Consider the following 114,777-nt stretch of genomic DNA (forward strand, 5'->3'; position numbering starts at 1 on the left):
CTCACTGCGCTGTCGGGGAACGTCTCGGCATAGAAGCGGGCAGCCGCCTCGGCGTCTTTGTCGTACCAGAGGCAAATCGTGTTCTTCGCCATTGCGCGTCCCCTTCGGTTCCGGGCCATCACACCGCCATCCATTGAGAATGGACGGCGGTGTGATGTCTTTCGCCTAGATACCCTCTTGAATGCGCCTCACCAAGGCGCGCCAATGCCGCGGCCTATGCGACCCGGGGTTCCGCCACGTCCCTGGCTTTCAGGTCTCGCGGAAGCACCGTCAGCAGCAGCAACGCACAGAGCACGCACAAGCCGCCAATGACATAGAGCGCCGGCGTCGTGCTGCCGGTCACATCCTTGACCGAGCCAACCATGACCGGGCTGACGATGCCGCCGACCTGCCCCAGCGTGTTGATGAGTGCGATCCCGCTCGCTGCCCCCGCACCGGTGAGAATTTTCGGAGGCAGCGTCCAGAATGTCGGAATGGCCGCAACCACGCCGGCACCAAGGATGGCAAGCGCGCCAACCAGCGTGACGACGTTCCTGTCGAATACGCCCGAGGCGAAGAAGCCCACCGCCGCCGTCAGCACCAGACCCGCGACGAATTTGGGGCGCTCCCCCGATGCATCCGACAATCGGCCTACGACGATCATGCAGATGGCGCCGCAGATATAGGGAACGGCGGTCAGGAAGCCGATCGCAGCCGCGCTTCCGCCCCCGGCCGCCTTGATCAGGTCGGGCGCCCAGAAATTGAGGCCGTAGGAGGCGATCTGGATCAGGAAGTAGATGAATCCGAGCAGCAGCACGCCGGGCATGAGCAGCGAGCGCCATGCCGAATGCTCGCCGATCTCGTTCTTCTGGCGGTCCAGCTGAACCGAGATCAATCGGCGCTCGTCGTCGCTCAACCATTCGGCCTGCTCGATCCCGTCGTCGAAGCGCAGCAGCACGACGAAGCCAAGCGCAACGCAGGGAATGCCGCCAGCCAGAAACAGCCATTGCCAACCGGCCAGACCGTGCAGCCCGTTCAGATAGTTGAGGATGAGACCCGAGATCGGCGCGCCGATGATCCCCGAGAATGCAGTGGCGAGAAAGAACACGGACGTCATGCGGCCGCGATGCGATTTTGGAAACCAGAGTGTCAGGTAATAGAGAATGCCGGGCGCAAATCCCGCCTCCATGGCGCCAATCACGAAGCGCAGCGCATAGAACTGCCACTCGCTATGAACGAAGACCATCGCCGCCGTCGCCAGCCCCCAGGAAATCATGATGCGGGCGATCCAGCGCCGCGCGCCGAAGCGATAGAGCAGCATATTGCTCGGCACTTCCAGCAGGACGTAGCCAACGACGAACAGGCTGGCGCCAAATCCGTAGGCTGTGTTGCTGAGGCCGAGATCGGCCTGGAGCGCAGCCTTGGCAAAGCTGATGTTGACGCGGTCGAAGAACGCAAAGAAGTAGCAGACGATGATCAGCGGCATCAGCCGCCACGCAATCTTCTTGATGACCTGATGCTCTGTGAGTCCAGTATCGAGGTCGGCAGTCGCCGCCGTGGCAATCGTCATGGTTTCCTCCAATGTGTTTTGAATTTTGATAGCGGTCGATCAGCCCGAGCGTCGCAGCCGCTCGGGTATGGGGTGCAGATCGAGGGGACGGCCGGCCTTGGCGACCTGTCCCGGCACCTCATGTCCGACCACTCCAGGCAATCGGAACGAGAGATCGATCAAGCGCTGCAGATCGAGACCGGTTCGCAAGCCCGTCTCGTGGCAGAGATTGACGAGGTCTTCGGTACAGACATTGCCGGTGGCGCCCGGCGCAAATGGACATCCGCCGAGGCCGCCCAGCGCGGCGTCAAAGCGGCGCGCGCCGGTGTCATAGGCCGCGAGGACGTTAACCAGCCCGAGACCGCGCGTGTTGTGGAAGTGAAGCGTAAGCATGTCCGCAGGGACCAGCATCAAGACCGCGGCAACCAGCTGCGAGACCTGATTGGGATTGGCCATGCCCGTGGTGTCGGCGAGCGTGACGCCGTCGACCCCGAGATCGAGATAGCGCTTGACGATATCGAGCACCTTCTCGAGAGGCTGCAGGCCTTCGAACGGACAGCCGAACGCGGTCGCAACCGTCGCGTTGACCAACGCGCCGCCTGCGTGGGCCGGCTTCACGATCTCGCTGAGCGACGCCAGCGACGCCGCATGCGTCATGTTCATGTTGGCACGGTTGTGCGTTTCACTCGCCGACATCACGAAATTGAGCTCGTCGGCGCGTGCGGCCAGCGCCAGCTCAGAACCCTTCCGGTTCGGGATCAGCGCCGTATAGATCGTGCCTGGCCGCCGCTCGATGCCGGTGAAGACGTCCGTGGCGTCGCGCAGCGACGGCACGGCCGCCGCTGACACGAATGACGAGACCTCGATGCGACTGAAGCCGATCGCAGAGAGCGAATTGATCAGCCGGATTTTCTCGCTGGTTTCGACCCATTTCGCTTCGATCTGAAGGCCGTCGCGCGGAGCGACCTCCTGGATCCGGATGTCCGGTGGCGGCGCCGTCATTGCACCGCTCCGCTGCGGCGCAGCTGCGCGATATCGCCTGCCTGCAAGCCGAGACCCGCGAGCACCTCGTCGGTATGCTGTCCCAGCGTCGGGCCAGGCCATTTGACGGCGCCCGGGGTGTCGGAGAGCTTTGGCGCGATGCCCGGCATCTTTACGGTGACATCGCCCGGCAGCTCGGTCTGCAGGATCATCTCGCGGGCGGCGTAATGGGGATCGTCGACAATATCGGCGACGGAATAGATCCGGCCCGCGGGAACGTCGGCCGCATCGAGACGTGCGAGGATCTCGTCCATCGTTCGCTGCGAGGTCCATGCAGTGATGGCAGCATCGAGCAAGGCGTTGCTGCGGACACGTCCGTCATTGCTGGCAAGGGCCGGATCGTCGGCAAGGTCCGGCCGCCAGATGACCAGCATCAAGCGTTTGAAGATCGCGTCGCTGTTGCCGGCGATCACGACATGGCGCCCGTCGGAGCTGGGATATGTATTGGATGGACTGATGCCCGGCAGGGCGCCGCCGGTGCGGGTCCTGACATGACCCATGAGGTCATATTCGGGGACAAGACTCTCCATCAGGTTGAACACGCTCTCATAGAGCGAGACGTCGACCACCTGCCCTCGCCCCTGCCCTGTCTTGACACGAAGCAGCGACATCAGCGCGCCGATCACGCCATGAAGCGAAGCAAGGCTGTCGCCGATGCTGATGCCGACCCGGGCCGGCGGGCTGTCGGGATCGCCGGTAGTGAAGCGCAGCCCGCCCATGGCCTCTCCGATCGCGCCGAACCCGGAGCGGTCGCGGTAAGGGCCGGTCTGCCCGTAGCCGGAGATGCGGACCAGTGTCAGGTCCGGATTGAGCTTTGAGAGCACGTCCCAGCCGAGGCCAAGCTTCTCGAGGCTTCCTGGCTTGAAATTCTCGATCACGACATCGGCTTGCGCGGCCAGGCGCAGCGCGACGTCGCGCCCGTCAGGCGATTTCAGATCGATCGCGATCGACTTCTTGTTGCGGGATTGCAGGTACCACCAGAGCGAGGTGCCCTGATGCAGCTTGCGCCATCTGCGCAACGGATCCCCGCTGCCCGGCTGCTCGATCTTGATGACTTCGGCGCCGAACTCAGCAAAGAGCCGCGCGGCAAATGGTGCCGCGATCAAAGTTCCGAGTTCGACGACTCGTATTCCGGATAATGGTCCGTCCACGTCTGGCGCTCCTCGATCGTCTTTGATCGTGGTGTCGCCGAGCGCAGGGCCTTAAGTCCAATATCCTTTGATGAACACGCGTTCGCGGATGACGAACGACACGAAGGCCGCCATCAGTGAGGTTTGGTTCCGGGCAATCGCAGATGATCGAGCATCAACTGGCTCGTCGCCGACAATCCCGCGGGATCCCTGGCCACCAGCACCAGTTCGCGATCGGCCCAGTCGTCGCTTAACTCGACGGCCGTCAGATTCATGCCGTGACTGAGGACCTCGAACGCACGGTCGGGAATGAGGCCGATCCCCATGCCGGCCTGCACCATCCGGCAGACCGCATCAAAACCCGGTACGTGGACCCGCAACCGGATCGACTTGCCGATCTGCTGCGCGGTGTATTGCGAGCGCAGATAGATCGAGCTGGTCGCAAACAGGCCGACATGGTCGTAGTCGAGTGTATCGGCGAACGAAACGTCTCTTGCCGACGCAAGCGGATGATCGGATCGCACCACGATGACGAGGCGGTCGCGTCGATAGGAGAACCGCTCCAGCCCGCGCGTCGACACGTCTGCCGAGCAGATGCCGATTTCGGCCACGCCCTCCTCGACGCCGCGAACGACATCGGCGCTGGGGCGCTCCTGCAGATCGAGCCGCACCAACTCGTGCGAGCGAAAGAAGCCGGGCAGATCGTCGGGAAGGAATTCGACGATCGACGACAGATTGGCCAGCATCCGCACATGCCCGCGCACGCCGCGCGCATGCTCGGCCATGTCGACGGCGATCTTCTCGACGTTGAGCAACGTCACGCGCGCATGATGCAGCAGCGATTCACCGGCCGGCGTCAGCGCCATGCCGTTCGGATGCCGCTCGAACAGCGCGACCTCGAGCACTTCCTCGAGATCATGCATGCGCTTGCTGACAGCAGAGGGCGCGATCGCCTCGCGCTGCGAGGCGCGCGTCAAATTGCCTTCCTCACAGATGGCGATGAACAGCCTGAGGGTCGTGAGGTCGATCCGTCGGGTGATGTTGGTCCTGGGCGTCCCGGTCATTGAGCGGGATTGCGTTTTCTCTTGCATGGTCTGTTTCCCGATCCGGGAAGATATAGCGTTCGAAGCCACCGGGTTTCTCAAAATCCGGGGAGAAAGGCCGCCGATTTGGAATCCGATACCAAGACGAGGCAATAATCCGCCATTTTGTTCCAAGCTGCACATGAGCTTGCTCGCGCTCGTCAACGCGCCTAATTCATGGGATCGGGATAGCAGAGGCGGAGACCAGCACTTGATCGACATCGACCGGATACGTTCCGACACCCCGGCCGCCTCCCGCCTCGCTTATCTCCACAATGCCGGCGCGGCCCTCATGCCAACTGCCGTCGTCGCGGCAATGAAGGACCACATCGATCTGGAGGGCGAGATCGGAGGTTATGCCGCTGCCGACCGCGAGTCCGATCGGCTCGATGCGGTCTACGGCTCCGTAGCGCGCCTTCTGAATGCCGCCCCCGATGAGATCGCCCTCATGGAGAACGCGACAATTGCCTGGCAGATGGCGTTCTACGCGCTTCCGTTTCGCCAGGGCGATCGGATCCTGACCGCCGAAGCGGAATACGCAGCCAACTACGTCGCGTTTCTTCAGGTCGCAAGGCGCACGGGCGCGATCATCGATGTCGTGCCGAGCGACGCCACCGGCGAGCTCGACGTCCACGCGCTCGAACGCATGATCGACGAGCGCGTGAAGCTGATCGCCGTCACCTGGGTTCCGACCAATGGCGGATTGGTCAATCCCGCGGCGGCGATCGGCAAGATCGCGCGGGCGCACGGGATTCCCTATCTGCTCGACGCCTGCCAGGCGGTCGGCCAGATGACGGTCGACGTCGAAGCCGTCGGCTGTGACATGCTGTCGGCGACGGGGCGTAAATTCCTCCGCGGCCCGCGCGGCACGGGCTTTCTCTACGTCCGCCGCGAGATGCTGCAACGACTCGAGCCGCCGATGATCGATCACTTCGCCGCGCCCTGGGTCTCGCGCGGTGAATATCGGCTCCGTGACGATGCCCGCCGTTTCGAGACATGGGAGAACAATTACGCGGCACGTCTCGGTCTCGGCGCTGCCATCGATTATGCCCTCGCGATCGGCCTCGGCCCCATCGAGCAGCGCTGCCGTCTGCTTGCGGACCGTCTTCGCGGCGGCCTCGCCTCCGTTCGCGGCGTGACTATTCGCGACCTCGGACGCGCACCGGGCGCCATCGTCAGCTTCACGCTGGATGGGTATGAGGCGGACGCCATCGTCAGAAGCGCCGCTGCGGCAGGCATCACCATCGGCGCTTCAGATCCGGGGAGCACCCGTATCGATGCCGAAATCCGCTCGCTGCCACCGGTCGTGCGGGCCTCCCCGCATTACTACAACACGGAAGCCGAGATCGACCGGCTGATCGGCCACCTCGCGGGTTTGGCGCCGCGATAGCGGCGCGCCGCTCAGGTGCAGCGCGCGCTCAGTCCGGATGCGCCGAGCTTGGCCATGACCTCGTCGAGATGCGCGCTGTCGCGGGTCTCGATGACGAGCTGAAGCAGCGTCGCTTTGGCCGGCAGATCGGAGAAGGTCCGCTGATGCGAGACCTCGATGATGTTGGCGCCGGCCTCGGCCAGCAGTGAGGCGACGGCGGCCAATTGCCCCGGCCGATCGGGGATATCGAGCGACAACTGGGTCAGCCGCCCCTCGCGCGCCAGCTCACGCGTCAGAACGGAGGCGATCAGCCGCGTGTCGATGTTGCCGCCGCTCAGGACGAGGCCGACCTTCTGGCCGGCAAAGCGGGACGTATCGGACATCAGCGCGGCAAGCCCGGCGGCGCCGGCGCCCTCGACGACCGTCTTCTCGATCGAGATCAGGGTCGCGACCGCACGCTCGAGCTCGGCTTCGTTCACCAGCGCGATATCGTCGACGAGGCGGCGGACGATCTCGGTCGTGATCTTGCCCGGCGATTTCACCGCGATGCCTTCGGCGAGCGTGTCGCCGCGCGCGGGCAGATTGCCGTCATGGATGGCGTTGTACATCGAGGGGTAGAGCCAGGCCTCGACGCCAAGAATCCGCACCGTCGGCTTGATCGATTTCGCGGCAATGCCGATGCCGCTGATCAGGCCACCGCCGCCGATCGGGACCACCAGCGTATCGAGCTCCGGCACCGCCTTCAGCATCTCGAGCCCGACAGTGCCCTGCCCCGCGATGACGAGCGGGTCGTCGTAGGGGTGGACGAAGATCATGCCGCGGGCCTCGCCATGGCTGCGCGCATAGACGGCCGCCTCCTCCAGCGTCGCGCCCGTCACCACCACCTCGGCGCCGTGGTGCTTGGTGTTCTCGACCTTCACCATGGGCGTGCCGACCGGCATGACGATGGTGGCGGGAATGCCGAGCCGCTTGGCGTGATAGGCGACGCCCTGCGCGTGGTTGCCCGCCGACATCGCGATGACGCCGCGCGCACGCTCCTCCGGCGTCAGCGCGGTGAGCCGGTTGAGCGCACCCCGCTCCTTGAACGAGGAGGTGAACTGGAGGTTTTCGAATTTCAGCCAGATGTCGCAGCCGCAGATGTTGCTCAGCGTGCGGCTGTAGCTGCAGGGCGTCTCGACGACGGCGCCGCGGATGGTGTCGGCGGCGGCATGAATGTCGCCCAGAGCGACCGGAAGGCCGCTAAGATCGGGGGACGTGTTTTGGGACAACTCAGCCATAGGACAGCATAGAGCATTTGACCGTTTGAGGCGATAAACCGGCCGCTATTTGGTAAATTCCCGGGAACGTGAAGCCCGCCACAGCGTCCATAGCGTGCGCAGCCGCGACGGGGGCTGCGGCGCAAACGGATTGCGCCCGGGTTGCGACAGGCGCTTGAGGTCACCCCGCACCTGGCTCAGCAGCAGAAACGCTGGCCGTGCCGGCGCCGGCACCTCCGGCAACAACGACAAGGCCGTCGTCAAATGCTGCTCGGCTTCGCCCACGAGCTGGCCCAGCACCGCATGCAGATTTGGCGTCTCCTTGCCGGCGAACACGTCCTCCATCTGGCAGCCATGGGCCGCCAGCAGCTGCTGCGGCAGGAACAGTTGCCGGTGCGCCGAGTCGCGCGGCAGATTCGCAATCACCTGCGCGATGCCCTGGGCGAGCCCGGCATGCCTTGCGACATGCTCGGCCGCCTCCGAAGGCGGCGCCATGACCCGCGCCGCGAGGGCAAACAATGCCGAACAGGTCGCGTCCAGATAACCCTCCAGAGCCGCCATGGTCGGCATCGGATCGTTGTAGAGATCGAACTGATGCTCGTCGGCGAGCAGCGACAACGGCTCGACCGGCAGGTCGAAATCGCTGATCGCACGCAATAGCTCCGCCGCCACCGGGTTGCCCTCGGCGCTGCCGTGGACGTGGCCCGACAGCATGTCGGTCCACCATTGCAGGCGGATTTCGCCGGGCAAGGGCTGGCTCACCTGGTCGCGGACGCGGACGATCTCGACATTGAAGGCATAGAGCGCCAGCAGCGCCTGGCGCTCGGCGGCCGGCGCAAACAGCGTTGCGGCATAGCGCGGGAAGTCATGGCTGCGCACGAGGCCGGCGCAGAAGGCGACCGAATCGGCCGGAGGCGCAGCGCTGCTCATGGCACGGCGATCAGCGCCGCGGCGACGCGGCGCCGCTCGCCGATCATGATGTTGTAGGTGCGCACGGCGGGACCGGTCTGCATCGTATCCAGCACCACCCTCACCGCCTTCAGCGCCTGCCGCAGGTCCGGCGGCGGCAACCAGACGCCGGTTCCGGTACCGATCAGAAGCGTGTCGATGCTGTTGGCCGCCGTGAAGACGCGATCCAGCGAATAGCGGTCGATCTTCGTCGGGTCCGTCACGTCCCAGGCCCAGATCGCGTCGGGCAGGCAGAGCAGCGATCCCCGATGCGACATGCCGGCAAAGGCGAAGCCGCCCTTGCCATAGGCTTCGATCGGCGCCGAGCGGGGAAAATGCGGTGCGTTGGGATCGCCGGCCATGTGCTTCGTCCGAATGAGCTTACTGCCCTCGCAAACGCCTGCGAGGGCATGCGGTTCGGATCATGCCTTGTTTTTCTTCGCCGGCGTAGCCGTATCGGGCGCATCTTCGCGATGCTCGCCGACGCCGAGATAGATCAGGATCGGGGCCGCGATGAAGATCGAGGTATAGGTGCCGACCAGCACCACGCCGAACATCATCACCGCGGTGAAGCTGTGGATGGCATGGCCGCCGAACAGCAGCAAAGCCAACAGCGCCAGCGTCACGGTGAAGTGGGTGATGATCGAACGCGACAGGGTCGAATTGATCGACTCGTTGAGCAGCTGCGGCATCGGCATCTTCTTGTAGCGGCGCAGCATTTCGCGGATACGGTCGTAGATGACGACGGTGTCGTTGAGCGAGTAGCCCAGAATGGTCAGAAGGGCCGCGATGCTGGTCAGGTCGAAATCGACCTGGCTGATCGACATGAAGCCGATCGTCAGCACGATGTCGTGCACGTTGGCGATCATGGCGCCGAGCGCGAACTGCCATTCGAAGCGGAACCAGAGGTAGATCAGGATCGAGACGATCGCGAGCATCAGGCCGAGCATGCCATAGGCCAGCAGTTCGCCGGACACGCGCGGTCCCACCACCTCGACGCGGCGATATTCGACGGAATCGCCGAGCGCGCCGCGCACCTTCTGCACGGCTTCCTGCTGGGCAGCGTCGCCGCCCGGCTGCTCCGCGACGCGGATCAGGACGTTCTCGGGGCCGCCGAACTGCTGCAACTGGACTTCGCCGAGATGCAAGGCATCGAGCGTCGTCCGCATCGCGGCGATGTCGGCGGCGCCGGACTTGGCCTGCACTTCCAGCAGCGTGCCGCCGCGGAAGTCGATGCCGAAATTCAGGCCATGGGTGAAGAACAGCGTGATCGCGACGATCGACAGCGCCGCCGAGATCGGGAAGCTGATCCGGCGGAAGCGCGTGAAGTCGAAATGCGTATCGTCCGGGACGATGCGCAGCGACGGCAGCAGCCCGAGCGCTGCGACCACGGTGAGAACGGCAATGAGAATGCCAAGCCCGATGAGAACGTAGTGAGTCACGGTCTTAGCTCCTAGATCGGCACGCTCTGCGGCCGCTTCCACCGCACCCACCAGGCTACGATCAGCCGGGTCAGCGTGAAGGCGGTGAACACCGTGGTGATGATGCCGATGCCGAGCGTCACGGCAAAGCCGCGCACCGGGCCGGTGCCGATGTAGAACAGCACGGCGGCAGCAATGAAGGTGGTGATGTTGGAATCGAGGATGGTCGCAAGCGCCCGCTTGAAGCCGGCGTCGATCGCCGAAATCGCATTGCGGCCACCCCGCAACTCCTCACGGATGCGCTCGTAGATCAGCACGTTGGAGTCGACCGCGATGCCGACGGTGAGCACGATGCCGGCGATGCCGGGCAGCGTCAGCGTGGCGTTGAGCAGCGACAACAGGCCGAAGATCATGGCGACGTTGATGGCCACCGCGATGTTCGCGAACACGCCGAACAGCCGGTAGGTCAGCAGCATGAAGATGATGACCAGGATCGAGCCGACGTAAGCCGCAAGCTCGCCCTTCTCGATCGAGTCCTGGCCGAGGCCCGGACCGACGGTGCGCTCCTCGACCACCGTGAGCGGGGCCGGAAGCGCGCCGGCGCGCAAGAGAATCGCGAGATCGTTGGCCGATTGCACCGTGAAATTGCCGGAGATCTGGCCCTGGCCACCGGTGATGGGCTCGCGGATGACGGGCGCCGAGATCACCTTGTTGTCGAGCACGATCGCGAAGGGCAGCCCGACGTTTTCCTGCGTGGCCTGCGCGAATTTGCGCGCGCCCGAGGTGTTGAACTTGAAGCTGACGACCGGCTCACCCGTGCGCTGGTCGAAGCTCGCCTGGGCGTCGGTCAGGTCGCCACCGGCGACCAGCACCTGCTTCTTGACCACATAGGGCGTGGGCGGCGGCGAGGCGCTCATCAGCAGCTCGGATTCCGGCGGCAACCGTCCCTGCTGCGCCTGATCCGGCGGCACGGACGCATCGACCATGCGGAATTCCATCTTCGCGGTCTTGCCGAGCAATTCCTTCAGGCGGGTCGGATCCTGAAGACCTGGGACCTGCACCAGAATGCGGTCGTTGCCCTGGCGCTGGATGACCGGTTCGACGGTGCCGAGCTCGTTGACGCGGCGCTCGACGATCTGAATCGACTGCTCGATGGTCTTGCGCATGCGGTCGAGCATCGCAGCCTGCGGAATCGCCAGGCGGATCACGCCGCCGCCGGCATCGGTCACCTCAAGGTCGCGCTGACCGCTGGATCCCATCAGTCCGCCCAGTGGCTGGGACAGCTCGCGCAGCTTGGCGAGCGCCGGCTGCACGTCGGATTCCTTGGTGATGCGAACCTCGGCCGCGTCGTTGCGCACGGTCACGCCGCCGGTGAATCCGATCTTGGCATCGCGCAGGGTCCGGCGGACGTCGTCGCGGACCTGGTCCAGCCTCTCCTTCTTCACATAGCTCGAATCGACCTCGAGCAGCAGATAGGAGCCGCCCTGGAGATCGAGGCCGAGCACGAGCCGGCGCTGCGCCCAGGCGGGCCAGGTCTTGACCTGCGCTTCGGGGAAGAAGTTCGGCACCGCGCAGAGGCACACGATCAGCGCCGTCAGGATAATCCCGAGCGCCTTCCACCGCGTGAAATACAACATCGACTGGACCTGTCAGATCAGGAGATTGGGATGCTCGCGGAAGCGCTCACTTCGACGCGGCGTCGTCCTTGGCGGCTTCCTTGCTATCCTTGGATTCCTTCGCCGGCTCGCCCTTCGCGCGCACGCCCGAGATCATCTGGCGCATCTGCCGCACGCGCACGCCGTCGGAAATCTCGAACTCGATCTGGTCGTCGTCGACGACCTTGGTGACCTTGCCGACGAGGCCGCCCGAGGTCACGACGGTGTCGCCGCGGCGGATGTTCTTCACGAGGTCGGCATGGTCGCGCACCTTCTTCTGCTGCGGGCGCAGAATCAGGAAGTACATGATCACGAAGATCAGGGCGAACGGCAGCAGCGACATCAACATGCTGTTGGTGTCGCCGGCGCCCGCGGCCTGGGCATACGCAGGGGTAATGAACATTCGGACGATCCTCGTGGAAACGGGGGAAAACCGGTCAGGCCCTCAAAGGCGACCGGTTCGGTCAAATTCGCGCGGACTATAGCGGCCATTGCCCCAATTGCAACGCTGCCAGACCGTCGATTTGGCCATCTTGCGGCGCGCCCTCAGGCCCGATAAGGCTGCATTCTCAGGAACTTCGGACATGCCCAAAAAACCAAGCAAAAGCCCGGCCGGCAAAGGCCCCCGCACCCCTGCCAGGACGCCTGCCCGCGTCGCGGCAAAACGTCCCAAGGCAACCCCCAAGGCAGTCGATAAGGCAGCCCCGGACCTCTCCCAGGATCGTATCGTCCGCGCGCTGGAGACGATCGCGGCGCACCTCGCCGCCCAGGGCAAGCCGGCCGTCGAACGCGAATCGTTCGAGCGGGCGGACGCCTATGTCTGGCACCCGGACGGCCGCCTCGCTGCGGTGCCGCGGGTCAGCCGCGTCGAGCTGTTCCTGCTGAAAGGCGTCGACCGGATGCGCGACATCCTGATGGAGAACACCGAGCGTTTCGCCAACGGCCTGCCGGCCAACAATGCCCTGCTCTGGGGCGCGCGCGGCATGGGCAAGTCGTCGCTCGTGAAGGCGGCGCATGCCAGCATCAACGCGGAGCGCAAGGCCGCCGATAAGCTGAAGCTGATCGAGATCCATCGCGAGGACATCGAGAGCCTGCCCGCGCTGATGGAGCAGCTGCGCGCCTCGTCCTTCTACTTCATCGTGTTCTGCGACGACCTCTCCTTCGACGGCAATGATGCGTCCTACAAGTCGCTCAAGGCCGTGCTCGAAGGCGGCATCGAGGGCCGGCCCGAGAACGTCATCCTCTACGCCACTTCCAACCGCCGCCATCTGCTGGCGCGCGAGATGATCGAGAACGAGCGCTCGACCGCGATCAATCCTGGCGAAGCCGTCGAAGAAAAAGTCTCGCTGTCCGATCGCTTCGGCCTGTGGCTCGGCTTCCACCGCTGCAGCCAGGACGAATATCTCGCCATGGTGCGGGGCTATTGCAGCCATTTCGGCATTGAGGTCGACGACGAGGCGCTGGAGCGCGAGGCGCTGGAATGGTCGACCACGCGCGGCTCCCGCTCGGGCCGCGTTGCCTGGCAGTTCGTGCAGGAGCTTGCGGGGCGGCTCGGCGTGAAGCTGACGGTGAATTAGCGGTCGGATCGCCACCTGGCTAGGTGCCGCCCTTCCTCGAAGGCGAGGGTCAAGGGCGCGTGCCTTGCTTCGTCACCATGTGCCGGGTCGGCGTGACGGTACTTTCAGGCGCGGCGGGCGAGATCGCAAATGAATCGCGCGCGAAGGCGACGCCTGCTACGCGCCGGCACTACGGCATCGGTGGTGGTCACCGGAACGAGCTTCGACGGGGACCAGGTGCCACCGGTTGCCCGCGTGTTGCAAAGAATGATCAGCAAACTGACAGCCGCAGCTTGATTGCTGCTAGTATTTTCTGACGATGGGCTTTGTCGTCGGAGGTGCTCCGGGCGCGGGCGGCGAGATAGAGAAGGTGACCCAGGTATTCCAGCCCGATGGCCGGTTTTCCGCAGCGAACTCGCCGTAAGCTTTCAAATTGAGATAGCCCTGCATGTCGCCGACCGGAAACAGGAATCCAATCTGGGGGCCGATGCCGACCACTTGGGACTGGAAGCAGCCGACACGGTCACCTGAACCGCTGTCGCAGCCGAGTTCCTTGTAGACATAGCCCACGAGGCCAACCATGACCTGCTTCGACAGGAATTGCGATGCACCCCAGTCGAAGTGCATGTCGACGCCATTCTGATACTGCGTTGCAGTGTTCTTGAAATTGTAGGTGAAGCCGAGCACGCCGGAGAATTCGTGGCCGGTCTGCGGATTGAAATAGGTGTAGCCGCCGCCGACGTCGATCGCGCTGTGTCCGATGCCTATATTCGACAGGCGATCGGATTGGTAAGCGCCAACCGGGATGTCGCCCATGATATAGGTCATGTAGTTGTGGACCCCGGCGTTCCAGCGCAATTGAAATACCGGCGCGACATCCCCAAAGCCCCATGTGGTGTCGCTGATGGTGTCGGACCGCGCGAAGGGGACGTTGTTGCCGAGAGGGCCCGTGAGCACGCCTGACAAGGTGCCTGCCAGGCTGGTGCCGACGACGCCGTAGGCTGCTAACAGGGACACCGACGCCTGGCCGCCGAGAACCGGCGTCGCGAATACATAGGTTGGGATCACAAAGCCAAGATCGCCCGTGGCGTTGACGTTCAAATTCAGTTTTGCGTCGAGGGTAACATTGGCCGGAACCCTGTTGAGCGTGAACTCGCGCGCACGCGCGACGTCGGCGCCGGCGGAGACAGAGGTGTGATAGTAGATGTTTGCCAGCGACCAACCCGGCTGCTGCGGCGTGGCCGCCAGACTTCCAAAGAAACCGGGGACCCAGAAGCTGACGCCGCCTTCATCGGCCAACGCACAATGGGAAAAACCAACGATCGCGGACGTCAGGACGAATGCAGCAACGCCAAGTCTGCGTCGACGTGCTGATTTCGATCGCTCACTCTGCCCCGCCGCCAGTGCAATGCTCACTGTCATGTCGTGCCTCGTAAGATGTGTTACCTCCGAATACAATCCGGCGACAGCGTACCCCCGAGGCGATCGGGGCTCATCATGTAAAATTCAACGGGGATAGATCTATCGCAAGAAAGATCAATGCTGCGACCAAAGAGCCACATTCGGTAACCCAAGTCCGATCGGGCGCCACGGCAGACCTACTGCAACCCTCTCATAGCTGGAATTGTTGAGTATGCATTTTGTGCCACTGATTCTATTTTCGGACCCCAACAACGAGTGAGAAAAGCAAGCTCGCATCGCCGTTCGCCGGCGTCTCTTGCTGCAACGCGATGCCAACCGTTGTTAGGTCGCATAAGCCTCACGACTGCTTATTGGTAATCGAGTGTGACCAAGAGCAAAGTTGCCAGACGATGAACCTCAAACTCACGCTCGTCGGCGTCGTTCTAGCGTCAGTCTTCGCCGCACCTGTGGCCGCTGGCCTATTCGAGGATGCCGTCGATGCTCACGCCAGAGGCGATTACGCCAAGGCCCTGTACGGCCAAGGCATGGGGAAGCCGGCTACGCAGCAACCTCCCCGCTAGCCGAAACTTCTATTGCGGTGCGGATGACCACCATGGGCACAAATTCCAATGCTTCACTGCCAGATCGCCCAGCGCGTTCTCAAACAGGAGACGATCGCAAAGTCAGACAACAATGTTCACTTAAAGAACACGAAGCGGCACGAAGATCCTCAATTTCGTTGTTGCCGAAATGTCACCTGCATCGACATTGCAAGCTAGGCTTGATGCAGGTCAAACAAGTTGATTGGTCAGAGACCTTCTTGGTCATATGTTTGCGAGTTGTGGCCGACCTTGAGGAGGCGACGGTGCAGAAAGTTTTCCTCATTTGCATCGCGGCAGGATTGTTGAGCGGACCCGCTCTTGCGTCCGACCTGCCCGTCAAAGCTCCGATATACAAAGCACCAATCGTGGCACCATTGTATAATTGGGGAGGGTTTTATGTTGGTGCCAACTTCGGTGGAGGATGGTCCAACGGCAGCCTGAACATTCCCGGCAACAATCTGTATGGCGGCCTGACCGAATTCGTTGGAGGCGTGCAGGCGGGCTATAACTTCCAGGCCGGTCACTTTCTGTTTGGTGTCGAAGGTGAGTTCGATGGAGCCGGCTTCGGTCATCCGGTCCTTCCTGCTCCGACATTAGCCTTTGTAGACCAGCACTGGATCGGCACCGTGGCGGGCCGTGTCGGCCTCGTGAATGATCGATGGCTCGTATTCGGCAAGCTTGGCGGCGGCTGGGTCAACAGCAGCGCTACTTTGAACCTCCCCGGCGCCACTTGGAACGGGACCAGCACGAACACCGGCTGGTTGGCGGGCGCTGGCATCGAATACGGCTTCAAGTCGCATTGGACCGTCAAACTCGAATACGATTATCTTGGGCTATCGAACTGGCGTTCTCCCACCGTCCCCTCGGTCGCTTTGAACCGCGACCTACAAATGGTCAAAGCTGGCATCAATTATAAATTCGAAAGCGGCCTTCCTGCGGTGGCCGAGGCGCCGAAGCATTCCCACGAGCCTTCGGACGACGAAGATCTACAGAAGAAATCACAAAACCCGATCGCGGATTTGGTCAGCGTGCCGTTTCAGAGCAACACCAATTTCAATACCGGACCATTCAATCGCACCCAGGAAGTACTCAACATTCAACCCGTCGTGCCCATGCATTTAAACGAAGACTGGAACGTGATCTCACGTACCATCATTCCGTTGGTGAGCCAGCCAAGTCCGTTCTTCGACAGCAACACCAACGGGATTGGCGACATTACTCAATCGTTGTTTGTGTCCCCCGTGCACCCCGGACCGCTGATCTGGGGCGTGGGACCAGTCTTCACCGTTCCGTCCGCAAACGACCCCATCCTCGGGACCGGTAAATTCTTGTTCGGCCCAACGGCCGTGTTAGTGGTCACGCCGCCACATTGGGTGATCGGTGTATTGCTCAATAACCAGTGGTCGGTCGGCGGCAATCCGCTGCGACCGCCCGTCAACGCCTTCCTCGCCCAGCCCTTCGCCAACTACAACATGGCGCACGGCTGGTACCTGAACACGTCACCCATCATCACCGCGGATTGGCTCGCGGCGTCGGGGGAGCGGTGGACAGTGCCGGTTGGCGGCGGTATCGGTCGGGTTTTCAGAGTGGGTGATCAACCGATCAACGCATCGATTCAAGCCTATTACAACGTGATACGTCCGACTGGCGCTCCGGCCTGGTCACTGCGAACTACTGTCGCGTTGCTGTTCCCGGTTAATTGACACGGCAACCTGGCGCGCAACGAGACTTGTGTCTCGGTGTCCGAAGTGGATGATCGCGTCCTTTGTACTGTGGGCGGACAACTTCCCGACGCCGCGTAATACGGTCCACCTTGGACTCGGTTCGGTTCATAACACATCTCCGATTGGCAGAATACATCCGAGGTCAAGATCGCCCCGGAATTTGCGTGGCGCCACCAACAGCTAGTTCAACGCAGAATCGTCACACCATGCGTCTGCAATGCCTCGATGATACCGTCGAAGATCAGCGCAACGCCCATCGCAGAGACGAAGAAGCCAACTATTCGGGTGATAGCATCGATCCCCATTGCGCCGAGCCTGTCGAAAAGTTTCCCGGCATATGCCAGACACAGGTAGGTGACGACCATCGTCGCGAAAATAGCCACGACGATCGCTACGAAAGAGGCCAGTTCCGCTGATGATCGCTTAATCGTGGCAGTCATGCCGAGGATGGTGGCGATAGCGCCTGGTCCGCACATGAGCGGCATCGCAAGCGGCACGAAAGCTATGTTACCGCTCTGATCCGCGCCGCTGGCCGGAATCACGCCACCGGAAGCGGATGGTGAAAATAGTTCAAAGCCGATCTTCATCAGGATGATCCCGCCAACGATGCGGACCATGCTCAGCGGCACGCCGAACAAGCGTAGGATCAGCGTTCCGAAGATCAAGAAAAAGAGAGATAGAAGCAGCGCATAGAGGCAAGCTTTCCATGCCACCTTGCGATGTGTGGCGGCGTCCTTGCCTTCCAGCATCTTCAGATAGACCGGCAGGACCTCGAACGGATTTATTATCGCGAGCAAAGTCGCGAACGTACCCACGAACAGCGAGAGTTCATGACCCATTATGCCTGCGCCTCACCCTTTCTCCGGGTGCTCGACTTCGGTGAAAAGGCTCCCCTGTGCCGCACCTGAGCCTGCGCGGCCGCCGCCGGCACCGCGGAGCACCCATGCTGCACCCACTGCGAGAACTGCACCCACGAGTGGACCTGCGACATACACCCAATAGCTCGTGAAGTCGGTCGCGATTAGGTTCGGGCCGAACGTGCGCGCTGGGTTCATCGACGCTCCCGAGATAGGGCTCCCCCACAGCCCGGCAAGTGCAATGTACGCGCCGACGCCGATCGCGCCGATGATCCCGATGTTCTGAGCGCCTGATGCCGTGCCGAGAATGACACTGACGAGACCGAGGGTCAGCACGGCCTCCATCAGGAACGCATCGGACGCGGAGTATCCCGACGCGGGATAGTTCGACCCGTAGCTGGCCGACACGTTGATCACGGCGTGCAGGAACAGTGCCGCGAGCGTCGCCCCGATCAACTGCACGACGATATATCCCGGTACGCGACGCCATGGGAAGTCGCCACGCACCGAGAACGCGATACTGACCGCGGGATTGAGATGAGCGCCGGACACCTTGCCCATGAAGAGGATGATCGCCATCACCATCAGACCGGGTGCGACGACCGCAGCGGCACGGCTGATCGTGCCGGGAAAGGCCTGCCCCATCATGCCGCCACCGGCGGCCACGAGGACGAGGAAGAACGTTCCGAGCAGCTCCGAGAAGAGGCGGCGCCACTCTTGGTTCGGATCGTGGAAGTCGTTTAGCGACGCGACAAGCTCGTGATCCAGATGGCTCAGTGTTCTGTCGGCCTCTGTTTGCGCCATGAGCTGCTCTTTCCTCTAGTCGATGCCGCTGTCCGTTAGCCTCTCGCACCGGGCCAGCACGGCTCCTCGGGTCTTCGGCGCGCTTGCGGATTTTTCGAGCGGGATAGGCATGCCTTCAATCCTCCAAGACGGGACCACACCAGCCGGGCAGGTAGCTCGCCTCCTCGGTTTTGGACAATTCCAGGGCTTGCTCGAGAGCGGCCTCGAAGTGGGTCTCTACGGTTTTGCGCTTGACCCGGCGACGCAAAAAATCCGCCCACAAGAACTCGCTGAACGGCGTCGTGTCCTTGGCGTACCCGCCGGCGCGCCGCAGTTCGCCCGCCAACGAGCGGAACGGATCGTCAATAAGCCCGGCCACGGTCTTCGGCAAATCCTTGTAAGGGCGCAGACGGCCCTCGTCGTCGTACGAATGCATCCAGCTTTGATTGTCCAAGACGAACCAGAACGAATCGGGCTCCAGCGTCCTGAGGTTTTTCACCACGGTAACCAATACCTCTTCGACCCCTTCTTCATGGAGCGCACGCGCCAGGTGGTGATGATCGATGACGTAGTGGCGGTCCTTTGGGCCAAGCACGACGGGGATCATGTGCTTACCCAGGAACTCGGCTCCTTTCTCTTTGCTCTCGTCGCGCCAGCGCTTGCGCTTCTCCTTGACCTCCCGAATGCCGACCGTCATCTGGGTCGGGCGCAGGTCTGCGATCGCAACGGGCTTGAGAATGGGTTCACGGTCCGACATCGTGCAGACTTCTTTGATCACTAGTCCGGAAATGTTCGCTTTTAGAAGACGTCGTCGCCTCGTCAGCAACCGACCGCGAGGCCAGCCGCGTCCGGTCGGTCCCGATCACCGGACATTCTCAGCGCCCGTCGGCAAAGCCCGCCTTTATAACAACGACCCTTCGTTGTGCTCACGGTGGACTATTCCATTGATCTGGATCAACGGTCGGCCAAGACTCTTGGCGCACGCCCGTACCGGGGCTACACGGACATGATGGCGCTTCGTGATTGTGGTCGATGACGATGCGGCCATCCTGAAGCGTATGGCGCATGCTGTTCGCAGGTTTAGCTTCGAATAGTCAATTCGAGGGAGTCTGACCATGAACATCACTCCCACCATGCGCGCATTGGTATGGTCGACCTCCGTTCTGGCTCTCACAATTGGCCCGACCTTCGCCCAGCAGATCTCGGGAACGCCGGGCTCACTCAGCGCCACGACGACGATAGACGGCAAATATCTCCCAAACCCGCCCGCGCCGTTCGGCGGAACGATCAATATGGATGCCAAGGGTTCCAAACCCTATTGGCCACCGACCGTGGTGCCGCCCAAGGCGGCGCCCAACGTCCTGCTGATGTCCTTCTTGCGTTAACAGCGGACGTCCGCGCCTCGAACGCGGTGCCGCAGGCGACAAAGATGGTCGGTGTACAAGTCCGGAATGCGTTGGGTGCCTCTTGCCGGTAACCATGTCCACTGGCTATTGCCGTCCAGATGGCACTTATGGGTCCTTAGAGGATGTCAGTCGAAGGCAAAGATGCGCTTCCAGTCCTTCTTCATGTCGACGACCGCCCACTTGTTGACGGCCGCGGCGTCGAGCGCGACGTCGAGTTTCCCGAAATGCGAGTCGCGGTCATAGGCATATTCGCGTTCCGCATCGGTATGGTGGACGATCAGGCCGAACCGCGCGCCACTGGCGCCGAGCGTCGTCCATTGCAGCATTTCGAGATCGCCGTCGGAGTTGCCGAAGGCGGCGATCGGACGCCGGCCAATGTGCTCGTTGATGCCGATCGGCTTGCCCGCCTTGTCGTCGATGAAATTGATGTCGGGCAGCCGGAAGAGCGTTGGCGCACCGTCCTTGATCTCAAATCGGGTTTTGATCGACGATCCGACCACCTGCTCCGGAGGTATTCCGTAAATCCGCTCGGTCCAGGGCCGCATGAATTCGATGCCGCCGCCCGACGCGATGAAGGTCTTGAAGCCGCTGGCCCGGAGATAGGCGAGCAGTTCGAGCATCGGCTGGTAGACCAGTTCAGTATGCGGCCGCTTGAAGCGGGGATCGCGCGCGGTCGCCAACCAATCCGTGACAATCTTCTCGAACTCCGCCGTGGTCATGCCGGCATGTGTCACGGCGATGATTTCGACCAATCCTTTTTCGCCTGAAGCCGCAAGCGCCTTCAGGTCGCCGTCCAGCACCGCCGCGAACGGCTGCTTGGTCTTCCATTCCGGATGCATTGGCGCCATGGCCTTCACGCGGTCGAGGGCGAAGGCCAGTTGCACGTACATCGGCTGCTCGACCCATAGTGTGCCGTCATTGTCGAAGGTCGCGATGCGCTGGTCGACCGGGACGAAATAAGGCCCATTCTGCGTCGTGACGCGCGCAACAAAGTCGAGGATCGAGGCCTTGGTCGCGCCGTCGTTCCATGATGGCAGTGGATCGCTCTGCGCTTGTGCCATTGCGGATTTGGAACGGAGTGAAACGGACAGTACCGGAAGCATCGCCAGGGACGAGAGAAGGACGCGACGATCGATAGCAGGTAAACGGATGATCGGCTTCATGGTCGACGCCTTTCCATTGCCCAGCGGGCGCACGGAAATTCGGTGCGCCCGCCATGAAACCAGTCGATGCCAGGCGCTACTTGCCCACCGCCGCCCGGGCCGCCTCGATTTTCGCCTTCACGGCATCGAGGTTGAAACTCGCGCCCTTTTGCATCGGCGGAAACTCGATCGCCGTCATCGCCAGCTTTTCCACCTGCTGCTGAACAAATACAAAGCGCCAGAATTCGTATTTGAACCAGTCGAAGTATTGCTGCGCGCCTTCTTTACTCCCGTTATCGGGCCAGCCCGTGCGCTCGAATGGATCGAGGCGAAGATTGGTCAAATAGGGCACGTCAACCTTGGTTTTTTCGCCGAGCCAGCCTTTTGGCTGGTCGATGAAGCGATACTTGAAGTCGTCGATGCGCACGGCACCGAGTTCGCTCTCTCCGAAGTAAAAGATTTCGTGCCGGTTCGACGGCCCCTTGCCGGTAATCATGTCCATCTGGTTATAGCCGTCCAGATAGCACTTATAGGTCGTGTCACCGATCTGTTTGCCCTTCTGCAGCTCCTCTGCAATGTTCGGGTTGCCGGCGGCCGCTAGCAAGGTCGGAAACCAGTCCAGACCGGAAATGATGCCGTTCTCGACCTTGCCGGCCGGCACCTTGCCCGGCCAACGGATCATGCAGGGCACACGGAAGCCACCTTCCATGACGGTGCCTTTGCTCTGCGCGAAAGGCGTCTGCCCGCCATCAGGCCAGGTGAAGACCTCGGTGCCGTTGTCGGTGGTGAAGACCACGATGGTGTTGTCGTCCACGCCCATATCCTTGAGCTTCTGCATCACCATGCCGACGTCGTCATCGAGCTGCGCCATGCCGGCTTCATGTATCGACCAGCCGTTCCTGGAGTTGCGCGTTGCCTCGTACTTTGGTGAAAGATGCGTGACGATGTGCATCCGGGTCGGGTTGAGCCATAGAAAGAACGGCTTGTTGTCGGCCTTGGCCTTCTCGATGAACTTCAGCGCAAGATCGCGAATTTCGTCATCTACGGTTTCCATCCTCTTTGGATAAAGCGTTCCGGCATCCTCGATCCGCTGTTTGCCGACCTTGCCCCAGCGTGGATCCACGGTGGGGTCGTCCACGGCGGTCGCGTATGTATGGAGCATATTGCGCGGACCGACGACGTTCAGCAGGTCCTGCGGGTAATTCGGGTGCGCGGGGTCCTCCATGGCGTCGAGGTGATAGAGGTAACCGAAGAACTCGTCGAAGCCATGCACCGTCGGCAAGAATTCATTCTTGTCGCCAAGGTGATTCTTGCCAAACTGGCCGGTGGCGTAACCCATTCCTTTCAACGCCGTGGCGATGGTCACGGCCTGCGCGGGTATGCCGATGGCAGCGCCGGCCTGGCCGACCGTGGTCATGCCGGTGCGGATTGGCAATTCACCGGTGATGAAGTTGGCGCGACCTGCCGTGCAGCTCGCCTCGGCATAGTAATCGGTGAACAGCATGCCTTCGGCGGCGAGCTTGTCGAGATTGGGCGTCCGGCCGGCCATCAGGCCGCGGTGATAAGCGCCGATATTCCACATGCCGATGTCGTCACCCATGATGAAGACGATGTTCGGCCGCTGCCCGGCTGGCGCGGGTGCCGGCTGCTGCGCCTGTGCCGCGGTTGTCAGCCCGACAGCCGAGAGCGCCGAAGCGGCGACAAGAGAACTCCCGCTCAGCAAAAGATCGCGGCGTTTCATTCCGCCGCCCGATTGTGGAGTAGCGTCGTGGGAATCTCCAGGTGGAAGCTTATTGCTCATGACGTACTCCTCCCGTTGTTACGCAATTGGCTCTGTTCGCTTGACGCATCGGAAGCCGGCGTGGCTTGTGGAGGTGGTGACCGGCCCGACGCGGCCTCTTGGATCACTTGCTCGCTATTCCGTTGGCGGGCGCTCCGACGCGGAGCGCCCGCTCACCTCATATTTATCTGCTACTTGCCAGCCTGCGACTGCATGGCCTTTTCGATCTGCTCCTTGACCGCTTCCAGATTGAAGCTCGCCCCCTTCTGCATCGGCGGGAACTCGATCGCCGTCTGGGCGAGCTTGCCGACCTCCTGCTGCACGAACTGGAACCGCCAGAACTCGTAAACAAACCAGTTATAGAATGCCAACGACCCCTGCGCGCCGTTGGGCATGTTCGTGCGTTCGAAGGGATCAAGGCGGATATTGGTGAGGATCGGCCAATCAACCTTGACCGTGGCGCCCAACCAGCCGCTTGGCTGATCGGTGAAGCGATACTTGAAGTCGTCGATACGCACCGCGCTCAGTGTGCCCTCGGTGAAATAGAAGACCGAGTGGCGGGCAGACGGGCCCTTTCCGGTAATCAGGTCCATCTGGTTGTATCCGTCGAGGTAGACCTTGTAGGTCTTGCCGGCGAGTTGCTTTCCTTTCCTCAACTCGTCGGCAATATTCGGATTGCCCGCTGCGGCGACGAAGGTCGGGAACCAGTCGAGTCCGGAGATAATGCCGTTCTCGACCTTTCCCGCCGGCACCTTGCCCGGCCAGCGGATCATGCAGGGCACGCGGAAACCGCCTTCCATGGCCGTTCCCTTGCCGCCTGCAAATGGCGTCTGTCCGCCATCAGGCCAGGTGAAGTTCTCCGCGCCATTGTCGGTTGTGAACGCGACGATCGTGTTGTCGTCGAAGCCCTCGTCCTTGAGCTTCTTCATGACGGCGCCGACGATATCGTCCAGTTGGGCGAATCCGCCCTCGGAAACCGACCAGCCGTTTTCGGAGTTGCGCATGTTCTCGTATTTTTCCGAAAGGTGCGTGACGACGTGCATGCGCGTCGGGTTGAGCCAGACGAAGAACGGCTTGTTGTCCCGCTTGGCCTTGTCGATGAAGTCGAACGTGATCTTCAGGATTTCGTCATCCACCGTCTCCATCCGCTTTGGATAAAGCGGTCCGGAGTCCTCGATCTTTTGCTTGCCGATCTTGCCCCAGCGCGTCTGCACCGTCGGATCGTCGACGTCGGTCGCCCAGGAATGAACCATGTTGCGCGGACCGACGGTGGCCAGTAGCGCTTGCGGGTAGTTGCGGTGGGCCGGGTCTTCCATCGCGTCGAGGTGGTACAGATAGCCGAAGAACTCGTCGAAGCCGTGCATGGTCGGCAGGAATTCGTTGAGGTCGCCGAGGTGGTTCTTGCCGAACTGCCCCGTGGCGTAGCCCATGGATTTTAGTGCGGTCGCGATCGTCGGTGCCTGCGCCGGCATTCCGATCGGGGAGCCAGCCTGGCCGACCGTGGTTAGCCCGGTGCGGATCGGCAATTCTCCTGTGATGAAATTGGCACGGCCCGCCGTGCAACTCGCCTCGGCGTAATAGTCGGTGAAGCGCATGCCCTCCGCGGCGAGCTTGTCGAGGTTTGGTGTCCGGCTCGCCATGATGCCCTGATGATAGGCACCGATATTGAACCAGCCGATGTCGTCACCCATGATAAAAACGATGTTCGGCCGTTGTCCCCCCGTTGCGGGCGCTGGAGCCGGCTGCTGCGCTTGTGCCGGCGTTGTCAGTCCGACGGCCGAGAGCGCCGAAGCGGCCACAAGCGAACTGCCGCTCAGCAGCAGATCGCGGCGTTTCATTCCGCCGCCCGATTGCGGCGCAACGTCGTGGGATTCTTCTGGCGGAAGCTTGCTACTCATGACGTGCTCCTCCCGTTGTTATGCAATTGGCGCTGTTCGCTGATGCACCGGAAGCCGACGACGCTTGTGGAGGTGTCTACTGGCCCGGCGCGGCCTGCTTGATCACTTGCTTGCCATTCCGTTGGCGGGCGCCCCGCCCTGGGGCGCCCGCTTCGTCGGATCACGCTCGTGGCGCGCAGCTAGTCGCTGCGACCGGCAGTCTTGGCCTGCTTGATCTGTTGCATCACCTGATCGAGATTGTAGCTCGCCGGGTCCTGCAGCGGCGGGTACGCAATATAGCTCTCGAGTTCCTTCAGCCAGAGCGCCTGGCCGATGGGCAGCATGTTCCAATCGTAGATGTAGGCTGTCGAAGGGGAGCCGATTGTGCCGCCCTGGCCCATGAGCGTCTTGTATTGTGAACCGATCGAAGTCTCGAACGGGTCTCGCTTGATGTTGACGACCTGGGCCCAGTGATAGGGAAGCGCTCCGGCAATAAAGCCCGCCGGGTTGTCGGACACCATCGTGAAGTAGATCTTCCAGTTCTTGTAGCGCACCGCCGACGGATCCTTGCCCGAATAGTAGAAGAAGGTATCGCGCGCCGACGTTTCCGAACGCCCGGAGAGGTATTCGGCCTGATCGACGCCATCGAGCGTCGTCTTCACGATGCCGGGATATTGGCCGGCCTCGATGCGCTTCTTCAGCGCGTCTCCCTTTGCACCACCGGCGATGTTGACAAATGTGGGCAGCCAGTCGAGTGACGCGAATATGTCGTTCTTGATGGTGCCGGGCTTGATGACCCCCGGCCAGCGAACGAGCGCCGGAGCGCGCATGCCGCCTTCCCAGGTGCTCAGCTTGCCGCCCTTAAACGGAGTGGTGCCGCCGTCCGGAAAGGTGATGGTCTCGGCGCCGTTGTCTGTCGTGAACACGATGATCGTGTTGTCGAGCTGGCCCATGTCCTGGAGCTTCTTGAGCACATAGCCGATGTTGTCGTCCATCTGCTTCATGCCGGCCTCGTTGAGGCCCCAATCCTTGCCGCCGGGCTCGCCGACCATGGCCGCGTACTTGTCATTCAGCACGGTTGTGATGTGCATGCGCGCAGGGTTGTACCAGACGAAGAAAGGCTTGCCCGTCGTCTTCGGATCGTTGCGATCGATGAAGTCGATGACCTTGGCCGAGATTTCCTCGTCGACACCCTTCGATCGCTCGAGTGTCAGCGGGCCCTGGTCGATGCACTGCTGAGTCCTGGACGTACCATCGGACTTGCACGACAGGACGTTGCGCGGAGGCGTCAGGCAAACCGACGTTTTCGGATCGACCGCGCCCGGTACCTCCGGGATGCCGGGGATCGGCGTATTCTTGCATGGCGGGGCAACAGTCTGCTGGGTTGGGGACTTGTTGATGTCCGGGAAGCTCACGCCCTGCATCGCATCGAGGTGATACAGGTAGCCCCAGAATTCCTGGAAGCCGTGCGCGGTCGGCAGTGCGTCGGTGTGATCGCCGAGATGGTTCTTGCCGAATTCGCCGGTGTTGTAGCCGAGATCGAGCAGGAACTTGGCGAGCGCCGGGGTGCCGGGCCGCAGATAGGACGGGCTGCCTGGAAGTTGCGGAGGAATCATGCCGGTGCGCAGCGGATGCATGCCGGTGAAGAAGGCGTTGCGACCGGCGGTGCAGCTCTGCTCGGCATAGTAATGCGTGAAGATCGCGCCTTCGTTGCCGATGCGATCGATGTTGGGCGTCTCGCCGACCATCAGGCCGCGATGGTAGATGCTCGGCTGGTACAGGCCGATGTCGTCACCCATGATGAAGAGGATATTGGGTTTCTGTGCCGGCTGTGCGGTCGCCGGCGTGCTGGCTGCCCCGGACAGCGACATCAATATCGTCGCGCCAAGCAGCGAGGCGCAGGACCTCTTGTGGCAACTGGACGTCTTGAACGGTGGAATTGCGGCAAAGGGTGGCTTGTCATTGAATATGCAATTCAACATGGCCTCGCTCTCCCATTATGATGCGATAGAGACACCTCGCCTGATGCACCGAAATCCAAGGTGACTCGTGGATGTGTCGATCGGCTCCGCATGCCGCGCAGCCGGCCGGTAGCGTCGGCAGTAGTTCGGCGCGCACAAATGCGAGCCGCCTTTGATGACCTTGCGTGGAATCTTGACGTTGGTCGTTCTGGGGTCGTAGCTGTCGGCCTCGCGGCCGCCGCGCGGGTTCTCTGGAATGCAGCAGGCTTTTGCAGCGTCGGCCTCATGCCGAGGCGAGTACCAGTCGGACGTCCATTCCCAGACGTTGCCGATCAGATCGTGCAGCCCGTAACCGTTCGGCGGAAATGCGGTGACCGGCGATGTCCGTTCGTATCCGTCGTCCCTGGTGTTCTGGCGTGGAAATTCGCCCTGCCAGGTGTTGGCCATGTGACGGCCCCCGGGCGCAAATTCATCTCCCCATGCGAACTCGGCGCCGTCCAGTCCGCCGCGCGCCGCGAACTCCCATTCCGCTTCGGTTGGCAAATCCTTGCCGGCCCATTTTGCGTAGGCGATCGCATCGCTGAAGGCCACATGCACGACGGGATGATCGTCCAGCCCACGGATGTCGCTGCCCGGCCCGTAGGGATGCCGCCAGTTCGCGCCTTTGGCGAAGGTCCACCACTGGCTGAAGTCCCGGAGACTGACCGGATGCGCGGGCGGAGAGAACATCAGCGAGCCCGCATAGACCATGTGCGGGAGTATTCCCGGATAGTCCTTTGGATCGGGCGCGATCTCGGCAACGGTGACGTGGCCGGTAGCCTTGGCGAACGCCTTGAATTGCCGGTTGGTCACTGGATGGCAATCCATCCAGAACGCATCCACGGTGACACGGTGGACCGGCGCTTCTTCCGGATAGTGCCGATCCGAACCCATGCGAAACGTGCCACCCGGCACGAACAGCATCCCCTCACCTGTTGGATGCTGGTACGATTGTCCGGAATCAGGCGACGATTTCGTATCAGCCAGCTTCATGCCGAACTCCGGACCCGTGCGTCATTGGCCTGCGCTGCTACGGAAACGGAACGACAGACTTCCAGGTTGATCTAAATCAAAGGGTCCTGGTCACAACGTTGACGGTCCGGCTGCCAAGTCCGCTGCGCCATCGAAACTGAAGCAGCTTCAGGACATTAGGACATTTCACCGGCAGCCGTCGGCTACTTTGCATGGGGTTGTTTTTCGAAAATTGATTGTCCGGCCACAAAAGCCTCAGTACGCCACGGTTCGAGGCAGCTTCTCGGCTTGGCGACCGCCGCCTCTGGAATACTGGACCGCCCGCACCAGTGCGCAATGTGCACAAGGCGGGCGATGACAGCATACTCGTGGTGATTGCGTGCCCTACTCTGCGGGCCCGCGCCTCACGCCCCGTTCAGGAATTGAAGCGGGTCAACCGGGCTCGATCCCTTACGGATCTCGAAGTGGAGCTGCGGCGACGCCACCTCCCCGGATTGACCCGACTTGGCAATGACCTGACCGCGCTTGATGGTATCGCCGCGCTTCACCATCAGCTCACTCGCATGGGCATATGCGGTGACGTAGCCGTTGGAGTGCCGAACCAGGACCAGATTGCCGTAACCTTTGAGCTCGTTGCCTGAATAGGCGACGACGCCGTCTTCTGCCGCCTTGACCGGCGTACCCTCGGGCACCGCGAGATTGATGCCGTCATTGGACTTGCCATTGGTCTTGGCGCCGTAGCTCGTGACCACCTTGCCGCGCACCGGCCAGCGGAAGGTCGGCAGCGCGCTCGTGGTCTCCGCAGCTTTCGCCGGAGCCTCCGCGGCCTTCTCTTCGACATTGGCCGTGGCCTGGGCCAGACGCGCGCTTTGCACGGGTGCGGCGACAGCGGCCATCTTGGTGGCGGGCGCGGGAGCAACTGCAACGGGCTGCAGCGTGCCCGCGACAGGAGCCGCAGCAACCGGCGCCGCGACGGCGGCGGTCTTGGCACCCGGCACGGTCAGCCTGGTGCCGAGCTTGAGCTTGGCCGACGGAGCAAGACCGTTGGCGCGGGCGAGTTCGACAGGCGAGATATGGTTCTTGCGGGCGATGCTGGCGAGCGTGTCGCCGTGGTTGACGAAGTGCGTGCTCGGCGGCGCGGCGACAGCTGCAACCGGCTTCGCAGCAGGCGCCATCGCGGGAGCCGCCGCGACAGGAGCCATCGCCGGTGCGGGCGCAGCCGCTGTGGCCGGATGCGGGATGATCAATTGCTGGCCGGGCGAGAGCGCGCGCGGGCCCTTGTAGCCGTTGGCGGCGAGGATCGCCTGCGGCGTGACGCGATAGCGCTTGGCGAGCACGTCGAGAGTGTCGCTGGTACCGACGATGATTTTGGTCCCGCCGGCCGGCTGGGCGGCCGCGACCGAGCGCGGCGGCACGGTGGCCGTGGTCTCCAGATGCGGCTGCGCCGGGGGCGCGTAGGAGCTGACGCCGCGACCGCCTCCGGACACGCCGCCACCCGCCGCAACCGGATAGGATTGCGGCGCGGAGACCGCCGGCGGCGGCAAGGGCTGCGACTGATAATAACCGGGCTGCGTCTGCGGCCGCGAATATTGCGGCAGCTCACGCTGCGGCGGCGGTGCCTGCTGCACCGAGCCGGTCTGCTCAGACGCGAAAGGATTGGAGAAATTCGACTGGGACAGCCGCGACTGCATGTCGGCGCTGCACCCTGCGAAGCTGAACGAGATCAGCGCCAAGACCGCAACCTGCGGCACGCGGCGCGAGTAAAGCAACTCGGCGACTACAGACATGGTTACTCACTCGTACGCAACAGAACTGGTCTTTTAAGTAAACACGTCGCGAGTAAATAACGGCTTAACCCTCCCAATAAGATGTTGGCGGCACAGCACCGATCCGGAAATCTACAGCTCCCGCGCCACCCCGGGCAGCGCCGGCACGAAGCGGACCTCGACGAGTTCCTTGCGCTCGATCCCGGCTTCGGTCCGGCTGAAGCGGACCAGCGTCTGCACACCATGGTGCGGGCCGATGGGTGCGATCAGGATGCCGCCGACCTCCAGCCGCTCGACCAGGTTCTCCGGAAGCTGCTCCATCGCGGCGGTGACGATGATGCGGTCGAACGGGCCGATATTGGCCGGCAGGTTGAGGCCGTCGCCGAGCATCACCTCGACATTGTGACAGTTTAGCTTTTCGAGCCGGGCGCGTGCCGCCTCCGCGAGCTTGCGGTAGCGCTCGACGGTCAGCACCTGGCCTGCGAGACGCGACAGCACGGCGGCCTGATAGCCCGAGCCGGCGCCGATCTCGAGCACGCGGTGCTTCTTCTGGAGCTGCAGCTGCTCGGTCATGTAGGCGACGACGAAGGGCTGGCTGATGGTCTGCCCGCAGGCGATCGGCAGCGCGCTGTCACGATAGGCGGCGTCGCGATCGGTCTCCTCGACGAACAGATCGCGCGGCACCTCCTCCATGGTTCGTAGCACCGCCTGATCGCTGATGCCCCGCCGCCTCAGCGAGAGCTGAAACATCATCTTTTCCGGCGGGTGCTGATCGGAGGTCATCGCTGCTTATCGTCTCGTCGGGTCCGGGGCCACGTGTCTCGTTAAGACCCGGGGCAGGAATCCTGTTCCTACCCAGGAACCCATGATAGCCGTTCGGGCGCGGTATTGGACCATAAATCGGCTTGCAACGGGTTGGCTGCAAAGACCATTTTCAGGTGTCCGCTCGCCGAAACGCGCATTGCGTCGATTCGCGTTATCTGCGAACGTTTTCCGCAAATGGGCAAGGACTCAACGACTATGACCGCGACCGGACCTTCGGGCCGCTCTGTATTCCTCGTCGAGGACGAGGTGATGATCAGGATGATGGTCGCGGATATGCTCGAAGAGCTCGGCTACAAGGTGGCTGCCGAGGCCGGCGATATCACCGAGGCCCTGCGGCTCGCCCAGGCGACCGAGTTCGACATCGCCATCCTCGACGTCAACGTCAACGGCAAGGTCATCTCTCCGGTCGCCGATGTCATCAGGGCGAAGGGCTGCCCGTTCATCTTCGCCACCGGCTACGGCTCCTCCGGCCTGCCCGAGCAGTACCGCGACCGGCCGGCTCTGCAGAAGCCGTTCCAGCTCGACGCGCTCGGCAAGACCATCGAAGCCGCCCTTCGCGGCGGCTAGCGATTACTTCAGCGTCGCGCTCAGCGCTTCGGAAAACGCCTCATTGGTGCGGTCGAGCCGGAGCGGCGTGACGGAGACATAGCGCTCGCGCAGCGCCGCCAGATCGGTGCCTTCGGCAGGCGTATCCATCATCGCGGCACGCTCGAAGCCGATCCAGAAATAGGGATTGTTGCGGCCGTCCCTGCGCTCGTCGATCCTGAGGAAGCCGAGATTGCGCTTGCCCTGGCGCGTGACGCGGATGCCGAGCACCTCTTCCGGTGTACATGCCGGGAAATTGACGTTGATGACGGTGTCCTTCGGGATGCCGGCGGCGATCACCTTGCGCAGGATGTCGGGTCCGAATTTGAGCGCGGTGTCCCAAAGCGGGCGCTCGCGCGTCTCGACGCTGAACTCCTGCGACAGGGCGAAAGACGGCAGCCCCAGGATGGTGCCCTCCAGCGCGCCGGCGATGGTGCCGGAATAGACCACGTCCTCGGCGACGTTGCGGCCCTTGTTGACGCCGGACAGTACGAGGTCCGGTGGCTTGGTGCCGAGGATATGGCGCGCGCCCATGATGACGCAGTCGGTCGGCGTGCCGCGCACGGCGAAGTGCTTTGGTCCGACCTCGCGCAGGCGCAGCGGATCGTTCAGCGAGAGCGAATGCGACACGCCGGACTGGTCGAGCTCGGGCGCCACGACCCAGACGTCGTCGGACAATGCGCGTGCGATCTCCTCCACGACCTTGAGGCCGGGGGCGTGAATGCCGTCGTCATTGGTGCAGAGAATGCGCATATTAAAAATCGTTCCTGAAGCGGGTCTGAGCCGTCTTATCCGGCCGGGGCCGATCAGGCAAACCGGCCGACTGGGTCCGGCGGCGGGTTCCCAGCCTGGTCCTGCTACCTGCGGATGCGCCATTGCGGCAGGAAGCGTGCGAGCCTGCCTTCCGCGCGCAGCTTCATCGCCGGCACCACCAGGCTCACAACCGGAGCCTCGATCACCCCGAGCGCCTCCAATTGCGCGAGGATCGGCTCCGGCTCCCGCGTCTGCGGAAAGCGTTCGCGCGCCACGGTCAGCGCCTTGTCGAAATCCGCAGCATTCACGCCGGGCTTGGCCCGCCGGCTGCACACGAGATCGTCATCCCAGAGCCGCGCGATCGCGATGTCGAGCACACCACGCAGACGCTGATCGACAGCCTGGATACCGGCACCTGTCACCGCCCATTGTCTGCCGACCCAGAAGATGTCGCTGTGCAAGGCCATGAACAGTGAGTTCGCATTGTCGGATGGCCGGCAGAATAACCAGCCGCCCGATCTTCGCAACCAAACGTTTCTGCGTGACAGCCGGGCAACACGCACCGGGTTCGCGTTCCGATAGAATCGGAACGGGACTTCAGATTTTTATCTTGTTTGACGCGCATTCTCGACGCGAACCGGTATCCACTTCGCTCGAAAACGCCCTACTCGCGCGCGACCACCTTCAGCCCGCCCATATAGGGCTGGAGCACGTCGGGGACGGCGATCGAGCCGTCCTCCTGTTGATAAGTCTCCATCACGGCGATCAGCGCGCGGCCGAGCGCGGTGCCGGAGCCGTTCAGCGTGTGCACGAATCGTGGCTTGCCGTCCGGACCGCGCGAGCGGGCGTCCATGCGACGGGCCTGGAAGTCACCGCAGACCGAGCAGCTCGAGATCTCGCGGAACGCGCCGCCCTCGCCCTGCCCGGGCATCCAGACCTCGATGTCATAGGTTTTTTGCGACGAAAAGCCCATGTCTCCGGTGCAAAGCGTCATCACACGGTAATGCAGATCGAGCCGGCGCAGCACTTCCTCGGCACATGCCAGCATCCGCTCATGCTCGTCCTTGCTGGTCTCCGGCGTCGTGATCGACACCAGCTCGACCTTGGTGAACTGGTGCTGGCGGATCATGCCTCGGGTATCACGTCCTGCGGCGCCCGCCTCCGCGCGAAAGCACGGCGTCAGCGCAGTCAAGCGCATCGGCAGCTGCTTCTCATCGAGGATGGATTCGCGAACGAGGTTGGTAAGCGCCACCTCCGCTGTCGGAATGATGCCGAGACGCTCCGTCCGCAGCCGCTCCAGATCGGGTGCGGCGAGCAATTCGCCCTTGATCGCCCAGAACTGGTCATCCTCGAATTTCGGCAATTGTCCCGTGCCGAACATGATCTCGTTGCGGACCAGCAGCGGCGGATTGATCTCGGTATAGCCGTGTTCGTCGATGTGCAGATTCAGCATGAACTGGCCGAGCGCGCGTTCGAGCCGCGCCAGCCCCTTCTTCAGCACGACGAAGCGCGCGCCGGAGAGCTTGGCCGCCGTCTCGAAATCCATGTCACCGAGCGCGCCGCCGAGATCATCATGGGGCTTGGGCGCAAACGCGTAGTTGCGCCGGTTGCCGAAGACATGGCGCTGCACATTGCCGTGCTCGTCGACGCCGTCGGGCACCTCGCTGAGCGGCAGATTGGGGATCGCCGACAGCGCCGTGGCAAGCTCTTCGTCGGCGGCTTTCGCAACGGCTTCGAGCTGCGGCATCGTGGTCTTGAGCTCGGCGACCTCCGCCATGAGCTTGGCGGCACGCGCGTCATCCTTCGCCTTCTTGGCGTCGCCGATCTCCTTGGAGGCCGCATTGCGCCGCGCCTGCGCCTGCTCCGAGGCCAGGATCGCCGCCCGCCGCTTCTCGTCGATCGCGAGCAGCGACGCCGACAACGGCTTCAGGCCACGCCTGGCGAGGCCGGCGTCGAAGGCTTGCGGATTGTCGCGGATCGATTTGATGTCGTGCATGGCGGTGGTCCTGGATCAGCGCATAAACCTACAACGGCGAACGTTGTACGTCAGCGCGTTCCCCCTAGCACAGCTGTCATCGCCCGCGAAAGCGGGCGATCCAGTATTCCAGAGGCGCCCGTGATTCCCCGAGAGGCTGCGGCGTACTGGATTCCCCGCCTTCGCGGGGAATGACACCGGTGGACGTGGCGCCCTACTCCGCCGGATTAGCCGGCGTCGACACATCAGTGCCGGTGGCGGCCTTCGACGCCGCCGCCTTCTTCTCCACCATCCCGACCGCGATGATCGAGCCCTCGTAGAGCAGGAGCAGGGGGATCGCCAGCGAGCACTGGCTCAGCACGTCGGGCGGCGTCAGAACGGCCGCGATGACGAAGGCGATGACGATGAAATAGCGGCGCTTCTCGCGCAGCATCTTCGAGGTCACGATCCCAATACGCCCGAGCAGCGTCAGGATCACCGGAAGCTGGAAGGCGATGCCGAAGGCGAAGATCAGCGACATCATCAGCGACAGGTATTCGCCAACCTTGGGCAGGAGCTGGATCTGCGCGGTCTCGTCGCTGCCGGCCTGCTGCATGCCGAGCGAGAAGCGAACCAGCATCGGCAGCACCACGAAATAGACCAGCGCCGCGCCCAGCACGAAGAAGAACGGGGTGGCGACCAGATACGGCAGGAAGGCCTGCTTCTCGTGCTTGTAGAGTCCGGGCGCGACGAACTTGTAGATCTGCGTCGCGACGATCGGGAACGAAATGAAGCCGGCGCCGAATAACGCGAGCTTGAGCTGGGTGATGAAATATTCCAGCAGCGCCGTGTAGATGAACTTCGAATTCTCGGGACCCGCGACCCACACGAACGGCCAGACCAGCACGTTGTAGATCTGCTTGGCGAAGAAGAAGCAGAAGATGAAGGCCACGCCGAAGCCGAGCAGCGCCTTGATCAGCCGCGATCGCAGCTCGATCAGGTGGTCCATCAGAGGGGCTTTGCTGGCCTCGATATCGGCGTCGCTCATGACGCTTTGACGTCCTTGATCGCCTCAGGTGTCGCAGTGTCTTGAATGACCTGGGCCTGCTCGACCTCGCGGGTGATCGCGAGCGGCTCGTTCACGGCCGCATGCGCCTCGGCTTCCACGAAGGTCTCGGGCGTCGGCGCTTCCGGCGTGGTCGGTGTCGCCGGCGTTTCGGTTGAAATCGCCAGCGCTTCGCTTGAAGTCGCCGGCGCTTCGACGGCGGTGGTCGTGGTGGTCTCGGCCGGCTTGTCCAGCGCATCGACGCGGAGCGCGTCGCTGACATCCTTCTGGAGCGAGGTCATCAGATTGTTGCCGGCAAAGCCGGAAGCGGCTTCCTTGACCTCGTCAAAGCTCTTCTTGAGGTCGGCCATTTCGGCCTCGCGCATCGCTTCCTGGAACTGGCCCTGGAATTCGGCAGCCATCTTGCGGGCCTTGCCCATCCACTGCCCGACCATGCGCAGCACGCCCGGCAGCTCTTTCGGGCCGATGGCGACCAGAGCCACGACCCCGATCAGGACCAGTTCACTCCACCCGATGTCGAACATGAGGCCTTCCGTTCACGCCAGCCGCGACCGGCCCAATCCTTCGCGCTTAGGATCGGCGCCGTCACCCGCGTCTCGCGTACGCTTACTCAGACGGCCTTGCTGCCGACGTCGGACCGGGCCGCGGTCGGCGGCGCGGCGGCGTGCTCGATCGACTTGGCCGGCTCGGGCTTGTCGGCGACCTTGTCGTCGTCCTGCATGCCCTTCTTGAAGGCCTTGATGCCCTGGGCCACGTCGCCCATCAGATCCGAAATCTTGCCGCGGCCGAACAGCAGCAGGACGACTGCGATCACCAGGATCCAGTGCCAAATGCTAAGCGAACCCATCCTGCAACCCTCCAAACACACTTGGCCGGGGACCCGGCCGATCTTCCCGGAAACCTAGGCTTGGCAGGCCTCAAAAACAAGGACCAAGGCAGCGCCAATTCGCTGTTGGCGCTACGTAATCTTGCCAGTGTTAACTGGTCGCAGGGAGCCTCTAAGCGGCCGGGACGTCAGTCCTCGCTGCCACCCTCGCCGCCCTCATTGCCGCCTTCCGGCGTCTCGGGCTCGACCGCAGGCGCCAGCGCCAGATCCAGGTCCTCGCCCGGTTCCAGCGGATCCTCGTCCTCGCGCAGCTGCGGGTCATCCGACGGGGTCGGCACGCTGAATCCGGTCGGCAGGCGCGAATCCAGCAGGCCCGTGCCCTTCAGCTCCTCCAGGCCCGGCAGATCGCCAAGCTGTTCCAGGGTGAACTGCGACAGGAAGTCCTCGGTGGTTCCGAAGGTCAAGGGGCGGCCGGGCGTCTTGCGACGACCGCGCGGCTTGATCCAGCCGGTCTCCAGCAGCACGTCGAGCGTGCCCTTCGAGGTGACGACGCCGCGGATCTCTTCGATCTCGGCGCGCGTCACCGGCTGGTGATAGGCGATGATCGCCAGCACCTCGATCGCGGCGCGCGACAGGCGGCGGGTCTCGGTGCTCTCCCGCGTCATCAGCCAGGCGAGATCGCCGGCGGTACGGAAGGTCCATTTGTTGGCGACGCGCACGAGATTGACGCCGCGCAAGGCATAGTCGGCCTGGAGCTGTTCGAGCGCAGCCTTGACATCGACCCCATCAGGCATGCGCTTGGCCAGCGTCGCGGTGTCCAGCGGTTCATTCGAAGCAAACAGCAGCGCTTCCAGCAGCCGCAGCTCTTCAGGACGTGCCTGGGACTCGTTCTCCATCGGCTCGGCCTCTTCTACCCGCACTTCAGCCAGGCTTGCCATGGTAGCTTCTCCTTCTTGCACTTAACCGACCGGCGCATCAGGCGCAGGAGCTGCGTCCACGACCGGTTTCGGGCGCCCCTTCCGGAAATAGATGGGCGCGAACGCCTCTTTCTGGTTCAACTCGAGCTGACCTTCACGCACCAGTTCGAGCGCAGCCGCAAAGCTCGAGGCGAGCACCGTCGCGCGCTGCGTCGGATCGGCAACGTGCCGGAGCAGAAAGTCGTCGAGAACGCCCCAGTCGTCCTGTTCGCTGATGCTGCCGACAAGCCGCTCCAGCGTGGCGCGTGCCTCAGCGAGCGACCACACCGTGCGCTTGGCCAGATGCACGCTCGCCAGCACGCGCGACTGGCGCTGCGCGGCATAGGCGGTGAGCAGGTCGTACAGCGTCGCGGTGTATTTCGGGTGCTTGATCTCCGCGATCTGCTCTGGCTCGCCGCGCGGGAAGATGTCGCGCAGCAATTGCTGCCTGTTCATCAGCCGGTTGGCGGCTTCGCGAATGGCTTCCAGCCGGCGCAGGCGGTTGGCGAGCGCGGTCGCCATCTCTTCTGCGCTCGGGCCTTCCGCACTGGGCGGCTCCGGCAGCAGCAGGCGCGACTTCAGGAAGGCAAGCCAAGCCGCCATCACGAGATAATCGGCGGCAAGCTCCAGCCGGATCTTTCGCGCGGCTTCGATGAAGTGGAGGTACTGGTCGGCCAGCGCCAGGATCGAGATCTTGGCGAGATCGACCTTCTGCTGCCGCGCCAGCGCGAGCAACAGGTCGAGCGGGCCCTCATAGCCCTCTACGTCCACAACCAACGCCGGCTCACCCTCGGCGAGCTCTGCAGGCCGCCCGGTTTCAAACGATAGGATTTCTGCGGTCATGCGGATGCCGTGTTTGCCCGTGCGATCAATGCGTCCAGTTCGGCGCGTGCGGCCACCCGGTCGAACGGCTGCGGTGCCTTGCGCGACGCAAGTGCGGCCTTCGCGCGCGCCAGCGCCGTGCCGGACAGCTCAGGTGTCTGGCCGGCGACCTCGCGCATCTCCTCGATGTTGCCGTTGCAATGCAGGGCCATGTCGCAGCCGGCCGCGAAGATGGCGCGGGTCCGTTCGGCGATATCCCCCGACAGCGCGTTCATCGACACGTCATCACTCATTAACAAACCCTGGAACCCGATCACGCCGCGAATCACCTGAGTGATCATTGTCGCAGAAGTCGTCGCCGGATGGGCGGGGTCGACCGCGCTAAACACAACATGTGCAGTCATGGCCATCGGCAGGTCGGCCAGCGGCTTGAATGCCGCAAAGTCGGTCCGGTCGAGCTCATCCCTCGGAGCATCGACCGTCGGCAGTTTGAAATGGGTGTCGGCGGTGGCGCGTCCATGTCCGGGAATGTGCTTCAGAACCGGCAGCACGCCGCCCTGCTCCAGGCCCTCGGTGACCGCGCGCGCGATCGCGGCAACCTTGCCCGGCTCAGTGCCGTAAGCCCTGTTCCCAATGACGGCGTCGGCACCCGGCACCGGCACGTCAGCCAGCGGCAAGCAATCCACGGTAATGCCAAGATCGGTGAGATCCGACGCAATCAGCCGGGCGCTGAGGCGCGCAGCCGTCAATCCGAGTACCGAATCAGCGTCGTACAAGGTCGAGAAAATCGCGCCCGGCGGATAGACCGGCCAGTGCGGCGGGCCCAGCCGCTGCACCCGGCCCCCCTCCTGGTCGATCAGGACAGGCGCGTCAGCCGCGCCCGCAGCCGCCCGCAATTCCTCAACCAGCGCAGCAACTTGAGCCGGCGCCTCGACATTGCGCTTGAAGAGGATGAAGCCCCATGGGCGTTCGGCACGGATAAACTCCCGCTCGGCGGCGGTTAGTTCCGTTCCGGATACACCGGTAATGAAGGCCCGCGTGCTCATAACGGCCGATTAACCCTGCCCCGCGAGGGGGTCAAGGAAACGGCCGTTAATTCCTCTGGACGAAGCAGGCTGACAGGCCAGCGGACTTCAGGCTGTTGCAAGCCTGCGTCGCTTCCTCGGCCGAACCATAGGGTCCGGCGAAAGCGCGATAGACGACCCCCTTGCCCTTGTCGGTCAGATCGACCCGCTTGATCACCGGCGAGCGCGATCCAAGCACGCTGCCATATTTGCTCTGAAGCACCCGGTAGGACGCGGCCGCGCTGTCCTCGCTCTGCTGCGAGGAGACCTGCACGACGTAGCCGCCACCACCATTGCTGGCGGGCGTGATTTGCGTCGGGTTGGTCGCAGCCATCCGCTGCGGCACCTCCGCAACCGGCGTCGATTGCGGCGCAAGCGAGAGCGGCTGGTTGGCACTGGCATTGGCCGAAGTCGGCGGATTGCGCGGCGCAGGCGGTGCGGCGGGCCCGGCAACGGGCTTCGGCGCGGCTGCCGCCGGCTTGGCGGCCGCGGATTGCGGCGCGGTGCTATCGGTCTGATCGGCCCTCACGGCCACAGTCCTGATCGAGCGCGGCGTGTTGGCCGGCAGCGTGCCGTTGCTCGGGATTGGACCCGCGCTTGGCGGCGGGATCGTGGACGGCGACACGCTCGCGACCGTTGGCGGGTTCGCGTTCTGGTTCAGTGGCGGGAACACCACGCGCGGACCGCCCGCCTTGGCAGCGACGTCGACAGGCGCCTCTTCACGCGGCACGATCTTCTCGGAGCCATCGCCGCTCGCCATGCGATCCGGCACCTTGGCCGAGGAGTCGATCGGCGCCGGCACGATCTTGGTCGGCGTGTTGTCCGCCTTGATGATCGGCGGCTCGCCGCTGCGAGGCGAACCGACATAGGTCTTGTAGGCGAAGGCCGCGCCAGTGCCGACCACGGCAAGCGCGAGGATCGCTGCGACCGTCATCATGCCGCCGCGCGGCTTCTTCGGCTCGTCGAGATCGGCCTCGGGATAGTCGCTCTGGAACGCGTAAGGATCGTCCGGATAGGCGGGATCGCGCTGATAATCCTGCTCGCCGCCCTCCAGCCGTCCATAAAGCGCATCGTCGTAGCGTGCCGGATCAGGTGGCTGATGCGGCTCCTGATAGGCTTGCTCCTGGTAAGCCTGATCATGCTGCTGGTGAGCGCGGCCCTGATGGGCCTGATCCTGATAGGCCTGCGCTTGATGGGCCTGATCCTGGTAAGCGTGGTCCTGATAGGCCTGCGGCTGATGGAAATCAGGCTCGGGCGCGGTCGGCTGAGCTGAATAGCGGTGCAATGGATGAACCGGGTTCACAGAAACGGGATAGTCGGGCTGCTCGGGCGCGGGCTGCGGCTGCACGTTGGCGCGCCGCATCCATGAGGGCGGCCCGGGCTGAGCCGGCGGCGCCTGCTCGGCATAATCCTGCCGATAGTCGTCCTGCGGATAGTCGTGGTCCTGATAGCTCTGCGTTGGCGATGCCGGCGGCTGCGCGCTCGGCCGTCCCTGCGCTGCGAATGGATCGGTCTGTCCGATCAGGCGGGCGAGTTCGGCCAAGGGATCGTTGTCCGCCTTCCCATGCTGATCGCCACCGCGACCATAGCCATCGGAAGGAAACGTTCTGTCCTGATATCGTTCGGCCATCGTGATGATGCGTCCCTTCGGGAAAGCCGCGCGCCCCTCGACCAAGGCGCGGCTTTCGACCCACAAGGCATTCAACCAAGTCTAAGCGGTCCGGCTTCTGCCGGTTACCCCCAAAATTCCCCTTAAGTAGTTCGCCCCAAACTACCGCATCTCGTCCGGAGCATGGACGCCGAGGATGGCGAGGCCCGATGCCAGGACAGAGACGACGCCCTGGACCATGGCCAGTCGCGCCTTTGTAAGATCTGCATCATTATTGATAATGAAGCGTAAATAGGGCAAATCGCGCCCCTTCGTCCAAAGTGCGTGAAATTCGCTCGCTAAGTCATAGAGATAGAAGGCAATTCGGTGCGGCTCATGGGCCGCGGCGGCGGCCTCCAGCATGCGCGGAAAAATTGCGAGGCGCTTGAGCAGCTCGAGCTCGACCGGGTCCGACAGCCGTTCCACCGCCGACTCGCCGAGCCACGCGATCCGCTTGCCGGTATCCTCAGGCAGTTCCGGGAACACCTCGGCCCGGGCGTTGCGGAAGATCGAGTGGCCGCGGGCGTGGCCGTACTGGACGTAGAATACCGGGTTGTCGCGCGACTGCTCCATGACCTTGGCGAGGTCGAAGTCGAGCACCGCATCGTTCTTGCGGTAGAGCATCATGAAGCGGACGGCGTCCTGGCCGACCTCATCCACCACTTCGCGCAAGGTGACGAAGTCCCCGCTCCGCTTCGACATTTTCACCGGCTCGCCGTTGCGCAGCAACTTCACGAGCTGGACGATCTTGACGTCGAGCGCGCCCTTGCCGGATGTCGTCGCCTTCACCGCCGCCTGCATCCGCTTGATGTAGCCGCCATGGTCGGCGCCCCAGACGTCGATCATCTCGGCGAAGCCGCGATCGAACTTGTTCTTGTGGTAGGCGATATCCGAGGCGAAGTAGGTGTAGGAATTGTCCGACTTGATCAGCGGACGATCGACATCGTCGCCGTAAGCGGTCGCCTTGAACAGGAGCTGCTCGCGGTCTTCCCAATCCTCGACCGGCGCGCCCTTCGGCGGCGGCAGGCGGCCTTCATAGATGTCGCCCTTGGCCTTCAGGAAATCGATGGTCTCGGCAACCTTGTTGTTGCCGGTCTCGATCAGCGAGCGCTCGGAGAAAAACACGTCGTGGCGGATGTTGAGGGCTGCGAGATCGTCCTTGATCTCGTCCATCATCATCGCGATCGCCTTGGCGCGTACCGTCGGCAGCCACTCGGCCTCGCTCATCGCAAGGAGCTTGTCGCCGTGCTCCTTCGCCAGCGCCGCGCCCACCGGCTTCAGATAGTCGCCGGGATACAGCCCTTCCGGGATCGCGCCGATGCTTTCGCCAAGTGCCTCGCGGTACCGCAGGAAGGCGGAACGCGCGAGCACGTCGACCTGCGCACCGGCATCGTTGATGTAGTATTCGCGGGTGACGTCGTGGCCACCGAACTGGAGCAGGCTTGCCAGCGCGTCGCCGAACACGGCGCCGCGGCAATGGCCAACATGCATCGGTCCGGTCGGGTTCGCCGAGACGTATTCGACATTGACCTTGGAGCCACCGCGGACGCGGCCGTAGTCGGCCCCCTCGCGCAGCACCGTCCGCAACGCCTCGGCCCAGGCGGCCGGCTTCAGCGTCAGATTGATGAAGCCGGGACCGGCGACATCGACCTTGGCAATCAGCACGTCGGCACGGAGCCGCTCGGCGATCTGCTCGGCGAGGTCGCGGGGCTTTGCCTTTGCCTCTTTCGCAAGCACCATGGCGGCGTTGGTCGCCATGTCGCCATGGGAGGCGTCGCGCGGCGGCTCGACCACCACGCGCGAGAAATCGATACCCTCGGGCCAGTTGGCGTCCGCTGCGAGCGCGCGGCAGGCGGCGTGCACGCGTGCGAGCACGTCGGCGAACAGGTGCAGTGCTGAGGATGTGTCGGGCATGGCCGCCGCCTAACGCAAATCCGGGGTCGAGTCAAAGAGCCGCTGGTGCTCGGTCAGGGCGAAACGGTCGGTCATTCCGGCAATGAAATTGCCGATCCGGCGGGCCCGGTCGCCCTCATTGTCCGCCTCCGCCCCCAGCAGCCATTCCGGTGGCAGCTCACCGGAGGATGTCAGGTATTTTGCGAACAGGTCGAACAGAATCTGTTCCGCCTCCCCCATCACCCGCATCACCCGCTTGTGGCGGTACATGTGCTGATAGAGGAAGCGCTTGATGGCGGCCTCCTCCTCGGCAACCGCCGCCGGGAACGTGACCAGCGCCCGGCTCTGCCGGCGCACGTCCTGGGCTGATTGCGGTTTTACGACGGCGAGGTTCTTCTGCGCCTCCGAATACACCGCACCGATCAGGTGTGAGATCAGCTCGCGCACCAGCTCGGCGCCGCGCCGGACGTCTTCGAGATCGGGATAATGCGCTGAGGTCTCGGCGATGATCTCCGCGGTCAGCGGCATCACCTTGAGATCATCGAGATGGAACAGGCCGGCGCGCAGACCGTCATCGATGTCATGGGCGTCATAGGCGATGTCGTCGGCGATCGCGGCGACCTGCGCCTCCAGCGAGGCGAAGCTCCACAATTCGAGATCGTAGGTCTTGATGTAGTCGGCGATGCCGACCGGAATGCCATGCTCGCGATAGGGCCCGACCGGCGCGCCGCTGCGATCCGTCAGCGGGCCGTTGTGCTTGACGATGCCCTCCAGCGACTCCCAGGTCAGGTTGAGACCGTCGAACTCCGGATAGCGATGCTCGAGCGACGCGACGACCCGCAAGGTCTGGGCGTTGTGGTCGAAGCCGCCGAAATCCTTCAGGCAGGCATCCAGCGCCCGCTCGCCGGCGTGGCCGAACGGCGGATGGCCGAGATCATGAGCCAGCGCCAACGTTTCCGTGAGGTCCTCGTCCAACCCGAGCTGCCGGGCCAGGGCGCGAGCGATCTGCGCCACCTCCAGCGAATGGGTCAGCCGGGTGCGGTAGTGGTCGCCCTCGTGGAACACGAAGACCTGGGTCTTGTACTTCAGGCGGCGGAACGCGGTGGAATGGATCACCCGGTCGCAATCCCGCCGGAACGGGCTGCGGGTCCGGCTCGGCGGCTCCACGACCAGCCGGCCGCGGCTGCGGTCGGGGTCGCAGGCATAGGGCGCACGGGGGGCTGCCATTCCGACGGACACGACGAATTTAGTCCCTATCCATTTGATTCTGCGTATGCTTGCACTTAACTATGCCGGACGCGGGATACCAAATGAATTGGGCAAGTGAAGTTGGTATGACCGCGGGACTATCGGAGACGAGCTATGACGACTGACGTGACCATCAGTGACCGCGCCGCACGCCGGATTGGGGAGATCCTCAAGGGCGAAGGTTCTGGCGCGATGCTGCGCATCTCCGTCGAGGGCGGCGGCTGCTCGGGCTTCCAGTACAAATTCGACATCGACCGCGACCGCACCGACGACGATCTTGTGATCGAGCAGGAGAATGCCGTCGTGCTGGTCGATTCCGCCTCCCAGCCGTTCCTGGCGGGCTCGCAGGTCGATTTCGTCGACGATCTGATCGGCGCCTCGTTCCGCGTCAACAATCCCAATGCGACGGCGTCCTGCGGGTGCGGGACCAGCTTCTCGATCTAGCCCGACTTAAAATCTGAAAAACAACCCCATGCAAAGTAGCCGGGAGCCGGCACGATGCATTTCGGACTTTACGAAAATCGTTTGACGCGTCGGGCAAATCAGGGGTAATTTGTGATCATCGCGAGGTCCCCAAGGGGGCTCGGCGGGTCCGTCCGATACAGTCTGACGCCGAAGCGGCCCCTGTCCAATCATTCTAGAAAGCTTAAATCTCGTCAGCGGCGCCAATAGCGGTATTAAATTATCCAATGCGCATTATTGATCGTCTGTTCTCTTGCCTCGCTCTATTCCTTGCAATCGCAGCCGTCCCGGTGCTTCCCGCGCGCGCGGCCGAAACCTGCCCGTTCATCAGCGCCCAGGAGCTCGCCCGTGCGATGCCGGCGCTCAAATGGTCACTGATTTCAAATCAGGACGGCCGCGGCTGCATCTACCAGGGCGGGCGCGGCGACACGATGATGTTGACCGTGTTCCGCAATCCCGACAAGGACCGCGCCAGGGAATTGTACGCGACCTTCGTCAAGACGCTTGGTGAGCGCATGCCGCTGAACGCAGTCGCGGGGATCGGCGACGAAGGCCAGGGCGGAACGAGCACCGCCGGCGCGGAGCGCCAGGAGGCCTCGGTCGTCGCCCTGTCCGGCGATTACATTCTGCAGATCAGCGTCTATCCGATCGGCCGGCGTGCCGACGACGCGCTGCTCGGGCCGATCACCGAAGCCGCGCGCGTTGCCATCGCCAACGTGAGCAAGAGCAGCGAGCGGTTTGGCAATTGCGAGTGGCTCACGGCCGCGGATGCCGACGGCTTTCTCGACAAGAGCACGCTGACGGTCCAGCGGACCGGCGCCGGCAGCTGCATGATGTTCGATCGCGAGGCCAACACCATGACCGTCGCGGTGATCGCGATGTCGCGCGACACCGTCATCAGCGTGATGAAGCGCGCGGGCCCGTGCAAACATTTGGCGATACCCGAGCTCGGCAGTGAAGCGTTCGGCGAGCATTCCTGCACCAAGGGCAACGGCAACGCCGTCAACATCTATGTCTGGAAGAACGGCAGGCAGGCTTCGATCCTGTTCGCGCCGGTCAAGCCGCATCCCGAGTCCGCCTCGGTCGAACGCCTGAAGGCGGTCGCCGGGCGCGTCTATGGAAAACTGTAGCGGCGCCGCGTTACATTGCCGGCGCACGCGCCAGTAGCTCAGCGGGACCAGCTTCTCGATCTGACCGGCTAGATGCCGGTCATCTGCCTTTCCTCGTCCGTCCACGCGACATCAAGCGGCGTCAGCTCCGGCTGAAGCGACGCGTCCTCCGACATCATGTGGCCGTCGAGCGCGCGCAGCAAGGCGGCGGCGAGTGCGGGCTTACGCAACGGCTTTGCCAAAAAATCCGACATGCCGGCCTCGCGGCAGATCTTGACGTCCTCGGGGAAGGCGTTGGCGGTCAGCGCGACGATCGGCAAGGCTTCGAAGCGCCCGCCTTGCGCGCGGATCGCCCGCGTCGCGGCAAGGCCGTCCATGTCCGGCATGCGCACGTCCATCAGCACGACATCGTAATCGCTCTCCGATGCAGCCTCGACCGCCTGGACGCCGTCGGTGACGACGCGCAGCTCGACCTCGAACGCCCCCAACATCTTGGTCACGACCATGCGGTTGACGGCGTCGTCCTCGGCCACCAGCACCTTCAGCGGCCGGTCGAGCCCCGCGATCCGCGCCTTGAGCTCGTCGGCTTCATCGCTGCCCGCGGCCTGGTCGGAGGCCTGAGCCTGGCTCCAGGGCAGCACCAGCGTGAAGCGGAAGGTCGAGCCCTCGCCCGGCGTCGAGGTGACGCCGATGGTGCCGCCCATCTGCTCGATGATGCGCCGGGAGATTGCAAGCCCAAGCCCGGTGCCGCCGAAGCGGCGACTGATCGAGGCGTCGGCCTGCGCGAAGTCGGAGAACAGCTCCCCGAGTTTCTCAGGCGCGATGCCGATGCCACTGTCGGTCACGGTCCATTCGACGGTCGCAAGCAGATCGCGGCGCGCCTGGCAGGTGGCCTTGATCGTCACCTCGCCTTCGTCGGTGAACTTTACCGCGTTGGAGGCGAGGTTGAGCAGCACCTGCCGGATCCGCGCGACATCACCGCGCAGCGTCGGCGGCAGGTTCGGGTCGAGCTCGACCTTGACGGCGAGCCCCTTGCTCTTGGCGCCTGCGCGCACGACGGTCGCAACCGTCTCGACCAGCGCCTGCGGCGCAAAGTCGATCGCCTCGAACGCGAAGCGTCCGGCCTCGAGCTTGGACAGATCGAGGATATCGTTGAGGATGCGCTGGAGATTGTCGCCGGACTCGCGGATCGAAGTGACGGCCTCGTGCTGCTCCGGATCGAGCCTGGTTTCCAGCAGCATGCTGGCAAGCCCGAGCACGCCGTTCATGGGCGTGCGGATCTCGTGGCTCATCACCGCGAGGAAGTCGGACTTCGCGCGGCTCTCGGCCTCCGCCTTTTCCGCACGCCAGCGCTCGGTGACGTCGCGGCCGAAGCCGCGATAGCCGAGGAACTGGCCGTCGCGGTCGTAGGCCGGCTTCGCGGTGAGCGACCACAGCCGCGCCTCGCCGCCGGCGACGACCTTGAGGTTCATCTCGTGCAGCGGCTCGCTCTGCTCCATCAGGCCGACGACGTTGTAGGCTGCGCTCTTGTCGTCGGGACAGAGCATGTCGAGCACGTCGACGAAATGCGAGCCCTTCAGCAGCGGAAGCGGAAGCTGCGCCACTTCGGCGAAGCGTTGGGGCACGTCGACGAGATGCCCTTCGGCGTCGGTCTGCCACAACCAGTCGCTGGCGTTCTCCTGAAAGTCCTTCAGCAGCAGCGAGATGATCTCGGTCTGACGTTCGAGCTCGAGCCGGGCCTTGAGATTGCCGAGGAACAGATTGCCCTGCGAGACGATGTTGCGCGCCATGAAGAACGCGAACAGCAGCAGGAACACCGCGGTCAGCAGATACGGGCCGGTGCCGCACAAGAACAGCGCGCCGGCGCAGGCCATCGTCACGGTCGCAAGATAGACGAGGCCCGCGCGCGGGAAGGTCGACAGCGTGAAGGCGCCGCCGGACATCATGCCGACCATCAGGCAGGCCAGGATGAGCTGACTGGTCGGCTCGACCCGGCTGAACAGCGCGAGCGGCAGCGTGCCCCAGATCGCCGCGAGGAAGAACGCCTGCCGCAGCATTTGCCGCGCGGCGCGCGGTGACGCTTCCTGCGGCGGGCTTTGATGCGACCGCCGCCACGCGCGCACGGCAAGTGAGGCGGTGACGGCGAGGGTCATGCCCCAGATCGCGAGGAAATCGTTCCAGCCCCTGCCCCAGAACAGGATCAGCACAATGGCGACGTTGAGCATGGTGACGGCCATGGTCACCGGGATCGCGCGCATCACCGCGTCGATCTGCTTGGCGCGGATGCGGCGCAGCTCGCGCTCGCTGAGATCGGCGGTCAGGCCGTCCTCGATCTCGAAGCCGCCGAGCCAGTACAGGAACGCGCCGATCAGGCCGTCGCGCGGCTCAGCTTGCTTCATGGATTTGTCCGGCCATCCCATTCGAAAAACCTTTTCGGTATCAATGGCCCGAGCCCGGCTTAAGCCGGGTTAATTTTGTGGGAGATTTTGCGGCGTCCTTGACGGGCGCGTTTGCAGTTTGTTCTAACCATGGCCCCTGCCCGGAGCCCCACCAATGCCCATCAGAATTGCTACCTGGAACGTGAACTCGGTCCGGCAGCGGATCGACCTGCTGCTGACCTGGCTGAAGGAATGCCAGCCGGACATCGTCTGCCTCCAGGAGATCAAATGCGTCGACGAGGCCTTCCCGCGGCTGGAGATCGAGGCGCTGGGCTACAACGTGGTCACCCACGGTCAGAAGACCTTCAACGGCGTCGCTTTGCTCTCGAAGCTCCGATTCGACGAGACCAAGTCGGGCCTCGCCGGCGACGACGAGGATGCTCATGCCCGTTTCCTCGAGGGCGTGGTCACGCTCAAGCACGGCGTGCTGCGCATCGCCTGCCTCTATCTGCCCAATGGCAATCCGGTCGGGACCGAGAAATATCCTTACAAGCTCAAATGGATGTCGCGGCTTCTTGAGTATTCGAGGGAGCGCCTCAAGGCCGAGGAGCCGCTGATCCTCGCAGGCGACTTCAACGTCATCCCGCATGCCCGCGACGTCCATAATCCCGCCGCCTGGACCGAGGACGCCCTGTTCAAGGCCGAGACGCGGGAGAGCTTTCAGTCCCTGCTGGGCCTCGGCCTCACCGACGCGCTGCGCGCGGTCACCGACGAGCCCGGGCTCTACACCTTCTGGGACTACCAGGCCGGCGCCTGGCAGAAGAACCATGGCTTGAGGATCGACCATCTGCTGCTGTCGCCGCAGGCCAGCGACCGGCTCGCCAATGTCGGCATCGACAGCTATGTGCGGGCTTGGGAGAAGCCGTCGGACCACGTGCCGGTATGGGCGGATCTGGATCTGGAGGCGGCTTGAGCAGATGCCTGGAGGTGCTGGATGGCGCCGGCGGACTGCGCTTCGCGCAGCCAGCGGACTGCGCTTTGCGCAGCCGCGGGCTAACCTACCCGGCGGGGGTACCTACTACCGGCGGCCCTGAACGCCCTGCACCCACTGTTCCAGCATTTGCAGGCACATGGCGCGGTCGTCGTCCGAGGCCTTGGCGAAAGCGCGGTTGTAGCTTTCCTTGATCCAGGTTTCCTCGATACCGGCGCTGTCACGCGCCAGCGTCAGCCACATAAGGCCACGCGCGGCCTGCCGCGGCAGGCGGTCGCCATTGAACAGCATCTGGCCGAGCAGCGCCTGCGCCTCGTGCTGGCCCTTCTGGGCGGCAAGGCCGAGCCAGCGCGCGCCATAGCGGAAATCCTCGCGCGAGGCGTCCGGGGTCTTCAGATACAGCCGGGCGAGATCGTACTGCGCATCCGCATTGCCGAAATAGGAGGCCGCATAGGAGAACATCTCCCGCGCCCGGTCCGGATCCGACTTGATCTTCGAGTTCGGGATACCGCTCAGATAGTAGCGGCCGAGCGCGACGAAGGCGTTGGCCACGACCTGCGCCTGCGGCGCCGACGGGCTGTCCTCGGCATGCGCATTGGCGATGCGGCTGAAATATTCGAAGGCGCGCACATCGTCCTGGGCGACGCCGTCGCCATCGGCATACATGCGGCCGAGCTTGAACTGAGCGCCGGGATGACCGCCTTCGGCGGCATATTGCAGGGCGCTGAGCGAGGTTTCCTGGGGCGTGGTCGCCGGTGCCGCCACCTTGCTGCGCACGGCACCCGCGGCGCCCGGCAAGGTGGTCACGACCGGGAGGGCCGCATCCTTGCTGGCCGAGCCGTCAAAGGCGAGCGCCGGCGCGGCCAGCGCACCGACCCCCAACACAAACGCAACTATGGCACGCCTAGATGTCCGCATAGCACTGTTTCTCGTGCGCGCCGCCCGGATGGGTCACTGCCCCACCGACCGCTGGTCCAACCTGCTGAGCATACTTCCAGAGCGCACCCGACGTGTGGTTAGTCGCGCGAGCGCTCCATTTGGTCTTGCGCTGGGCGAGCTCTTGGTCGCTCAATTTTACGTTAAGGGTACCTGCGACCGCGTCGATCTCGATGATGTCGCCATCCTCGAGCAGCCCGATCGGGCCGCCGATGGCGGCTTCCGGCCCAACATGGCCGATGCAGAAGCCGCGGGTGGCGCCGGAGAAGCGGCCGTCGGTGATGAGCGCGATCTTGCCGCCCATGCCTTGGCCCGTCAGCGCCGCGGTGGTCTGGAGCATTTCCCGCATGCCGGGACCGCCCTTGGGGCCCTCGTAGCGGATCACGATGACCTCGCCTTCCCTGTAGGTGCGGTTCTGGACAGCCTCAAAGGCGTCCTCCTCCCGGTCGAAGCATCGCGCCGGACCGGTGAACCTCAGGTTAGACATTCCCGCGACTTTCACGATCGCACCTTCTGGCGCCAGATTGCCCTTCAGACCAACCACACCACCGGTGACGGTGATCGGCTTGTCTGCCGGGTGCACCACATCCTGGTGCGGATTCCATTTAACGCTTTTGAGGTTTTCGGCGATCGTTCGACCGGTGACCGTAATGCAGTCGCCGTGGAGAAATCCGTTGTCGAGCAGCGTCTTCATCAGAAGCGGTATGCCACCTACTTCAAACATGTCTTTGGCGACATAACGGCCACCCGGCTTCAAATCCGCGACATATGGTGTCTTTTTGAAGATTTCGGCGACGTCGAACAGGTCGAACTTAATGCCGCACTCATGCGCGATCGCCGGCAGGTGCAGTGCAGCATTGGTCGAGCCGCCGGACGCCGCGACCACGGCGGCGGCGTTCTCCAGCGCCTTCCGCGTGACGATGTCGCGCGGCCGGAGGTTGGAGGCGATCAGGTCCATGACCTTTTCGCCCGCGGTCGTGCAGAAAGCGTCGCGGATCTCATACGGCGCCGGGGCGCCGGCCGAGTACGGCAGTGCCAGGCCGATCGCCTCGGAGACGGTCGCCATGGTGTTGGCAGTGAACTGCGCGCCGCAGGCACCCGCCGAGGGGCACGCCACGCGCTCGATCTCGTCGAGGTCCTCGTCCGACATGGCGCCGACCGAGTGCTTGCCGACGGCCTCGAACATGTCCTGGACGGTGACCTGCTGGCCGCGGAAATTGCCGGGCAGGATCGAACCGCCGTAGATGAAGATCGAGGGCACGTTGAGACGGACCATCGCCATCATCATGCCCGGCAGCGACTTGTCACAGCCGGCAAGGCCCACGAGCGCATCATAGGCGTGGCCGCGCACGGTCAGTTCGACGGAATCGGCGATGCACTCGCGCGACGGCAGCGACGAGCGCATGCCGTCATGGCCCATGGCGATGCCGTCGGTGACGGTGATGGTGCAGAATTCGCGGGGGGTGCCGCCGGCGGATGCAACGCCCTTTTTCACCGCCTGGGCCTGGCGCATCAGGGAGATGTTGCAGGGGGCGGCCTCGTTCCAGCAGGAGGCGACGCCGACGAAGGGCTGGTGGATCTGCTCGGTGGTCAGACCCATGGCGTAGAAATAGGACCGGTGCGGCGCGCGCGTCGGGCCTTCCGTCACGTGACGGCTCGGCAGCCTCTGCTTGATGTCGGTCTTTGCGTCCATCGCAAACCAGTTTCCCCGGCCAACCCTTTCAGACCCGAAAAATCAGAGCCAAGATTTGAATCGACCTTGGGATTTCCCGTCCTTCGAAGACCGCCGATGCCCTTCAAACTTTAGAGCGATTTTATTCATGTTCGGGTGTGGCTAAAAAGCGGCGCTGATGCGAACGGACGGAGATAAGGGTTTAATCCAAGATGAGTGTTGCAGGGACAGCACAATCGTTACCGGGAAGACACGGGTTGGCTTACTGCGATACCCTCGTGATTATGACAATTCACAACCTGAGATTTCAAAGCCGCTCCGGCGCTCCCCAGCGCGGGTCTCGGGAACGGAGCGTGCCTCACCTGAGTCGCGGCGGCCCGCAGTACCAACCCCGTCATCCTGAGGCGGGAGTGATGAGCGCGAAGCGCCCAGCTCAAACCGTCAGGTCGAGCCGCATGAACTGGTTGTGCGGGCTTGCCTCATAGTCGGCGAACGGCGCGCAGGAGACGAAACCGGCGCTGCGATAGAGCGAGATGGCGGGCGCGTGCAGGGCCGCCGTGCCGGTCTCCAGGCTGAGGTGCACGTAACGCCGCCTGCGGGCTTCAGCGATGATATGGCTCAGCAGTGCGCGCCCTACCCCGGTGCCCCGCGCAGCCGGCGCGGCACGCATCGACTTCACCTCGCCATGCGTATGATCCAGCTCCTTCAGCGCACCGAACCCGAGCAGGACATCGTCCTGCCAAGCCGTCCAGAAGGTCACGGTGGCAGCCGAAAGGCCGGTGGCATCGAGAGCGAAGGCGCGCTCGGCCATGACGCTGCGCAGCTCCTCGAGATGATGTGCCAACAAGTCGGCGACATAGGGCGCCGTCGGATCGTCTCGTCTGATCTCCACCTCATCCCCCTGCTGTCGCACGCGTGCCACCGTTTAAGCACAGGTGGCACGCCCGCGGCATAGTCATGATCGGTGCTATTCCCAAGTCAGCGCACCACCATTCTGGTATTCGATGACGCGGGTCTCGAAGAAGTTCTTCTCCTTCTTCAGGTCCATCGCCTCCGACATCCACGGGAACGGGTTCTCGACCTCGGCGAACACCGGAGCGAGCCCGATCTGCGCACAGCGGCGGTTGGCGATGAAGTGCATGTACTGCTCGCACAGCGCCGCATTCAGGCCGAGGAAGCCGCGCGGCATCGTGTCCCGTCCGTAAGCGGCCTCCAGCTCGGCCGCATCACGGATCATGCCGCGAACCTCGTCCTGGAATGCCGCCGTCCACAGATGCGGGTTCTCGATCTTGATCTGGTTGATCACGTCGATGCCGAAGTTGAGATGGATGCTCTCGTCGCGCAGGATGTACTGGTACTGCTCGGCGATGCCGACCATCTTGTTGCGGCGGCCAAGCGACAGGATCTGCGCGAAGCCGGTATAGAACCACATCCCCTCGAACACGACATAGAAGGCGACGAGATCGCGCAGGAAGGCGCGGTCGCTATCCGGCGTCCCCGTCTGGAACGACGGATCGTCCAGGTGCTGCGTGTGCTTGAGCGCCCAGGCCGCCTTGTCCGTGATCGACGGCACCTCGCGGTACATGTTGAACAGCTCGCCCTCGTCGAGGCCGAGGCTTTCGACGATATACTGGAAGGTGTGGGTGTGCACCGCCTCCTCGAAGGCCTGCCGAAGGAGGTACTGCCGGCACTCCGGATTGGTGAGGTGACGGTAGATCGCCAGCACGATGTTGTTGGCGACGAGCGATTCAGAGGCTGCGAAGAAGCCGAGATTGCGCTTGATCGCGCGCCGCTCGTCCTCCGTCAGCCCGTCCCGCGACTTCCATAGCGCGATGTCGGCCTGCATCGAAACTTCGGTCGGCATCCAGTGATTGTTGCAGCCTGAGAGATACTTCTCCCAGGCCCATTTGTACTTCAGCGGAAGCAGCTGGTTGACGTCGGCGCGGCAGTTGATCATCCGCTTCTCGTCGACGGAGACGCGGCCGCCGGCGCGGTCGATCGCACCTAGGCCGGTCGGGTCGGCCGGCTCGAGCTTGAGCTGGCTCTGCGGACGCAGTGCAGTGGCTAGACTTGAGGCGGCCGGAGCGGCTGCTGTGGTTTCGGTATCGGACCAGTCGAGCATCGTCATCTCCTCACTGGCACGCTTCGCATTCGGGATCGTCGATCCGGCAGGCCTTGATGCCGTCGAGGTCCGGTGCCGCTGCGGTCGGGATCACGATCGGCGCGTGCGACACCGCCACAGACGCGGACACCGCATTGAGCTTTCCGTCGGTGCCCTTCAACGTCGATTTCTCGACATGCGTGGCGCTGCGCGAGCGCAAATAGTACGTCGTCTTCAAGCCGCGCCGCCAGGCCAGCCAGTAGAGCGCGTCGAGCTTCTTGCCGGAGGGATTGGCGATGTAGAGGTTGAGCGACTGCGACTGGTCGATCCATTTCTGCCGGCGCGCGGCCGCCTCGATCAGCCAGGCGCTGTCGATCTCGAAGGCGGTGGCGTAGAGCGCCTTCAGATCGTCAGGAACGCGGTCGATCTGGCCGACGCTGCCGTCGAAATATTTGAGGTCGGAGACCATCACCTCGTCCCAAAGCCCCCTCGCCTTGAGGTCGCGCACCAGGAACTCGTTCACGACCGTGAAGTCGCCGGACATGTTCGATTTCACGAACAGGTTCTGATAGTTCGGCTCGATCGACTGCGAGACGCCGCAGATGTTGGAGATCGTCGCCGTCGGCGCGATCGCCATGACGTTCGAGTTGCGCATGCCGCTGGACGTGACCTTCTCGCGGAGGCGATCCCAGTCGAGTGTTGCGGAGCGATCGACGTCGAGACCACCGCGCGCGTCGGCGAGAAGCTGGATGGAGTCGAGCGGCAAGACGCCCTTCGACCACAGCGAGCCCTCGAAGCTCGGATAGCGTCCGCGCTCCGCGGCGAGATCGGACGACGCTTCGATCGCGTGGAACGAGATTGCCTCCATGCTGGTGTCGGCAAACGCCACTGCCGCGTCGGACGCGGTCGGAATGCGCTGGACCTGAAGCGCTTCCTGAAAGCCCATGAGGCCGAGCCCGACGGGACGATGACGCATGTTGGAGCGACGCGCCTCCGGGATGGTGTAGAAATTGATGTCGATGACGTTGTCGAGCATCCGGACGGCGGTGGTCACCGTCCGCTTCAGCTTGGCCTGGTCGACACCATCAGGCCCGACATGGTTGAGCATGTTGATGGAGCCGAGATTGCAGACCGCGACCTCGTCGGCGGAGGTGTTCAGCGTGATCTCGGTGCAGAGGTTCGACGAGTGGATCACGCCAACGTGCCGCTGCGGCGAACGCAGGTTGCAGGGGTCCTTGAAGGTGATCCAGGGATGACCGGTCTCGAACAGCATGGTCAGCATGCGACGCCAGAGGTCGCTCGCGCGCACGGTCTTGAAGACGCGCATGCCGCCGGCTTTCGCCTTGGCCTCATAGGCCTCGTAAGCCGTCTTGAACGCCCCGCCGTATAGATCGTGCAAATCGGGCGTCTCGTCGGGCGAAAACAGCGTCCATTCGCCATCGGCATCGACGCGCTGCATGAACAGGTCCGGCACCCAATTGGCGGTGTTCATGTCGTGGGTACGACGGCGGTCGTCGCCGGTGTTCTTGCGCAGGTCGAGGAATTCCTCGATGTCGACGTGTCAGGTCTCCAGATAGGCGCAGACCGCGCCCTTGCGCTTGCCGCCCTGGTTGACGGCAATCGCGGTGTCGTTGGCAACCTTCAGGAACGGGATGATGCCCTGGCTCTCGCCGTTGGTGCCCTTGATGTGGGCGCCGAGCCCACGGACCGGCGTCCAGTCGTTGCCGAGGCCGCCGGAATATTTTGCCAGCAGTGCGTTGTCCTTGATCGACTTGAAGATGCCGTCGAGGTCGTCCGAGACTGTCGTGAGAAAACAGGACGACAATTGCGGACGCAGCGTACCCGAATTGAACAGCGTCGGCGTCGAGGCCATGAAGTCGAACGATGACAGCAGATCGTAGAACTCGATCGCCCTGGCCTCTCGGTCGATCTCGCGCACCGCAAGACCCATCGCGACGCGCATGAAGAAAGCTTGCGGCAGTTCGATCCGCTTGCCGCGGACGTGCAGGAAGTAGCGGTCGTACAGCGTCTGGAGGCCGAGGAACTGGAAGTTCAGGTCGCGCTCGGGCTTGAGTGCAGCCGCGATCCGGCCGAGGTCGAAGCGGGCCAGTTCAGGATCGAGCAGTTCGGCAACGATGCCGGTCTTCACGTAGGCCGGGTAATATTCGGCATAGCGCACAGCCATATCGGCCTGCGAGGCGAAGGTCGGCCCGGCATGGACATAGGACAGCACCTCGCCGCGGAGCTTGTCCAGCAGCAGGCGCGCACTGACATAAGCATAATTCGGCTCCTGCTCGACCAGCGTGCGTGCGGCCATGATCGAGGCCAGCGCCAGTTCGTCCTGGCTGATGCCGTCGTAGAGATTGCGGGTGGTCTCGGTGAGCACGGGTGCCGCGGAGACGCCGTCGAGACCGGCGCAGGCTTCGCCGATAATCAGCGCAAGCCGCTTGGTGTCGAGACCAACGCGCGAACCGTCGGCGAGCGTGACATGAAGTGCCGGCGCGACAGCGGGCGTCGCTTCCGCGGCCGCCTCCTCGGCGCGCTGGCGCGACCGCTCCTCGCGGTACAGCACATAGGCGCGTGCGACCTTGTGGTGCTCGCTCCGCATCAAGGCGAGCTCGACCTGGTCCTGCACATCCTCGATATGGAAGGTGCGTCCCTCGCCTGCCCGCCGCATCAACGCAGCGACGACTTCGGCCGTCAGCTGCTCCACGCTCTCATGGACGCGGCGCGAGGCGACCGCACTGGTGCCTTCGACCGCAAGAAACGCCTTGGTCATGGCGACCGCGATCTTCGCGGAATCGAACGGCGAGACCTTGCCGTTGCGACGGATGATCTGCATGGCCGGCTCGCTCGAAGCAGGCGCAAGCGATTGTGGACGCAAATGAACGATGGGTGCGGAAGCGGTGTCCGCGTCGTGCAGGTTGAGTGACATCAAAGGGCCCCGTGATGCGCGCGTTGTGTTTGAACGGGGCTGTAAGGAAGGACGCTGCAGAAACGCCGGCGGCAGAGTTGCCGGGCGGTGCGTGCAAGCGACCGCCGGACACCCCGCCCGTGGACGTTCAGATCGTCGCGGCAGGTCTCCTGGCTCGCAGGTCGTCGCCCACTTCCCGTCTTCCCGGCGCGAAAGGCACCAGTGACGATTGTTCGGAAGCAGCTCGCTGCTGACAGTTGCGGGGGCAGCGCCGGAATTCCGCGCTCTCGCGCGGTTCACCGGCTTCCCTCTTAGCCACTAAATCTTGCGATCCAGCGGAACCGTGACGCCCACATGTGGTGACATATGCAGCCGGGTGTCAACGATTCGTTGCGGGCCGGAAGCGGTGTTCCCTGTGGAATGCGGGAGTTCCCGCCTGGCTCGCGCAACCCTTGGGATGACGCACATCCAGCATTACGCGTTCCGCATCGCGCGCCCGAACGGATCGACCAGGCGGACGATCTCGCAGGCGGCGACGAGGCCGGCGAGCCAGACGGCGCTGGTCAGCCCGATGCGCGTCACGATGGCCGCAGTGAACGCGCCCTCTCCGCCAAGGAACGGCGTCGCGGCAAGCAGCGCGAGCTCATAGGCGGCGTAGGCGGCGACGAGCGCGATGGCCAGCATCAGCGGCGTGCGGCCCTGCGGCAGCAGGCGGAGAACGGTCGATGCCGCTGCCGTCGACAGCAACGCGGCAGCACCGATGACAAAGCCCCAGGCGATGGTGCTGCCATCGATGGGATAGTGCAGCACGCCAAAGCCGATGGTCTGGTTCACGAGCCAGGCGCCGGTGACGACGAGCAGCGCCGGACGCATCGGCAGCATCGCGGCGGCGACGACGGCGAACGCCGCAAACGGCGTCGCGCAGGCAAGCGCGAAGCTCGCGAGCGCGCATGACACCGTCAGCAGTGCAAAGCAGAACATCGGCGCGATGCGCGACGCGACCGGATGAAGGCGGAAACGGTCGGCGTGGGGCGGCAGGATGGTGACAGTCATGGAACGATCTCCTTGTGGGATTTGTAGCACAATTTTGCTGGAACGCGGCATCACGTCTGACTCAGTGAAGAGCCTCCATGGGATCTTCAGTCTCGGCTGGATCGCGCCGGTCGTAGGCGGCAAGCCAGGCGGCGAGTGTCACGGTGTGCGGCTCCTTGGCCGCCAATTGGCGCAAGGCCACGCGAACGGTGGCGCGCGCCGTGCGATCGGGCGGAAGCGTCGCCGTCTCAGATCCCCGCCCCTTCGCGACCGCCTCGACCACGGCCCTCTTGCACGCCGTCAGCTCCGGCAGCCCATAGAGTTCGAGCAGCGCCTGGAAGGCTGCGTGATGATCCGGCCGAAAAGCGCGCTTGCGGCCGAGCTGATCGCGGAGCGGATGGGCCGGATAGAGATGCGCGCAGGGGATCCACCCCTCAGGCAGCGGCTCGGTGGCGGCATGGGTGCGGCGATGCGCAAGCAGCTTTGGCGAGACGTGGGTGTGCGGGCCGTCAGGGCTTTGCCCGCCCGGCGGCGGGATCGGCTGGAATACCTCGGCGCGCCCGATGCGGCTGATGAAGACGCGGTGCGGATTGGCGGCCAGAATGATCCGCATGGCGTCGCTTTCGGGCGCGAACACGGATTGGCCCGTGCGGCTCCTGAGCGCGGCGACGGCATCGGCATCGCTGACACGGATGCAGGCGTCGACCTGCAACGTTCCGAGGCCAAGGTCGAACAGGATGCCGCTGCGATCCCTCGTCAGGAGCGCCTCGATATCCGGACCGAGCTCGGTCAGCACGGTACGACCACTCATGGCGCTGGCTTCATGCGGAAGACACAGCGCGATGCGGTGGCTCCAGCTCTCCGTGGTCGGCGATTCCGATGCGATCAGGCGCAGATCCGGGTGGGAGACAACGCGTATCCCACCCTTCTGCGTCACGGCGCTGATCCCGTTGCGAGACTGCTCCATATCGAAGGCCTCACCGGGCTCGCGTGTGAACTCGGCAATGGCACCGAACGTGCCGACGCTCCAGCCGGCCTCAGCGTCGGCAAGCTGGCTTGCGATCAGGTCCATGAGCGGATCGGCCGTCGTCATGAGGCTTCTCTCTCTCGCTATCTGACGTCGTAATTCGCCAGGCGAATGCCGCCATAGACGCCCAGTCCCGGCTGCAGAAAGCCGGTCGGATTTTGATAGTGCACATTGGCGAGATTATCGACCCGGCCGAACACCTTCACCTGGTCGGTGACCAGATATTCGGCTGCGACGTTGACGACAGTGTAGGCTGGAGCCAGCAGACGCAGAATGCTGAAGTCGCGGTTACCATCGACGAAACTCCCGACGTGCAACACGGTTGCGGAAAGTGTCAGCGGATCGATCGGATTCCAGATGACATTTGCGCTCCACTTCTCCTTCGGACGCCTCAGCAGCTCCAGTCCCGCCGTCGCATCCACCGCGCGGGTAAAAGTGTAGTCGGCACGAACGCGAAGCCGGTCCGTGATCGCAGCCGCGACGAAGCTCTCCGTGCCCTCCGTGATCGCCTTGCCGATATTGGTGTTGGTGCTCGCGAACGTCACGGGATCGAACGTGCTCTGGATCAGGTCCGTGATGTTGTTGCGGAAGTAGGTCGAGCCGAAGCGAACGCGATCGCCAAACAAGGGTTGCTCGAAGCCGGCGTCATATCCGACGCTTTCCTCGGGCCTGAGGTTGGGATTTGCAAAGAAGAAGAACGCGGGAAAGCTCACGTAAAGCTGGTTGAGCGTGGGCGCCTTGAACCCCGTGCCGTAGCTTCCCTTGAACTTCGTATCCGTGACCGGCACGATCACGGCAGACGCCAGACGAAAGGTCGGATGCTCTCCAAACCGCTCGTTGTCGTCCTGCCGGACGTTGGCCGTGAAGAAGACTCGATCCCGGAACTGGGACTGCAGCTCCATATACCCGGCCTTGTTGACGTTTTGCGCCGAGACCGTCGCCGTTTGCAGTGTTTCGGTCTCATGCTCCGCACCAATGATGACATTGTTGTTGGGCGCGAGCTGGGTCGTGGTGTGCCAATCATACTTGACGCGGTCGCCGGTCGTAATCGTGGCCATCACGTCGCCGGGCGAGATGTTGTAGTTCCAGTGATTGGTGTAGTTGACGCCGAAATAGCTTTTCATCCGGTCGTCGAGAGCGGACCAGACCGCCTCCCCGCGCGTGAAGAGCTGGTGCACCGTCTGCGTGCTTTGCGCGGCCGCGGGAAGCTCGCGGATGTGACGGGATCGAAGGTGTCTCCGGTAAAGCGCAGGGTAGCGTCGGTGTACCGCGCCACGCCATTGAGCGTCAGGTTTTCGCTCAGTTCGGCGCCAAGCTTCGTCGAATAAGTCATGTTGTCGTAGTTGTTGCCGATCGCCTTCTGCCCCGGCGGCAGCAATTCGACCGGCGTCACCGGCACGTCGTTCGCGTGGAAATGCGCGACGTTGAAGGCATAGTTGAAGTGGTCCTGTGAACCGCTCAGACCTGCAGTTTGATTGAACGTTCCGAACGAGCCTCCCTCGACCGAGCCGGTGGCGCGGGCGGGACCGTCGCCCTTCTTCGTCACGATGGAGATCACGCCACCCAGCGCGTCTGCGCCGTAGAGACCGCCCTGCGGACCGCGCAGGACTTCGATCTGCTGAATGTCGGAGGTGAGCAACTGGCCGAAATCAAACGAACGGTTCGGGTTGCCGGGATCGCTGACATCGATGCCGTCGATCAGGACCTTGGTGTGGTTGGAATTCGTTCCGCGCATGAAGATCGACGTCTGTCCCCCCGGACCGCCGGTCTGCACGAGGTTCAGGCCAGGAACCGCGCTCAGCGCATCGGATGCGGTCCGGCGCTGATCGCGCTCCATGTCTCTGGCGGTCAGAACCGTCACCGAGCTCGCAACCAGATTGGTCGGAGTGACAACGCCCGTCGGACTGACGACGACCGTCGGAAACAGGTTGGCCGCGGATACCCCGGCAACCGGGGGCGACGCCGGCACCAGCTCGGGCTTCGGCAGCCGAGCGACGCGCCGCTGCTCGGGCTGGTCGGGCGCAGGCCGCGCGGCTCGCGGCTTGGCCGCACGCTCGGTCGGCGCGACCTCGACCGGCGGCAGCAGATCGGGCGATGCCGACTGCTGGGCCTGGGCAATGGACAGATCGAGCGAATACAGGGAAACGAACGCGACAACGCCGGCGCGGAAGCGCCTGGCGGCAAAGACAATACGGGACACTCTTGTAACCTCGGTATGACGTCAGTGGCACGTCACAGCGAACGAGGTTTCACGGCGGAGCGTTCGATTGCTCCCGTGAAGCTAATGTCTGTACTCCCCGACCGACATCTTCGCGTGTGACCACGGCTGACGGCAGGTCTCCTGGCTCGCGGGTCGTTACCTTACGTCGCCTTCCCAGGACCGAGATTCCCAGTGGCATATGACGAAAGATTCACCGCTTACAGTTGCGGGGGCAGCCGTGGCGTTGAGAATATCCCGGTATCGGGAAAACCTCGCACCACGTTCCCTTTTGATCTCCGTGAGGAGAACCGTCACCGGCCAATCTACGGGGCGGGCAAGCGGAGAGTCAATCGGCCGGTTGCATGACGGGCAAAGCACCGCACCGGAGATTGAGCCGGCGCAATCAGGCCGGCTCCCGTTCCGAACGCGTCCTGATCACCGCCCGCTCGCCGGCATCGACGAGCTGGCCGATGCCGGTGCGGCCCGTGAGCGCGCAGCGGATGATGTTCTCGGCAACGGACCTGCGAAAGCAATGGTCCTCGCCGACCGGGCGATTGCGGCAGACCCGATCCAGCGCCAGCTTCATGTTGATCCGGGTGCGGGTGTCGAAATGCTCGCTGATCATTCGCAGGGCCTCGGTGCGTTGATGTCGGAGCGGAAACGCGTCGGCGTAGGCTGGGTTCCAAAAACGGACCGCGCAAGGCGTTGCGCAGAGCCGACTACGCCCGATCTCTTGGTCCTGTGACGGGCGGGCTACGCCCGACCTCTTGGCCGCTGGGCCTGAGCCCAGGCCGCGGTGACATCGCGCAGCGGAGCGTCGATGCGCCGGATCGGGGTCAGCTCACCGGAGGCCGAGATGATGGCGGTCTCCTCGCGGCGACAGCGCGGGCATACGAAGCGGACCTCGTGCGGCGACGCCGACCAGCTCGAACGTTTGACGTTGGCCGCCATCGGCCATGCATCGCAATGCGAGCACGACACCAGGAACCGACCGGGATCGAGCATACCCATTCCATAGGACTCCGCGTCCTGCCTGCCCCTTCAATGACTAACCCATGTGAATCGTTCCGGTGCCCGAGCACCGTCTGCTCCTCAGCTTCACGCAGCGCCGCCGCTCAGTGGGCACCCTTGAGGGTGCATGACGTGGTGCAGGTGACGGTGTTGCCGTGGTCGCACGCCTTGCAGGCGGCAACGCACTGGTTCATGTCGCGGGGATTGTAGGAGCTGTAGTTCCGCATCGCACAGACCGGGGTCGAGCCGGTGATGTCCTGCTCCTGGTTGCAGGCGGCCGTCATGAGCGCGAAGATGAGGACTGCGAGAAGGCGCATGGGATTGCCCTGGTGAGGAGCGGCAAAGCGACGTCAGCGAGATGCGCTGCACCGCAACGGACCTCGGCATTCCCAATGCGAGCAATCATGATCGCGACGCTCGCATCCTCAAAGGATGCGCGCCAAACATTAAGAACGGATTGCAGGCGGCGTCAGGCCGCGGCCTTGGTCGCGATCGCCTTCCGCATATCCACCGCCAGCTGACGATACTGCTCCGAGAGTCTCAGATAGAACTCGCGCTTGGTGCTGTCGGTGGCGAGCTTGGCAATCAGCTCGCATTCGGCGGTGAGCGTCTCGAACCGTTCCAGCCTGTCATGAAGTTCTGTCATCGGCGTGTCCCCATCAAACGCCACAAGGGACGTCAAACCTAAGCCTGAGAAATAGGTCACGGCGAACATCGTTATCGAGTAGAAACGTTTTTTCCAGCAAGGGCGGTGCAAGCCCAGCAAGAACAGCTATTTCTGCTCCAGCCGCCAGGCGCCGTCCCAATTGGCGTCCGGCGGATTGGCCTCGAACTGCGCGATGCGGCCGAGCAGCGTGCGCGAGGGACCGTCGCCGGGCACGGCTTCGAGCGCTGCATTGAACGCGGCGCGAGCCTCGTCGAAGCGCTGCGCGCGGTAGGCGGCGAGGCCTTCGGCGTAGCGCGCGCGCAGGCTCTCCTGCGGGACGCTGAGCCCGTGCGCCTTGCTCATCACCTCGAAAATGGCCTGCGATGCGCTTTGGCCGGCCACCGCCAGACGATCGATCTCGCGCAGCTCGAGGTTCGAGCCGATCGCGTCCGCCGTGGCCTGCGCGATCAGGATCCGCGTGCCGTAGATCTTGTTGACCAGTTCGAGCCGCGAAGCGAGGTTCACGGCATCGCCCATCACGGTGAAGCTCATCATCAGCTCGGAGCCGATGCTGCCGGTCAGGACCTCGCCGGTGGCAATCCCGATGCGCAGATCGCAAGGGCCTGGCATGGCGCGGATACCGAGCAGGTCAGGCAATTGCTTCTGCAACGCCGGCACCTCATCGGCCATGTCGATGGCGGCGTAGCAGGCGAACAGCGCCGGCTCGTCCTCCTCAATGAAGGGAGGGCCCCAATAGGCCATGATGGCATCGCCGATATATTTATCGATAACGCCGCGATGGCTCCGGATCGGCGCGGACATCACCGTGAAATAGTGGTTCATGACCTTGACGAGGCCACGCGGGGTCATGCCCTCGCTCATCGAGGTGAAGCCGCTCATGTCGGAGAACATGATGGTCATCACCCGGCGCTGGCCGTCGATGGCAACTTCGGGTCGGTCGATCAGCCCCTGCGCCACCTTGGGATCGATATAGCGGCCAAAGGTCTCACGGATCCGCTCGTTGTGCCGCAGCTGCTCGATCATGCGATTGAAGGCGGCGGCGAGTTCGCCGATCTCGTCCTGGGTCGAGACCGTGATGGTCTTGTCGAAGCGGCCCGCCTCGACCTCGCGGGTGCCGGCGAGCAACAGCCGCACCGGTCGCGTGATGCCACTGGAGACGAGGAGCGCGAAAGCAAATCCGACCACCGCCGCGAGGATGGTGACGATGCCCGAAATGATCATCGCCTGGCGCTGGCGACCGATCACTGTCGCCGTACTGGCGAAGACCTGCTTCAGCATGTCGGCGCGGATCGCGTCGATCTTCTGGTTGAACTGGTCGCGTATGGTGTCGAGATGCTCCAGGGTCCCGCGCGCCTCCGTCATCTGCTTGCCTTCGACCTGCTTGAGGAGTTTTGCGTGGTCCTCATTCATGTCGTGACGCAGCTCGGTGAGAGTGGTTTCGATGCGGGTCTCGATCCGCGCCAGCCCGGCATTGTCGGAAGGCGTCCTTTTGTCGTCGATGATCGCGTTGATGTGCGTGCGCGCGGCCTCGGCTTCCTCGTCGATCTTCCGATCGGCCTCCTCGAATTCGCGCAGGCGCGCCGCATAGGCCTCCTCCTCCGAGGGGGCCTGCATCTTCATCATGACCATCCGCCGCAGCGCCACCGAGCGCTCCAGCGAGCGGATGTTGGCGCGCGCCAGATGGCCGTAGGCCGGAATGTAGCGATCGGTCAGCTCGTCGAGCAGGACGCCGACCTGGCTCGACATCACCATCGAAAGAATCGCGGTGACCAGCATCAGGACGATCAATCCGAGGGCGATCCCGACGATCTTGCGCCTGATCGACTGGTTGAAAAGTGGCATGAGCGGTGGGGGTAAGAGCTGAAAGGATCGGTTGGGAACTCAATACACCGGATTTGGACGCGGGAACACGCGCAATCTGGCCTTCGCGGCGCCCTGAACCGCGCGCAACCGTCGCGCGAGCCCTATTCGTTAACAAAGGTTGAAGGCATTGCCCTTTCCGCCATTTCGGAAGTTCCCGAGTTCCCATCGGTATTTTGCCGCATTGTTGAAGGAGCGTGAGGACTGCGAAACGATGTCGTGGCATCGTTTTGGGTGTCGTCTTTGATTCTCAAGCCGCATGTCGTCGCGGACCTTGGTTTGTAGTGGTTTCGCAGGGGGACCATCGAATGAACCAGTGCCTACGCTCGCTCGCGTGTGTCGTTGCCGTGGCCGCATTGGCCCTTCTTCCTGCCGAGTTGGCAGCGAAGAGCAGTCACAAATCGTCGGCGTCGAAGAAAACGCATGAGACGAAAGCCGGCGGCAAGCAGCGTCACGCTGCCGCGAAGTCGCGCCACGGCAAGCATGCCGACGCCAAGCGCAAGTCCAAGAAGGACGACGAGCCCTCGGACAAGCCGGCGCCGCCGCCGCTCACCGGCGACCTCGCCGCGCTGAAGGACGCCATCGATCTCGCGCGCAAGGGCAAGACCGACGATGCGAGCGCGGCGCGCGACCGCATTGCCGACCTGGCCGGACAGAAGCTCGCCGACTGGTTCATGCTGCGCCATTCCGAGAGCACGGCACCTTTCAAGCGCTACGCCGGCTTCCTGGCCGCCAATCCGGACTGGCCGAGCAGCGCCCTGCTCCGCCGCCGCGCCGAAGCGCGGCTGTGGCAGGAGAAGAGCGACGCGGCGACCGTGCACAAGTTCACCATGGACCGGCCGACCAGCGCCAAGGGCAAGTTCGCGCTCGCCCGCGTGCTCCTGGGTGAAGGCGACAATGACAGGGCTACGCGCCTGGTGCGCGAGGCCTGGCGCACGGACGAACTATCCGAGCGCAGCGAGGAGGATTCCTACGAGGCGTTCCGCGATCTCCTGACCGCTGACGATCATCGCGCCCGCATGGACAAGCGCCTCGGCGCCAAGGACTACGCCGGTGCAAGGCGCGCCGCAAAACGGCTTGGCGAAGATGCGCTCGCGATCGTCAAGGCCTGCTCGGCCGTCACCGGCAAGGCCAACAAGGCCAAGGATTATCTCGAGGACGTCTCGACCGAAGCACGCCGCGATCTCGGCTACGTCCTCTGCCGCGCGCAGTGGCATCTCCAGAACGACCGCATCGACGACGCCGCCGAGGTGATCCTCGCCGCCGCGCCCGACACGATGGCGGCCCAGGACACCGATGCCTGGTGGCGCGAGCGGCGCCTGCTCGCGCGAAAGCTGCTCGACCAGGGCAAGTTCAAGACCGCCTACGACGTGGTGCGCGCGGCGGCGGTGCCCGCGATGGAAGTCTATCGCGTCGACTACCACTTCATGTGCGGCTGGATCGCGCTGCGCTATCTCGACGATCCCAAGGCGGCGATGGTGCATTTCGCCGCGATCGACGAAGGCTCGGCCAATCCGATCGCGCTGTCGCGGGCGCATTACTGGCGCGGCCGCGCGGCCGAGGCGATGGGGGCGACGGCGGATGCGCGCATGAGCTATCAGGCGGCGGCGCGCTATCCGACCGCCTATTACGGCCAGCTCGCACGCGCCAGGCTCGGCCTCGACGGGATCGAGCTGCGCCCGCCCTCGCCCGTGCTGGCCGCGGCCGAGACACAGCCCGCGGACGAGCGCGTCCGCGCTGCCGAGATGCTCTACGGCATCGGCGAGCGCGACATGGTGTTCTATTACGCCGAGGATTTTGCCAAGGAGAGCACCGACGTCGCAGCCCTGGAAGCGCTCGGCGAGCTCGCCGGCCGGCGCAACGATGCGCGCGTGATGCTGGAGGTCGGCAAGTCGGCGCTGGCGCACGGGCTTGCGCTCGACCATTACGCCTTCCCGACCATCGGCATTCCCGAGCACAAGCAGGTCGCGCCCGCAATCGAGACCAGCGTGATCTATTCGGTGGCGCGCACCGAAAGCTCGTTCGACCAGCGCGACAAGTCACCCGCCAACGCGGTCGGCCTCATGCAGGTGACGCCGGAGGCGGGCCGCGATACCGCAAAGCGCTTTGGCCTGACCTATGACTGGGACAGGATGGTGTCCGATCCCGTCTACAACACGCAGATGGGCGCGGCCGAGCTCAGCGCGCTGCTGTCGGAATATCGCGGCGACCAGATCATGACCTTCGCGGGCTACAATGCCGGCCGCGGCCGGGTGCGCGAATGGGTGCAGGCGCGCGGCGACCCGCGCGATCCCAAGGTCGATCCGGTCGACTGGGTCGAGCGCATCCCGCTGTCGGAGACGCGCAACTACGTCCAGCGCGTGATGGAGAATGTGCTGGTCTACCGCGCCCGGTTCGAGGGCAGTGGCACGGCCACGGCGAAGTCCGAGCAACGCGTCACGACGCACGAAGTCAGCGCGGCACCCACGGCAGCGGCCGCAGCCGCCGCGCCCTAGCTTCGCAACGCCGGGGCTGGACGCGGCGCGAAGCTGGATGCAGTGACTGCGGCCGCCGACTCTGCGCGGCCCGCATCGTTAGGCTAGCCGTCACCTCCTTCCGTGGTCAGAAGGTTCGTGCGCGCGCAGAAATGCTTCCGTCAGCGCGCCCGAGAGCGCGCCGAATTGCATCATCCAGCTCCAGCTCGAAATGGCCGCCAACACCGTGACCATCTCGAGCGAACTGCGGTAAGGCCAGAGCGCTTCCATGCTCGTCTGCTGATATCTGCGGTAGCAATCATACTCGCAGTACTGCCGTTGCGTGGACACATGCCGGACGTAGCTCGAGCCCAGCGGCCGGGCGCACGCGCTGCAGGAGACGCCATGATGCGGTTGGTCCTGGTTGACGAGCATGAATTTCAACGTTCTGTCCTCCCCTGCCAGCAGTCGCATCGGCCGATGCGCCTCGCCCACCCGTCAGCTCAAGACGCCGCTTGCGCTCGCCTCTCGATCAACGGCGCCGCTTCGTGATGGAGCGCGTAACACTCGTAGCCGCAATAGGGCAGCAGCGTCTTCGCGTCGCGCAGATAGCCGCCGCAGATCTCCTCGCAGCACCATAGACAGAACGTCTTGCGGAAAGGGGTCCTGCCGTTCACCAATATGAATCTCACGTGGCACCTCCCAACGCGAAGCAGTAGACCGTGTCGACCAGAGAGGCGGACGGCGGCGGCGCGCAAAGATGGTTGCGGCCATCGGGATTGTCCCTGTTTCGCTCGACCTTCTGGGATGGAATGAGAATGTACTTCCCGTCTTCCCGGCGCCGCGCGTAGATCCGGCCGTCGACGTATCGCACCTCGGTCGGGTAGCAATCCGCACTGTTGCAGCAGCTGAGCACGGGATTATCGGGCATGTGCCAACTGGAATAGAACTTCTCGTGCAGGAGCTGATCCTGGAGCGGATGATGACGGTGTGCACCATCCTGTCCGAGCTCGTCGGCCTTCACTCCCGTTACCAACGGAAGCGGCAGCGCGATCATCAAGAGGAGCTTGCAAGCACGGTTCAGCACGCAGCCTCCGGTTCAGAATTGCCGAATGGAGCCGATCGAAGGGCTAATCCTCATGCCGCCTGAAATCGAAACAACCATCGGCGGTCGCGTTCGCGGCGCGCCCTGAAGCGATCGAGACATTTTCTGGAGCACAGCGGCGCTCGCCACGAATAATATCGGATCAGGCCGAATTTGCCGCTACAGACAGCGCAAGCTTTTACGGCAGGGCCACGCTCGGAGTGTTCAGGCGTATCGCACATCATGCTCTCCTTCCGGCTCTCATGGTCGTGGCTTCGCGCGTACGCTGACGCCCGGCCATCCACGCTCGTTACTGAAATGCGGCCTCTCAATCGCGACCAGCCAATCGTGCGGCAGGTCGGGCAATGGACGCGGAGCTATCGGCAGCACATCGAGCTAATCGCCGGCTTGTGGCCTTGCACATCGCGTCCCTTCGATGGTTGTGAGACTAGTCCGCATGCAACGGACGACTCAATTGTACGGAGGTAAATGTGCGCTATGACTTGGGATGCGCGAGCTATACGTAGGTTTGTCCCGTAGTTTTCCGGGCCTTCGCCGCACCTTCGCAACGAGACGGCGCAAGGCCGGCAGGCTGCACGGCTGCCGCGAGTTTCGGCGCGGAGTCTACTTTGGTCGGAGGGAATTGCTCCCCTGATTGCAAAGTGCTCTACTTGCTTCGACCCCTGCGAGCCGGGACGCCCGCGATGATGCCTGGCCAAATCGCGAAATTTGGTAATTCGGCCGCACAATTGCTGCTCGGCGGCCTCGCGGCGCTTCGATCTTTCGGCACCGGCGAGAAGGACAGTTCCGCGGTCGGTGATGACTCGCGACAGGACATCGTCGATCTACGCGACGCCGTGAAGCAGTGGCGCGAGGTGTTCGAGCATAATCCGGTCATGTATTTCATGGTCGATCCGGCCGGGACGGTGCTCAACGTGAACACGTTTGGCGCCGCACAATTGGGTTACACGGCGACCGAGTTGACCGGCCAATCCGTGCTGAACGTCTTTTTCGAGGAAGACCGCGACTTCGTCCGTCAATGCGTAGGGTTGTGCCTGGAAACCGTGGACCAGTCGCACACCTGGGAGATTCGCAAGATCCGCAAAGACGGCTCGGTTCTCTGGGTCCGTGAAAACGCCAAGGCGATGCTGCGCGGCGACGGCACGCCGGTCGTGCTGGTCGCCTGCGAAAACATCACCCAGCGCAAGGAGGCGGAGGATGCGCTGCGGCAGAGCGAGGCCTACCTCGCCCAGGCTCAGGAACTGAGCCGCACCGGCAGCTTCGGCTTGAGCCCCACGACCGACGAGATCTTCTGGTCGAGGGAAACGTTTCGCATTTTCCAATGTGACCCGGCCATGCAGCCGAACCTGGGCTTTGTGTTTCAGCGCATCCATCCGGAGGACCGCGATGCGGTCCGCAAGACCCTTGATCGAGCTTTCCGCGAGGCGGAGGATTTCGACCATGAATATCGCCTGTTGATGCCGGATGGATCCATCAAATATCTCCATTCCGTGGCACGCGCGGTGAGACGTGCATCCGGGCGCATCGAGTTCGCCGGCGCTGTCACCGATGTCACGATTGCAAAGGAAACAGAGAAGAGGCTGCGTCGCAGTGAGGCCTATCTGGCCGAAGCCCAGCGCCTCAGCCATACGAGCAGCTGGGCCTGGGACGTGCGTCGTCAGGAGTTTGCCTACCGATCGGCTGAGCTCTACCGCCTGTTCGGATTTGAGCCGGACCAGATCGATGTCCCGGCGCGGGCTTTCCAGCAACGGATCCTCGCCGATGACTTTCGACGAATTGCCGACGTTGAACGTCGCGCAATCTACCAAGGGGAGCCCTTCGAAATCGACTTTCGGATTGCGCGTCCGGACGGTTCGATACGACGTGTCCATACGGAGGGACATCCTGTCAAAGGCGGCGATGGCGATGTGATGGAAATCATCGGCACGCACGTGGACGTCACCGAGCAGTTCGCCGCAAAAGAAGCACTGCAAAAGGCCTTTGACGAGCTCAAGCAATCCGAGCAGCGCTTCCGCGACTATGCCGAAACCGCATCGGACTGGTTTTGGGAGACCGGGCCGGATCACCGCATCACCCGGATATCGGAACACGCCGATACGGCCAGTCCGGTGCCGACCGGCTTGATCGGGCTGACCCGTTGGGACATTCCGCCCGATGCCGAGTTCGAGCCCGAGAAGTGGGAGCAGCATCGCGCGGCGCTCGATGCCCACCTTCCGTTCCGCGACCTGGTTTACCGCAGCAGGGATCGCAACGGATCTCAGATTTACGTGCGCACCAGCGGCAAGCCCTTCCATGACGAGAATGGCAACTTTCTCGGCTATAGGGGCGTCAGCAGCGATGTGACGGCGGCAATCCGCACCGAGCAGGCCGAAGATGCCCTGCGCAAAGCGCAAGCCGAGCTCGCTCATGTCACGCGCATCACGACGCTCGGCGAGCTCACCGCCTCGATTGCCCACGAAATCAACCAGCCTCTCGCCGCCGTCATTTCCAATGCCGACGCCTGCATCGGTTGGCTCGGCCGCGACCCGGCCGATCTCGACGCTGCGCGCCGTTCCGTCGAATGGATCGTCGAGGACGCCAATCGGGCCAGCGAGGTGATCCGCCGGATCCGGGCGCTCGCGAAAAAGACCGAAATCGAGATGGTCCCAGTCGACATCAATCAGGTCGTGAGGGAGGTGATGGCCCTCGTTCGGCGCGAGCTCGCTACCCATGCCGTGTCGGTGCGGATGGAGTTGTCGTCGGGCCTGCCCAACATTTGCGGCGATCGGATCCAGCTCCAGCAGGTGCTGATCAACCTCGTCATGAACGGGATCGAAGCCATGCAAGCCAATGTCGAGCTCCCGCGCGAGCTGGCAATTCGCTCCAGTCGAGACGGCGACGAGCACCTGCTTCTTACCGTGACGGATCGCGGTCTCGGCCTTGACAGCGACGTGACAGACCGCATGTTCATGCCGTTCTTCACCACAAAGTCGAGCGGCCTGGGGATGGGACTATCGATCTGCCGATCGATCATCGAGGCTCACGCGGGCCGGCTTTCGGCATTCCCAAATGAGGGGAGCGGTGCAACATTCCAGATTGCCCTGCCCTTCCCACACGAGGCCGCGTCGTGACCGACCACGCCAAGCCAACGCAGGCGCAGGCACAGGCGGGGGCCGATGATCCGATCGTCCTGATCGTCGATGACGATCCGTCGATGCGGCGTGCGCTCACCAATCTCTTCCAATCGGTCGGCCTCAGGGTGGAGGCCTTCGGCTCGGCGGCGGAGGTCATGGAAGCCAAGCCGCCGGTGGTCCCCAGTTGCCTCGTGCTCGACATCCGCCTGCCCGGCTCGAGCGGCTTCGACCTCCAGGCGGACCTCGTGAAGGCCGACATTCGCACGCCTATCATCTTCATCACCGGTCATGGCGATATCCCCATGACCGTCCGGGCCATGAAGAGTGGCGCCATCGATTTTCTGACCAAGCCGGTGCGCGACCAGGACATGCTGGACGCGGTCCAGGCTGCGATCGAACGCGATCGCAAGCGGCGCGATGCCGAGAAGTCGGTCTCAAGCGTGCGCGCTCGCTTTGAAGGCCTGACGCCGCGTCAACGCGACATTCTCGCCCTGGTTGCGTCCGGCCTGATGAACAAGCAAGTCGCTGCCGAGCTTGGATTGGCTGAGATTACCGTCAAGATCTATCGCGGGCAGATCATGCGGAAAATGGGTGCGAAGTCATTGGCCGATCTCGTCAGAATGACCGAGGTGCTCGGAATTCCACGCCCGGGGGGAAAGGTGCAAACCTAAGTATGCTTTCCAAGGTCGCTCCGGGGGCCCATTTTCCGATGGGCGGCTGCGCCGCGCGCGGCCGCTCCCCGATCAGGAGCGATCATCTTGTCAGTCCCTTCGGTCATTTCCGTCATTGACGATGATCCATCCGTCCGCCTTGCGACCAACAATCTGCTGACGTCGCGGGGATACACCGTCTACATCTTTGGCTCCGCTCTCGAATTTCTCCAGTCGGCCGAACTGAGGACGACGTCCTGCGTGATCGCGGATGTGCAGATGTCGGTCATGAGCGGCGTTGATCTCCTGATGCATATGCGCGGCCTTGGTCACCGCACGCCGTTTATCTTCATGACCGCCTTTCCCGACGATGCCGTGCGCGACCGCGCACTGAAAGCTGGCGCCATCTGCTTTCTCGCGAAGCCGTTTTCCACGCCGGCTCTGATCAATTGTCTGGAGGCGGCCCTGTCGAAGCAGAGCGAAGCCAAGACGTAACGCGGCGCCGCGTGAACCTGATTGCTCCACGGGGGCGGCCACTTGACGTTGTGGCCGCATCCGAAGAGGCAATCCGCCTCAATCCACCTTGATGTCGGCGGCCTTGATAATCGGCCACCATTTTGCGATTTCCGCCTTCTGGCGGGCGCCGAGCGCTTCCGGCGTGAGCTGGTCCTTGGGCGTCATCTCGAGGCCCTGGCTTTCGAGCTGCTTCTTCACGGCGGGATCGTTCAGCGCTTCCACGGCGGCCGCATTGAGCTTGGTGACGATTTCCTTCGGCGTGCCCTTCGGCACCCACAGGCCCGACCACAACGTCATGTTGAAGCCTTTCAGCCCCGCCTCGGCTGCCGTCGGAATGTCCGGCGCCGACGAGAGCCGCTTGTCGTCGGTGATGGCATAGGCGCGGATCGTGCCGGCGCGGACCTGGTTGATGGAGTTGGAGGTCTGATCGATGATGACGTCGATCTGGCCGGCGATGAGATCGTTCAGCGCGGGCGCCGTGCCGCGATACGGCACATATTGCAGCTTGATGCCGCTGACGCTCTCGAAATAGACACCGGCGATATGGCTGCCGGAGCCGGCGCCGGCGGTGCCGGCGGTCGGCGGCGACGGTCGCGACTTCAGCCACTCGATGAGCTCCTTCAGCGAGGTCGCGGGCACCGCGTTCTTGCTCACCACGATCATCGGATTGCTCGGCAGCAGCACCACCGGCTCGAGATCGGCGACGAGGTCGTATTTGAGCTTGTAGACGGCGCCGTTGGCAACATGGGTGCCGAGATGGCCGAAGGAGATGGTGTAGCCGTCCGGCGCCGATTGCACGGCGCGACCGACGCCGATCGAGCCGCCCGCGCCCGTGACATTCTCGATCACCAGCGGCTGGCCGAGCGTCACCCGCATGCGCTCGGCGAGCACGCGCGCCATCGCATCCGACGGGCCGCCGGCGGCGAAGGGAACGATGACGGTGATGGGATGCGAAGGATAGTCATCGGCGCGGGCGACGCCGGTGAGAGCGAGAATACCGAGCAGCCCGGCCCAGATGGCCTTCTTCATTGTCTTCTCCCCAGCGATGTCTTTGTTGTTTTTGTGCCCTCCCGCGTACGGGAAGAGGGATCGGTCGTGAAGAGACGAAATGACGCGCCAGAGCGCGATCATCGCGCTCCGGCGGTCTTGCCGTCCCTAGAACTGCGTGTAGTCGATCGGCTTGTGGCGATCGAGCGTGCGGGTGACCGGCGGCAGCGGGTACTTCAGGCCGGTCGCGCAGTTGAACAGCATCACGCGGTCGGTCTTGCTGACACGGCCGTCGGCGAGGCTGTCCTTGTAGGCGGCGTAGGTCGCGGCGCCCTCGGGGCATAGCAGCAGCCCCTCCTCGCGTGCGACTTCGTTCAGCGCCGCCGAGATCTTGTCGTCGTCCACCGCAATGGCAAAACCCTTGCTCTCGCGCACCGCGCGCAGGATCAGGAAATCGCCGATCGCCTGCGGCACGCGAATGCCGGACGCGATCGTGTGGGCGTCCTCCCAGCGCGTCGCATGTTCGGTGCCGGCGTCATAGGCCCGCACCATCGGCGCGCAGCCCGACGCCTGCACCGCGACCATGCGCGGGCGCTTGGAGCCGATGAACCCGATCTTCTCCAGCTCGTCGAAAGCCTTCCACATGCCGATCAGGCCGGTGCCGCCGCCGGTCGGATAGAAGATCACGTCGGGCACGTCCCAGCCGAGCTGCTCGGCGAGCTCCAGGCCCATCGTCTTCTTGCCCTCGATACGGTACGGCTCCTTGAGCGTGGACGTATCGAACCAGCCGACCTTCGCCTTGCCTTCGCCGACGATCTTGCCGCAATCGTCGATATAGCCGTTGACGCGATAGACGGTCGCGCCCTGAAGCTCGATCTCGCTGACGTTCACCTCGGGCGTGTCGGCCGGGCAGAAGATCGTGGTCTTGATGCCGCAGGAGGTCGCGTAGGCCGCGAGCGCCGCGCCGGCATTGCCGTTGGTCGGCATCGCCATGTGCTTGATGCCGAGCGCCTTGCCCATCGACACCGCCATCACGAGGCCGCGCGCCTTGAACGAGCCGGTCGGCAGGCGTCCCTCGTCCTTGACGATGATCTCGCCGCCGCCGAGCCTGGCGCCGAGCTTCGGCAGCCGGATCAGCGGCGTGGTGACCTCGCCGAGCGAGACGATGTCCTTGCATTTGCGCACGGGCAAGAGCTCGCGGTAGCGCCACATGTCGCCAGGACGCTGGGCAAGCGCGTCCTTGGTCAGCGCCTTCTTCACGCCCGCGAGGTCGTAGCGCACCAAAAGCGGCTTGCCGGCCTTGGAGAGATTGTGGACCTGGTCGGCGGCGTAATGATCGCCCTCCATCGCGCATTCCAGGTGCGTGACGAAGGTCGGGCGTTCGATGGTCAGGTTGTCGTTATCGTGCATGGGTTGGTTTCCTTCTTATTTTGCAAACGGCTCTCTGCTCGTCATTGCGAGCGCAGCGAAGCAATCCAGAATCTTTCCGCAGAGGCCGTCTGGATTGCTTCGCTGCGCTCGCAATGACAGCGGCGGGCGGCGATGGCGCCCATCAAATATTCAAAACCCTTCCATACGCATCGAGCACAGCTTCCTTCATCATCTCCGACAGGGTCGGATGCGGGAACACCGTGTGCATCAGCTCTTCTTCGGTCGTCTCCAGGTTCATCGCGACGACGTAGCCCTGGATCAGCTCGGTGACTTCAGCACCGACCATATGGGCGCCGAGGAGCTGACCAGTCTTCTTGTCGAAGATCACCTTGACCAGGCCCTGATCCTCGCCCAGCGCAATCGCCTTGCCGTTGCCGACGAACGGGAAACGGCCGACGCGGATCTCTCGGCCGCTTTCCTTCGCCTTGGCTTCGGTGAGGCCGACGGAGGCGACCTGCGGCTGGCAATAGGTGCAGCCCGGGATCAGGTTCTTGTCCATGGGATGCGGATGCAGGCCCTTGATGGCCTCGACGCAGATCACGCCTTCATGCTCGGCCTTGTGCGCCAGCATCGGGGGACCGGCGACGTCGCCGATGGCGTGGATGCCGGGGACGTTGGTCTTGCCGTAGCCATCGATGACGATACAGCCCCGGTCAGTCTTCACACCGAGCTTTTCCAGGCCGAGATTCTCGATATTACCGACGACGCCGACCGCCGAGATCACGCGCTCGAACTCGGTGGTGACGGGCTTGCCCTTGCCATCGTCGATGGTGGCGACGACGCTGTCGGTCTTCTTCTCCAGCTTCGTGACCTTGGTCGAGGACATGATCTTGATGCCCTGCTTTTCCAGACGCTTGCGGGCCAGGCCGGCGATCTCGGCGTCCTCGACGGGCAGGATCTGCGGCAGCACCTCGACCACGGTGACGTCGGAGCCCATGGTGTGGAAGAACGAGGCGAACTCGATGCCGATCGCGCCGGAGCCGACGACCAGCAGCGACTTCGGCATCTTCTCCGGGACCATCGCTTCGAAATAGGTCCAGATCAGCTTCTTGTCGGGCTCGAGCCCCGGCAGCACGCGCGGCCGCGCACCGGTTGCAATAATGATGTGCTTGGCCAGGTAAGCCCCCTCGCCCAGCGCTCCCTTGGGGCCCTCGACGTCGGACTTCTTCACCGTGACCTTGCCGGGCGCGTCGATGGAGGCCGCGCCCCAGATCACGCTGACCTTGTTCTTCTTCATCAGGAAGCCGACGCCGTCGTTCAGCCGCTTCGAGACGCCGCGCGAACGCTGCACCACCGCCTTCGGGTCGAACGAGACCTTTTCCGCCGACAGGCCGTAATCCTTGGCGTGCTGCATGTAGTGGTAGATCTCGGCGGAGCGCAGCAGCGCCTTGGTCGGGATGCAGCCCCAGTTCAGGCAGATGCCGCCAAGATAGGACTTCTCGACGATCGCGACCTTGAAGCCGAGCTGGGCAGCGCGGATCGCGGTGACATAGCCGCCGGGACCAGAGCCGATGATGATGACGTCGAAGGATGTGTCGGCCATGGTGGCTCCCGTTCAACTCAAGCGGTCGTTGCGCCGCGGGCGCGGCGATTGCGGATGTAGGTTCTGATCAGCCATTCCGAGAGAATGGCGGCCGCCATGACGGCGAAGATGGTGAGCGCGATCGGCGCCCAGATGTTGCGCGACAGCGCCTCGCCGGCGAAGAAGGCGGAGTCAACGATGTCGCGGCCGAGCGGGCTGAGCGTGAGGATCAGCGAGACCAGCATCGAGATCCAGGGCCAGCGCGTCGTCATGCGCCATCTCAGACCATCATCATGACGGGATTTTCGATCAGCTGCTTGAACGCGCCGATCAGCTCGGCGCCAAGCGCGCCGTCGATGGCGCGGTGATCACAGGACAAGGTCACGCTCATCATGTGCGCGATCTCGATCTTGCCGCCGCGGACGACCGGCCGCTCCTCGCTGGTGCCGACCGCGAGAATGGTTGCATGCGGCGGGTTGATCACGGCGGTGAAGTGGCTGATGCCGAACATGCCGAGGTTGGAGACCGCGGTGGTGCCGCCCTGGTATTCCTCCGGCTTCAGCTTGCGCGAGCGGGCGCGCGCGGCAAAATCCTTCATCTCGTTGGAGATGGTGGAGAGCGTCTTGGTCTCTGCCTTGCGGATGATCGGCGTGATCAGGCCACCGGGCATCGCCACGGCAACACCGACGTCGGAATGGTGGTGCTTGACCATGCCGCTTTCAGTCCAGCTGACGTTGCAGTTCGGGATCCTCTGGAGCGCAACGGCCATCGCCTTGATCACGAAGTCGTTGACCGAGATCTTGTAGAGCGGCTTCTTCTCCTTGTCCTTGGGAGCAGCCGCATTGATCTCCTCGCGCGCGGCGAGCAGCTTGCCGATGTCGCAGTCGATGGTGAGGTAGAAGTGCGGGACGTTCTGGATCGACGCGGTCAGGCGCTGCGCGATCGTGCGGCGCATGCCGTCATGCGGCACGATCTCGTAGGAGCCGGGCTCGAACAGCGACAGGATCTGCTTGTCCGACATGGTCGGTGCGATCGAGGGCGCGCCGGACGGCGCAGCGGCAGGCGCCTTCAGACCCTTGCCGGACTTGGCCTGCTCGACGTCACGCGCCACCACGCGGCCGCGCGGGCCGGTGCCCGTCACCATCGACACGTCGATGCCTGCATCCTTGGCGAGACGGCGCGCCAGCGGCGATGAGAACACGCGGCCGCCATGGCCGTTGCTCTGCGCGGCCGGAACTGCGGCCTGCGGCGCCGGTGCGGCGGCAGGCGGCGCAGCCTTGGGCGCGGCTGCGGGAGCCGGCGCGGCGGTGGGCGCTTCAGCAGCTTTCGGAGGTGCGGCCGAGGCACTGGGCTTGGCGGCACCAGCCGCCTTCACGTCCTCGCCCTCGCCGGCGAGCACGGCGATCACGTCGTTGACCGGGACGTCCTGCGTGCCCTCGGGCACGAGGATCTTGGCGATCGTGCCTTCGTCGATCGCCTCGACCTCCATGGTCGCCTTGTCGGTCTCGATCTCGGCGATGACGTCGCCGGATTTGACCTTGTCGCCTTCCTTCTTCAGCCACTTGGCGAGGTTGCCCTTCTCCATTGTCGGCGAGAGAGCGGGCATCAGGATGTTGATGGGCATGCTGACCTCAAGAAGAACTTTGCAATACGTCGTCTCCGACAGCGAAGACGACCAGGTTTAGTTGCCGATGTCGCCCTGCCACAGGCGCTCGTTGGCAGGGATGGAACGCCAATTCTTCATCATGGTGATGGAGCGGTCGTCGGCAAGGTCGATCCAGGGGATGCCGAACTTGTCGAGGATGTCCTTGGAGCCCGGGAAGGTGACGGATTCTCCGATCACCACCAGCTTCACCTTGAACAGAGCGAGTGCGCCGGCGCACATCGAGCATGGCGACAGTGTGGTGTACATGACGGTGTCGTGGAACGAGATCACGCCGGCCTCGCGCAGGCAGCTCATCTCGCCGTGGAGGATGACGTTCTTTTCCTGCACACGGTTGTTGTGGCCGCGGGCGATGATCTCGTTGCCGCGCGTCAGCACGGCGCCGATCGGCAGGCCGCCCTGCGCGATCGAGGCCTCCGCCTCGCGGATCGCCTCCAGCATGAAATCGAAATGATGGGCTTCGATCGCCACGATCAGTGCCCCTTCCCGCGCGGTGTCGTCGTGCCCGTATCGGTTGGCCGTTCAATCTCCGCCTGGAACATCTCGAGGATCCGGCTCAGCGCATCCTCCTCGGTGTATTCGCTCTCGCGCGCATAGGCGCGCGCCGCGTGACGGGCGAGATCGACGAGCAGGAGGCCCCACATATCGGGCTCCTCGAAGGCGCGCTGGAACGCCATCGACAGCCCGCCGTCCAGCACGAATACGCGCAGGATCTCGACCGCATCGTCGCGGGCGAGGACGTCGGGTGGCAATGGCTGCTCCTTCGGGCCCGCCATGATTTACCTGTAGCAGACGGCTTTGGCGGCCTCGACCACTTCGGCTGCCGACGGCAGCGCGAGCTTCTCCAGGTTCGCGGCATAGGGCATCGGGACGTCCTTGCCGGAGACGCGCGCAACCGGCGCATCGAGATAGTCGAAGGCGTTCTCCATGATGCGCGCGGCGATCTCGGCGCCGACGCCGCTCTGCGCCCAGCCCTCTTCCACCGTGACCGCACGACCGGTCTTCTTGACCGAGTTGACGATGGTCTCGGTATCCATCGGCCGCAGCGTGCGCAGGTCGATCACCTCGGCCTCGATACCGTCCTTGGAGAGCTCGTCGGCGGCTTTCAGCGCATAGGTCATGCCGTTCGACCAGGAGATGATGGTGACATGGCTGCCCGAACGCACGATGCGGGCCTTGCCGATCGGGATCACGAAGTCATCGAGCTTCGGCACTTCGCCGGTATGGCCGTAGAGCACCTCGTTCTCGAGGAAGATCACCGGATTGGGATCGCGGATCGCGGCCTTGAGCAGGCCCTTGTAGTCCGCTGCGGAGAACGGCGCGACCACCTTGAGACCCGGGACGTTGGAATACCAGGACGAGTAGTCCTGGCTGTGCTGGGCGGCGACGCGCGCGGCGGCGCCGTTCGGGCCGCGGAACACGATCGAGCAGCCCATCTGACCGCCGGACATGTAGAGCGTCTTGGCCGCTGAGTTGATGATCTGGTCGATCGCCTGCATGGCGAAGTTGAAGGTCATGAACTCGACGATCGGCTTCAGCCCGGTCATGGCAGCGCCGACGCCGATGCCGGCAAAGCCGTGCTCGGTGATCGGCGTGTCGATGACGCGCTTGGCGCCAAATTCCTGCAACAGGCCCTGGGTCACCTTGTAGGCGCCCTGATATTCAGCGACTTCCTCGCCCATCACGAAGACGTCGGCGTCGCGGCGCATTTCTTCGGCCATGGCATCGCGCAACGCCTCGCGGATAGTCTGCGTCACCATCGCGGTGCCGGCGGGCACTTCCGGATCGGGCTCGGCAACGACCTGAGGGGCAGCCGCAGCCTTCGGCGCCGAGATCATCGGCTTGCCTTCGCCGACCGGCGAGCGGGATTCGGCGACTTCCTGCGCGACGCTCGGCGCGGGCGCGGCCGGCGCCTTGGCGAGATCGGCGGCCGTCTCGCCATCGGCGAGGATGGTCGCGATCGGCGTGTTGACGGCAACGTCGGCGGTGCCCTCGGGGATCAGGATCTTGCCGAGCGTACCTTCATCGGTCGCCTCGACCTCCATGGTCGCCTTGTCGGTCTCGATCTCGGCGATGACGTCGCCGGACTTGATCGTCTCGCCCTCTTTCTTCAGCCACTTGGCAAGGTTGCCCTTCTCCATCGTGGGCGACAACGCGGGCATCAGCACTTGAATTGGCATATCGACTCCAAAAGAAAGCTTGCGCGCGTTCAGCGATAAATGTCGGTCCAGAGCTCGGCGGCATCCGGCTCGGGATCATGCTGGGCGAAGTCGGCGGACGCATTGACGATGTCGCGGACCTCGGCGTCGATCGCCTTGAGATCGGCCTCGCTCACCTTGGCCGCGAGCAGGCGGTTGCGCACCTGCTCGATCGGGTCTTGGTCGTGGCGGACTTTTTCGACCTCTTCGCGCGTTCTGTACTTTGCGGGGTCGGACATCGAGTGGCCGCGATAGCGGTAGGTCTGCATCTCCAGGATGAAGGGGCCCTTGCCGGCACGGCACCAGGCCGCCGCCTCCTCGCCCGCGGCCTTCACGGCGCGGACGTCCATGCCGTCGACCTGCATCCCGGGGATGTTGAAGGACGCACCGCGCTTGGAGAAATCCTGCTGCGCCGAAGCGCGCGACACCGAGGTGCCCATGGCGTAGCGGTTGTTCTCGATGACGTAGATCACCGGCAGCTTCCAGAGCTCCGCCATGTTGAAGCTCTCATAGACCTGGCCCTGGTTGGCCGCGCCGTCGCCGAAATAGGTGACGCTGACATTGTCGTTACCACGATAGTGGTTGGCGAAGGCCAGACCCGTGCCGAGCGAGACCTGGGCGCCGACGATGCCGTGGCCGCCGTAGAAGTGCTTCTCCTTGCTGAACATGTGCATGGAGCCGCCCTTGCCCTTGGAATAGCCACCGCGCCGGCCGGTGAGCTCGGCCATGACGCCGTTGGCCTCCATGCCGGTGGCAAGCATATGACCGTGATCGCGATAGCCGGTGATGACCTGATCGCCCTGCTTCAGGGCCATCTGCATGCCGACCACCACGGCTTCCTGGCCGATATAGAGGTGGCAGAAGCCGCCGATCGCGCCCATGCCGTAGAGCTGGCCGGCCTTTTCCTCGAACCGCCGGATCAGGAGCATGTCGCGGAGCGCTTTGAGCTCCTGCTCTCTGGTGAATTCCGGGGGCGAACCGCCGTCGGTCTTGTCCTGTGGAGTGCTTGCGGCGGCTTTCTTGGGTGCGGCCATGGGAATTCCGGGTCAGAGAAAACTTCAGCCCTCTCTAACCCAAGTCAAACGCCCTTGGAAAGGACCGCGGCGGCATGGCGCGACTTTCATTATGCCGCACTGCAACGTGGCCGAAACTTTGCAAAACCTTTGCCGCCGATCGGGCAACTTTAGCTCACCGGTCAGCGAAGGGAACGTGGGCAGCCAACGCAGAGAAATCGGACGCGCCGTTTTGTATCCGAAATCCCACGCGCGTCCGATTCGCCGTGCCAGCCTTACCAGCCCAACTCGCGCAAATACGCCGCACGGGCGGCAACGCCGGTGTGCGTGAAGTCGCTGAAGACCCCATCGACGCCGAGCCGGTAGAATTTGAGATATTCAAGGCTCGGGTCGCCGCGATAGTCGGCGGCAAGATATTTCTTCTCGTTCCGAAACGTGAAGACATGCACGAAAAGACCGAGCTTGTGCGCGTCCGCGACAAGGCTGGTCGCGTCCTGGGTCGAAGCCTCCGGCGTCGATCCCTTGTAGGGCGTGCCGTCGGCATTTGCGTCCTTCCACGGCGCGATCTTGAGCGGAACGATATAGGCCTTCCACGGGCCGATGCCGTCGGCGTAGGTCTTGATCTCGGCAAGCCCCTCGGCCGTCAGCATCGCATCGTACAGGCGCGCATCGCCTGCAACCGTCCAGTCGAACGGGCGCGAATTCGTGATGTTGTTGAGGAGAACCTTGCCGGTTTTGAAGTCGATTCCGTTGCCGTCGACGAGTTGGACCTGCCGCGTCTGGAGGCCGTGGCTGCGCATATATTTCAGGCTGCCGGGTTCGAAGCTCTGGACCAGGATGGGAGCGTCCTTGGTGTTGAGGCCGTTATCCCTGATGATCTTGATCAGGGCATCCTCGAGCGGACGGCTGCCGGCCGCGCCGCAGCCATTGGCGATCGCCTGGGCATTGTTCCAGGTCGGGTTCTTGGTTTCGGGATAGACGAGGATGGACCGCCCGGTCTCCTTGCTCTTGACCTTGGCGATGTCGATGACGTCCTGGAAGCTGATGATCGGGAGCTTGCCGTTGAAGACTTTCGGCCGCTCGTTGGCCGCGTCATAGGTGGTGCCGCCGATCCATTGCTTCAGCTCGGCCATGGTGAAATCGCTGATCGACCAGTCGTTGGTATGATCCTCGCCGTCGACGATCAGCGACTTCAGCACCGATTTGGGATCGGCCGGATCGCTCAGATCCGTCAGGTAGTCGGCAGGCACGCCGGTGGCCGACGGGGCCTTGACGCGCACACCGGGCACGGTTCGCTTGCGGGCGGCGACGGCCGCATTGGTCTTCGCCACCTCGGCAATGTTGGTGTTGTCGCTCAGCCAGGGGTTATGACGCACGACCAGAACGCAATCCTTGGTCAGGTGCAAATCCTCTTCGAGCGCATCGGTCCCGAGCGCCGCGGCGAGGTCGTACGACGCCTCGGTCTCTTCAGGTACCAGGCCCGGCAGGCCGCGATGTCCAAGGACCAGTGGCGCCTTTCCATCGACGGTCAGGAAGGGCTTGGCGCCAGCTGGCGCCGCGCCGGACTGTGCAAAGGCCATCGACAGCGGCAGCACCGCCGCGCCGAACAGCATCGCTGCGACACCCATTGTCCGTCCTGAACGACTGTTCCGCATCACCAAGCCTCCGTCTTTGCCCGGCATCGCTTCGAATGCCGCGGGCGCCGAACCGGATACGGTCGGCTCTGTCGTCTTGTCTCAAGACTCTGACAGACGGATGACGACGGAGAGGGCAGCGCAAGATTGCGCCGCCCTCTCCTGCCCGATCAGATCTTGCCCCATCAGATCTTGCCCAATCAGATCTTGCCCGATCAGAAGAAGCCAAGCTTCTTCGGGCTGTAGCTGACCAGCAGATTCTTGGTCTGCTGGTAGTGATCGAGCATCATCTTGTGGGTCTCGCGACCGACGCCCGACTGCTTGTAGCCGCCGAACGCGGCATGCGCAGGATACGCATGGTAGCAGTTGGTCCAGACCCGTCCGGCCTGGATGGCCCGGCCGAAGCGGTAGCAGCGGTTGGCATCGCGACTCCAGACGCCGGCTCCCAGGCCATAGAGCGTGTCGTTGGCGATCGCGAGCGCTTCGTCATCGGTCTTGAAGGTCGTGACCGAGACGACGGGACCAAAGATCTCCTCCTGGAAGATTCGCATCTTGTTGTGGCCCTCGAACACCGTCGGCTGGACGTAGAAGCCGCCGGAAAGATCGCCGCCGAGCTCGGCACGACCGCCGCCGGCCAGCACCTTGGCGCCCTCCTGCTTGCCGATGTCGATATAGGAGAGGATCTTGGCGAGCTGTTCGCTAGATGCCTGCGCGCCGATCATGGTGTCGGCCGCACGCGGGTCGCCCTGCTTGATCGCGGCGACGCGCTTCAGCGCCCGCTCCATGAAGCGGTCATAGATATCGGCGTGGACCAGCGCCCGGCTCGGACAGGTGCAGACCTCGCCCTGGTTCAGCGCGAACATCACAAAGCCTTCGATCGCCTTGTCGAAGAAGTCGTCGTCCTCGGCGGTGACGTCGTTGAAGAAGATGTTCGGCGACTTGCCGCCGAGCTCCAGCGTGACCGGGATCAGGTTCTGGCTGGCATATTGCATGATCAGCCGGCCCGTGGAGGTCTCGCCGGTGAAGGCGATTTTCGCGATCCGCGGGCTGGAGGCGAGCGGCTTGCCGGCCTCGAGGCCAAAGCCGTTGACGATGTTGAGGACACCGGGCGGCAGGAGATCGCCGATGATCTCGGCCCAGACCATGATCGAGGCCGGCGTCTGCTCGGCCGGCTTGAGCACGACGCAATTGCCGGCGGCAAGCGCCGGCGCGAGCTTCCAGCATGCCATCAGCAGCGGGAAGTTCCAGGGGATGATCTGGCCGACCACGCCGAGCGGTTCGTGGAAATGATAGGCGATGGTGTCGTGGTCGATCTCGCCGATCGAGCCTTCCTGTGCGCGCACCACGCCGGCGAAATAGCGAAAATGATCGATCGCGAGTGGCAGGTCGGCAGCGCGGGTCTCGCGGATCGGCTTACCGTTGTCCCAGGTCTCCGCAACCGCAAGGCGCTCCAGATTCTCTTCCATCCGGTCGGCGATCCGGTTCAGGATCGCGGCGCGCTCGGCGACGCTGGTGCGTCCCCAGGCGGCCTTGGCGGCGTGCGCCGCATCGAGGGCGGCCTCGACATCCTGCGCATCGGAACGCGCGATCTTGCAGACGATCTGGCCGTTCACCGGCGAGGCGTTGTCAAAGTACTTGCCGGAGATTGGCGCGACGAATTTGCCGCCGATGAAATTGTCATAGCGTTCGGCGAACGGAACCTGGGTGACGCCGAGGAATTCCACCTTGTTCATTGATCACTCCCGATGTTTGCTGTTTGCGCAATTCGTCGCGTGTTCACGACTTGCGCCAACGATGTCGCGGGAGCGTTTTCCTGTCAGCCCGGGCGTCAGCGATGGCCGGGGTAACCTGTCGCAGTTCTGCGACAGTCGTGGGCAAGGCAAGGGCCCTCAGTGCTTCAGCTCGAACCGCTTGAGCTTCCTGTGCAGCGTGGCACGGCTGATGCCGAGGGCCTTGGCGGCGGCCGAAACATTGCCGTCCGCGCGCAGCAGCGCCCGCTGCAACACCGCGCGCTGGCCGCCGGCAAGATGGTCATGCGCGGGTTCGCCGCCGAGGAGGTCAGCCGCGGGCACCGGCTGCAAGGGACGGCCGGGCGCAATCCCGAGTCCCACCCGCGCGGACCGGGTCGCGCCGATCACGAGATCATCTGCATCGACCGCGACGAGGCCGCCGGCCTGGCCGTCCGCGCCTTGCGTCAGCACAATGCGGGCATGGGCGAAGGCGCGGCGAAACAGATCGGCCTCGATGCGCCTCGCCGCCTCACCTGCCGCGAGCGCGATCAGATTGGAAAACGTATCGGTCCGGTCGGCGCGGCAGGAGGAGACGTCGAGCACGCCCGCAAACGCCGCCTCGTGGTCGTAGATCGGAACGGCGGTGCAGCTCAGAAGCGTGTTGCGGGTGAAGAAATGCTGGTCGCGGTCGATCGTCAGCGGGCGCTGCTCGACGACGCAGGTGCCGATGCCGTTGGTGCCTTCATGATCCTCGCTCCAGAGCGCGCCGGTCCACAGGCCCCAGGATTGGAACGTCGCATCGTCCACCGCTGTGCCGCGGCGGTCGACCGGCACGCCCGCGCCGTCGGCGAGCAGCACGCAGCAGCCGCTCGCGCCGACCGCCTGATAGAGCCGGTCCATCGCGCCTTGCGCGGCGGCGAGCAGCGGCGCGACGCGCTCGCGCGCCTGCCGCAACTCGACATCGCTCAGCCGCATCGGCGCGCTACGACCGGCGGGATCGAGATGATGCAATCGGGACGAACGGCGCCATGAGGCCACCAGCGCGGAGCGCGCGGCCTGGCCTGACGCAATGGCGGCCTCGACGCGGGCCGCGTGATGCCGGGACATTGGCCCATTCATCACTGTTTCCTCCGGGTGGCAGTCTAGGCTGCGCCGGCATGGCCCGGTTGATCTGCGTCAACTCAGGCAGACGGCGGCAGAAGCCATGGGGCCGTTGCTGCGTTGCCGTCAAGGCGGCAGCCCGGTTCCAAGCCTAAGACTTTCGGTAGAATTGCTACACGATTGTCGGATTTCGGCAGCGGCTTTCGATGCCGGTTTCGAATGCAGCGGCAAACGCTACTTCGCCGGGATCATCCGAACGAGATCGTGTGGATTGACATAGTCGAGCTGATAGCGCGCCCGCTCGTCCAGCATGTCAGGATCGATCCGCGACGTCCGCAGCAGCGACACCCGCTGCTCGCTCTTCGCGCGCTCGCGCTTGAGCTGGGCCAGCTCGCTCGTCAGCGCGATGATCTCCTGGTCGAGTTCCTGACGGGCGTTGAGGCCGTATTTGCCGGTGTAGGCGTTGACGCCGAAATAGCCGACGATAGCGGCCGCCATCGCATAGAGGGCAAGGCCGGTCAGGATCGATTTCAGGCGCGCGCGGGAGACCATCTTGGGAAGATGCGGCAGGTTGGTTAAGGGAGTGCTAATCGCTTCCCCCTTCGCGTTCCAGTCCCTACCCCCAGCCGTCATGCTCGGCCTTGTGCCGGGCATCCACGTTTTTCGTCACCACGAGCCAAGACGTGGATGGCCGGGACAAGCCCGGCCATGACGAAGAAAGACGTCAGCCGTGGTGTTTGGCCACGTGCGCAGCAAACGCGTCGATATAGGCCTGGAGGACGGGCTTCAGAGATTCCTTGGTCAGGTTCCCCTCCGCATCGAAGGCATCGCCGACCGCGTTCAGATAGATCTCCGGCTGCTGCAGGATCGGTCCGGCAATGCCCGGCAGGATGTTCTGCAGCGTCTTGGCGGCGCTGACGCCGCCGAGCGGGCCCGGCGAGTTCGAGATGATGCCGACCGGCTTGCCGTTGAACGAGCTCTTGCCGTAGGGGCGCGAGGCGACGTCGATGGCGTTCTTCAGCACACCCGGGATGGCGCGGTTGTATTCGGGGGTGACGAAAATGACGCCGTCCGACTTCTGCAGCTTCTCGCGGAAGGCCAGCCAGTCCGCGGGCGGCGCGCCCTCGAGGTCCTGGTTGAAGAACGAGATGCCTGCCAGCGTGATGACCTCGAGCTTGAGCGAGGCCGGCGCGAGCTTTGCGAGCGCGTTGGCGACCTTCAGCGAGAAGCTGTCCTTGCGCAGGCTGCCGGCGATCACGACGATGTTGTAGGCCATGGATTGTCCTTGGGGGCTTGAGCGGAAGTTCCGGGGCGGCACTTAAGCGATCCGGGTCGATGGATGCAAGTGCATGAACCGGTTTTGTTTGGAAACGCTGAGTTTCTCGAAAGCAGATGGTCGCTACGATCCAAAAACAATCAGGCCGCCCGAAGGCGGCCTGACGTTTCTCGCAAACCCCTGGCTCGGTTCAGATCGTCGGATTCCAGGCCGACGGGATCAGGCGGTATTTCGCGCCGTCCTTCTCGACATGCCCCACCGAGGGGAAGGTGAAGTGGAAGCCGATCACGGTCGCCTTCTCGGCTGCCGCCATGTCGTAGAATTTGTGGCGCGTCGCCTGCGCCATCGCGCCGTCGTTGTCGAACGCCACGTGCCAATCCGGATTGCGCAGGAAGAACTCCGGAATGTTGGTGACGTCAGACTGGATCAGCACCTTCTTGTCGCCGGAGGCCACCGCGAACGAGGTATGACCCGGCGTATGGCCGGGCGTCGCGATCGAGGTGATGCCCGGCGCGACCTCCTTGCCCCACTCGTATTTCGTGACCTTGGATTCGAGGCCGGCAAAGGTCTTCTTCACGTTGGCGAAGTAGTTCTTCGTCATGTCGTTCGGCGCCTTGGCCGCGTTCTCGTCGCTCGCCCAGAACTCCCAATCCTTCGCCGGCACCATGATCTCCGCATTCGGGAACGCGAGCGCGCCGTCGGCCAGACGAATACCGTTGGTGTGATCAGGATGGAGATGCGACAGCAGCACGACGTCGATGTGCTTCGGGTCGACGCCGGCAGCGGCGAGGTTCTGCAGCGTACGGCCGACCGCGCCCTTGCTCGGCTCGAGATTGGCAACACCGTTGCCGGTGTCGATCAGGACCAGCTTCGAGCCGGTGTTGATGAGCTGCGGATTGAACGGCACCGTGACCATGCCCTTCGGCATGTACGCCGCCTCGCCCGCGGCCAGCGCTTCCTCCTTCGGCAGGTTGACGACGAACTTGTCCGGCATCGGGAAGGTGCGCGCGCCGTCGTTGATCGAGGTGCACTCGTAGCTGCCGACCTTGTAGCGATAGAAGCCGGGCGCCTGTGCCCCGCTTTGCGGCACCGAGGCACTGGCGGTGGTCGGTCCAAGTCCGGTTACGGCCGCCGCGCCCATAGCGGCAGCGCCCGCGAGCAGGTCGCGGCGATTCAGATCAGTCATGGAAGTGTCCCCTTCTTTGCTTGCGGTTGCCCCGCTTTCAATTGCGGCGCAAATGTTCCCCCGCTTCGCTCAGAAGGCAAGTCCTTCTTTGGATGGTGTGCCGTGGCACATCACGAAGATTTATTTGGGTTGATGAGGAATTTTTCGCCGGTGGCCCGTTTGGCGTAGACCGCGATGTTGGCGGGATCGAGCGCCTCCTGAAGCGATACCACCTTGGTGTAGTGGCTGGCGAAGGTCGTCTTCAATTCGTCGACGACGCGCTGGCGCAGCCTGGCTCCGTCCGCCTGCCCGATCTTCATCAGGAACGGAAACAGCAGCCAGCCGCCGACGCCCCAGGCCATGCCGAAGCCGCGCGGCAGCTCGATCGGGCGGATATCGAGCGCGCCGTAGACGTAGACCTGCTTGTGCACGTTGGAGCCGTAGCGGCTGTATTCCTTGGCGGTCTTGTTGATCGCAGCTTCCATGCAGTTGAGGATGTCGCCGGCCAGCTTGCCGCCGCCGATGGCATCGAAGGCGATGGTGGCGCCGGTCTCGACCAGCGCATTGGTGAGATCGCCGAGGAAGCTCGGTGCGGTGGAATCGACGACGTATTTGGCGCCGATCTTGTGCAGGATGTCGGCCTGCTCCTTGCTGCGCACGATGTTGACCAGCGGAATGCCGTCCTTGATGCAGATCTTGTTCAGCATCTGGCCGAGATTGGAGGCGGCCGCGGTGTGCACCAGCGCCTTGTGCCCCTCGCGCCGCATGGTCTCGGTCATGCCGAGCGCCGTGAGCGGATTGACGAAGCAGGAGGCGCCTTCAGCCGGCGTGGTGCCCGCCGGCAGCGGCAGGCACTCGCGCACTTTCAGCGTGCGGTACTGCGCGTACATCGCGCCGCCGATCATGGCGACGGTCTTGCCCATCAATGCCTTCGCGGCATCCGACGAGCCGGTCTTGATGACGACGCCCGCGCCTTCGTTACCGACCGGCATGGCTTCGTCGAGCCGGCCGGCCATCGCCCGCATCGCGCCCTCCGGCACCTTCGCGGTGATGACGGGAGCGTCCTTGCTGCCGGACGCCTTCGCCGTGCTCATATCGGCCGCGCCGACGAGAAGGCCGAGGTCGGACGGGTTGATCGGCGCCGCCTCGACGCGGACGACGACCTCGTCCGCGGCGGGCTCGGGAGTCGGCACGTCGACGAGCGAGATTTCCAGTTCACCGCTTTTCTTGATCAGCGAACGCAGTTGCAGTCCGGTCTTGCCGTCGCTCATGTCGATCCTCCCCTGTCCTAGCTGGAGCGCCGGCTTATGCCAGCGCCTTCAATGCCGCCTTGCCGCCGTAGAGCGCCTGCTTGCCGAGCTGTTGCTCGATGCGCAGGAGCTGATTGTATTTGGCGGTGCGGTCCGAACGCGCAAGGGAGCCGGTCTTGATCTGCCCGCAATTGGTGGCGACCGCGAGGTCGGCGATGGTGGAATCCTCGGTCTCGCCGGAGCGGTGCGACATCACCGAGGTATAGCCGGCCTTGTGCGCCATCTCGACGGCAGCGAGCGTCTCGGTCAGCGTACCGATCTGGTTGACCTTGATCAGGATCGAATTGGCGCGGCCGGCCTTGATGCCTTCGGCCAGGCGCTTGACGTTGGTGACGAAGAGATCGTCGCCGACGAGCTGGCACTTCTTGCCGATGAGGTCGGTGAGCTCCTTCCAGCCGTCCATGTCGTCTTCCGACATGCCGTCCTCGATGGTCACGATCGGATAGCGCGACACCAGGTCTGCGAGGTACTTGGCCTGCTCGGAGATCGAGCGGGTCTTGCCCTCGCCTTCATAGACGTATTTGCCGTCCTTGAAGAACTCGGTCGAGGCGCAGTCGAGGCCGATCACGATGTCGGTGCCGGCCTTGTAGCCGGCCTTGCCGATCGCGTTCATGACGAATTCGAGCGCGGCGTCCGCCGACGGCAGGTTCGGGGCGAAACCGCCCTCGTCGCCGACATTGGTGTTGTGGCCGGCCTTCTTCAATTCCGACTTCAGGGTGTGGAACACCTCCGCGCCGTAGCGCAGGCCCTCGGCAAAGGACGACGCGCCGACGGGAAGGATCATGAACTCCTGGAAGTCGATCGGATTGTCGGCATGCACGCCGCCATTGATGATGTTCATCATCGGCACCGGCAACAGACGCGCCGAGGTGCCGCCGACGTAACGATAGAGCGGCATGTCGAGCGAGTTTGCGGCAGCCTTGGCGCAGGCAAGCGAGACGCCGAGGATGGCATTGGCGCCCAGCCGGCTCTTGTTCGGCGTGCCGTCGAGGTCGATCATGATCTGGTCGATCTGGGCCTGCTGCTCGGCATCGAGGCCGCTCAGGGCCTCGAAGATCTCGCCATTGACGGCGCCGACCGCCTTGGTGACGCCCTTGCCGAGATAGCGGGCCTTGTCGCCATCGCGCAGTTCCACCGCCTCATGGGCGCCGGTGGAGGCGCCGGACGGCACCGCGGCACGGCCGAGCGCACCATCTTCCAGCACGACGTCGACCTCGACGGTGGGATTGCCACGGCTGTCGAGAATTTCGCGGCCGATGATGGCGATGATGGCGGTCATGATGTGCACTTCCGTTCGTTAGGGCTGATCGGTGCCGGGGGTCTTACACGGGCCGCAAGCAAATGTGAACGCTTGGACGGCGTGCTTCGACTGACGCGTGAGCAGGCTCGGACTATCCTTGAAGTCGCCTGCTCTGCGCGTCCAACCTCAATCTGAAACAGTCGGGGTAACGCCATGAACCGCCGCCAGTTTCTTGCCTCGAGCGCTGCCCTCCTCGCCGTCCGCCCAAGTTTTGCGCAGGAGGGCCTGTTCCGGACAAAATATTTCCCCATCAGCGCCGGCATCGGCCTGCACGACCTCGCCCCCGCTCGCGACGGCACAGTCTGGTTCACGGCGCAGGGCAAGGGCATGCTGGGCAGGCTCGACCCCCGGGATGGCAGTTTCAAGACAGTCAGCCTCGGCCAGGGCGCCGCACCGCACGGCGTGACGATCGGCCCCGACGGTGCCCCCTGGATCACCGAGGGCGGCCAGAACGCGATCGCCCGGGTCGATCCCGGCGATCTCAAGGTCACGCTGTTCCGCCTGCCCGAAAAATTCGCCTCCGCCAATCTCAACACCGGCGTGTTCGACAAGGACGGTACCTACTGGTTCACCGGCCAGTCCGGCTATTACGGCCGGCTCAAGCCGGGATCGGGCGAGATGGACGTGTTCAGGGCGCCCAAGGGTGTTGGACCCTACGGCATCGCGGTGACGCCCAAGGGTGAGGTCTGGTACGCCTCGCTGGCTGGGAGCCATATCGCGAGGATTGATCGTGCGACCGGCAATGCCGCCATTGTCGAGCCGCCGACGCCGAGCCAGGGGTCGCGGCGGGTCTGGTCAGATTCGCAAAGCCGGATCTGGGTCAGCGAGTGGAACAGCGGTCACGTCTCGGTGCACGATCCCGCCAACGGCTCCTGGAAAACCTGGAAGCTGCCGGGCGATCGCCCTCGCACCTATGCCGTCTATGTCGACGACAAGGACAAGGTCTGGCTGACCGATTTCTCCGCCAATGCCATCGTCCGCTTCGATCCCACGACCGAGCGGTTCAACGTTTTCGCCAGCGACAAGGCCAATGCCAATGTGCGCCAGCTCGACGGCCGCCCGGGCGAGCTCTGGGGCTGCGAGTCCGGCAACGACCGGATCGTCATGATCCAGACGATCGCGGCTGGTTGACGACGGCGACATTTGCGTCCATCCCGGCACCCTCTGGAGCGCGATCTTATCGCGCTCCGGTTTTTTAGTTGAGCATGATCTTTCGGAAAACCGGTGCCCACTTTTCCGGATCATGCTCGAACAGGATGTGACGACGATGGCGAAGAAATCCCTCCAGCTCGGCCGCGCGGTCGAGTGGCCGCACACACCGGAAGAAGCCCAGCTCGACCGCGTGCCCAATCCGCAAAAGGGCACGGACTATCTGGTGCGCTTCACCGTGCCGGAATTCACCTCGCTTTGCCCCGTCACGGGACAACCGGATTTCGCGCATCTGATGATCGACTACGCGCCCGGCCCTTGGCTGCTGGAGTCGAAGTCGCTCAAGCTCTACATCGCGAGCTTCCGCAATCACGGCGCATTCCACGAGGATTGCACCGTCATGATCGGCAAGCGCATCGCGAGCGAGATCAAGCCGAAGTTCTTGCGCATCGGCGGCTACTGGTATCCGCGCGGCGGCATCCCGATCGACGTGTTCTGGCAGACCGGCCGCGTGCCGAAGGGATTGTGGGTGCCGGAGCAAGGCGTCGCGCCGTATCGCGGACGGGGTTAGTTGGAGAGAATGACGATGACATCGATATCAGCAACATTCCGCAACATTGCCTTCGGCGTTCTAACCGTCCTGTGGCTGACCGGCGCGGCCGAAGCTGCCGAGGTCCATGTGATGATCTCGGGCGGATTGACGGCTGCCTACAAGGCGCTCGTGCCGGAATTCGAGAAGGCCACCGGCAACAAAGTGCTGACGGAATATGGGCCGTCGATGGGGACGACCACCAATGCGATCCCGGTCCGGCTGGAGCGCGGCGAACCCGCCGATGTCCTGATCATGGTGGGCTATGCCCTCACTGACCTCGCCGGCAAGGGCAAGGTCGTGGCCGGCAGCCAGGTCGACCTCACCAGATCGCCGATCGGCGTTGCCGTGAAATCGGGTGCGCCGAAGCCGGACATCGGCTCGGTGGAGGCGGTCAAGCGCGCGCTGCTGGCGGCGAAGACGATCGCCTATTCCGACAGCGCCAGCGGCGTCTACGTTTCGACCGAGATGTTTGACAAGCTCGGCATCGCCGACGTCATGAGGGACAAGGCACGAAAGATTCCGGCAACGCCGGTCGGCGAGATCGTCGCGCACGGCGAGGCCGAGCTCGGCTTCCAGCAGATCAGCGAGCTGAAGCCCGTGAAGGGCATCGACATCGTCGGACCGCTGCCGAACGAATTGCAGAAGATCACGATCTTCTCGGCCGGGGTCGCGGCCGGTTCGAAGGAGCCCGAAGCCGGCCGTGCCCTCATAAAATTCCTCGCCTCGCCCGCCGCGCGCGAAGCGATCATCGCAAGCGGGATGGAGCCGATCCCGGCGGGGAGCGCGAATTGAGGCAGGCCTTCTCCAGGCGCTGCTCCTGATACGCCCTCAACAGATTGGCTTCGCCACTCTTAGTCAATCGGAGGCTGCTGAGGTCTTCTTGACCGGACCGAGATCGCGCGCCGGATAGTTGGCGCCGGATTCGACGATGTGTCGTCGCACTGCTGCAACGAGCGCGGCGAGATCGCGAGACTCGATCGCATCGACGATCTCGACATGGTGTGCAGCACTTCTCTGCAGCTCGGCGTTCGAGGGCCACAAAGCAATCGGCCCTGGTCTGGCGCGATTTCTGATTTCCACGATGAGGCTGGCGAGCGATTGGTTCGCTGCATGACGATAGATCTCGTCGTGAAAGGCTGCGTTGGTATTTGCCTGATCCGCCTTGCTGCCGCGCGCCACAGCATCTTCGAAGATTTGCTGAGCCTGCTTGATCTTCTTGAGTTCGTCGGGGCCGATATTCGGTAGCGCCTGCCTTGCCGCTTCAACTTCGAGCAGCGTGCGGATCGCCAATATCTCGCGAACGACGTTCAAGTCGGGTTGCGCGACCCGGTATCCACGATTTTCGACATGCGTCACCATCCCGCTTGCGGCAAGCTGGGTCAGCGCACTCCGGACGTCAAACCGTTTGGCAGCGAAGGCTTCTTCCAGGTCGATCTGGCGCAACCATTCGCCTGGCCGGTAGTCGCCTTGCAGGATGGCGGCACCGATTTCCGCCGCCAACAGCCTCTTCTGCTCCTTCCGTACTTTCATGGCTGCTTCCCTTTTTGGAGCGCTTGACTCACGGCAACTATTGCGCACAAATTGGCGCCAATAAATGTGCATAACAAATCGCGGCGGCCGGAGGAACAGTAGATGTCGGGCATCGATCGTAGAAGCTTAATGGTGATGTCGGTTCTCGGCGCCACGATGGGACTCCGGGGCACGGCCCAGGCGGCGCCGAACGGGTATCCCGAGAACTATCAGAAGATCATCGACGACGCCCATAACGAGGGCAGCCTCCTCATTTACTCGATTATGTCGCCGGAAAACTGGCGTCCCGTGATCGAGGGCTTCAACAAGCTCTACCCGAAGATCAAGGTCGAGACCCTGGATCTCCCCGCCTCCCGCGAGAGCTTCGAGCGATATCTGGCCGAGCGGAGCACCAACAGCCGCACCTGCGACCTCATCGCGACGGCCGATCCGGGCGGATGGATCGATTTCCAGGAGCGCGGTGAAGTCCTCGACTACCTATCGCCTGAAGCGAAGGCCTGGCCGGATTGGTCAAAGCCGTTTCCCGGCGTCTACACCGTCTCGTCCGACCCCATGGCGCTGATCTGGAACAACACGCTGGTGGCCGACGGCAAGCGTCCCAAGACACTTGCCGAGTTCGTCGAGCTTGCGGTCGCAAACGAGAAGACCTGGCGCAACCGCATCACCAGCTACGGCGTGCATCAAACAACTTTCGGCTACGGCATCAGCTACGCGTTCGTGAAGCAGCACGGCGAAAAGGCCTGGGACTGGTTCGCCCAACTTGCAAAGCTCTCGCCCCGATTCGAGCGCTCCGGCGGCCCAATGACCGAGAAGGTCACCTCCGGCGAATACACCATGGGCTTCTTCGTTTCGGCCATCACCTTCTGGCCGCGCCTGAACGATCCGGCGCGGGCAAAGATCCTCGGCTGGAGCTTCATCGGAGACGGTCAGCCGGTCGTGCTGCGTGGCATCGCGATTCCGAAGGGATCGAAGAACGTCAACGCAGCAAAACTGATGCTCGACTACGTCGTCTCGGAGGACGGTCAGCGCGCATTCGGACGGGGCGGCCTGACGCCGGCACGCCCCGGTGTGAAGCCGGGCGACGGAATCCGCCACACCTACTCGTCGATCGTGGAAGCCGTCGGCGAGCAGAACATCTGCTACATCGGCTACGATCGGGACGCGGTGCGGGACTACGACAGCTTCCTCGCGCGCTGGAAAAAGACCTTCAATGTCGCTTGACGCAAGCAGCGCACTGGGGTCATCGGCCGCGGACGCCTTGCCGAAGCCGCTGCCCGGCCGCGATACCGTCATCCAGTACGGAATGGCGCTGCTGACAATTGTCCTGATCGCAGCGCCTCTCCTGCCCGTTCTCTATCAATCCTTCCTGGATCGTGCGCTCTACGATTCCGGCCAGCAACTGACGCTGGGCAATTTCGGGCGCCTGCTTCGCACCGACGGCTTCGCGCTCGTCATCTGGAACACGTTCGTGTTCGCCACCCTCACCACCGTGATTTCGCAGACGCTGGGCACGCTGGCGGCGGTGCTGTTCGGCCGCACCGACATGCCGTTTGCGCGGTTGTTTGGCGAGCTCTTCCTGTGGCCGATCTATCTCTCGGCGCTGGTACTGTCGTTCGGCTGGTACACAATCTACGGACCGGCCGGCTACCTCACGCTTCTGGTTCAGTCGATCTTCGACGGCGCGCCCTGGAATCTCTACTCGCTGCCGGGCATGGCGATGATCGCGGGCGTCTCGCAAGCACCGGTCGCCTACATCTACTGCATGTCGTCGGCCTCGATCACCGATCCGACTTTGGAGGAAGCCGCGCGCGTGACCGGCGCCGGCACCTTGAGGACCTTGTGGCGGATCACGCTGCCGCTCCTCATGCCGGCGATCGCCTATAGTGCCGTGCTGAACTTCACTGTGGGACTGGAGCTCCTCGCGATTCCGCTGGTGTTCGGAGATCCCGCCGGCATCACTGTGCTGACCACGTTCCTCTACAACAACGGCGTGGCGTCGGCCCGCCCCGATCACGGGCTGGTGGCAACGGCTGCCGTGCTGATGCTTGCCGTCGTCTGCGTGTTGGTGTGGCTACAAGGACGCCTGCTCGGCAATACAAGGCGCTTCGTCACGCTCGGCGGCAAGGCCACGCGACCGCGCCCTTTCCGCCTGAACAACCTGCGCTGGCCGCTTTGCATCGTCTCGGCGATCTACATCACCGCAACTGTCGTGATGCCGATCGGCGCGCTGCTGCTGCGCGCCTTCACGAGCCTGCTGTCGCCGATGGTGCCGATCAGCGAGGTGCTGACGCTCGGCAACTTCGCCAACATGCTCGAATACCCGGTCTACCCGCGTTCGATCTGGAACTCGCTGATCGTCAGTTCGGTCGGTGGCGTCGTCGCCACTGCGATGGTCGCCCTGATCGCCATCATCGTGCTGCGGTCCGACTTCCGCTGGCGTGGCGCGCTACACTACGTCGCGCTGTTTCCCCGTGCCGTGCCCGGCGTCGTCGCCGGCATCGGTTTCTTCTACGCGTTTGCGCTCGTGCCTGGCCTGGGCGGCCTCCGAAACACGATCTGGATTCTGGTTGCCGCCTTCACGATGCACTTCATTCCTGTGGGGCTCGGTGCGGTTGCTCCGATGTTGTTGCAGATGAGCCCGGATTTCGATCGCGCCGCCCGTACGCAGGGCGCGGACTGGTGGACGACGAGCCGGCGCATCGTTTTGCCCTTGCTGCGCCCGGCGCTGGTAGCCTGCTTCATCATCCTCTTCATCACGTTCTTCAAGGAATACACGACCGCGATCTTCCTGTTCGCTCCCGGCAGCGAAGTGATCGGGACCACGCTGCTCCAGGCATGGACGCAGGGCGAGGTCGGTCTGGTGTCCGCGCTGGCGACCATCCAGATCCTGGTGATCGGCGTCTGTGTCACGGCGGCGCGCGCTTTTCTCGGAGTGAAGCTTTATGGCTGAGTTGCTGATCGAGAACCTGCACAAGCGGTACGGACCGGTCAAAGCGATCGACGACGTCAACATCCACGTTGCCGATGGCGAGTTCGTCACGCTGCTGGGGCCGTCAGGGTGCGGCAAGTCAACAACGCTCGGCGCCATTGCCGGACTGGATCAGCCGACGAGCGGACGCATCCGCGTCGGCAACAAGACCTATTTCGACAGAGAAAAGGGAATCTTCCTGCCGCCGGAAGCGCGCCATTGCGGGCTCGTGTTCCAGAGCTACGCTTTGTGGCCACACATGACGGTCTATGACAACGTCGTGTTTCCGCTCAAGCTGCGCAAGGTATCGACCGCCGACTGCAAGCGCCGCGTCGAGGAGAGTCTCGCTCTCGTCGAGATGGAGCGCTTTCAGGACCGCTATCCGCATCAGCTCTCGGGCGGCCAGCAGCAGCGTGTCGCGCTCGCGCGAACGTTGGTCTACCAGCCCGAAATCCTCCTGCTCGACGAGCCCCTGTCGAATCTCGACGCAAAGCTGCGCGATCGCGCCCGGACCTGGCTTGCCGAACTGCGCACGCGCCTCGGCCTGACGACGATCTACGTGACACACGACCAGGTCGAAGCGCTGGCTCTGTCCGACCGCATCGTGGTCATGAATGGCGGCCGCATCAGCCAGATCGGCTCGCCCCAAGAGATCTACACGCGGCCGGCAGACAGTTTCGTCGCCGACTTCATCGGAACGACCAATTTCCTCAACGGCGACGTGGTCGGGGCGCCCGACGGCGATGGACAGACACTGGTCAGTCTCGCCGATGGTCAGCGCGTTCTGATCAAGTCCGACAAACGTCCATCCCTGGGCGACAAGGTCACGTTTGCCTATCGCCCCGAGCAGATGCGCCTGGCGGCGGCCAACGATCAGGCGATCGGAGGTTCGATCGTTGAAGCCGACGTGGTCAGCCATTCCTATGTTGGCGGCCGATGGCAAATCGGATTGAGCGTCGGCGGAAATCAGATCCGCATCGAAACCCAGGAGGCAATGACTGACCGCCAGTTGCGCCTGTGGCTGCCTGTCACCGGCGGCATCCTGTTTACAGAACGGAACCATGGCAAATCCCACTGACGCCACCTCTCCCGAAAGCGGACTGCATCAGGCCGACTACACCCCCGGTGTCCGCGGCCCGCTGACAGGGCTCCGCGTCATCGACCTCTCGAGGCTGGTCGCAGGCAATCTGCTCACCCAGCATCTCGCCGACTTCGGCGCCGACGTTATCAAGGTCGAGCCGCGCGAAGGCGATACGCTGCGCGGCTGGCGCACCAAGGGTGTCGAAACCAACTGGAAGATCCATTCGCGCAACAAGCGCAGCATCTGCCTGGAATTCCGTCACGACGAAGCGGTGCCGCTGATCCGCAAGATGATTCCCGGCGCCGCGATGCTGGTCGAGAGTTTCCGTCCCGGCACGCTCGAGCAGATGGGGCTCTCGCCGGAGGAACTGCTGCGGCTGGAGCCCAAGCTTGTGATCGTTCGCATATCGGGATGGGGGCAGACCGGCCCCTATCATCGCCGGCCCGGCTTCGGGACATTGGTGGAAGGCTTTTCGGGCTTCGCCGAGATGAACGGCTTCCCCGATCGAGAGCCGGTATTGCCGCCTATGTATCTGGCCGATGCCCTGTCCGGTCTCACCGGAGCGTTCGCCGCGATGGCGGCCCTTCGGGAGGTCGAGATCAACGGCGGAAAGGGACAGGTGATCGACCTGCCGCTGCTCGACCCGATCGTCAACTCGCTCGGGCCTCAGGCGGCAAATTACCGTTTGACCGGCGTGGTCAAACCGCGCAGCGGGAGCCGCTCGAGCGGCTCGGTACCGCGCAATGTCTACCGCACGCTCGATGGCGGCTGGGTTTGCCTGTCGGCATCCACGCAAGGCATGGCGATGCGGGTGCTGCGTTCGATCGGCCGCCCGGAGCTCTGCGAGGATCCAAAGTTCAAGACCAACGAGCAGAGGCTCGTCCATGTCGCCGAACTCGACAAGATCATCGGCGATTTCATCGCGACACGAACGGTCGACGACAACGTCGCCTTCTTCGAGGCGGCCGAGGTCACGATCGGTCCGGTCAACGACACCGTCCGCTTGATGAACGATCGCCACGTGCAGGCCCGGGGACTGCTGGCCGACTATCCCGACGAGGACATGGGAACGTTCCCGATGCACGCCGTCCCGGTTCGCCTGTCCGAGACGCCCGGAAGCATCCGGACGCCTGCGCCACGCCTCGGGCAGCACAGCCGCACCATCCTGGCCGAAGCCGGCCTCAGCCCTGACGACATCGATGCCGCCCTCGCCTCGGGCGTTGTGAAGGAAACCAGCACATGACAGTTGAACGAAAATTCCCGGTCTGGCGCTCTGCGCTGTTCGTACCCGCGAACGTCGAGCGGTTCGTGGTCAAGGCCGTCGAGCGCGGCGCGGACGCGCTGATCATCGATCTCGAGGACAGCGTGCCGCTGGCTGAAAAGGCCAACGCTCGAAAGCTGATCCCGGGCATCGTGAAGCGCTTTCGCGACACCGGAAGTTCGGATGTCATGGTGCGGATCAACCAGCCGCTCGAATTGGCGGTGCCCGATCTGGAAGCGGCTGTCATCGCCGGCGTGGACGCGATCAAGATCACCAAGGTCGAAGGCGCCGAGCATCTGCGCCTGCTCGACGAGATGGTGACCAGACTGGAGATCGAGCGCGGATTGCCCATCGGCAATATCTGGTTTGTCGGCCTGATCGAGGCGCCCGGTCCTCTCTCTAGGGCTCACGAGATCGCGCGATCGATCCCGCGGCTGGCCGGCATTTCACTGGGTGCGGAAGATTATGCCACCGCCATCGGCGCCAAGCCGACGGAAGAAACCCTGTTGATGCCGAAGCAACAGGTCGTGCAGGCAGCCCGCGCCGCCGGCATCATGCCGCTCGGCACCATCGGCTCAGTCGCCGATTTCTCCGATCTGGAAGGATACACAAGGATCGTCAGGCGCTCTGCGGACTTTGGCTTCGTGGGCTCTGCCTGTATCCATCCGTCGCTGGTGCCGATCCTGAACGAGGGTTTCAGCCCCTCCGCCAAGGAGGTAGCGGACGCCGAGCGCGTCGTTGCGCTCAACAAGCAGGCGGCTGCCGAGGGCCGCGCATCCTTCGCCATCGACGGCAAGATGATTGATATTCCGATCGTGCAGCGCGCCGAAGCGCTGCTCGAACGCGCGCAAGCAATCGCCGCCCGCGCGCATCGCCCTCGTTGATTGTGCCACCCCAGCGCGGCGCGAAGCGCCGTCTCTGGGGGCCAAGGACATTCGATAGAGCGCGCGGCAGCCATTACGCCACCGCCCTCACCTTGCTGATGAAGCCGTCGACCTCCGACGTCAGCGAGGTCGACTGGCTCGACAGGTTGGCGGCGGCCTTCAACACGCCGGAAGCGGCGCGGCCGGTCTCGTTCGCCGCTGACGACACGGTTGCGATGTTGCGGGTGACGGTCGAGGTCGCTTCCGCCGTGTGCTGCACGGTGTTTGCGATCTCGGCGGTGGCCTTGTTCTGCTCCTCGATGGCGGCGGCGATGACGCGGTTGATGCTCGAGACCTCCTCGATGGTCTTGACGATGCCGTCGATCGCCGAGACCGCCTTCTGCGTCGCCCCCTGGATCTCCGTGATCTGGGCGCTGATCTCTTCGGTCGCCTTCGCCGTCTGGGAGGCCAGGTTCTTCACCTCGCTCGCCACCACCGCAAAACCTCTACCGGACTCGCCGGCTCGGGCTGCCTCGATCGTCGCGTTCAGCGCCAGCAGGTTGGTCTGGCCGGCGATCGAGGTGATGAGGCCGATGACCTCGCCGATGCGATCGGCGCCGTCGGCAAGCGCGCGCATGGTGCTGTCGGTTTCCTTGACGGTGACAACCGCCTGCTCGGTGGCGCGCGTCGCCTGCTCGACCTGACGGTTGATCTCGCGGATCGAGGCGTTGAGCTCCTCCGCCGCAGCCGCCACGGTCTGCACGCCGCCGCCGACCTGGTCGGCGAGCGTCGAGGCCGAGCCGGCCTGGGTCTGGGCCTCGGCTGCCGTGCCCGACATCGAGCGCGCGGTCGTCTCCAGCTCGCCCGAGGCGCTCGACAACGTCTGTACCATCTGGCCGATGCGGCTCTCGAATTGCCGCACGAGGCTGGACAATTCGGATGCACGCTTCTCCTTGTCGACGCGCTCGGCGGCCTGGTCGCCGGACAGGCGCTCGGCGTTGATCATGGCTTCCTTGAACACCTGGAGCGCCGCGGCCATGCGGCCGATCTCGTCATTGCGGCCGAGGCCCGGCACCTCGCCGGCGAAATCATGCGCCGCGAAACGGGTCATGACACCGGTGATCGCGGTCAGCGGCCGGGTGACGCGGTTGCGCATCAGCGTCAGCCCGCCGATGGTCAGCGCCAGCGAGGCCGGCACCAGCAGGCCGAACAGGATCAGGCTGACGCGGGCGCGCGAGGCGCCGTCTTCGGCCCGCGAGATCATGTTGGCGAGCGCGGTTTGCGTGACGATGACAACATTGTTGGCGCCGACAAGCTGACGATCGCGGTAGTCGATGCCTGCGACGCCGGCGGGCTCGCCGGCGAGCAGCTTGGTCGCAATGGCATTGCGTTCGTCGCTGAGCGCGCCGGAGATTTCCGGCTCGGCGTTACGGATCGCCTGCAACAGCTCGGGCGAGGCCACATTCGGGCTGAGATCGCGCACGACCACCCAGGACTGCTGGATGCGGCCGCGCAGATCGGCGAAGGTTACGCCATCGGCGGCGGTCCAGGTCTTGTTGGCGAGGATCGAGGAGAACTGGACGAGAATGGTCTGACCTGCGTTGGCGCGGGCCTGCCAGGAGGCCTGCTTGGCGATCAAGAGGCGATCGACCACGGGATCGATCAGCGTCATCGCGTTGTCGACATGGGCGGTGACGTCGCCGATCGCATCCATATAGGCGTCGCTGATCTTGGCCCAGCTCGGTTGCAGGTTCGCGTCGCGCGCCGCCTTCTCCTGCTTCAGCGCAGTGACCGCGCGCGGCCGCAGCTCCTCGAGCTGCGCCCAGATGCCGCGGAGCTTGTCGAGCTTTTCGGCAAGACCGGGCGCTTCAGCAGAGGCGAGGCTCTGCAAGGCCTGCGCGTAATTCTTCTGCACCGTGGCTCGCTGGTCGGCGAGACTGCTCATGACGCTGTCGGGCGCGGGGGCAGCCGACGCCAGATAGCTCAGCGTGTCACCGCGCTCCAGGCGGAAAATCACGAGCGTATTGGTCAGGTCGCGGCTGGCGACCGCGAGCGAGACGATGCGGTTGCTGTCCGAGTAGCGGGTGACCGCGAGCTTCAGCGCATAGGCGCAGATGACGACGAGGACGAGACCGAGAGATCCAACCACCGCCCCGAGGATGCGGGCGACCGAACGCTGCTTTTGCATCGACTGATCCATATTGCCGCCAAGACGCGGTTCGCGGGCAATCTACGGAGCGAACGATGAGATTTGGTTTAAGATTGAACGGCTTTGGCTACCAATCTCTTCCGGGAAAATACGGAAACCGGTAGTTCGATACTCCCCTCAGACCCGTGCGTCCGAGGGTGCCCGCTGCTTGAGCAGCCGGGCGCAGACGAGACCAAGCGCCACCATGATCGCGGCGCTCGTGAGCAGGGTCGAGACCTTGCCACCGTGCTGGAGGCCAAGCCCATAGGCGATCGGGCCAACGGTCTGCCCCATGAAGAAGAAGAACGAATGCAGCGACATCGCCGTCGCCCGCGCCCCGATCGACAGCTCGCTGGCAAACACCTGCAGGCAGCCGTGGATCATGTAGAACCCCCAGCCCATCGCCAGCATGCTGGCGAATTGCAGCTTCCATGCGGGACCGAAGGCGAGCACGCCGAGCTGCAGTCCGACGAGGCCCGCGCCCGCAATCATCATGCCCCTGACGCCGAGCCACGGCAGGAAGCGTGAGACCGTGAAAGTGTAGAACAGTCCGCCGATCGCAAAGCCCGCGATCACGATGCCCGCGATCGACGGCGACTTCTCGCCGAGATCGAACAGCAGCGCGGCGATGAACGGAAACAGGCCGAATACGCAGCAGCCCTCGACGAAGACCGCCGAGTAGCAGTAGCGCGTGTTGGGGTTGGCGAAGATGGTCCGGTAGCCCTGCCGCAAGGCCTTCATATCCGTCTTCGGCGGCGCCGTCAGCGCGGCACCGCGAAAGCCCGCGGCCACCGCAACGGCCGCGATCAGGCCGAGCGCGCCGAGCATCATGAGCACACCGCGCCAGCCGATGAGTTCACCGATGATGCCGGAGGCGGTCGCACCGAGCAGATTGCCGGTCATCGAACCTGCAAGCGTGCGGCCGATCGCGACCTGCCGCTTGGCGGGTGCAACGAGGTCGGCGGTCAGGCCGAGGGCGACCGGAAACACGCCACCGGAGGCGATCCCGGCGAGGATGCGGCTCGCGAACAGGCCCGAGAAGGTGGTCGCGACCGCGCCAAGAATGCAGGAGACGCCAAGCAGCGCCAGGCACAGCGTCATCAACCGCGCCTTGCCGAACAGATCGGCAGCCGCTCCGATCACCGGCTGAACCAGCGCGTAGATCAAGGCGTAGCCGGCCGCGATGCTGGCGGCCGTCGTGATACTGATCGAAAAATCTTCCGCGACATGCGGCAGGACGGGATCGAGCGCGCGCGTGGATAACGCCGCCGAGAAGCTAGCGAGCGCGATGATATTGATCGCGGGCGGAAACTTCTGGTCGGACGACGGCCCGGTCGCAGGCGGGGACATCAGCGCGTTGTGCTTTTCGTCACCGCGTCGAATGCCATCAGCGTGCGGATCAGCCCTTCGAACTCGCGCAGCGGCACCATGTTGGGCCCGTCCGATGGCGCGCGATCAGGGTCGGGATGGGTCTCGATGAAGACGCCGGCAACGCCGACCGCGACGGCTGCACGGGCCAGCACCGGCACGAATTCACGCTCGCCGCCCGAGGACGTCCCCTTCCCGCCCGGCTGCTGCACTGAATGGGTGGCGTCGAAGATCACGGGCGCGCCGGTGGTGCGCGCCAGGATCGGCAGCGCGCGCATGTCGGAGACCAGTGTGTTGTAGCCGAACGAGGCGCCGCGCTCGGTGACGAGCACGTTGGGATTGCTTGCGGTCGTGATCTTGGTCACGACATTGGCCATGTCCCAGGGCGCGAGGAATTGCCCCTTCTTGACGTTGACGACCTTGCCCGTCGCGGCAGCCGCCAGCAGCAGATCGGTCTGCCGGCACAGGAAGGCCGGGATCTGGAGGATGTCCACGGCTTGCGCCACCTCGGCGCACTGCGCGGCGTCATGCACGTCGGTCAGGACCGGCAAGCCGAGAGAGGCGCGTATCTCGGCGAAGATCGGCAGCGACTGTGCGAGCCCGAGACCGCGTGCCGCCGACGCGCTGGTGCGGTTGGCCTTGTCGAACGAGGTCTTGTAGACGAGCCCGATCTTCAGCCGCGCGGCGATCTCCCTCAGCGCAGAGGCCACCTCCAGCGCATGCTGGCGGCTTTCGAGCTGGCACGGCCCGGCAATGATCGAGATCGGCAGATCGTTGCCGAACCTGACTGTGCCAATGGTGACGACCGGCGCCGCTGAATTCGAAGAGCTCAAGGCCAATGTCCCTCGTTTCGGCGCGACCATAGCCGCCATCAGGGTCGGATCAACCCCATTCGCCCCGGGCCACCCGAATATCAGGGTTGCGCCGGGGTTCCGTGCGAGGCCCTTGCGCCGGCGGCCCCTTACTTCACCGCCGAGAAGGCGGTCGGCGTCAGGAGCTGGCTGACGATGTTGCCGACGATCTGGCCGTCCGCTTCGCTCTCGGCACGCGCCTTCATCCAGTCCGGGTCGGTCATGAACTTGCCCCACTTCGCTTCGCGGTCGGCGAGCGAATCCCACGCCAGGAAATAGGTCAGCTCCTGGTTGGATTCGCCGATCAGCGTGGTGAAGAACCCGGCCTGCTTGATGCCGTGCTTCTCCCAGAGCTTCAGCGTGACCGTCTCGAACCGCTTCAGGAGCGCCGGCAGGCGGCCGGGCACGCAACGGTAGATGCGCATTTCATAGATCATTCTGGTTCCTCCCTGATGACGTCGGGGGTTATAACGGCTGGCCGTGACGGTGTCTTCGGCCCCGCCCGATACCGCCCGCGGCGTCTGGCGCATGGCTTGCCGGCCCCGATCGCACCCGGTTCCCGTAATGCTGCCGCAATGATACTGCCGCTACAACGCTTCGGTTGAGGCTCAGGTGCGGATCATGCGGATTTTGCTCGTCGAGGATGAAGCGGAGATGGCCGGGGCGCTGGCCTCGGCGCTCAAGCGGTACGACATGATCGTCGATCACGTGCCAACGCTTGCCGAGGCCGAAGAGGCCATTTCCGCCGACGTGCACGCCGCCGTGCTGCTCGATCGCCAGCTGCCCGACGGCGACGGTCTTGCCCTGATTCCGAAACTGAGAGCGCGCGCCGACGGTGTGCCGATCATCGTGTTGACGGCACGCGGCGAGCTCGCCGATCGCGTCGCCGGGCTCGACAGCGGGGCGGATGATTATCTGGCAAAACCATTCGCGGTGGAGGAATTGCTGGCGCGCCTGCGCGCGGTGTTGCGCCGGCCCGCCGGGGTTCAGCCCGACATCATTCGCGCCGGCCGCCTCGCCTTCGACTTCGGCCATCGCGAGGCGAGCGTCGACGGGGCTCCGCTCGAACTGCCTCGGCGGGAGCTCCTCGTGCTGGAAGCCCTGGTCCGCCGTATGGGCCGGACCGTGCTGCGATCGGCGCTGGAGGAAGCGGTCTACAGTTTCGACGACGAGATCCAGTCGAACGCACTCGATACGCATGTCTCGCGACTGCGCCGCAAGCTTGCCGAAGCCGACGCGTACGTGGAGATCCACGGCATCCGCGGCGTCGGCTATCTTCTGAAGAAACTGCCGTGAGCAGGCACGCCGACCCATATTGCCTGCGCTCTCGGCTGAGCTGGCGCCTGCTTTCGCTCCAGGCCGCGCTGTTCGTCGCTTTGGTCGTCGTCATCATCGGCGCGCTGTGCGCTACAGGCTTCGTGCTGGTCCAACGGGACGAAGACCGCGTGATCGACGTCGTGCAGAGCGCGCTCGCGCGCGACGCAGCCGGCGGCCTGACGCTGCGGCCGACGGCGGAGCTGAAAGCCTTGCGCGAGGAGACCCCCGACCTCTGGTTGCTGGTTCGCGACAGACAGGGGAATTCGCTCAGTGAAGGCTCCGTGCCGGCCGAATTCGCCGGGATCGGCGGCGCCCTCGACCAGATCAGCCAGGCGCGGCTCGGCTGGCAGCTCTTCGAGGACGATCCACGCAAGCCGGCGGCGCGGTTGAAACGCATCGACACGGCCGCCGGCAACGTGCAGGTCATCACGGCGACGCAGGGGAAGCTCAGCGGCGCCAAGGCGGTGTTCACGACGTCGCTCGTGTTGCTGGGCATCGCGCTCCCCGGCCTGCTGTTGATGGGGACCGCGACGTTCATCGCGACGCCGATGGTCGTGCAGCGCGCTTTCAGAGGATTGGACGCGACCGCAGACCAGGCCCGGCGGATCGATATCCATCAGCGCGGCGCGCGGCTGTCGGTGGAGCAGATTCCGCTCGAGGTGGTGCCGCTCGTGGCCGCGGTCAATGACGCTCTCGCGCGGCTCGATCAGGGTTACGCCCGCCACAAACGCTTCGTTGCCGACGCCGCGCACGAGCTGCGCACGCCGATCGCGATCCTGAACACGCGGCTGGAATCGCTGCCGTCGGGACCGGACAAGACCCGCCTGATCGAGGATGCGGCGCGGCTCGCGACACTTGCCGAGCAATTGCTGGATATCCAGCGGCTCGACCGTTGCGGGCATCCATTCGTGTCGGTCGACCTGGTCTCCGTCGCGCAAGGCGTTGCCGCCGACCTCGCACCACTGGCGATCGCGGCTGGCTATGAGCTGTCCTTCGACGCACCGGCGGCGCGGATCGACGTACTCGGCGACGCGGCCGCGCTCGAACGCGCGCTGACCAACCTCGTGCAGAATGCCATCCAGCACGGCCCTCGCCGCGGCACGATCGTCATTCGCGTCAGCCGTCCCGCCAGCATCGAGGTCACCGACGAGGGCGCGGGCATTCCGGCCGATCAGCGCGAGCTGATCTTCGAGCCGTTCTACCGGCTCACGCCGCTCGATCGCGGCGCCGGCCTCGGCCTCAACATGGTGCACGAGATCATGCTCCTCCATGGCGGTCACGTTTCGGTCCTGGACGGACCGAACGGCGGTGCGTGCTTCAGGATGACGCTGCCGCCCCTGCAACAGGGCTGATTCAATTCGTCTCTGCGTCTCAAGCGCAATGCTGTCGCAATGCGCTCAGGCGACTCTTCGACCGCCTCACCTCTTATTTGCGAGGCGCAATCGAAATGCCGGAGTGCGCATGCCCAACGATTTCCTCTCATTCTTCCTGTCCTGGATGTCGGCCCCGCGGCGGGTCGGCGCGATCGCGCCTTCGGGCGCTGCCCTAGCCGATCTCATCACCCGCGAGATCACCGCAACGACCGGCCCGATCCTCGAGCTCGGCCCCGGCACCGGCGCTTTCACCTACAAGCTTCTGAAGCGCGGCGTGCGCCAGCAGGACCTCACGCTGATCGAATACGGTTCGGACTTCACCAAGCTCCTGCAAATCCGTTTTCCCGGCGCGCGCGTGTTGTGGATGGATGCAGGACGGCTCACGACGGAGCGGCTCTATGACGGCGCGCCGGTCGGCGCCGTGGTCAGCGGCCTGCCGCTGCTCAATATGTCGACGCGCAAGGTCGTCTCCATCATCGGCGGCGCGTTCCGTTACGTCCGCCCGGGAGGCGCGTTCTATCAGTTCACCTACGGGATGAGCTGCCCCGTGCCGCGGCCGGTGCTCGACCGGCTGGGCTTGCGGGCAAAGCTGGTGGATCGCGCCTTGCTGAACATGCCGCCGGCCGCCGTCTACAAGCTGACGCGACGGCCGCAGATGAAGATCGTCACGGAAACGCTTGCGCCTGATGCCTCAATGCCGGTCGCGCCGGCGCCGATGCACCTCGTGCGCGACTACACCGCCGCGCCCTGAGGCATCACACCAGCCGCGACTGCACCATCGCCGCCTGAATGAACGAGGCGAAGAGAGGATGAGGCTCAAAAGGCCGCGACTTCAGCTCGGGGTGGAACTGGACGCCGATGAACCAGGGATGATCCTCGTACTCGACGATCTCCGGCAGCACGCCGTCGGGCGATAGGCCGGAGAATTTCAGCCCATGCTGCTCGAGGCGGTCCTTGTAGGCGGTGTTGACCTCGTAGCGGTGGCGGTGGCGCTCGGAAATCTCGGTCGCGCCGCCATAGACCTGCGAGACGCGGCTGCCGCGATTGAGCGCCGCGGGATAGGCGCCGAGACGCATCGTGCCGCCGAGATCGCCGGCCTTGGAGCGCTTCTCGAGCTCGTTGCCGCGCAGCCATTCTGTCATCAGGCCGACCAGCGGCTCCTTGGTCGGGCCGAACTCGGTGGAGTTGGCGTCCTCGATGCCGACGAGGTTTCGTGCGGCTTCGATCACCGCCATCTGCATGCCGAAGCAGATGCCGAAATACGGCACGTCGCGCTCACGCGCGAACTGCGCCGCGCGGATCTTGCCTTCGGCGCCGCGCTGGCCGAAGCCGCCCGGCACCAGGATGCCGTTGACGTGTTCGAGGAACGGCGCGGGATCTTCCTTCTCGAAGATCTCGCTCTCGATCCAGTCGAGATTGACCTTCACCTTGTTGGCGATGCCGCCATGCGAGAGCGCCTCGATCAGCGACTTATACGCATCCTTCATGCCGGTATATTTGCCGACGATGGCGATGGTGACGTTGCCTTCGGGATTGCGGACGCGCTCGTTGATCTGCTGCCAGCTTCGCAGCTCCGGCGGAATCCGCGAGCCGATGCCGAAGGCGGCGAGCACTTCGTCGTCCAGGCCCGCATTGTGATAGGCCTCGGGCACGGCGTAGATGTTGTCGACGTCGCGCGCCTCGATCACGGCGCTTTCGCGCACGTTGCAGAACAGCCCGAGCTTGCGCCGCTCTTCCTTCGGGATCTCGCGGTCGGTGCGGCAGAGCAGGATGTCCGGCTGGATGCCGATCGAGCGCAGCTCCTTCACCGAGTGCTGCGTCGGCTTGGTCTTCAGCTCGCCCGCACTCGGGATGTAAGGCAGCAGCGTCAGATGGATGTAGACGGCATGATCGCGCGGCAGCTCGTTCTTGAGCTGACGAATCGCCTCGAAGAAAGGCAGACCCTCGATGTCGCCGACGGTGCCGCCGATCTCGACCAGCACGAAGTCGTAATCGTCATTGCCGGAGAGGACGAATTCCTTGATGGCGTTGGTGACGTGCGGAACCACCTGGATCGTCGCACCGAGATAATCGCCGCGCCGCTCCTTGGAGATGATGTCCTGGTAGATGCGCCCAGTGGTGATGTTGTCCTGCTTGGTCGCAGGCCGGCCGGTGAAGCGCTCGTAGTGACCGAGATCGAGATCGGTCTCCGCGCCGTCATCGGTCACGAACACTTCGCCGTGCTGATACGGCGACATCGTTCCGGGATCGAGGTTGAGATAGGGGTCGAGCTTGCGGAGGCGGACCTTGTAGCCCCGGGCTTGCAACAGGGCACCCAGTGCCGCTGAAGCCAGACCCTTGCCGAGCGAAGAGACCACGCCGCCGGTGATGAATATGTACCGCGCCATGGGACTTAACCTCTAATCCCTCGAATTCGATTCGCCAAAGCGATTCGTATTCCGCCCCAAATAATTTGCGGGCCTGTGGGTGAGCCAAAACTAAGAGTGGTGACAGAGCCTTGATGGGGATTTTTGATGCAGGACGGTAGAAGCCGCCCTGCATGGCCCCCCTGCTTTATTGCGAGCGCGGCACCTGCGGGCCGGCTGGCGCCTGGTTCTGCTGCTGTTCGTCGGCCTTCTTCAGCGAATCCAGGATGCCGCCCGAGGTCGGCGGCGCGATCGGGGCGCCTCCGGCCGGCTGGGTCTGGGACGCCGGCGCGCCGATGATCGACGAAGGCGCCCGGTTGTAGCCGGCATGCCAGGACAGGAACAGGCTGGTGAGGAAGAAGCCCCCAGCCAGGATCGCGGTGGTCCGCGTCAAAAGGTTCGCGGTGCCGCGGCTGGACATGAAGCCCGCGCCCCCGCCCATGCCGAGGCCGCCGCCTTCCGACTTCTGGAGCAGGACGGCGCCGATCATGACGGCGACGATCATGAGGTGAATGACGATGACAACAGTCTGCATAGTGTCCTTCCGTCACAAGCCGACAGCGCCGAGACGGCGGCCGATCGCGCTTCGCGGGTTTTCCTGAAGTTGCGCGGTGTTACACGATCAGAAGAGGCATTGCCACCCCCCGATCGGCCACGGCCGCGCTTTGAGATTAGCTAGGGGCAGCCCTTCGCAATCGCAAGGAAATCGGCCGCCTTCAGGCTGGCGCCGCCGACCAGCGCGCCGTTGACGTTTTTCATGGACATCAGCTCGGCCGCGTTCGACGGCTTGACCGAGCCGCCATAGAGGATCCGCATCCTGGCCCCGTCCGCCCTGAACCGGGAGGTCAGGAGTTCCCGGATAAAGCCATGAATCTGCTCGACATCCTGGGCCGTCGGGGTCAGGCCGGTGCCGATCGCCCAGACCGGCTCATAGGCCACGACCAAGTTGGCGGCGGTCGAGCCGTCCGGCAGCGAGCCGCCGAGCTGGCCGCGCAGGATGTCCAGTGTCTGGCCGGCATCGCGCTGGCCTTGCGTCTCACCGATGCAGACGATCGCGGTGACGCCGGCGCGCCAGGCGGCCTCGGCCTTCTGCCGGATCAGGGCATCGCCCTCGCCGTGGTCGGCGCGACGCTCGGAATGGCCGACGATGATGGCGGTCGCACCGGCATCGGCCAGCATTTCGGCAGCGATATCGCCGGTATTGGCGCCGGAGGCCTTGGGGTGGCAATCCTGCGCCCCCACCGCGACCTTGCTGCCGCGCGCCTTGTCGGCGAAGGCCGCGATCAGGGTCGCGGGCGGGCAGACCAGCAGGTCGGCCTTGGCGGCCACCTCTGCCGCGCCTTTGAGCATGGCGTCGAATTCGGCAGCCGAGCCCTTGAGGCCGTTCATTTTCCAATTGCCGGCGATCAGCGGTCGGATGGCGTCGGTCATGTCAATTTCCAGCAAAATGAGGTTTGTGCATGCGCTAGCAGAGCTGTCGCGGCAGTTCCAGAGAGCTAAGGCTTTTAACCGCAGCGTCGAGGGACCGCGTGGCCCGAGGTTGCGGGGGGAAAGCCGCCACTTTATGATGATTGATCAATTTGGTGACGCGCTTTTGCGGAATCTGCATTAAGACGCGCTCCCGTTCCCCTCCTGCCAAACAAGTTGGACCAAATGCTTCGAGGAATGCGCAAGGCCTCATCAAACTGGCTCGGCAAGTCCATTATGGCCGTGGTGATGGGCGTGTTGATCATCAGTTTCGGCGTTTGGGGCATCGCCGATATCTTCAAAGGCTTCGGGCAGTCGACGGTGGCCAAGGTCGGCAGCACCGAGATTTCGTTGAACGAGTTCCGGCAGACCTATACCGACCGGCTGCAACAGATCAGCCGCCAGTTCGGCCGCCCGCTGACGCCTGACCAGGCGCGTGCCTTCGGCCTCGACCGCCAGGTGCTTCAGCAGACGATCGCGGAAGCCGCCCTCGACGAAGAAGCCCGCCGGCTCGGGCTCGGCCAGTCCGACGAACAGATCCGCCAGGTCATCATGAACGACCCCAACTTCAAGGGCGTCGGCGGCAGCTTCGATCCGAACCGCTTCCAGGCCGTGATCCGCAATTTCGGCTATACCGAGCAGCGCTACGTCTCCGAGCAGCGCAAGGTGTCACTGCGCCGGCAGATCACCGGCACGATCGGTGCCGGCCTCGAACCGCCGAAGGCCATGATCGACGTACTGACGCGCTTCCAGAACGAGCAGCGAGCGATCGAATTCGTCAGGCTCGACGCCGCGCAGGCTGGCACCATCGACGCTCCCTCGCCCGAAGCCCTCGCCGCCTATTTCGAGGATCACAAGGTCCAGTTCCGCGCGCCCGAATATCGCAAGATTTCCTTCGTCGTGGTCTCGCCGGAAGAGATCGGCAAATGGAGCGAGGTCTCCGACGAGGACGCCAAGAAGGTGTTCGACCAGCGCAAGGACCGGCTCGGCACGCCGGAGAAGCGCCAGATCCATCAGATCGTATTCCCCAACGTCGCCGAGGCGCAGGCCGCACGCGAGCGCCTCGCCGGCGGAATGTCGTTCGAGGACCTCGGCAAGGAGCGCGGGCTGAGCAGCTCCGATGTCGACCTCGGGCTCGTGACCAAATCGTCGCTCGACCCCGCGGTCGGCGATGCCGCCTTCGCGCTTCCCGCGGGCGAGATCAGCCAGCCGATCCAGGGCCGTCTCGGCACGTCCATCGTCAAGGTCGACAAGATCGAGCCGGGCAGTGAAGCGAACTACGCCAGCCTTGTCGGCGACATCAAGCGCGAGATCGCCACCGAGCGCGCCCGCGTCAAGGTCAACGATCTCCGCGACAAGATGGAAGACGAGCGCGGCGGCGGCGCCAGCGTGATCGATGCGGCGCAGAAGCTCGGCCTCACGGCCGTGACCATCGACGCCGTCGACCGCTCCGGCCGTACCCCGAACGGCCAGCCCGTCACCAGCATCCCGCAGGGCCTCGACGTGGTGTCGCAGGCCTTCAACACCGATGTCGGCGTCGACAACGACGCGATCTCGTTCAAGGGCGGCTATGTCTGGTACGACGTGCTCGCCATCACGCCCTCGCGCGACCGCAATCTCGACGAGGTCCGCGACCAGGTCGAGGCGCGCTGGCGCCAGGACCAGATCGCCGCCAAGCTGAAGACCAAGGCGACCGAGATGGTGCAGAAGCTCGAACAGGGCGGCAAGCTCGCTGACGAGGCCGCCGCGATCAACGCCAAGGTCGAGACCGCCTCCGGCTTCAAGCGCGACGACTCGCCCGCCGGCGTGCCCGCCAACGTCGTTGCGGCCGCCTTCCGCACCGCCAAGGACGGGGTCGGACAGACCGCCGTGAGCGGCGGCAGCGAGGTAATCGTCTTCCGCGTCACCGACATCGTCGAACCCGCGGTCGACGCCGCGTCCGACGCGGTGAAGAAGCTGAAGGACAGCCTCGACCGCGCGCTGACCGACGAGCAGGTCGCCTCCTACGTCAACAAGCTTGAAACCGACATCGGGACCACCATTAATCAGGCCGCCTTCGCGCAGGTGACCGGCGCGAACCAGTGAGTTGAAAGCACGCGATGGACGACCTGAAATCGATCATTGGAAAAGTGGCGACCGGCGCCAGCCTGTCGCGTGACGAAGCGGCTTCCGCCTTCGACGCCATGATGTCCGGCGAGGCCACGCCCTCGCAGATGGGTGGCCTGCTGATGGCGCTGCGGGTGCGCGGCGAGACCGTGGACGAAATCACCGGCGCGGTCTCGGCGATGCGCTCCAAGATGCTCACGGTCGACGCGCCCGCGGACGCCGTCGACATTGTCGGCACCGGTGGTGACGGCTCCGGCTCGGTCAACGTCTCGACCTGCTCATCCTTCATCGTCTCGGGCACCGGCCTGCCGGTGGCCAAGCACGGCAACCGTGCGCTGTCGTCGCGCTCGGGCGCCGCCGACGTGCTGGCGTCGCTCGGCGTGAAGATCGACCTCAGGCCCGAGCAGGTCGGCCGCTGTGTGCGCGAATGCGGCATCGGCTTCATGTTCGCCCCTGCCCACCATCCGGCGATGAAGAACGTCGGCCCGACCCGGGTCGAGCTTGCGACACGCACGATCTTCAATCTGCTCGGCCCCTTGTCGAACCCGGCCGGCGTCAAGCGCCAGATGGTCGGCGTGTTCTCGCGGCAATGGGTGCAGCCGCTTGCGCAGGTGCTGAAAAACCTCGGCTCGGAATCCGCCTGGGTGGTGCATGGCTCCGACGGTCTCGACGAGATCACCCTCACCGGCCCGACCTTCGTCTCCGCGCTCCACAATGGCGAGATCCGGAATTTCGAGGTGACGCCGGAGGACGCCGGCCTGCCGCGCTGCGATCCCGGTGCGCTCAGGGGCGGCGACGCCGACGCCAATGCGATCGCCTTGCAAAGCGTGCTCGACGGCAAGCCGAGCCCCTATCGTGACGTCGCGCTGATCAACGCCGCCGCCGCGCTGGTCGTGGCCGGCCGCGCCAAGGACCTCAAGGAGGGCGTTGCGATCGGCGCGAAGTCGCTCGACAGCGGCGCGGCGAGCGCGCGGCTGAAGCATCTGATCGCGGTCTCGAACGGCTGAGCCTGACATGTCGGACATCCTGACCAAGATCGAAGCCTACAAGCGCGAAGAGATCGCAGCCGCCAAGCGCGCGCAGCCGCTCTCGGAAGTCGAGGCCAAGGCCAAGGCGCAGGGAGCCCCACGCGGCTTCGTCCGCGCGATCAAGGCCAAGCACGCCAATGGCGACTACGCGCTGATTGCCGAGGTCAAGAAGGCCTCGCCGTCGAAGGGGCTGATCCGTGCCGATTTCGATCCGCCGCTGCTCGCCAAGGCCTATGAGGCCGGCGGTGCGGCCTGTCTGTCGGTCCTGACCGACACACCCTCGTTCCAGGGCCATCTCGACTTCATGGTGGCGGCGCGCGCGGCGACGTCGCTCCCGGTGCTGCGCAAGGATTTCATGTTCGACACCTATCAGGTGATTGAGGCGCGCGCGCACGGCGCCGACTGCATCCTGATCATCATGGCCGCGCTCGACGATGCCACAGCCAAAGATCTCGAGGACGCCGCCCTCACCTACGGCATGGACGTACTGATCGAAATCCACGACCGCGCCGAGCTCGACCGCGCGCTGAAGCTGCGTTCGCCGATGATCGGCGTCAACAACCGCAATTTGCGCACCTTTGAGACCACGCTCGCGACCAGCGAGACGCTGGCGCCGCTGATCCCTGCGGAACGGCTGATGGTGGGCGAGAGTGGCATCTTCACGCCCGCCGATCTCGCCCGGCTTGAGCGCGTCGGCATGTCGACCTTCCTGGTCGGCGAGAGCCTGATGCGCCAGGCCGACGTGACCGCCGCCACGCGCACGCTGCTCGCGCGCGAGAACGCGCCGCGCGCGACGGGTACGCGCTGACATGGCGCGCAAGCCCGCCAAGGCCAGGCAATCCAAAGCGAAAGCCGGCCCTGCCCTCACCCATATTGGCGCCTCCGGCGAGGCGCGGATGGTGGACGTGTCGGACAAGCCCGCGACCGAGCGGCTCGCGGTCGCCGAAGGCCACGTCATCATGACCAAGGCGACCCTTGATCTCATCGTCTCGGGCAACGCCAAGAAAGGCGACGTGCTCGGCACCGCGCGCATCGCCGGCATCATGGCCGCCAAACGCACCTCGGAGCTGATCCCGCTGTGTCATCCCCTCGCGCTGTCGAAGGTCACGGTCGACATCGAGCCCGACCCGAAACTGCCAGGCTGCCTCGTCCGCGCCAGCGTGAAGGTGACGGGCCCGACCGGCGTCGAGATGGAGGCGCTCACGGCGGTGTCGGTCGCCTGCCTCACCATCTACGACATGATCAAGGCGGTCGAACGCGGCGTGCGCATCGAGGGCATCCATCTGGTCGAGAAGCTCGGCGGCAAGTCGGGCCACTACCGCGCCTGAGCGCCGCGTGATCTATTTCGCCTCGCGCTGCCGCTCGCGATAGGCGCGCGTCTTCATCCGGTTGCCGCACAGCGTCGACATGCACCACCGCCGCGTCGATGGTTTCGAGCGGTCGAAGAACACCCGGCGGCATTCTTCCGACGCACACATCTTCAGCCGGTCCAGCGTTCCCACAAGCGTCGCGTCATGGAGCTCGATCGCGATGGCCGACAGGCCTGCGAGCGCATCCTCGCGCGCTGCCGACAGCATCGCGCCACGGCCTGCGCGCGCCTCCACCCGCAACGGAAGCGGCGCGAGCGCCTCGTTGAGCGTGCCGAGAACGCTCCTGTTCCGGGACCGCTCGGCGGGCTCGCATTGCAGATAGGCGCGCAAGGCGCCGCGCAGTCGTAGCGCGGTCTCAAACATCGCGGGCGTGACACGCCCGCCCTCGGCGCCAAGG

General features: G+C 64.1%; 104 protein-coding genes, 1 pseudogene and 2 riboswitches (2 of these 107 only partly in view). Of the genes and pseudogenes, 27 read left to right on the top strand and 78 right to left on the bottom strand.

Annotated elements, in window-relative coordinates; genetic code table 11:
• The 5 genes from CT676_RS02445 to CT676_RS02465 form a co-directional block, all read right to left on the bottom strand.
• A protein-coding gene (locus CT676_RS02445; RefSeq protein WP_038933037.1) for a VOC family protein crosses the window boundary here: on the bottom strand, window positions 1-92 show its start. Its footprint begins 382 nt before the window's first position; 92 of the gene's 474 nt are visible here — the first part of the coding sequence; its start codon is at window positions 90-92; its stop codon lies off the left edge, out of view.
• A 122-nt stretch (window positions 93-214) separates the two neighbouring features.
• Window positions 215-1,549, bottom strand: coding sequence for an MFS transporter (locus tag CT676_RS02450; protein WP_135213732.1), 1,335 nt, complete (start codon window positions 1,547-1,549; stop codon window positions 215-217).
• A 39-nt stretch (window positions 1,550-1,588) separates the two neighbouring features.
• Complete coding sequence (locus CT676_RS02455; protein ID WP_135213733.1) at window positions 1,589-2,530, bottom strand: hydroxymethylglutaryl-CoA lyase; 942 nt, start codon at window positions 2,528-2,530, stop codon at window positions 1,589-1,591.
• Window positions 2,527-3,720, bottom strand: coding sequence for a CaiB/BaiF CoA-transferase family protein (locus CT676_RS02460; protein WP_135213734.1), 1,194 nt, complete (start codon window positions 3,718-3,720; stop codon window positions 2,527-2,529). Before CT676_RS02460 ends, CT676_RS02455 begins: the two co-directional genes overlap by 4 nt.
• A gap of 113 nt (window positions 3,721-3,833) precedes the next feature.
• Window positions 3,834-4,790: a LysR family transcriptional regulator gene (locus CT676_RS02465; protein WP_224517269.1), complete on the bottom strand. Its 957-nt coding sequence runs from the start codon at window positions 4,788-4,790 to the stop codon at window positions 3,834-3,836.
• Between the two features lie 202 nt (window positions 4,791-4,992).
• On the opposite strand from CT676_RS02465, the gene CT676_RS02470 reads away from it, so the two are divergent.
• On the top strand, window positions 4,993-6,171 hold the full coding sequence (locus tag CT676_RS02470; protein ID WP_135213735.1) for an aminotransferase class V-fold PLP-dependent enzyme: 1,179 nt from the start codon (window positions 4,993-4,995) through the stop codon (window positions 6,169-6,171).
• An 11-nt stretch (window positions 6,172-6,182) separates the two neighbouring features.
• On the opposite strand, the gene CT676_RS02475 is transcribed toward CT676_RS02470, so the two are convergent.
• Genes CT676_RS02475 through yajC form a run of 6 tightly spaced genes read right to left on the bottom strand, consistent with a single transcriptional unit; the run spans window position 6,183 to window position 11,833 of the window.
• A complete protein-coding gene (locus CT676_RS02475) occupies window positions 6,183-7,427 on the bottom strand; it encodes a threonine ammonia-lyase (RefSeq protein WP_063983131.1) in 1,245 nt (414 codons plus the stop codon).
• A 45-nt stretch (window positions 7,428-7,472) separates the two neighbouring features.
• Window positions 7,473-8,336, bottom strand: a complete 864-nt coding sequence (locus CT676_RS02480; RefSeq protein WP_135213736.1) for a phytoene/squalene synthase family protein — start codon at window positions 8,334-8,336, stop codon at window positions 7,473-7,475.
• Window positions 8,333-8,716, bottom strand: coding sequence for an MTH938/NDUFAF3 family protein (locus CT676_RS02485; protein WP_028152342.1), 384 nt, complete (start codon window positions 8,714-8,716; stop codon window positions 8,333-8,335). The genes CT676_RS02480 and CT676_RS02485 overlap by 4 nt, the downstream gene beginning before the upstream one ends.
• A gap of 60 nt (window positions 8,717-8,776) precedes the next feature.
• Entirely contained in the window at window positions 8,777-9,796 is a 1,020-nt protein-coding gene (secF, locus tag CT676_RS02490) for a protein translocase subunit SecF (RefSeq protein ID WP_028152341.1), read from the bottom strand.
• A gap of 11 nt (window positions 9,797-9,807) precedes the next feature.
• Window positions 9,808-11,412: a protein translocase subunit SecD gene (secD, locus tag CT676_RS02495; RefSeq protein WP_071913639.1), complete on the bottom strand. Its 1,605-nt coding sequence runs from the start codon at window positions 11,410-11,412 to the stop codon at window positions 9,808-9,810.
• A gap of 46 nt (window positions 11,413-11,458) precedes the next feature.
• Window positions 11,459-11,833, bottom strand: a complete 375-nt coding sequence (yajC, locus tag CT676_RS02500) for a preprotein translocase subunit YajC (RefSeq protein ID WP_071913636.1) — start codon at window positions 11,831-11,833, stop codon at window positions 11,459-11,461.
• A 181-nt stretch (window positions 11,834-12,014) separates the two neighbouring features.
• On the opposite strand from yajC, the gene CT676_RS02505 reads away from it, so the two are divergent.
• A complete protein-coding gene (locus CT676_RS02505) occupies window positions 12,015-13,007 on the top strand; it encodes an ATP-binding protein (RefSeq protein ID WP_135213737.1) in 993 nt (330 codons plus the stop codon).
• Between the two features lie 282 nt (window positions 13,008-13,289).
• On the opposite strand, the gene CT676_RS02510 is transcribed toward CT676_RS02505, so the two are convergent.
• Window positions 13,290-14,408 (bottom strand): transporter, encoded by a 1,119-nt coding sequence (locus CT676_RS02510; protein ID WP_244623043.1) that lies wholly within the window; start codon window positions 14,406-14,408, stop codon window positions 13,290-13,292.
• Window positions 14,409-15,252: 844 nt separating this feature from the next.
• Between CT676_RS02510 and CT676_RS02515 the strand changes: the two genes are divergently transcribed.
• A complete protein-coding gene (locus CT676_RS02515; protein WP_244623044.1) occupies window positions 15,253-16,692 on the top strand; it encodes an outer membrane protein in 1,440 nt (479 codons plus the stop codon).
• 206 nt (window positions 16,693-16,898) lie between these two features.
• Here CT676_RS02515 and CT676_RS02520 read toward each other — a convergent pair whose 3' ends face one another.
• From CT676_RS02520 to CT676_RS02530, 3 genes are all read right to left on the bottom strand, one after another.
• On the bottom strand, window positions 16,899-17,552 hold the full coding sequence (locus CT676_RS02520; RefSeq protein ID WP_135213738.1) for a MarC family protein: 654 nt from the start codon (window positions 17,550-17,552) through the stop codon (window positions 16,899-16,901).
• Window positions 17,553-17,564: 12 nt separating this feature from the next.
• The gene (locus CT676_RS02525; protein ID WP_071917433.1) at window positions 17,565-18,374 is read right to left on the bottom strand and encodes an aquaporin; all 810 of its coding nucleotides are present in this window, start codon (window positions 18,372-18,374) and stop codon (window positions 17,565-17,567) included.
• Window positions 18,375-18,489: 115 nt separating this feature from the next.
• Window positions 18,490-19,110 carry a ParB-like protein gene (locus CT676_RS02530; protein WP_135213739.1) on the bottom strand — a complete coding sequence of 207 codons (621 nt, stop codon included), beginning with the start codon at window positions 19,108-19,110 and terminating at the stop codon, window positions 18,490-18,492.
• Window positions 19,111-19,468: 358 nt separating this feature from the next.
• Between CT676_RS02530 and CT676_RS02535 the strand changes: the two genes are divergently transcribed.
• Entirely contained in the window at window positions 19,469-19,738 is a 270-nt protein-coding gene (locus CT676_RS02535; RefSeq protein ID WP_343287529.1) for a hypothetical protein, read from the top strand.
• A gap of 146 nt (window positions 19,739-19,884) precedes the next feature.
• On the opposite strand, the gene CT676_RS02540 is transcribed toward CT676_RS02535, so the two are convergent.
• The 7 genes from CT676_RS02540 to CT676_RS02570 form a co-directional block, all read right to left on the bottom strand.
• Entirely contained in the window at window positions 19,885-20,862 is a 978-nt protein-coding gene (locus CT676_RS02540) for an HAD family hydrolase (RefSeq protein WP_244623060.1), read from the bottom strand.
• A 136-nt stretch (window positions 20,863-20,998) separates the two neighbouring features.
• Window positions 20,999-22,642, bottom strand: coding sequence for an arylsulfatase (locus tag CT676_RS02545; RefSeq protein WP_135213869.1), 1,644 nt, complete (start codon window positions 22,640-22,642; stop codon window positions 20,999-21,001).
• A gap of 230 nt (window positions 22,643-22,872) precedes the next feature.
• The gene (locus tag CT676_RS02550; RefSeq protein WP_167767926.1) at window positions 22,873-24,519 is read right to left on the bottom strand and encodes an arylsulfatase; all 1,647 of its coding nucleotides are present in this window, start codon (window positions 24,517-24,519) and stop codon (window positions 22,873-22,875) included.
• 239 nt (window positions 24,520-24,758) lie between these two features.
• Window positions 24,759-26,429, bottom strand: a complete 1,671-nt coding sequence (locus tag CT676_RS02555; protein ID WP_063986350.1) for an arylsulfatase — start codon at window positions 26,427-26,429, stop codon at window positions 24,759-24,761.
• 126 nt (window positions 26,430-26,555) lie between these two features.
• On the bottom strand, window positions 26,556-27,551 hold the full coding sequence (locus tag CT676_RS02560; protein WP_135213742.1) for a formylglycine-generating enzyme family protein: 996 nt from the start codon (window positions 27,549-27,551) through the stop codon (window positions 26,556-26,558).
• Window positions 27,552-27,934: 383 nt separating this feature from the next.
• Window positions 27,935-29,317: a LysM peptidoglycan-binding domain-containing M23 family metallopeptidase gene (locus tag CT676_RS02565; protein WP_135213743.1), complete on the bottom strand. Its 1,383-nt coding sequence runs from the start codon at window positions 29,315-29,317 to the stop codon at window positions 27,935-27,937.
• A 111-nt stretch (window positions 29,318-29,428) separates the two neighbouring features.
• Complete coding sequence (locus tag CT676_RS02570) at window positions 29,429-30,079, bottom strand: protein-L-isoaspartate(D-aspartate) O-methyltransferase (RefSeq protein ID WP_028152470.1); 651 nt, start codon at window positions 30,077-30,079, stop codon at window positions 29,429-29,431.
• A gap of 237 nt (window positions 30,080-30,316) precedes the next feature.
• Between CT676_RS02570 and CT676_RS02575 the strand changes: the two genes are divergently transcribed.
• The gene (locus tag CT676_RS02575) at window positions 30,317-30,688 is read left to right on the top strand and encodes a response regulator (RefSeq protein WP_028152469.1); all 372 of its coding nucleotides are present in this window, start codon (window positions 30,317-30,319) and stop codon (window positions 30,686-30,688) included.
• A 3-nt stretch (window positions 30,689-30,691) separates the two neighbouring features.
• Here CT676_RS02575 and surE read toward each other — a convergent pair whose 3' ends face one another.
• The 12 genes from surE to CT676_RS02635 all read right to left on the bottom strand — a co-directional run bounded on the left by surE (window position 30,692) and on the right by CT676_RS02635 (window position 42,927).
• Window positions 30,692-31,459 carry a 5'/3'-nucleotidase SurE gene (gene surE / locus CT676_RS02580; protein ID WP_063983116.1) on the bottom strand — a complete coding sequence of 256 codons (768 nt, stop codon included), beginning with the start codon at window positions 31,457-31,459 and terminating at the stop codon, window positions 30,692-30,694.
• Between the two features lie 104 nt (window positions 31,460-31,563).
• Window positions 31,564-31,926, bottom strand: coding sequence for a hypothetical protein (locus CT676_RS02585; RefSeq protein ID WP_135213745.1), 363 nt, complete (start codon window positions 31,924-31,926; stop codon window positions 31,564-31,566).
• A gap of 197 nt (window positions 31,927-32,123) precedes the next feature.
• Window positions 32,124-33,455 (bottom strand): serine--tRNA ligase, encoded by a 1,332-nt coding sequence (gene serS, locus CT676_RS02590; RefSeq protein WP_135213746.1) that lies wholly within the window; start codon window positions 33,453-33,455, stop codon window positions 32,124-32,126.
• 193 nt (window positions 33,456-33,648) lie between these two features.
• Window positions 33,649-34,461: a twin-arginine translocase subunit TatC gene (tatC, locus tag CT676_RS02595; RefSeq protein ID WP_063983113.1), complete on the bottom strand. Its 813-nt coding sequence runs from the start codon at window positions 34,459-34,461 to the stop codon at window positions 33,649-33,651.
• The gene (gene tatB, locus CT676_RS02600; protein WP_135213747.1) at window positions 34,458-35,003 is read right to left on the bottom strand and encodes a Sec-independent protein translocase protein TatB; all 546 of its coding nucleotides are present in this window, start codon (window positions 35,001-35,003) and stop codon (window positions 34,458-34,460) included. Before tatB ends, tatC begins: the two co-directional genes overlap by 4 nt.
• An 86-nt stretch (window positions 35,004-35,089) precedes the next feature.
• Entirely contained in the window at window positions 35,090-35,326 is a 237-nt protein-coding gene (locus CT676_RS02605) for a twin-arginine translocase TatA/TatE family subunit (RefSeq protein WP_028156107.1), read from the bottom strand.
• Between the two features lie 167 nt (window positions 35,327-35,493).
• Complete coding sequence (scpB, locus tag CT676_RS02610; protein ID WP_063983111.1) at window positions 35,494-36,243, bottom strand: SMC-Scp complex subunit ScpB; 750 nt, start codon at window positions 36,241-36,243, stop codon at window positions 35,494-35,496.
• Window positions 36,244-36,264: 21 nt separating this feature from the next.
• Entirely contained in the window at window positions 36,265-37,104 is an 840-nt protein-coding gene (locus CT676_RS02615) for a ScpA family protein (protein ID WP_063983110.1), read from the bottom strand.
• Window positions 37,101-38,129 carry a beta-N-acetylhexosaminidase gene (gene nagZ, locus CT676_RS02620; RefSeq protein ID WP_135213748.1) on the bottom strand — a complete coding sequence of 343 codons (1,029 nt, stop codon included), beginning with the start codon at window positions 38,127-38,129 and terminating at the stop codon, window positions 37,101-37,103. The genes CT676_RS02615 and nagZ overlap by 4 nt, the downstream gene beginning before the upstream one ends.
• 46 nt (window positions 38,130-38,175) lie before the next feature.
• Window positions 38,176-39,777, bottom strand: coding sequence for an SPOR domain-containing protein (locus CT676_RS02625; protein ID WP_135213870.1), 1,602 nt, complete (start codon window positions 39,775-39,777; stop codon window positions 38,176-38,178).
• A 141-nt stretch (window positions 39,778-39,918) separates the two neighbouring features.
• Window positions 39,919-41,709: an arginine--tRNA ligase gene (gene argS / locus CT676_RS02630; RefSeq protein ID WP_135213749.1), complete on the bottom strand. Its 1,791-nt coding sequence runs from the start codon at window positions 41,707-41,709 to the stop codon at window positions 39,919-39,921.
• Between the two features lie 9 nt (window positions 41,710-41,718).
• Window positions 41,719-42,927: a deoxyguanosinetriphosphate triphosphohydrolase gene (locus tag CT676_RS02635; RefSeq protein WP_135213750.1), complete on the bottom strand. Its 1,209-nt coding sequence runs from the start codon at window positions 42,925-42,927 to the stop codon at window positions 41,719-41,721.
• A gap of 123 nt (window positions 42,928-43,050) precedes the next feature.
• On the opposite strand from CT676_RS02635, the gene erpA reads away from it, so the two are divergent.
• Together erpA and CT676_RS02645 are read left to right on the top strand one after the other, a co-directional pair.
• The gene (erpA, locus tag CT676_RS02640; protein WP_014495044.1) at window positions 43,051-43,380 is read left to right on the top strand and encodes an iron-sulfur cluster insertion protein ErpA; all 330 of its coding nucleotides are present in this window, start codon (window positions 43,051-43,053) and stop codon (window positions 43,378-43,380) included.
• Between the two features lie 245 nt (window positions 43,381-43,625).
• Complete coding sequence (locus CT676_RS02645; protein WP_135213751.1) at window positions 43,626-44,528, top strand: hypothetical protein; 903 nt, start codon at window positions 43,626-43,628, stop codon at window positions 44,526-44,528.
• Between the two features lie 68 nt (window positions 44,529-44,596).
• Here CT676_RS02645 and CT676_RS02650 read toward each other — a convergent pair whose 3' ends face one another.
• Window positions 44,597-46,927, bottom strand: a complete 2,331-nt coding sequence (locus tag CT676_RS02650) for an ATP-binding protein (RefSeq protein WP_135213752.1) — start codon at window positions 46,925-46,927, stop codon at window positions 44,597-44,599.
• A 133-nt stretch (window positions 46,928-47,060) separates the two neighbouring features.
• Between CT676_RS02650 and xth the strand changes: the two genes are divergently transcribed.
• The gene (xth, locus tag CT676_RS02655) at window positions 47,061-47,858 is read left to right on the top strand and encodes an exodeoxyribonuclease III (protein ID WP_135213753.1); all 798 of its coding nucleotides are present in this window, start codon (window positions 47,061-47,063) and stop codon (window positions 47,856-47,858) included.
• A 105-nt stretch (window positions 47,859-47,963) separates the two neighbouring features.
• On the opposite strand, the gene CT676_RS02660 is transcribed toward xth, so the two are convergent.
• From CT676_RS02660 to CT676_RS02715, 14 genes and pseudogenes are all read right to left on the bottom strand, one after another.
• Window positions 47,964-48,794 carry a tetratricopeptide repeat protein gene (locus CT676_RS02660; RefSeq protein WP_071913596.1) on the bottom strand — a complete coding sequence of 277 codons (831 nt, stop codon included), beginning with the start codon at window positions 48,792-48,794 and terminating at the stop codon, window positions 47,964-47,966.
• Window positions 48,781-50,505, bottom strand: a complete 1,725-nt coding sequence (gene ilvD, locus CT676_RS02665) for a dihydroxy-acid dehydratase (RefSeq protein ID WP_071913594.1) — start codon at window positions 50,503-50,505, stop codon at window positions 48,781-48,783. The genes CT676_RS02660 and ilvD overlap by 14 nt, the downstream gene beginning before the upstream one ends.
• A gap of 412 nt (window positions 50,506-50,917) precedes the next feature.
• Window positions 50,918-51,376, bottom strand: a complete 459-nt coding sequence (locus CT676_RS02670; protein ID WP_135213754.1) for a GNAT family N-acetyltransferase — start codon at window positions 51,374-51,376, stop codon at window positions 50,918-50,920.
• Window positions 51,377-51,451: 75 nt separating this feature from the next.
• Window positions 51,452-52,606, bottom strand: a complete 1,155-nt coding sequence (locus CT676_RS02675) for a ribonucleotide-diphosphate reductase subunit beta (RefSeq protein WP_135213755.1) — start codon at window positions 52,604-52,606, stop codon at window positions 51,452-51,454.
• Window positions 52,607-52,616: 10 nt separating this feature from the next.
• Window positions 52,617-55,520, bottom strand: a pseudogene (locus CT676_RS02680) (ribonucleoside-diphosphate reductase subunit alpha).
• Between the two features lie 121 nt (window positions 55,521-55,641).
• Window positions 55,642-55,860: riboswitch (cobalamin riboswitch) on the bottom strand.
• Between the two features lie 113 nt (window positions 55,861-55,973).
• Complete coding sequence (locus tag CT676_RS02685; RefSeq protein WP_135213756.1) at window positions 55,974-56,552, bottom strand: hypothetical protein; 579 nt, start codon at window positions 56,550-56,552, stop codon at window positions 55,974-55,976.
• Between the two features lie 61 nt (window positions 56,553-56,613).
• Window positions 56,614-57,624 carry a hypothetical protein gene (locus CT676_RS02690; protein ID WP_135213757.1) on the bottom strand — a complete coding sequence of 337 codons (1,011 nt, stop codon included), beginning with the start codon at window positions 57,622-57,624 and terminating at the stop codon, window positions 56,614-56,616.
• Between the two features lie 17 nt (window positions 57,625-57,641).
• Window positions 57,642-58,682 carry a TonB-dependent receptor gene (locus tag CT676_RS45100; protein ID WP_244623045.1) on the bottom strand — a complete coding sequence of 347 codons (1,041 nt, stop codon included), beginning with the start codon at window positions 58,680-58,682 and terminating at the stop codon, window positions 57,642-57,644.
• On the bottom strand, window positions 58,679-59,758 hold the full coding sequence (locus tag CT676_RS45105; protein ID WP_244623046.1) for a TonB-dependent receptor plug domain-containing protein: 1,080 nt from the start codon (window positions 59,756-59,758) through the stop codon (window positions 58,679-58,681). The genes CT676_RS45100 and CT676_RS45105 overlap by 4 nt, the downstream gene beginning before the upstream one ends.
• A gap of 113 nt (window positions 59,759-59,871) precedes the next feature.
• A riboswitch (cobalamin riboswitch) is annotated at window positions 59,872-60,086 on the bottom strand.
• A gap of 75 nt (window positions 60,087-60,161) precedes the next feature.
• A complete protein-coding gene (locus CT676_RS02700) occupies window positions 60,162-60,383 on the bottom strand; it encodes a hypothetical protein (RefSeq protein ID WP_071913576.1) in 222 nt (73 codons plus the stop codon).
• 128 nt (window positions 60,384-60,511) lie between these two features.
• Window positions 60,512-60,769 (bottom strand): hypothetical protein, encoded by a 258-nt coding sequence (locus CT676_RS02705; RefSeq protein WP_071913574.1) that lies wholly within the window; start codon window positions 60,767-60,769, stop codon window positions 60,512-60,514.
• A 104-nt stretch (window positions 60,770-60,873) separates the two neighbouring features.
• Entirely contained in the window at window positions 60,874-61,086 is a 213-nt protein-coding gene (locus CT676_RS02710) for a hypothetical protein (protein ID WP_063983092.1), read from the bottom strand.
• Window positions 61,087-61,238: 152 nt separating this feature from the next.
• The gene (locus tag CT676_RS43845; RefSeq protein WP_166341944.1) at window positions 61,239-61,415 is read right to left on the bottom strand and encodes a hypothetical protein; all 177 of its coding nucleotides are present in this window, start codon (window positions 61,413-61,415) and stop codon (window positions 61,239-61,241) included.
• Window positions 61,416-61,541: 126 nt separating this feature from the next.
• On the bottom strand, window positions 61,542-63,278 hold the full coding sequence (locus CT676_RS02715) for an adenylate/guanylate cyclase domain-containing protein (RefSeq protein ID WP_135213758.1): 1,737 nt from the start codon (window positions 63,276-63,278) through the stop codon (window positions 61,542-61,544).
• Between the two features lie 326 nt (window positions 63,279-63,604).
• Between CT676_RS02715 and CT676_RS02720 the strand changes: the two genes are divergently transcribed.
• Window positions 63,605-65,791 (top strand): lytic transglycosylase domain-containing protein, encoded by a 2,187-nt coding sequence (locus CT676_RS02720; RefSeq protein ID WP_135213759.1) that lies wholly within the window; start codon window positions 63,605-63,607, stop codon window positions 65,789-65,791.
• 90 nt (window positions 65,792-65,881) lie between these two features.
• On the opposite strand, the gene CT676_RS02725 is transcribed toward CT676_RS02720, so the two are convergent.
• The 3 genes from CT676_RS02725 to CT676_RS02735 all read right to left on the bottom strand — a co-directional run bounded on the left by CT676_RS02725 (window position 65,882) and on the right by CT676_RS02735 (window position 66,836).
• A complete protein-coding gene (locus CT676_RS02725) occupies window positions 65,882-66,184 on the bottom strand; it encodes a hypothetical protein (protein WP_193560865.1) in 303 nt (100 codons plus the stop codon).
• A 68-nt stretch (window positions 66,185-66,252) separates the two neighbouring features.
• Window positions 66,253-66,441 (bottom strand): hypothetical protein, encoded by a 189-nt coding sequence (locus tag CT676_RS02730; protein ID WP_135213761.1) that lies wholly within the window; start codon window positions 66,439-66,441, stop codon window positions 66,253-66,255.
• Window positions 66,438-66,836 (bottom strand): hypothetical protein, encoded by a 399-nt coding sequence (locus tag CT676_RS02735; protein ID WP_014495024.1) that lies wholly within the window; start codon window positions 66,834-66,836, stop codon window positions 66,438-66,440. Before CT676_RS02735 ends, CT676_RS02730 begins: the two co-directional genes overlap by 4 nt.
• 701 nt (window positions 66,837-67,537) lie before the next feature.
• Here CT676_RS02735 and CT676_RS02750 point away from each other — a divergent pair.
• The 3 genes from CT676_RS02750 to CT676_RS02760 all read left to right on the top strand — a co-directional run bounded on the left by CT676_RS02750 (window position 67,538) and on the right by CT676_RS02760 (window position 71,112).
• Entirely contained in the window at window positions 67,538-69,964 is a 2,427-nt protein-coding gene (locus tag CT676_RS02750) for a PAS domain S-box protein (protein WP_167767908.1), read from the top strand.
• On the top strand, window positions 69,961-70,638 hold the full coding sequence (locus CT676_RS02755; RefSeq protein ID WP_135213763.1) for a response regulator transcription factor: 678 nt from the start codon (window positions 69,961-69,963) through the stop codon (window positions 70,636-70,638). The genes CT676_RS02750 and CT676_RS02755 overlap by 4 nt, the downstream gene beginning before the upstream one ends.
• 87 nt (window positions 70,639-70,725) lie before the next feature.
• Window positions 70,726-71,112, top strand: a complete 387-nt coding sequence (locus CT676_RS02760) for a response regulator (protein WP_135213764.1) — start codon at window positions 70,726-70,728, stop codon at window positions 71,110-71,112.
• A gap of 78 nt (window positions 71,113-71,190) precedes the next feature.
• Here CT676_RS02760 and CT676_RS02765 read toward each other — a convergent pair whose 3' ends face one another.
• From CT676_RS02765 to eno, 17 genes are all read right to left on the bottom strand, one after another.
• On the bottom strand, window positions 71,191-72,162 hold the full coding sequence (locus tag CT676_RS02765; RefSeq protein ID WP_063983086.1) for a tripartite tricarboxylate transporter substrate binding protein BugD: 972 nt from the start codon (window positions 72,160-72,162) through the stop codon (window positions 71,191-71,193).
• 126 nt (window positions 72,163-72,288) lie between these two features.
• Window positions 72,289-73,530, bottom strand: coding sequence for a threonine synthase (locus CT676_RS02770; protein WP_135213765.1), 1,242 nt, complete (start codon window positions 73,528-73,530; stop codon window positions 72,289-72,291).
• Window positions 73,531-73,672: 142 nt separating this feature from the next.
• Entirely contained in the window at window positions 73,673-75,094 is a 1,422-nt protein-coding gene (gene lpdA, locus CT676_RS02775) for a dihydrolipoyl dehydrogenase (protein WP_135213766.1), read from the bottom strand.
• A gap of 17 nt (window positions 75,095-75,111) precedes the next feature.
• Window positions 75,112-75,345 carry a hypothetical protein gene (locus CT676_RS02780; RefSeq protein ID WP_014495017.1) on the bottom strand — a complete coding sequence of 78 codons (234 nt, stop codon included), beginning with the start codon at window positions 75,343-75,345 and terminating at the stop codon, window positions 75,112-75,114.
• Between the two features lie 8 nt (window positions 75,346-75,353).
• Complete coding sequence (locus tag CT676_RS02785) at window positions 75,354-76,697, bottom strand: pyruvate dehydrogenase complex dihydrolipoamide acetyltransferase (protein ID WP_135213767.1); 1,344 nt, start codon at window positions 76,695-76,697, stop codon at window positions 75,354-75,356.
• Window positions 76,698-76,754: 57 nt separating this feature from the next.
• Window positions 76,755-77,207 carry a nucleoside deaminase gene (locus tag CT676_RS02790; RefSeq protein WP_014495015.1) on the bottom strand — a complete coding sequence of 151 codons (453 nt, stop codon included), beginning with the start codon at window positions 77,205-77,207 and terminating at the stop codon, window positions 76,755-76,757.
• Between the two features lie 2 nt (window positions 77,208-77,209).
• A complete protein-coding gene (locus CT676_RS02795; protein ID WP_028149595.1) occupies window positions 77,210-77,512 on the bottom strand; it encodes a DUF5076 domain-containing protein in 303 nt (100 codons plus the stop codon).
• Window positions 77,513-77,515: 3 nt separating this feature from the next.
• Window positions 77,516-78,916, bottom strand: a complete 1,401-nt coding sequence (locus CT676_RS02800; protein ID WP_135213768.1) for a pyruvate dehydrogenase complex E1 component subunit beta — start codon at window positions 78,914-78,916, stop codon at window positions 77,516-77,518.
• A 29-nt stretch (window positions 78,917-78,945) separates the two neighbouring features.
• Complete coding sequence (pdhA, locus tag CT676_RS02805; protein ID WP_063983080.1) at window positions 78,946-79,968, bottom strand: pyruvate dehydrogenase (acetyl-transferring) E1 component subunit alpha; 1,023 nt, start codon at window positions 79,966-79,968, stop codon at window positions 78,946-78,948.
• A 254-nt stretch (window positions 79,969-80,222) separates the two neighbouring features.
• Complete coding sequence (locus CT676_RS02810; RefSeq protein ID WP_135213769.1) at window positions 80,223-81,575, bottom strand: glycerophosphodiester phosphodiesterase family protein; 1,353 nt, start codon at window positions 81,573-81,575, stop codon at window positions 80,223-80,225.
• Window positions 81,576-81,796: 221 nt separating this feature from the next.
• Window positions 81,797-83,314, bottom strand: a complete 1,518-nt coding sequence (adh, locus tag CT676_RS02815; protein ID WP_135213770.1) for an aldehyde dehydrogenase — start codon at window positions 83,312-83,314, stop codon at window positions 81,797-81,799.
• 156 nt (window positions 83,315-83,470) lie between these two features.
• Entirely contained in the window at window positions 83,471-84,430 is a 960-nt protein-coding gene (locus tag CT676_RS02820) for a GAF domain-containing protein (protein WP_167767909.1), read from the bottom strand.
• 216 nt (window positions 84,431-84,646) lie between these two features.
• A complete protein-coding gene (locus CT676_RS02825) occupies window positions 84,647-84,964 on the bottom strand; it encodes a septum formation initiator family protein (protein ID WP_028149600.1) in 318 nt (105 codons plus the stop codon).
• A gap of 172 nt (window positions 84,965-85,136) precedes the next feature.
• A complete protein-coding gene (locus CT676_RS02830; RefSeq protein ID WP_135213772.1) occupies window positions 85,137-85,688 on the bottom strand; it encodes an NAD(P)H-dependent oxidoreductase in 552 nt (183 codons plus the stop codon).
• Window positions 85,689-85,878: 190 nt separating this feature from the next.
• Window positions 85,879-86,874 (bottom strand): MBL fold metallo-hydrolase, encoded by a 996-nt coding sequence (locus CT676_RS02835; protein ID WP_135213773.1) that lies wholly within the window; start codon window positions 86,872-86,874, stop codon window positions 85,879-85,881.
• A gap of 110 nt (window positions 86,875-86,984) precedes the next feature.
• A complete protein-coding gene (locus CT676_RS02840; protein WP_085404612.1) occupies window positions 86,985-88,124 on the bottom strand; it encodes a zinc-binding dehydrogenase in 1,140 nt (379 codons plus the stop codon).
• A gap of 34 nt (window positions 88,125-88,158) precedes the next feature.
• Complete coding sequence (gene eno / locus CT676_RS02845) at window positions 88,159-89,442, bottom strand: phosphopyruvate hydratase (protein ID WP_135213774.1); 1,284 nt, start codon at window positions 89,440-89,442, stop codon at window positions 88,159-88,161.
• Between the two features lie 174 nt (window positions 89,443-89,616).
• Between eno and CT676_RS02850 the strand changes: the two genes are divergently transcribed.
• The 3 genes from CT676_RS02850 to CT676_RS02860 all read left to right on the top strand — a co-directional run bounded on the left by CT676_RS02850 (window position 89,617) and on the right by CT676_RS02860 (window position 91,996).
• Window positions 89,617-90,594, top strand: coding sequence for a lyase (locus tag CT676_RS02850; protein ID WP_135213775.1), 978 nt, complete (start codon window positions 89,617-89,619; stop codon window positions 90,592-90,594).
• A 112-nt stretch (window positions 90,595-90,706) separates the two neighbouring features.
• Window positions 90,707-91,183 carry a preQ(1) synthase gene (gene queF / locus CT676_RS02855; protein ID WP_041960296.1) on the top strand — a complete coding sequence of 159 codons (477 nt, stop codon included), beginning with the start codon at window positions 90,707-90,709 and terminating at the stop codon, window positions 91,181-91,183.
• A gap of 15 nt (window positions 91,184-91,198) precedes the next feature.
• Window positions 91,199-91,996, top strand: coding sequence for a substrate-binding domain-containing protein (locus CT676_RS02860; protein ID WP_167767910.1), 798 nt, complete (start codon window positions 91,199-91,201; stop codon window positions 91,994-91,996).
• 63 nt (window positions 91,997-92,059) lie between these two features.
• Here CT676_RS02860 and CT676_RS02865 read toward each other — a convergent pair whose 3' ends face one another.
• Window positions 92,060-92,734: a GntR family transcriptional regulator gene (locus CT676_RS02865; RefSeq protein ID WP_167767911.1), complete on the bottom strand. Its 675-nt coding sequence runs from the start codon at window positions 92,732-92,734 to the stop codon at window positions 92,060-92,062.
• A gap of 135 nt (window positions 92,735-92,869) precedes the next feature.
• Here CT676_RS02865 and CT676_RS02870 point away from each other — a divergent pair, with 135 nt between their 5' ends.
• The 5 genes from CT676_RS02870 to CT676_RS02890 are packed head-to-tail and all read left to right on the top strand — an operon-like array spanning window position 92,870 to window position 98,928.
• Entirely contained in the window at window positions 92,870-93,955 is a 1,086-nt protein-coding gene (locus CT676_RS02870) for an extracellular solute-binding protein (RefSeq protein ID WP_244623048.1), read from the top strand.
• Window positions 93,945-95,684: an iron ABC transporter permease gene (locus CT676_RS02875; protein ID WP_135213778.1), complete on the top strand. Its 1,740-nt coding sequence runs from the start codon at window positions 93,945-93,947 to the stop codon at window positions 95,682-95,684. Before CT676_RS02870 ends, CT676_RS02875 begins: the two co-directional genes overlap by 11 nt.
• A complete protein-coding gene (locus CT676_RS02880; RefSeq protein WP_135213779.1) occupies window positions 95,677-96,780 on the top strand; it encodes an ABC transporter ATP-binding protein in 1,104 nt (367 codons plus the stop codon). The genes CT676_RS02875 and CT676_RS02880 overlap by 8 nt, the downstream gene beginning before the upstream one ends.
• Window positions 96,764-98,026, top strand: coding sequence for a CoA transferase (locus CT676_RS02885; RefSeq protein ID WP_028156065.1), 1,263 nt, complete (start codon window positions 96,764-96,766; stop codon window positions 98,024-98,026). Before CT676_RS02880 ends, CT676_RS02885 begins: the two co-directional genes overlap by 17 nt.
• A complete protein-coding gene (locus tag CT676_RS02890; RefSeq protein ID WP_135213780.1) occupies window positions 98,023-98,928 on the top strand; it encodes a CoA ester lyase in 906 nt (301 codons plus the stop codon). The genes CT676_RS02885 and CT676_RS02890 overlap by 4 nt, the downstream gene beginning before the upstream one ends.
• Window positions 98,929-99,001: 73 nt before the next feature.
• Here CT676_RS02890 and CT676_RS02895 read toward each other — a convergent pair whose 3' ends face one another.
• The 4 genes from CT676_RS02895 to CT676_RS02910 all read right to left on the bottom strand — a co-directional run bounded on the left by CT676_RS02895 (window position 99,002) and on the right by CT676_RS02910 (window position 103,751).
• Window positions 99,002-101,095 carry a HAMP domain-containing methyl-accepting chemotaxis protein gene (locus CT676_RS02895; RefSeq protein WP_135213781.1) on the bottom strand — a complete coding sequence of 698 codons (2,094 nt, stop codon included), beginning with the start codon at window positions 101,093-101,095 and terminating at the stop codon, window positions 99,002-99,004.
• Window positions 101,096-101,233: 138 nt separating this feature from the next.
• Window positions 101,234-102,445 (bottom strand): MFS transporter, encoded by a 1,212-nt coding sequence (locus tag CT676_RS02900; protein WP_135213782.1) that lies wholly within the window; start codon window positions 102,443-102,445, stop codon window positions 101,234-101,236.
• Window positions 102,445-103,296, bottom strand: coding sequence for a 3-deoxy-8-phosphooctulonate synthase (kdsA, locus tag CT676_RS02905; protein ID WP_135213783.1), 852 nt, complete (start codon window positions 103,294-103,296; stop codon window positions 102,445-102,447). Before kdsA ends, CT676_RS02900 begins: the two co-directional genes overlap by 1 nt.
• Window positions 103,297-103,424: 128 nt before the next feature.
• The gene (locus CT676_RS02910) at window positions 103,425-103,751 is read right to left on the bottom strand and encodes an NIPSNAP family protein (protein ID WP_063983065.1); all 327 of its coding nucleotides are present in this window, start codon (window positions 103,749-103,751) and stop codon (window positions 103,425-103,427) included.
• A 184-nt stretch (window positions 103,752-103,935) separates the two neighbouring features.
• Between CT676_RS02910 and CT676_RS02915 the strand changes: the two genes are divergently transcribed.
• The 3 genes from CT676_RS02915 (at window position 103,936) to CT676_RS02925 (ending at window position 106,755) form a co-directional block, all read left to right on the top strand.
• On the top strand, window positions 103,936-104,610 hold the full coding sequence (locus CT676_RS02915) for a response regulator transcription factor (RefSeq protein WP_135213871.1): 675 nt from the start codon (window positions 103,936-103,938) through the stop codon (window positions 104,608-104,610).
• Window positions 104,607-105,983, top strand: coding sequence for a HAMP domain-containing sensor histidine kinase (locus tag CT676_RS02920; protein WP_135213784.1), 1,377 nt, complete (start codon window positions 104,607-104,609; stop codon window positions 105,981-105,983). Before CT676_RS02915 ends, CT676_RS02920 begins: the two co-directional genes overlap by 4 nt.
• A 109-nt stretch (window positions 105,984-106,092) precedes the next feature.
• Window positions 106,093-106,755, top strand: a complete 663-nt coding sequence (locus CT676_RS02925; protein WP_167767912.1) for an rRNA adenine N-6-methyltransferase family protein — start codon at window positions 106,093-106,095, stop codon at window positions 106,753-106,755.
• 4 nt (window positions 106,756-106,759) lie between these two features.
• On the opposite strand, the gene CT676_RS02930 is transcribed toward CT676_RS02925, so the two are convergent.
• The 3 genes from CT676_RS02930 to tpiA form a co-directional block, all read right to left on the bottom strand.
• Window positions 106,760-108,391, bottom strand: a complete 1,632-nt coding sequence (locus CT676_RS02930) for a CTP synthase (protein ID WP_014494987.1) — start codon at window positions 108,389-108,391, stop codon at window positions 106,760-106,762.
• A gap of 166 nt (window positions 108,392-108,557) precedes the next feature.
• Window positions 108,558-108,944 (bottom strand): preprotein translocase subunit SecG, encoded by a 387-nt coding sequence (gene secG / locus CT676_RS02935; protein WP_063983061.1) that lies wholly within the window; start codon window positions 108,942-108,944, stop codon window positions 108,558-108,560.
• 140 nt (window positions 108,945-109,084) lie between these two features.
• Complete coding sequence (tpiA, locus tag CT676_RS02940) at window positions 109,085-109,840, bottom strand: triose-phosphate isomerase (protein ID WP_135213786.1); 756 nt, start codon at window positions 109,838-109,840, stop codon at window positions 109,085-109,087.
• Window positions 109,841-110,062: 222 nt separating this feature from the next.
• On the opposite strand from tpiA, the gene CT676_RS02945 reads away from it, so the two are divergent.
• The 4 genes from CT676_RS02945 to moaC are packed head-to-tail and all read left to right on the top strand — an operon-like array spanning window position 110,063 to window position 114,338.
• Window positions 110,063-111,961 carry a SurA N-terminal domain-containing protein gene (locus CT676_RS02945; RefSeq protein WP_135213787.1) on the top strand — a complete coding sequence of 633 codons (1,899 nt, stop codon included), beginning with the start codon at window positions 110,063-110,065 and terminating at the stop codon, window positions 111,959-111,961.
• Window positions 111,962-111,975: 14 nt separating this feature from the next.
• Window positions 111,976-112,989 (top strand): anthranilate phosphoribosyltransferase, encoded by a 1,014-nt coding sequence (gene trpD / locus CT676_RS02950; protein WP_135213788.1) that lies wholly within the window; start codon window positions 111,976-111,978, stop codon window positions 112,987-112,989.
• A gap of 7 nt (window positions 112,990-112,996) precedes the next feature.
• The gene (trpC, locus tag CT676_RS02955; RefSeq protein WP_135213789.1) at window positions 112,997-113,818 is read left to right on the top strand and encodes an indole-3-glycerol phosphate synthase TrpC; all 822 of its coding nucleotides are present in this window, start codon (window positions 112,997-112,999) and stop codon (window positions 113,816-113,818) included.
• 1 nt (window position 113,819) lies between these two features.
• Complete coding sequence (gene moaC / locus CT676_RS02960) at window positions 113,820-114,338, top strand: cyclic pyranopterin monophosphate synthase MoaC (RefSeq protein ID WP_135213790.1); 519 nt, start codon at window positions 113,820-113,822, stop codon at window positions 114,336-114,338.
• A gap of 12 nt (window positions 114,339-114,350) precedes the next feature.
• On the opposite strand, the gene CT676_RS02965 is transcribed toward moaC, so the two are convergent.
• Window positions 114,351-114,777, bottom strand: partial view of a CGNR zinc finger domain-containing protein gene (locus CT676_RS02965; protein WP_135213791.1) — the 3' portion only. 167 nt of this gene lie beyond the right edge of the window; the window shows 427 of its 594 coding nt (coding positions 168-594); the start codon falls outside the window, past its right edge; it ends in the stop codon at window positions 114,351-114,353.

It is taken from the genome of Bradyrhizobium sp. MOS001 (assembly GCF_004634465.1).
GTDB classification, from domain to species: domain Bacteria; phylum Pseudomonadota; class Alphaproteobacteria; order Rhizobiales; family Xanthobacteraceae; genus Bradyrhizobium; species Bradyrhizobium barranii.

Coding starts and splice junctions, on each gene's coding strand:
- CT676_RS02450 (WP_135213732.1), bottom strand. CDS start 1,549: ATGACGATTGCCACGGCGGCGACTGCCGACCTCGATACTGGACTCACA.
- CT676_RS02455 (WP_135213733.1), bottom strand. CDS start 2,530: ATGACGGCGCCGCCACCGGACATCCGGATCCAGGAGGTCGCTCCGCGC.
- CT676_RS02465 (WP_224517269.1), bottom strand. CDS start 4,790: ATGCAAGAGAAAACGCAATCCCGCTCAATGACCGGGACGCCCAGGACC.
- CT676_RS02475 (WP_063983131.1), bottom strand. CDS start 7,427: ATGGCTGAGTTGTCCCAAAACACGTCCCCCGATCTTAGCGGCCTTCCG.
- CT676_RS02480 (WP_135213736.1), bottom strand. CDS start 8,336: ATGAGCAGCGCTGCGCCTCCGGCCGATTCGGTCGCCTTCTGCGCCGGC.
- CT676_RS02485 (WP_028152342.1), bottom strand. CDS start 8,716: ATGGCCGGCGATCCCAACGCACCGCATTTTCCCCGCTCGGCGCCGATC.
- secD (WP_071913639.1), bottom strand. CDS start 11,412: ATGTTGTATTTCACGCGGTGGAAGGCGCTCGGGATTATCCTGACGGCG.
- yajC (WP_071913636.1), bottom strand. CDS start 11,833: ATGTTCATTACCCCTGCGTATGCCCAGGCCGCGGGCGCCGGCGACACC.
- CT676_RS02505 (WP_135213737.1), top strand. CDS start 12,015: ATGCCCAAAAAACCAAGCAAAAGCCCGGCCGGCAAAGGCCCCCGCACC.
- CT676_RS02510 (WP_244623043.1), bottom strand. CDS start 14,408: ATGACAGTGAGCATTGCACTGGCGGCGGGGCAGAGTGAGCGATCGAAA.
- CT676_RS02520 (WP_135213738.1), bottom strand. CDS start 17,552: ATGGGTCATGAACTCTCGCTGTTCGTGGGTACGTTCGCGACTTTGCTC.
- CT676_RS02525 (WP_071917433.1), bottom strand. CDS start 18,374: ATGGCGCAAACAGAGGCCGACAGAACACTGAGCCATCTGGATCACGAG.
- CT676_RS02530 (WP_135213739.1), bottom strand. CDS start 19,110: ATGTCGGACCGTGAACCCATTCTCAAGCCCGTTGCGATCGCAGACCTG.
- CT676_RS02535 (WP_343287529.1), top strand. CDS start 19,469: ATGAACATCACTCCCACCATGCGCGCATTGGTATGGTCGACCTCCGTT.
- CT676_RS02540 (WP_244623060.1), bottom strand. CDS start 20,862: ATGCTTCCGGTACTGTCCGTTTCACTCCGTTCCAAATCCGCAATGGCA.
- CT676_RS02545 (WP_135213869.1), bottom strand. CDS start 22,642: ATGAAACGCCGCGATCTTTTGCTGAGCGGGAGTTCTCTTGTCGCCGCT.
- CT676_RS02550 (WP_167767926.1), bottom strand. CDS start 24,519: ATGAAACGCCGCGATCTGCTGCTGAGCGGCAGTTCGCTTGTGGCCGCT.
- CT676_RS02555 (WP_063986350.1), bottom strand. CDS start 26,429: ATGTCGCTGTCCGGGGCAGCCAGCACGCCGGCGACCGCACAGCCGGCA.
- CT676_RS02560 (WP_135213742.1), bottom strand. CDS start 27,551: ATGAAGCTGGCTGATACGAAATCGTCGCCTGATTCCGGACAATCGTAC.
- CT676_RS02565 (WP_135213743.1), bottom strand. CDS start 29,317: ATGTCTGTAGTCGCCGAGTTGCTTTACTCGCGCCGCGTGCCGCAGGTT.
- CT676_RS02570 (WP_028152470.1), bottom strand. CDS start 30,079: ATGACCTCCGATCAGCACCCGCCGGAAAAGATGATGTTTCAGCTCTCG.
- CT676_RS02575 (WP_028152469.1), top strand. CDS start 30,317: ATGACCGCGACCGGACCTTCGGGCCGCTCTGTATTCCTCGTCGAGGAC.
- surE (WP_063983116.1), bottom strand. CDS start 31,459: ATGCGCATTCTCTGCACCAATGACGACGGCATTCACGCCCCCGGCCTC.
- CT676_RS02585 (WP_135213745.1), bottom strand. CDS start 31,926: ATGGCCTTGCACAGCGACATCTTCTGGGTCGGCAGACAATGGGCGGTG.
- serS (WP_135213746.1), bottom strand. CDS start 33,455: ATGCACGACATCAAATCGATCCGCGACAATCCGCAAGCCTTCGACGCC.
- tatC (WP_063983113.1), bottom strand. CDS start 34,461: ATGAGCGACGCCGATATCGAGGCCAGCAAAGCCCCTCTGATGGACCAC.
- tatB (WP_135213747.1), bottom strand. CDS start 35,003: ATGTTCGACATCGGGTGGAGTGAACTGGTCCTGATCGGGGTCGTGGCT.
- CT676_RS02605 (WP_028156107.1), bottom strand. CDS start 35,326: ATGGGTTCGCTTAGCATTTGGCACTGGATCCTGGTGATCGCAGTCGTC.
- scpB (WP_063983111.1), bottom strand. CDS start 36,243: ATGGCAAGCCTGGCTGAAGTGCGGGTAGAAGAGGCCGAGCCGATGGAG.
- CT676_RS02615 (WP_063983110.1), bottom strand. CDS start 37,104: ATGACCGCAGAAATCCTATCGTTTGAAACCGGGCGGCCTGCAGAGCTC.
- nagZ (WP_135213748.1), bottom strand. CDS start 38,129: ATGAGCACGCGGGCCTTCATTACCGGTGTATCCGGAACGGAACTAACC.
- CT676_RS02625 (WP_135213870.1), bottom strand. CDS start 39,777: ATGGCCGAACGATATCAGGACAGAACGTTTCCTTCCGATGGCTATGGT.
- argS (WP_135213749.1), bottom strand. CDS start 41,709: ATGCCCGACACATCCTCAGCACTGCACCTGTTCGCCGACGTGCTCGCA.
- erpA (WP_014495044.1), top strand. CDS start 43,051: ATGACGACTGACGTGACCATCAGTGACCGCGCCGCACGCCGGATTGGG.
- CT676_RS02645 (WP_135213751.1), top strand. CDS start 43,626: ATGCGCATTATTGATCGTCTGTTCTCTTGCCTCGCTCTATTCCTTGCA.
- CT676_RS02650 (WP_135213752.1), bottom strand. CDS start 46,927: ATGGGATGGCCGGACAAATCCATGAAGCAAGCTGAGCCGCGCGACGGC.
- xth (WP_135213753.1), top strand. CDS start 47,061: ATGCCCATCAGAATTGCTACCTGGAACGTGAACTCGGTCCGGCAGCGG.
- CT676_RS02660 (WP_071913596.1), bottom strand. CDS start 48,794: ATGCGGACATCTAGGCGTGCCATAGTTGCGTTTGTGTTGGGGGTCGGT.
- ilvD (WP_071913594.1), bottom strand. CDS start 50,505: ATGGACGCAAAGACCGACATCAAGCAGAGGCTGCCGAGCCGTCACGTG.
- CT676_RS02675 (WP_135213755.1), bottom strand. CDS start 52,606: ATGCTCGACTGGTCCGATACCGAAACCACAGCAGCCGCTCCGGCCGCC.
- CT676_RS02685 (WP_135213756.1), bottom strand. CDS start 56,552: ATGACTGTCACCATCCTGCCGCCCCACGCCGACCGTTTCCGCCTTCAT.
- CT676_RS02690 (WP_135213757.1), bottom strand. CDS start 57,624: ATGACGACGGCCGATCCGCTCATGGACCTGATCGCAAGCCAGCTTGCC.
- CT676_RS45100 (WP_244623045.1), bottom strand. CDS start 58,682: ATGAAAAGCTATTTCGGCGTCAACTACACCAATCACTGGAACTACAAC.
- CT676_RS02700 (WP_071913576.1), bottom strand. CDS start 60,383: ATGATCAGCGAGCATTTCGACACCCGCACCCGGATCAACATGAAGCTG.
- CT676_RS02705 (WP_071913574.1), bottom strand. CDS start 60,769: ATGGGTATGCTCGATCCCGGTCGGTTCCTGGTGTCGTGCTCGCATTGC.
- CT676_RS02710 (WP_063983092.1), bottom strand. CDS start 61,086: ATGCGCCTTCTCGCAGTCCTCATCTTCGCGCTCATGACGGCCGCCTGC.
- CT676_RS43845 (WP_166341944.1), bottom strand. CDS start 61,415: ATGACAGAACTTCATGACAGGCTGGAACGGTTCGAGACGCTCACCGCC.
- CT676_RS02715 (WP_135213758.1), bottom strand. CDS start 63,278: ATGCCACTTTTCAACCAGTCGATCAGGCGCAAGATCGTCGGGATCGCC.
- CT676_RS02720 (WP_135213759.1), top strand. CDS start 63,605: ATGAACCAGTGCCTACGCTCGCTCGCGTGTGTCGTTGCCGTGGCCGCA.
- CT676_RS02725 (WP_193560865.1), bottom strand. CDS start 66,184: ATGCTCGTCAACCAGGACCAACCGCATCATGGCGTCTCCTGCAGCGCG.
- CT676_RS02750 (WP_167767908.1), top strand. CDS start 67,538: ATGATGCCTGGCCAAATCGCGAAATTTGGTAATTCGGCCGCACAATTG.
- CT676_RS02765 (WP_063983086.1), bottom strand. CDS start 72,162: ATGAAGAAGGCCATCTGGGCCGGGCTGCTCGGTATTCTCGCTCTCACC.
- CT676_RS02770 (WP_135213765.1), bottom strand. CDS start 73,530: ATGCACGATAACGACAACCTGACCATCGAACGCCCGACCTTCGTCACG.
- lpdA (WP_135213766.1), bottom strand. CDS start 75,094: ATGGCCGACACATCCTTCGACGTCATCATCATCGGCTCTGGTCCCGGC.
- CT676_RS02780 (WP_014495017.1), bottom strand. CDS start 75,345: ATGACGACGCGCTGGCCCTGGATCTCGATGCTGGTCTCGCTGATCCTC.
- CT676_RS02785 (WP_135213767.1), bottom strand. CDS start 76,697: ATGCCCATCAACATCCTGATGCCCGCTCTCTCGCCGACAATGGAGAAG.
- CT676_RS02795 (WP_028149595.1), bottom strand. CDS start 77,512: ATGGCGGGCCCGAAGGAGCAGCCATTGCCACCCGACGTCCTCGCCCGC.
- CT676_RS02800 (WP_135213768.1), bottom strand. CDS start 78,916: ATGCCAATTCAAGTGCTGATGCCCGCGTTGTCGCCCACGATGGAGAAG.
- pdhA (WP_063983080.1), bottom strand. CDS start 79,968: ATGGCCGCACCCAAGAAAGCCGCCGCAAGCACTCCACAGGACAAGACC.
- CT676_RS02810 (WP_135213769.1), bottom strand. CDS start 81,575: ATGGGTGTCGCAGCGATGCTGTTCGGCGCGGCGGTGCTGCCGCTGTCG.
- adh (WP_135213770.1), bottom strand. CDS start 83,314: ATGAACAAGGTGGAATTCCTCGGCGTCACCCAGGTTCCGTTCGCCGAA.
- CT676_RS02820 (WP_167767909.1), bottom strand. CDS start 84,430: ATGAATGGGCCAATGTCCCGGCATCACGCGGCCCGCGTCGAGGCCGCC.
- CT676_RS02825 (WP_028149600.1), bottom strand. CDS start 84,964: ATGGTCTCCCGCGCGCGCCTGAAATCGATCCTGACCGGCCTTGCCCTC.
- CT676_RS02830 (WP_135213772.1), bottom strand. CDS start 85,688: ATGGCCTACAACATCGTCGTGATCGCCGGCAGCCTGCGCAAGGACAGC.
- CT676_RS02835 (WP_135213773.1), bottom strand. CDS start 86,874: ATGACTGATCTGAATCGCCGCGACCTGCTCGCGGGCGCTGCCGCTATG.
- CT676_RS02840 (WP_085404612.1), bottom strand. CDS start 88,124: ATGAGCGACGGCAAGACCGGACTGCAACTGCGTTCGCTGATCAAGAAA.
- eno (WP_135213774.1), bottom strand. CDS start 89,442: ATGACCGCCATCATCGCCATCATCGGCCGCGAAATTCTCGACAGCCGT.
- CT676_RS02850 (WP_135213775.1), top strand. CDS start 89,617: ATGAACCGCCGCCAGTTTCTTGCCTCGAGCGCTGCCCTCCTCGCCGTC.
- queF (WP_041960296.1), top strand. CDS start 90,707: ATGCTCGAACAGGATGTGACGACGATGGCGAAGAAATCCCTCCAGCTC.
- CT676_RS02860 (WP_167767910.1), top strand. CDS start 91,199: ATGACATCGATATCAGCAACATTCCGCAACATTGCCTTCGGCGTTCTA.
- CT676_RS02865 (WP_167767911.1), bottom strand. CDS start 92,734: ATGAAAGTACGGAAGGAGCAGAAGAGGCTGTTGGCGGCGGAAATCGGT.
- CT676_RS02870 (WP_244623048.1), top strand. CDS start 92,870: ATGTCGGTTCTCGGCGCCACGATGGGACTCCGGGGCACGGCCCAGGCG.
- CT676_RS02875 (WP_135213778.1), top strand. CDS start 93,945: ATGTCGCTTGACGCAAGCAGCGCACTGGGGTCATCGGCCGCGGACGCC.
- CT676_RS02880 (WP_135213779.1), top strand. CDS start 95,677: ATGGCTGAGTTGCTGATCGAGAACCTGCACAAGCGGTACGGACCGGTC.
- CT676_RS02885 (WP_028156065.1), top strand. CDS start 96,764: ATGGCAAATCCCACTGACGCCACCTCTCCCGAAAGCGGACTGCATCAG.
- CT676_RS02890 (WP_135213780.1), top strand. CDS start 98,023: ATGACAGTTGAACGAAAATTCCCGGTCTGGCGCTCTGCGCTGTTCGTA.
- CT676_RS02895 (WP_135213781.1), bottom strand. CDS start 101,095: ATGCAAAAGCAGCGTTCGGTCGCCCGCATCCTCGGGGCGGTGGTTGGA.
- CT676_RS02900 (WP_135213782.1), bottom strand. CDS start 102,445: ATGTCCCCGCCTGCGACCGGGCCGTCGTCCGACCAGAAGTTTCCGCCC.
- CT676_RS02910 (WP_063983065.1), bottom strand. CDS start 103,751: ATGATCTATGAAATGCGCATCTACCGTTGCGTGCCCGGCCGCCTGCCG.
- CT676_RS02915 (WP_135213871.1), top strand. CDS start 103,936: ATGCGGATTTTGCTCGTCGAGGATGAAGCGGAGATGGCCGGGGCGCTG.
- CT676_RS02925 (WP_167767912.1), top strand. CDS start 106,093: ATGCCCAACGATTTCCTCTCATTCTTCCTGTCCTGGATGTCGGCCCCG.
- CT676_RS02930 (WP_014494987.1), bottom strand. CDS start 108,391: ATGGCGCGGTACATATTCATCACCGGCGGCGTGGTCTCTTCGCTCGGC.
- secG (WP_063983061.1), bottom strand. CDS start 108,944: ATGCAGACTGTTGTCATCGTCATTCACCTCATGATCGTCGCCGTCATG.
- tpiA (WP_135213786.1), bottom strand. CDS start 109,840: ATGACCGACGCCATCCGACCGCTGATCGCCGGCAATTGGAAAATGAAC.
- CT676_RS02945 (WP_135213787.1), top strand. CDS start 110,063: ATGCTTCGAGGAATGCGCAAGGCCTCATCAAACTGGCTCGGCAAGTCC.
- trpD (WP_135213788.1), top strand. CDS start 111,976: ATGGACGACCTGAAATCGATCATTGGAAAAGTGGCGACCGGCGCCAGC.
- trpC (WP_135213789.1), top strand. CDS start 112,997: ATGTCGGACATCCTGACCAAGATCGAAGCCTACAAGCGCGAAGAGATC.
- moaC (WP_135213790.1), top strand. CDS start 113,820: ATGGCGCGCAAGCCCGCCAAGGCCAGGCAATCCAAAGCGAAAGCCGGC.